Origin of the sequence: Streptomyces sp. NPDC050625, from assembly GCF_040654755.1 — a bacterium.
Lineage (GTDB): Bacteria > Actinomycetota > Actinomycetes > Streptomycetales > Streptomycetaceae > Streptomyces.
The window spans coordinates 115,343-227,092 of record NZ_JBFAIQ010000012.1 but is presented as its reverse complement, the minus strand read 5'-3'; the positions used below and the strand labels follow the sequence as shown (position 1 = coordinate 227,092).

The 111,750-nt window shown below is 71.6% G+C and carries 108 protein-coding genes, 3 tRNA genes and 1 pseudogene (1 of these 112 running past the window's edge); 67 read left to right on the top strand and 45 right to left on the bottom strand.

Going from position 1 to position 111,750, the window contains the following annotated elements; genetic code table 11:
* Positions 1 to 37 precede the first annotated feature (37 nt).
* Positions 38 to 526, top strand: coding sequence for a macro domain-containing protein (locus AB0I54_RS26315; protein WP_363298609.1), 489 nt, complete (start codon positions 38 to 40; stop codon positions 524 to 526).
* Entirely contained in the window at positions 523 to 1,440 is a 918-nt protein-coding gene (locus AB0I54_RS26310) for an adenosine kinase (protein WP_363298608.1), read from the top strand. Before AB0I54_RS26315 ends, AB0I54_RS26310 begins: the two co-directional genes overlap by 4 nt.
* A gap of 282 nt (positions 1,441 to 1,722) precedes the next feature.
* Here AB0I54_RS26310 and AB0I54_RS26305 read toward each other — a convergent pair whose 3' ends face one another.
* The gene (locus tag AB0I54_RS26305; RefSeq protein WP_363298607.1) at positions 1,723 to 3,216 is read right to left on the bottom strand and encodes a M1 family metallopeptidase; all 1,494 of its coding nucleotides are present in this window, start codon (positions 3,214 to 3,216) and stop codon (positions 1,723 to 1,725) included.
* Between the two features lie 181 nt (positions 3,217 to 3,397).
* Between AB0I54_RS26305 and AB0I54_RS26300 the strand changes: the two genes are divergently transcribed.
* Positions 3,398 to 5,347 carry a Xaa-Pro dipeptidyl-peptidase gene (locus AB0I54_RS26300; protein ID WP_363298606.1) on the top strand — a complete coding sequence of 650 codons (1,950 nt, stop codon included), beginning with the start codon at positions 3,398 to 3,400 and terminating at the stop codon, positions 5,345 to 5,347.
* 10 nt (positions 5,348 to 5,357) lie between these two features.
* On the opposite strand, the gene AB0I54_RS26295 is transcribed toward AB0I54_RS26300, so the two are convergent.
* Positions 5,358 to 6,278 (bottom strand): FAD-dependent oxidoreductase, encoded by a 921-nt coding sequence (locus AB0I54_RS26295; protein ID WP_363298624.1) that lies wholly within the window; start codon positions 6,276 to 6,278, stop codon positions 5,358 to 5,360.
* A 90-nt stretch (positions 6,279 to 6,368) separates the two neighbouring features.
* On the opposite strand from AB0I54_RS26295, the gene AB0I54_RS26290 reads away from it, so the two are divergent.
* On the top strand, positions 6,369 to 7,397 hold the full coding sequence (locus AB0I54_RS26290; protein WP_363298605.1) for an oxidoreductase: 1,029 nt from the start codon (positions 6,369 to 6,371) through the stop codon (positions 7,395 to 7,397).
* A gap of 36 nt (positions 7,398 to 7,433) precedes the next feature.
* Entirely contained in the window at positions 7,434 to 9,074 is a 1,641-nt protein-coding gene (locus AB0I54_RS26285; RefSeq protein WP_363298604.1) for an ABC-F family ATP-binding cassette domain-containing protein, read from the top strand.
* A gap of 112 nt (positions 9,075 to 9,186) precedes the next feature.
* On the opposite strand, the gene AB0I54_RS26280 is transcribed toward AB0I54_RS26285, so the two are convergent.
* Complete coding sequence (locus AB0I54_RS26280; protein ID WP_363298603.1) at positions 9,187 to 11,580, bottom strand: Tex family protein; 2,394 nt, start codon at positions 11,578 to 11,580, stop codon at positions 9,187 to 9,189.
* Between the two features lie 159 nt (positions 11,581 to 11,739).
* Here AB0I54_RS26280 and AB0I54_RS26275 point away from each other — a divergent pair, with 159 nt between their 5' ends.
* Entirely contained in the window at positions 11,740 to 12,699 is a 960-nt protein-coding gene (locus AB0I54_RS26275) for a DJ-1/PfpI family protein (RefSeq protein WP_363298602.1), read from the top strand.
* A gap of 65 nt (positions 12,700 to 12,764) precedes the next feature.
* Complete coding sequence (locus AB0I54_RS26270; RefSeq protein WP_363298601.1) at positions 12,765 to 13,400, top strand: DJ-1/PfpI family protein; 636 nt, start codon at positions 12,765 to 12,767, stop codon at positions 13,398 to 13,400.
* Here AB0I54_RS26270 and AB0I54_RS26265 read toward each other — a convergent pair.
* Positions 13,387 to 14,142, bottom strand: coding sequence for an enoyl-CoA hydratase-related protein (locus tag AB0I54_RS26265; RefSeq protein ID WP_363298600.1), 756 nt, complete (start codon positions 14,140 to 14,142; stop codon positions 13,387 to 13,389). The two genes, AB0I54_RS26270 and AB0I54_RS26265, sit on opposite strands and share 14 nt — an antisense overlap.
* Before the next feature lie 246 nt (positions 14,143 to 14,388).
* Between AB0I54_RS26265 and AB0I54_RS26260 the strand changes: the two genes are divergently transcribed.
* Complete coding sequence (locus AB0I54_RS26260; protein ID WP_363298623.1) at positions 14,389 to 14,883, top strand: ATP-binding protein; 495 nt, start codon at positions 14,389 to 14,391, stop codon at positions 14,881 to 14,883.
* A 6-nt stretch (positions 14,884 to 14,889) separates the two neighbouring features.
* On the opposite strand, the gene idi is transcribed toward AB0I54_RS26260, so the two are convergent.
* From idi to galE, 3 genes are all read right to left on the bottom strand, one after another.
* Positions 14,890 to 15,483: an isopentenyl-diphosphate Delta-isomerase gene (gene idi / locus AB0I54_RS26255; protein ID WP_363298599.1), complete on the bottom strand. Its 594-nt coding sequence runs from the start codon at positions 15,481 to 15,483 to the stop codon at positions 14,890 to 14,892.
* Positions 15,484 to 15,712: 229 nt separating this feature from the next.
* A complete protein-coding gene (locus AB0I54_RS26250) occupies positions 15,713 to 16,654 on the bottom strand; it encodes a cation diffusion facilitator family transporter (protein WP_363298598.1) in 942 nt (313 codons plus the stop codon).
* Between the two features lie 134 nt (positions 16,655 to 16,788).
* The gene (gene galE / locus AB0I54_RS26245) at positions 16,789 to 17,760 is read right to left on the bottom strand and encodes a UDP-glucose 4-epimerase GalE (protein ID WP_363298597.1); all 972 of its coding nucleotides are present in this window, start codon (positions 17,758 to 17,760) and stop codon (positions 16,789 to 16,791) included.
* A 293-nt stretch (positions 17,761 to 18,053) separates the two neighbouring features.
* Between galE and AB0I54_RS26240 the strand changes: the two genes are divergently transcribed.
* The 20 genes from AB0I54_RS26240 to AB0I54_RS26145 all read left to right on the top strand — a co-directional run bounded on the left by AB0I54_RS26240 (position 18,054) and on the right by AB0I54_RS26145 (position 39,211).
* Positions 18,054 to 19,871 carry a DUF5941 domain-containing protein gene (locus AB0I54_RS26240; protein WP_363298596.1) on the top strand — a complete coding sequence of 606 codons (1,818 nt, stop codon included), beginning with the start codon at positions 18,054 to 18,056 and terminating at the stop codon, positions 19,869 to 19,871.
* Positions 19,868 to 20,620 carry a phosphocholine cytidylyltransferase family protein gene (locus tag AB0I54_RS26235; protein ID WP_363298595.1) on the top strand — a complete coding sequence of 251 codons (753 nt, stop codon included), beginning with the start codon at positions 19,868 to 19,870 and terminating at the stop codon, positions 20,618 to 20,620. Before AB0I54_RS26240 ends, AB0I54_RS26235 begins: the two co-directional genes overlap by 4 nt.
* Entirely contained in the window at positions 20,608 to 21,669 is a 1,062-nt protein-coding gene (locus AB0I54_RS26230) for an iron-containing alcohol dehydrogenase family protein (protein ID WP_363298594.1), read from the top strand. Before AB0I54_RS26235 ends, AB0I54_RS26230 begins: the two co-directional genes overlap by 13 nt.
* On the top strand, positions 21,647 to 22,426 hold the full coding sequence (locus AB0I54_RS26225; RefSeq protein WP_316750273.1) for a CDP-alcohol phosphatidyltransferase family protein: 780 nt from the start codon (positions 21,647 to 21,649) through the stop codon (positions 22,424 to 22,426). The genes AB0I54_RS26230 and AB0I54_RS26225 overlap by 23 nt, the downstream gene beginning before the upstream one ends.
* Before the next feature lie 5 nt (positions 22,427 to 22,431).
* Entirely contained in the window at positions 22,432 to 23,316 is an 885-nt protein-coding gene (locus AB0I54_RS26220; protein ID WP_363298593.1) for a glycosyltransferase, read from the top strand.
* 83 nt (positions 23,317 to 23,399) lie between these two features.
* Positions 23,400 to 24,329, top strand: coding sequence for an ABC transporter permease (locus AB0I54_RS26215; RefSeq protein ID WP_363298592.1), 930 nt, complete (start codon positions 23,400 to 23,402; stop codon positions 24,327 to 24,329).
* Positions 24,322 to 25,101 carry an ABC transporter ATP-binding protein gene (locus AB0I54_RS26210; protein ID WP_363298591.1) on the top strand — a complete coding sequence of 260 codons (780 nt, stop codon included), beginning with the start codon at positions 24,322 to 24,324 and terminating at the stop codon, positions 25,099 to 25,101. The genes AB0I54_RS26215 and AB0I54_RS26210 overlap by 8 nt, the downstream gene beginning before the upstream one ends.
* Before the next feature lie 361 nt (positions 25,102 to 25,462).
* Positions 25,463 to 26,365 carry a squalene synthase HpnC gene (hpnC, locus tag AB0I54_RS26205; RefSeq protein ID WP_363298590.1) on the top strand — a complete coding sequence of 301 codons (903 nt, stop codon included), beginning with the start codon at positions 25,463 to 25,465 and terminating at the stop codon, positions 26,363 to 26,365.
* Complete coding sequence (gene hpnD / locus AB0I54_RS26200; RefSeq protein WP_363298589.1) at positions 26,362 to 27,315, top strand: presqualene diphosphate synthase HpnD; 954 nt, start codon at positions 26,362 to 26,364, stop codon at positions 27,313 to 27,315. Before hpnC ends, hpnD begins: the two co-directional genes overlap by 4 nt.
* A complete protein-coding gene (locus AB0I54_RS26195; protein ID WP_363298588.1) occupies positions 27,315 to 27,455 on the top strand; it encodes a DUF6380 family protein in 141 nt (46 codons plus the stop codon). The genes hpnD and AB0I54_RS26195 overlap by 1 nt, the downstream gene beginning before the upstream one ends.
* On the top strand, positions 27,452 to 28,879 hold the full coding sequence (gene hpnE / locus AB0I54_RS26190; protein WP_363298587.1) for a hydroxysqualene dehydroxylase HpnE: 1,428 nt from the start codon (positions 27,452 to 27,454) through the stop codon (positions 28,877 to 28,879). The genes AB0I54_RS26195 and hpnE overlap by 4 nt, the downstream gene beginning before the upstream one ends.
* Positions 28,880 to 28,947: 68 nt before the next feature.
* Positions 28,948 to 30,012: a polyprenyl synthetase family protein gene (locus AB0I54_RS26185; RefSeq protein ID WP_363298622.1), complete on the top strand. Its 1,065-nt coding sequence runs from the start codon at positions 28,948 to 28,950 to the stop codon at positions 30,010 to 30,012.
* A 118-nt stretch (positions 30,013 to 30,130) separates the two neighbouring features.
* Positions 30,131 to 32,167 (top strand): squalene--hopene cyclase, encoded by a 2,037-nt coding sequence (gene shc / locus AB0I54_RS26180; RefSeq protein WP_363298586.1) that lies wholly within the window; start codon positions 30,131 to 30,133, stop codon positions 32,165 to 32,167.
* A complete protein-coding gene (locus tag AB0I54_RS26175; protein WP_363298585.1) occupies positions 32,167 to 32,808 on the top strand; it encodes a 1-hydroxy-2-methyl-2-butenyl 4-diphosphate reductase in 642 nt (213 codons plus the stop codon). Before shc ends, AB0I54_RS26175 begins: the two co-directional genes overlap by 1 nt.
* 5 nt (positions 32,809 to 32,813) lie before the next feature.
* A complete protein-coding gene (hpnH, locus tag AB0I54_RS26170; RefSeq protein WP_363298584.1) occupies positions 32,814 to 33,839 on the top strand; it encodes an adenosyl-hopene transferase HpnH in 1,026 nt (341 codons plus the stop codon).
* A gap of 4 nt (positions 33,840 to 33,843) precedes the next feature.
* Entirely contained in the window at positions 33,844 to 35,001 is a 1,158-nt protein-coding gene (ispG, locus tag AB0I54_RS26165; protein WP_363298583.1) for a flavodoxin-dependent (E)-4-hydroxy-3-methylbut-2-enyl-diphosphate synthase, read from the top strand.
* A gap of 28 nt (positions 35,002 to 35,029) precedes the next feature.
* The gene (gene dxs / locus AB0I54_RS26160) at positions 35,030 to 36,958 is read left to right on the top strand and encodes a 1-deoxy-D-xylulose-5-phosphate synthase (RefSeq protein WP_363298582.1); all 1,929 of its coding nucleotides are present in this window, start codon (positions 35,030 to 35,032) and stop codon (positions 36,956 to 36,958) included.
* Positions 36,955 to 38,340 carry an aspartate aminotransferase family protein gene (locus AB0I54_RS26155; RefSeq protein WP_363298581.1) on the top strand — a complete coding sequence of 462 codons (1,386 nt, stop codon included), beginning with the start codon at positions 36,955 to 36,957 and terminating at the stop codon, positions 38,338 to 38,340. The genes dxs and AB0I54_RS26155 overlap by 4 nt, the downstream gene beginning before the upstream one ends.
* 104 nt (positions 38,341 to 38,444) lie before the next feature.
* A complete protein-coding gene (locus tag AB0I54_RS26150) occupies positions 38,445 to 39,092 on the top strand; it encodes an XRE family transcriptional regulator (RefSeq protein WP_363298580.1) in 648 nt (215 codons plus the stop codon).
* Positions 39,089 to 39,211 carry a DUF6126 family protein gene (locus tag AB0I54_RS26145; RefSeq protein ID WP_363298579.1) on the top strand — a complete coding sequence of 41 codons (123 nt, stop codon included), beginning with the start codon at positions 39,089 to 39,091 and terminating at the stop codon, positions 39,209 to 39,211. Before AB0I54_RS26150 ends, AB0I54_RS26145 begins: the two co-directional genes overlap by 4 nt.
* 28 nt (positions 39,212 to 39,239) lie before the next feature.
* Here AB0I54_RS26145 and AB0I54_RS26140 read toward each other — a convergent pair whose 3' ends face one another.
* A complete protein-coding gene (locus AB0I54_RS26140) occupies positions 39,240 to 40,037 on the bottom strand; it encodes a tyrosine-protein phosphatase (RefSeq protein WP_363298578.1) in 798 nt (265 codons plus the stop codon).
* Positions 40,038 to 40,209: 172 nt separating this feature from the next.
* Here AB0I54_RS26140 and AB0I54_RS26135 point away from each other — a divergent pair, with 172 nt between their 5' ends.
* From AB0I54_RS26135 to AB0I54_RS26125, 3 genes are all read left to right on the top strand, one after another.
* The gene (locus tag AB0I54_RS26135) at positions 40,210 to 42,282 is read left to right on the top strand and encodes an alpha-galactosidase (RefSeq protein ID WP_363298577.1); all 2,073 of its coding nucleotides are present in this window, start codon (positions 40,210 to 40,212) and stop codon (positions 42,280 to 42,282) included.
* 342 nt (positions 42,283 to 42,624) lie between these two features.
* Positions 42,625 to 43,557, top strand: a complete 933-nt coding sequence (locus AB0I54_RS26130) for a LysM peptidoglycan-binding domain-containing M23 family metallopeptidase (RefSeq protein ID WP_363298576.1) — start codon at positions 42,625 to 42,627, stop codon at positions 43,555 to 43,557.
* A gap of 288 nt (positions 43,558 to 43,845) precedes the next feature.
* On the top strand, positions 43,846 to 44,631 hold the full coding sequence (locus tag AB0I54_RS26125; RefSeq protein WP_363298621.1) for an SGNH/GDSL hydrolase family protein: 786 nt from the start codon (positions 43,846 to 43,848) through the stop codon (positions 44,629 to 44,631).
* Positions 44,632 to 44,689: 58 nt separating this feature from the next.
* On the opposite strand, the gene AB0I54_RS26120 is transcribed toward AB0I54_RS26125, so the two are convergent.
* The 7 genes from AB0I54_RS26120 to AB0I54_RS26090 form a co-directional block, all read right to left on the bottom strand.
* Entirely contained in the window at positions 44,690 to 45,310 is a 621-nt protein-coding gene (locus AB0I54_RS26120; protein WP_363298575.1) for a TetR family transcriptional regulator C-terminal domain-containing protein, read from the bottom strand.
* A gap of 19 nt (positions 45,311 to 45,329) precedes the next feature.
* Positions 45,330 to 45,749: a hypothetical protein gene (locus AB0I54_RS26115; RefSeq protein ID WP_363298574.1), complete on the bottom strand. Its 420-nt coding sequence runs from the start codon at positions 45,747 to 45,749 to the stop codon at positions 45,330 to 45,332.
* A gap of 73 nt (positions 45,750 to 45,822) precedes the next feature.
* Positions 45,823 to 46,215 (bottom strand): acetate--CoA ligase family protein, encoded by a 393-nt coding sequence (locus AB0I54_RS26110; RefSeq protein ID WP_363298573.1) that lies wholly within the window; start codon positions 46,213 to 46,215, stop codon positions 45,823 to 45,825.
* Positions 46,216 to 46,237: 22 nt separating this feature from the next.
* Positions 46,238 to 47,416: a Glu/Leu/Phe/Val dehydrogenase dimerization domain-containing protein gene (locus AB0I54_RS26105; RefSeq protein WP_363298572.1), complete on the bottom strand. Its 1,179-nt coding sequence runs from the start codon at positions 47,414 to 47,416 to the stop codon at positions 46,238 to 46,240.
* Entirely contained in the window at positions 47,413 to 49,050 is a 1,638-nt protein-coding gene (locus AB0I54_RS26100) for a 5-guanidino-2-oxopentanoate decarboxylase (protein WP_363298571.1), read from the bottom strand. Before AB0I54_RS26100 ends, AB0I54_RS26105 begins: the two co-directional genes overlap by 4 nt.
* A complete protein-coding gene (locus AB0I54_RS26095) occupies positions 49,050 to 50,207 on the bottom strand; it encodes an acyl-CoA dehydrogenase family protein (RefSeq protein ID WP_363298570.1) in 1,158 nt (385 codons plus the stop codon). The genes AB0I54_RS26100 and AB0I54_RS26095 overlap by 1 nt, the downstream gene beginning before the upstream one ends.
* 161 nt (positions 50,208 to 50,368) lie before the next feature.
* Positions 50,369 to 50,947 (bottom strand): carboxymuconolactone decarboxylase family protein, encoded by a 579-nt coding sequence (locus AB0I54_RS26090; protein ID WP_363298569.1) that lies wholly within the window; start codon positions 50,945 to 50,947, stop codon positions 50,369 to 50,371.
* Positions 50,948 to 51,153: 206 nt separating this feature from the next.
* Between AB0I54_RS26090 and AB0I54_RS26085 the strand changes: the two genes are divergently transcribed.
* The 13 genes from AB0I54_RS26085 (at position 51,154) to AB0I54_RS26025 (ending at position 63,382) form a co-directional block, all read left to right on the top strand.
* Positions 51,154 to 52,416 (top strand): MBL fold metallo-hydrolase, encoded by a 1,263-nt coding sequence (locus AB0I54_RS26085; protein WP_363298568.1) that lies wholly within the window; start codon positions 51,154 to 51,156, stop codon positions 52,414 to 52,416.
* 414 nt (positions 52,417 to 52,830) lie between these two features.
* Positions 52,831 to 55,029, top strand: a complete 2,199-nt coding sequence (locus tag AB0I54_RS26080) for an ATP-binding protein (protein WP_363298567.1) — start codon at positions 52,831 to 52,833, stop codon at positions 55,027 to 55,029.
* An 80-nt stretch (positions 55,030 to 55,109) separates the two neighbouring features.
* On the top strand, positions 55,110 to 55,544 hold the full coding sequence (locus AB0I54_RS26075; protein ID WP_363298566.1) for a roadblock/LC7 domain-containing protein: 435 nt from the start codon (positions 55,110 to 55,112) through the stop codon (positions 55,542 to 55,544).
* Between the two features lie 2 nt (positions 55,545 to 55,546).
* The gene (locus AB0I54_RS26070; protein WP_363298620.1) at positions 55,547 to 55,918 is read left to right on the top strand and encodes a DUF742 domain-containing protein; all 372 of its coding nucleotides are present in this window, start codon (positions 55,547 to 55,549) and stop codon (positions 55,916 to 55,918) included.
* Positions 55,896 to 56,495: an ATP/GTP-binding protein gene (locus AB0I54_RS26065; RefSeq protein WP_363298565.1), complete on the top strand. Its 600-nt coding sequence runs from the start codon at positions 55,896 to 55,898 to the stop codon at positions 56,493 to 56,495. The genes AB0I54_RS26070 and AB0I54_RS26065 overlap by 23 nt, the downstream gene beginning before the upstream one ends.
* Positions 56,496 to 56,557: 62 nt before the next feature.
* Positions 56,558 to 57,130 (top strand): GAF domain-containing protein, encoded by a 573-nt coding sequence (locus tag AB0I54_RS26060; protein ID WP_363298564.1) that lies wholly within the window; start codon positions 56,558 to 56,560, stop codon positions 57,128 to 57,130.
* 148 nt (positions 57,131 to 57,278) lie between these two features.
* Positions 57,279 to 58,307, top strand: a complete 1,029-nt coding sequence (gene tdh / locus AB0I54_RS26055; RefSeq protein ID WP_363298563.1) for an L-threonine 3-dehydrogenase — start codon at positions 57,279 to 57,281, stop codon at positions 58,305 to 58,307.
* A 27-nt stretch (positions 58,308 to 58,334) separates the two neighbouring features.
* Entirely contained in the window at positions 58,335 to 59,534 is a 1,200-nt protein-coding gene (locus AB0I54_RS26050; protein ID WP_363298562.1) for a glycine C-acetyltransferase, read from the top strand.
* 31 nt (positions 59,535 to 59,565) lie between these two features.
* The gene (locus tag AB0I54_RS26045) at positions 59,566 to 60,468 is read left to right on the top strand and encodes a LysR family transcriptional regulator (RefSeq protein WP_363298561.1); all 903 of its coding nucleotides are present in this window, start codon (positions 59,566 to 59,568) and stop codon (positions 60,466 to 60,468) included.
* 46 nt (positions 60,469 to 60,514) lie between these two features.
* Positions 60,515 to 61,099, top strand: coding sequence for an XRE family transcriptional regulator (locus AB0I54_RS26040; protein WP_363298560.1), 585 nt, complete (start codon positions 60,515 to 60,517; stop codon positions 61,097 to 61,099).
* Positions 61,096 to 61,626: a GNAT family N-acetyltransferase gene (locus tag AB0I54_RS26035; RefSeq protein ID WP_363298559.1), complete on the top strand. Its 531-nt coding sequence runs from the start codon at positions 61,096 to 61,098 to the stop codon at positions 61,624 to 61,626. Before AB0I54_RS26040 ends, AB0I54_RS26035 begins: the two co-directional genes overlap by 4 nt.
* 30 nt (positions 61,627 to 61,656) lie before the next feature.
* A complete protein-coding gene (locus AB0I54_RS26030) occupies positions 61,657 to 62,016 on the top strand; it encodes an MmcQ/YjbR family DNA-binding protein (RefSeq protein WP_363298558.1) in 360 nt (119 codons plus the stop codon).
* A 73-nt stretch (positions 62,017 to 62,089) separates the two neighbouring features.
* The gene (locus AB0I54_RS26025) at positions 62,090 to 63,382 is read left to right on the top strand and encodes an MFS transporter (protein WP_363298557.1); all 1,293 of its coding nucleotides are present in this window, start codon (positions 62,090 to 62,092) and stop codon (positions 63,380 to 63,382) included.
* An 18-nt stretch (positions 63,383 to 63,400) separates the two neighbouring features.
* On the opposite strand, the gene AB0I54_RS26020 is transcribed toward AB0I54_RS26025, so the two are convergent.
* Together AB0I54_RS26020 and AB0I54_RS26015 are read right to left on the bottom strand one after the other, a co-directional pair.
* Positions 63,401 to 64,312: a transketolase C-terminal domain-containing protein gene (locus AB0I54_RS26020; protein WP_363298556.1), complete on the bottom strand. Its 912-nt coding sequence runs from the start codon at positions 64,310 to 64,312 to the stop codon at positions 63,401 to 63,403.
* Between the two features lie 34 nt (positions 64,313 to 64,346).
* Positions 64,347 to 65,054: a transketolase gene (locus tag AB0I54_RS26015; protein WP_363298555.1), complete on the bottom strand. Its 708-nt coding sequence runs from the start codon at positions 65,052 to 65,054 to the stop codon at positions 64,347 to 64,349.
* Between the two features lie 123 nt (positions 65,055 to 65,177).
* Between AB0I54_RS26015 and AB0I54_RS26010 the strand changes: the two genes are divergently transcribed.
* Positions 65,178 to 65,251 (top strand) — tRNA-Pro (locus tag AB0I54_RS26010).
* Between the two features lie 47 nt (positions 65,252 to 65,298).
* On the opposite strand, the gene AB0I54_RS26005 is transcribed toward AB0I54_RS26010, so the two are convergent.
* Positions 65,299 to 65,958 carry a TetR family transcriptional regulator gene (locus AB0I54_RS26005; protein ID WP_363298554.1) on the bottom strand — a complete coding sequence of 220 codons (660 nt, stop codon included), beginning with the start codon at positions 65,956 to 65,958 and terminating at the stop codon, positions 65,299 to 65,301.
* A gap of 57 nt (positions 65,959 to 66,015) precedes the next feature.
* Here AB0I54_RS26005 and AB0I54_RS26000 point away from each other — a divergent pair, with 57 nt between their 5' ends.
* On the top strand, positions 66,016 to 66,702 hold the full coding sequence (locus AB0I54_RS26000; protein ID WP_363298553.1) for a class II aldolase/adducin family protein: 687 nt from the start codon (positions 66,016 to 66,018) through the stop codon (positions 66,700 to 66,702).
* Complete coding sequence (locus tag AB0I54_RS25995) at positions 66,699 to 67,628, top strand: carbohydrate kinase family protein (protein ID WP_363298552.1); 930 nt, start codon at positions 66,699 to 66,701, stop codon at positions 67,626 to 67,628. Before AB0I54_RS26000 ends, AB0I54_RS25995 begins: the two co-directional genes overlap by 4 nt.
* A 6-nt stretch (positions 67,629 to 67,634) precedes the next feature.
* Here AB0I54_RS25995 and AB0I54_RS25990 read toward each other — a convergent pair whose 3' ends face one another.
* Genes AB0I54_RS25990 through AB0I54_RS25975 form a run of 4 tightly spaced genes read right to left on the bottom strand, consistent with a single transcriptional unit; the run spans position 67,635 to position 71,618 of the window.
* Complete coding sequence (locus tag AB0I54_RS25990; protein ID WP_363298551.1) at positions 67,635 to 68,171, bottom strand: NUDIX hydrolase family protein; 537 nt, start codon at positions 68,169 to 68,171, stop codon at positions 67,635 to 67,637.
* A gap of 33 nt (positions 68,172 to 68,204) precedes the next feature.
* Positions 68,205 to 69,362 carry an amidohydrolase family protein gene (locus AB0I54_RS25985; protein ID WP_363298550.1) on the bottom strand — a complete coding sequence of 386 codons (1,158 nt, stop codon included), beginning with the start codon at positions 69,360 to 69,362 and terminating at the stop codon, positions 68,205 to 68,207.
* Positions 69,363 to 69,364: 2 nt separating this feature from the next.
* On the bottom strand, positions 69,365 to 70,768 hold the full coding sequence (locus AB0I54_RS25980) for a glutamine synthetase family protein (protein ID WP_363298549.1): 1,404 nt from the start codon (positions 70,766 to 70,768) through the stop codon (positions 69,365 to 69,367).
* A gap of 37 nt (positions 70,769 to 70,805) precedes the next feature.
* On the bottom strand, positions 70,806 to 71,618 hold the full coding sequence (locus AB0I54_RS25975; RefSeq protein WP_363298619.1) for an SAM-dependent methyltransferase: 813 nt from the start codon (positions 71,616 to 71,618) through the stop codon (positions 70,806 to 70,808).
* A gap of 153 nt (positions 71,619 to 71,771) precedes the next feature.
* Here AB0I54_RS25975 and AB0I54_RS25970 point away from each other — a divergent pair, with 153 nt between their 5' ends.
* A complete protein-coding gene (locus AB0I54_RS25970; protein ID WP_363298548.1) occupies positions 71,772 to 72,635 on the top strand; it encodes a Cof-type HAD-IIB family hydrolase in 864 nt (287 codons plus the stop codon).
* Positions 72,636 to 72,761: 126 nt separating this feature from the next.
* A complete protein-coding gene (locus AB0I54_RS25965; RefSeq protein WP_363298547.1) occupies positions 72,762 to 73,694 on the top strand; it encodes an NADP-dependent oxidoreductase in 933 nt (310 codons plus the stop codon).
* Positions 73,695 to 73,804: 110 nt separating this feature from the next.
* On the opposite strand, the gene AB0I54_RS25960 is transcribed toward AB0I54_RS25965, so the two are convergent.
* From AB0I54_RS25960 to AB0I54_RS25950, 3 genes are all read right to left on the bottom strand, one after another.
* Complete coding sequence (locus AB0I54_RS25960; RefSeq protein ID WP_363298546.1) at positions 73,805 to 74,137, bottom strand: DUF3140 domain-containing protein; 333 nt, start codon at positions 74,135 to 74,137, stop codon at positions 73,805 to 73,807.
* Positions 74,138 to 74,166: 29 nt separating this feature from the next.
* Entirely contained in the window at positions 74,167 to 74,649 is a 483-nt protein-coding gene (locus tag AB0I54_RS25955; RefSeq protein ID WP_363298545.1) for a DNA starvation/stationary phase protection protein, read from the bottom strand.
* 102 nt (positions 74,650 to 74,751) lie between these two features.
* Entirely contained in the window at positions 74,752 to 75,561 is an 810-nt protein-coding gene (locus AB0I54_RS25950) for a lysophospholipase (RefSeq protein WP_363298544.1), read from the bottom strand.
* 132 nt (positions 75,562 to 75,693) lie between these two features.
* On the opposite strand from AB0I54_RS25950, the gene AB0I54_RS25945 reads away from it, so the two are divergent.
* Together AB0I54_RS25945 and AB0I54_RS25940 are read left to right on the top strand one after the other, a co-directional pair.
* Entirely contained in the window at positions 75,694 to 76,881 is a 1,188-nt protein-coding gene (locus AB0I54_RS25945) for a thiolase family protein (protein WP_363298543.1), read from the top strand.
* Positions 76,882 to 76,973: 92 nt separating this feature from the next.
* A complete protein-coding gene (locus tag AB0I54_RS25940) occupies positions 76,974 to 77,747 on the top strand; it encodes a sulfite exporter TauE/SafE family protein (protein ID WP_363298542.1) in 774 nt (257 codons plus the stop codon).
* On the opposite strand, the gene AB0I54_RS25935 is transcribed toward AB0I54_RS25940, so the two are convergent.
* A complete protein-coding gene (locus tag AB0I54_RS25935) occupies positions 77,736 to 78,521 on the bottom strand; it encodes a TIGR01458 family HAD-type hydrolase (protein WP_363298541.1) in 786 nt (261 codons plus the stop codon). The two genes, AB0I54_RS25940 and AB0I54_RS25935, sit on opposite strands and share 12 nt — an antisense overlap.
* 117 nt (positions 78,522 to 78,638) lie before the next feature.
* Here AB0I54_RS25935 and AB0I54_RS25930 point away from each other — a divergent pair, with 117 nt between their 5' ends.
* Positions 78,639 to 79,385: a cobalt-precorrin-6A reductase gene (locus AB0I54_RS25930; RefSeq protein WP_363298540.1), complete on the top strand. Its 747-nt coding sequence runs from the start codon at positions 78,639 to 78,641 to the stop codon at positions 79,383 to 79,385.
* A gap of 14 nt (positions 79,386 to 79,399) precedes the next feature.
* On the opposite strand, the gene cobF is transcribed toward AB0I54_RS25930, so the two are convergent.
* Together cobF and AB0I54_RS25920 are read right to left on the bottom strand one after the other, a co-directional pair.
* On the bottom strand, positions 79,400 to 80,173 hold the full coding sequence (gene cobF / locus AB0I54_RS25925) for a precorrin-6A synthase (deacetylating) (RefSeq protein ID WP_363298538.1): 774 nt from the start codon (positions 80,171 to 80,173) through the stop codon (positions 79,400 to 79,402).
* Between the two features lie 56 nt (positions 80,174 to 80,229).
* On the bottom strand, positions 80,230 to 80,766 hold the full coding sequence (locus tag AB0I54_RS25920; RefSeq protein ID WP_363298537.1) for a DUF309 domain-containing protein: 537 nt from the start codon (positions 80,764 to 80,766) through the stop codon (positions 80,230 to 80,232).
* Positions 80,767 to 80,871: 105 nt separating this feature from the next.
* Between AB0I54_RS25920 and AB0I54_RS25915 the strand changes: the two genes are divergently transcribed.
* The 4 genes from AB0I54_RS25915 (at position 80,872) to AB0I54_RS25900 (ending at position 83,479) form a co-directional block, all read left to right on the top strand.
* A tRNA-Pro gene (locus AB0I54_RS25915) sits at positions 80,872 to 80,945 on the top strand.
* A gap of 149 nt (positions 80,946 to 81,094) precedes the next feature.
* Positions 81,095 to 82,009 carry an RNA polymerase sigma factor SigJ gene (sigJ, locus tag AB0I54_RS25910; protein ID WP_363298536.1) on the top strand — a complete coding sequence of 305 codons (915 nt, stop codon included), beginning with the start codon at positions 81,095 to 81,097 and terminating at the stop codon, positions 82,007 to 82,009.
* A gap of 61 nt (positions 82,010 to 82,070) precedes the next feature.
* Positions 82,071 to 82,748 carry an SDR family oxidoreductase gene (locus tag AB0I54_RS25905; RefSeq protein ID WP_363298535.1) on the top strand — a complete coding sequence of 226 codons (678 nt, stop codon included), beginning with the start codon at positions 82,071 to 82,073 and terminating at the stop codon, positions 82,746 to 82,748.
* Between the two features lie 62 nt (positions 82,749 to 82,810).
* Positions 82,811 to 83,479, top strand: a complete 669-nt coding sequence (locus AB0I54_RS25900) for an NUDIX domain-containing protein (protein WP_363298534.1) — start codon at positions 82,811 to 82,813, stop codon at positions 83,477 to 83,479.
* Between the two features lie 222 nt (positions 83,480 to 83,701).
* On the opposite strand, the gene AB0I54_RS25895 is transcribed toward AB0I54_RS25900, so the two are convergent.
* The 10 genes and pseudogenes from AB0I54_RS25895 to AB0I54_RS25850 form a co-directional block, all read right to left on the bottom strand.
* Entirely contained in the window at positions 83,702 to 85,720 is a 2,019-nt protein-coding gene (locus AB0I54_RS25895; RefSeq protein ID WP_363298533.1) for a beta-galactosidase, read from the bottom strand.
* Positions 85,717 to 87,036, bottom strand: coding sequence for a glycoside hydrolase family 36 protein (locus tag AB0I54_RS25890; protein WP_363298532.1), 1,320 nt, complete (start codon positions 87,034 to 87,036; stop codon positions 85,717 to 85,719). Before AB0I54_RS25890 ends, AB0I54_RS25895 begins: the two co-directional genes overlap by 4 nt.
* 26 nt (positions 87,037 to 87,062) lie before the next feature.
* The gene (locus AB0I54_RS25885; protein ID WP_263214807.1) at positions 87,063 to 87,959 is read right to left on the bottom strand and encodes a carbohydrate ABC transporter permease; all 897 of its coding nucleotides are present in this window, start codon (positions 87,957 to 87,959) and stop codon (positions 87,063 to 87,065) included.
* Complete coding sequence (locus tag AB0I54_RS25880; protein WP_363298531.1) at positions 87,956 to 88,936, bottom strand: sugar ABC transporter permease; 981 nt, start codon at positions 88,934 to 88,936, stop codon at positions 87,956 to 87,958. The genes AB0I54_RS25885 and AB0I54_RS25880 overlap by 4 nt, the downstream gene beginning before the upstream one ends.
* Before the next feature lie 8 nt (positions 88,937 to 88,944).
* Positions 88,945 to 90,258 (bottom strand): ABC transporter substrate-binding protein, encoded by a 1,314-nt coding sequence (locus tag AB0I54_RS25875; RefSeq protein WP_363298530.1) that lies wholly within the window; start codon positions 90,256 to 90,258, stop codon positions 88,945 to 88,947.
* Positions 90,259 to 90,548: 290 nt separating this feature from the next.
* Positions 90,549 to 91,334, bottom strand: coding sequence for a GntR family transcriptional regulator (locus tag AB0I54_RS25870; protein WP_363298529.1), 786 nt, complete (start codon positions 91,332 to 91,334; stop codon positions 90,549 to 90,551).
* Positions 91,335 to 91,405: 71 nt separating this feature from the next.
* On the bottom strand, positions 91,406 to 93,277 hold the full coding sequence (iolD, locus tag AB0I54_RS25865) for a 3D-(3,5/4)-trihydroxycyclohexane-1,2-dione acylhydrolase (decyclizing) (protein WP_363298528.1): 1,872 nt from the start codon (positions 93,275 to 93,277) through the stop codon (positions 91,406 to 91,408).
* Positions 93,277 to 94,197, bottom strand: coding sequence for a 5-deoxy-glucuronate isomerase (gene iolB / locus AB0I54_RS25860; RefSeq protein WP_363298527.1), 921 nt, complete (start codon positions 94,195 to 94,197; stop codon positions 93,277 to 93,279). The genes iolD and iolB overlap by 1 nt, the downstream gene beginning before the upstream one ends.
* 13 nt (positions 94,198 to 94,210) lie before the next feature.
* Positions 94,211 to 95,089, bottom strand: coding sequence for a deoxyribose-phosphate aldolase (locus tag AB0I54_RS25855; protein ID WP_363298526.1), 879 nt, complete (start codon positions 95,087 to 95,089; stop codon positions 94,211 to 94,213).
* A 56-nt stretch (positions 95,090 to 95,145) separates the two neighbouring features.
* Positions 95,146 to 95,247, bottom strand: a pseudogene (locus tag AB0I54_RS25850) (5-dehydro-2-deoxygluconokinase); the annotation flags it as partial.
* 226 nt (positions 95,248 to 95,473) lie between these two features.
* On the opposite strand from AB0I54_RS25850, the gene AB0I54_RS25845 reads away from it, so the two are divergent.
* The 6 genes from AB0I54_RS25845 (at position 95,474) to AB0I54_RS25820 (ending at position 101,025) form a co-directional block, all read left to right on the top strand.
* Complete coding sequence (locus AB0I54_RS25845) at positions 95,474 to 96,493, top strand: sugar ABC transporter substrate-binding protein (RefSeq protein ID WP_363298525.1); 1,020 nt, start codon at positions 95,474 to 95,476, stop codon at positions 96,491 to 96,493.
* Positions 96,493 to 97,569: an ABC transporter permease gene (locus AB0I54_RS25840; RefSeq protein WP_363298524.1), complete on the top strand. Its 1,077-nt coding sequence runs from the start codon at positions 96,493 to 96,495 to the stop codon at positions 97,567 to 97,569. Before AB0I54_RS25845 ends, AB0I54_RS25840 begins: the two co-directional genes overlap by 1 nt.
* Positions 97,570 to 97,573: 4 nt before the next feature.
* Positions 97,574 to 98,482 carry an ATP-binding cassette domain-containing protein gene (locus AB0I54_RS25835; RefSeq protein ID WP_363298523.1) on the top strand — a complete coding sequence of 303 codons (909 nt, stop codon included), beginning with the start codon at positions 97,574 to 97,576 and terminating at the stop codon, positions 98,480 to 98,482.
* Positions 98,483 to 98,484: 2 nt separating this feature from the next.
* Positions 98,485 to 99,387 carry a sugar phosphate isomerase/epimerase gene (locus AB0I54_RS25830; protein WP_363298522.1) on the top strand — a complete coding sequence of 301 codons (903 nt, stop codon included), beginning with the start codon at positions 98,485 to 98,487 and terminating at the stop codon, positions 99,385 to 99,387.
* 145 nt (positions 99,388 to 99,532) lie between these two features.
* Positions 99,533 to 100,786 (top strand): serine hydrolase domain-containing protein, encoded by a 1,254-nt coding sequence (locus AB0I54_RS25825; RefSeq protein WP_363298521.1) that lies wholly within the window; start codon positions 99,533 to 99,535, stop codon positions 100,784 to 100,786.
* Between the two features lie 50 nt (positions 100,787 to 100,836).
* Positions 100,837 to 101,025 carry a hypothetical protein gene (locus AB0I54_RS25820; RefSeq protein WP_363298625.1) on the top strand — a complete coding sequence of 63 codons (189 nt, stop codon included), beginning with the start codon at positions 100,837 to 100,839 and terminating at the stop codon, positions 101,023 to 101,025.
* A 49-nt stretch (positions 101,026 to 101,074) separates the two neighbouring features.
* Here AB0I54_RS25820 and AB0I54_RS25815 read toward each other — a convergent pair whose 3' ends face one another.
* Positions 101,075 to 102,079 (bottom strand): Gfo/Idh/MocA family oxidoreductase, encoded by a 1,005-nt coding sequence (locus tag AB0I54_RS25815; protein ID WP_363298520.1) that lies wholly within the window; start codon positions 102,077 to 102,079, stop codon positions 101,075 to 101,077.
* A gap of 78 nt (positions 102,080 to 102,157) precedes the next feature.
* Entirely contained in the window at positions 102,158 to 102,934 is a 777-nt protein-coding gene (locus tag AB0I54_RS25810; protein WP_363298519.1) for an SDR family oxidoreductase, read from the bottom strand.
* 109 nt (positions 102,935 to 103,043) lie between these two features.
* On the opposite strand from AB0I54_RS25810, the gene AB0I54_RS25805 reads away from it, so the two are divergent.
* Entirely contained in the window at positions 103,044 to 104,075 is a 1,032-nt protein-coding gene (locus AB0I54_RS25805; RefSeq protein ID WP_363298518.1) for a LacI family DNA-binding transcriptional regulator, read from the top strand.
* On the opposite strand, the gene AB0I54_RS25800 is transcribed toward AB0I54_RS25805, so the two are convergent.
* Positions 104,056 to 105,216, bottom strand: coding sequence for a Gfo/Idh/MocA family oxidoreductase (locus tag AB0I54_RS25800; RefSeq protein WP_363298517.1), 1,161 nt, complete (start codon positions 105,214 to 105,216; stop codon positions 104,056 to 104,058). The two genes, AB0I54_RS25805 and AB0I54_RS25800, sit on opposite strands and share 20 nt — an antisense overlap.
* Before the next feature lie 129 nt (positions 105,217 to 105,345).
* On the opposite strand from AB0I54_RS25800, the gene AB0I54_RS25795 reads away from it, so the two are divergent.
* On the top strand, positions 105,346 to 106,356 hold the full coding sequence (locus AB0I54_RS25795) for a LacI family DNA-binding transcriptional regulator (protein WP_363298516.1): 1,011 nt from the start codon (positions 105,346 to 105,348) through the stop codon (positions 106,354 to 106,356).
* Here AB0I54_RS25795 and AB0I54_RS25790 read toward each other — a convergent pair.
* On the bottom strand, positions 106,346 to 106,690 hold the full coding sequence (locus AB0I54_RS25790) for a cupin domain-containing protein (RefSeq protein ID WP_363298515.1): 345 nt from the start codon (positions 106,688 to 106,690) through the stop codon (positions 106,346 to 106,348). The two genes, AB0I54_RS25795 and AB0I54_RS25790, sit on opposite strands and share 11 nt — an antisense overlap.
* Positions 106,691 to 106,821: 131 nt before the next feature.
* Between AB0I54_RS25790 and AB0I54_RS25785 the strand changes: the two genes are divergently transcribed.
* Positions 106,822 to 107,331, top strand: a complete 510-nt coding sequence (locus AB0I54_RS25785) for a hypothetical protein (RefSeq protein ID WP_363298514.1) — start codon at positions 106,822 to 106,824, stop codon at positions 107,329 to 107,331.
* Positions 107,332 to 107,389: 58 nt separating this feature from the next.
* Here the strand turns inward: AB0I54_RS25785 and AB0I54_RS25780 are convergent, their stop codons facing one another.
* A complete protein-coding gene (locus AB0I54_RS25780) occupies positions 107,390 to 107,968 on the bottom strand; it encodes a helix-turn-helix domain-containing protein (RefSeq protein ID WP_363298513.1) in 579 nt (192 codons plus the stop codon).
* Positions 107,969 to 108,156: 188 nt separating this feature from the next.
* On the opposite strand from AB0I54_RS25780, the gene AB0I54_RS25775 reads away from it, so the two are divergent.
* Both AB0I54_RS25775 and AB0I54_RS25770 read left to right on the top strand, forming a co-directional pair.
* Positions 108,157 to 109,584, top strand: coding sequence for an MFS transporter (locus AB0I54_RS25775; protein WP_363298512.1), 1,428 nt, complete (start codon positions 108,157 to 108,159; stop codon positions 109,582 to 109,584).
* 43 nt (positions 109,585 to 109,627) lie between these two features.
* A tRNA-Pro gene (locus AB0I54_RS25770) sits at positions 109,628 to 109,701 on the top strand.
* A gap of 60 nt (positions 109,702 to 109,761) precedes the next feature.
* Here the strand turns inward: AB0I54_RS25770 and AB0I54_RS25765 are convergent.
* Together AB0I54_RS25765 and AB0I54_RS25760 are read right to left on the bottom strand one after the other, a co-directional pair.
* A complete protein-coding gene (locus AB0I54_RS25765; protein WP_363298511.1) occupies positions 109,762 to 111,150 on the bottom strand; it encodes a cytochrome P450 in 1,389 nt (462 codons plus the stop codon).
* A protein-coding gene (locus AB0I54_RS25760) for a terpene synthase family protein (RefSeq protein ID WP_363298510.1) crosses the window boundary here: on the bottom strand, positions 111,147 to 111,750 show its 3' portion. 551 nt of this gene lie beyond the right edge of the window; 604 of the gene's 1,155 nt are visible here — the last part of the coding sequence; its start codon lies off the right edge, out of view; its stop codon occupies positions 111,147 to 111,149. The genes AB0I54_RS25765 and AB0I54_RS25760 overlap by 4 nt, the downstream gene beginning before the upstream one ends.

Below are 111,750 nucleotides of genomic sequence, written 5' to 3'. Positions count from 1 at the left end.
CACGGCCACTGTCAGTGGCATCGCCTACGGTGGCGTCATGTCGGAGATCACATATGTCCGGGGTGACGCCACCGTGCCGTCGGGCAAGGGCGTCAAGGTGATCGCCCACGTCTGCAACGACATCGGGGGATGGGGAAAGGGCTTCGTCCTGGCGCTGTCGCGCCGCTGGCCGGAGCCCGAGGCGGAGTACCGCGCATGGCACCGCCATCGCGCGTCGAACGACTTCGGGCTGGGTGCGGTACAGCTGGTGCGGGCCGAGCGGTATGTCTGGGTGGCCAACATGATCGGCCAGCGGGGCACCCGAACCGGCAGCAAGGGCGTGCCCGTGCGCTACGAGGCCATCGACACGGCGCTCGCCCGGCTCGCCGACGAAGTGATCGAACTCGGCGCGTCCGTGCACATGCCCCGCATAGGCTGCGGTCTGGCAGGCGGGAAGTGGTCCCGGATCGAGCCGCTGATCACGGAGCGGCTGGTGCGGCGCGGGATCGCGGTGACGGTGTACGACCACGGGGAGGGCGGGGGATGAGCGACAGGATCGACGTCCTGGTGCTGGGCGGCGCGGGCGTGGACACGATCGTGTACGTCCCCGAACTGCCGCTCCCGTACGCCGACAGCTACATGATCGACTCCGGGATCCGCACCCGCGCCGGACAGACCGGCGACTTCGTCGCGGTGGGCCTGAGCGCGCTGGGCCTGCGCACCCATCACCTCGACCTGCTCGGTGACGACCCCGAGGGCGAACTCGTCCGCGCGCTGCACCGGGACCACGGGATCCCGCTCACCGCGATCCCACAGCCCGCCGGCACCAAGCGCGCGGTGAACCTGGTCGGCCCGGACGGCCGCCGGCTCTCCCTCTACGACACCAGCCGGGCCCACGCCGACGACCGCTTCCCGGAGCGGACGGTCCGGGACCTCGCCGCGGCGAGCCGGCACGTCCACCTGGCCATCACCCACCCGTGCGCCCACACCCTGCCCGCACTGCGCGAGACCGGCGTCTCCGTCTCGACCGACCTGCACGACTGGGACGGCGAGAACCCCTACCACGAGCCCTTCGCCCACACGGCGGACATCGTCTTCCTCTCGGCGACGGCCCTCACCGACCCCGAGCGGACGATGCGCCGCATCGCCGAGAAGGGCAGGGCCGAGCTGGTCGTCGCCACCGCCGGTGCCGAGGGCGCGTACCTGCTGTCCGACGGCGAGCTGAGCCACCTACCGACGGTGACACCACCCGCGCCGGTGGTGGACACCAACGGCGCGGGCGACGCCTTCGCCGCCGCCTTCCTCTTCGCCCACCTCGACGGGGAGCCACCCCGGCGCAGCGCCCTGTACGGGACGGTGGCCGGGGCATACGCCTGCACGGTGCCGTCGACGGAGACGGTCGCGATAGGCCGGGACGAACTGCTGGACCGGGTGGCGGAGCTGGACTCGGCCGGCGTGTGAACCACGGGGCCGCGCCCGTGCGCACGGCCGGCGTGGCCCCACTGGTCCGGCCGGCCTCGGCCCGCCGCGGCAGGCGACGTCCGGGGCCGGGCCGGAGGTGAGCCGTCCGGTCCCGGCCCCGTTCTCCGGTGTCCCGGCCGACGTGAGCCTCGCCTCGCCGGGTCGTGCCCGTCCGGACGATTCGGTGGACCCAGCCGGTTCGGGCGGCCGTGGCAGCCGAATGTCCTCGGCCGGGGCCGGGTGAGTCACCTGTCCCGGCCCCGGCCCTGTGCCTCCGGTGTCTCAGCCTCCGTGGGCTTCGTTCGTCGCCTCGATCTTCTTCCAGGACTTCGGCTGTACGGGGGCCGCCGCGGGCTTGGTGACGACCGCGGAGCGGGCCGCGGCGGTGGTCGGCTTCGTCGGCTGGAACAGCCAGGTGTCGAACAGGGCGGACAGCGGCTTGCCGGAGACCTTCTCGGCGTACGTCCGGAAGTCGGCCACGGACGCGTTGCCGTAGGCGTGCTCCTTCGGCCAGCCCTTCAGGATGGCGAAGAACGCGTCGTCACCGACCTCGTTGCGCAGCGCCTGGACGGCCAGCGCACCCCGGTCGTAGACGGCGATGTCGAACTGGTCGTCCGGTCCCGGATCACCGGGCGCGACGGACCAGAAGGCGTCGTCGGCGGGGTGCGAGGCGTACACATAGTCGGCGAGCTGCTGCGTGGTGCCCTCGCCCTCGTGCTCCGACCACAGCCACTGCGCGTACCGCGCGAAGCCCTCGTTGATCCAGATGTCCTTCCAGCCCTTCAGCGACACGTCGTCGCCGTACCACTGGTGTGCCAGCTCGTGCACGACCACCGAGGTGTTGGAGCCGTTCGCGAACTGGCGCGGGCTGTAGTACACGCGGGTCTGGGTCTCCAGCGCGAACCCGGTGGTGGTGTTGGGGACATACCCGCCGGCCGAACCGAAGGGGTACGGCCCGAAGTAGCCGCTGAGCCAGTCGACGATCTCCCCGGTCCGCTCCACGCTCGCCCGCGCCGCCCCGTCGTTGTCCCCGAGGTCCTTGCTGTACGCGTTGACGACGGGGACCCCGCCCTCGGAGGTGCCCGTCGTGATGTCGAACTTCCCGACCGCCAGCGTGGCCAGATAGGTCGCCTGCGGCTTGTTCTCGCGCCAGTTGTAGCGGGTCCACCCAAGCCTGGAACTGCTCGACTGGAGCGTGCCGTTGGAGATGGCCTGGGTGCCGTCCGGTACGGCCACCGACACGTCGTAGGTCGCCTTGTCCAGCGGGTGGTCGTTGCTCGGGAACCACCACCAGGCCGCCTCGGGCTCGTCGGCCGCGATCGCGCCGTCGGGCGTGCGGTGCCAGGTGTTGAAGCCGTACGCGCTCTTCGTCGACGGCACCCCGCTGTAGCGGACCACCACGGTGATCGGCGTGCCCTTCGCCAGCGGGTTCTTCGGCGTGATCACCAGCTCGTGCTGGCCGGAGGTGGCGAAGCCGGCCTTGGCGCCGTTGACCCGCACCTCGCTCACGTCCAGCAGGAAGTCCAGATCGAAGCTGGACAGCTCCTGCGTGGTCCTCGCCTGGATCGTCGCCGTACCCGCCAGCTCGTCCGTGGCCGGCTGGTACGTCAGCCGGAGGTCGTAGTGGGAGACGTCGTAACCGCCGTTTCCGTAGTTCGGGTAATAGGGATCGCCGATGCCCGGTGCGCCGGGAGCGGAACTTGCGGCCGATGCCGGGATCGCCAGCAGGAGGGAGGCCGCCGCGAGCGCGCCCGGCGCGAAGATTCTGCGGTGCACGAGAACTCCAAGTCGTAGGGGCACGATGTCTGTTCGGAGCCTATTCAGACCCTGTGGCCCCTGACCTGTCCACAGCCCCTCGTGTCACACGATCGCCATCCGGCCGACATGAGCCACCCGGTCCCGACGTTCACTCAGCTGCCCTCTTCTGCACGGGAGTTGACCGGGGTACCGTCCGCGCATGCCGAAACGCACGCGCTTCACGATCTGGAGACCGCTCGCGACCCTGGCCGTCGCGGCCCTGATGGCCGCCTTCCTCACCCCCGTGGCCGCCCAGGCCGCCCCGCGCGAGAGCCGGCCCGTCTACTCGTACGCCCATGCCGTCCGTGAGGCCGTGTGGGTGGACACCGGCCTCGACGGGGACGGCGACGGCAGGACGGACCGCGTCGCCGCCGACATCGTCCGGCCGGCCGAACCCGCCCGGCAGGGCCGCAAGGTGCCGGTCATCATGGACGCCAGCCCGTACTACTCCTGCTGCGGGCGCGGCAACGAGAGCCAGAAGAAGACGTACGACGCGAGCGGCCACGTCGTCCGGATGCCGCTCTTCTACGACAACTACTTCGTGCCCCGCGGCTACGCCTTCGTCGGCGTCGACCTGGCCGGTACCAACCGCTCCGACGGCTGTGTCGACGTCGGCGGCCGCTCCGACATCGGGTCCGCGAAGGCCGTGATCGACTGGCTGAACGGCCGCGCCAAGGGCTACACCAGCCGCACCGGCACCACCACGGTCAAGGCCACCTGGACCAACGGGAAGACCGGCATGATCGGCAAGAGCTGGGACGGCACCATCGCCAACGGCGTCGCCGCCACCGGCGTCAAGGGCCTGAAGACCATCGTCCCGATCAGCGCCATCTCCTCCTGGTACGACTACTACTTCGCCAAGGGCGCACCGCTGTACGACTCCGGCCCCGACTGGCTGTCCGACGCCGTCGAGAGCGCCGACGCCCGCGCCCACTGCGCCGCCGTACAGAAGAAGCTCGTCGACGGCGCCCCGCGCACCGGTGACTGGACCGGTCTGTGGACCGAACGCGACTACGTCAGGAACGCGTCCAAGGTGAAGGCCAGCGTGTTCCTGGTGCACGGCATGCAGGACCTCAACGTCCGCACCAAGCACTTCGGCCAGTGGTGGGACGCCCTCGCCAGGCACGGCGTCGAACGGAAGATCTGGCTCTCCCAGACCGGCCATGTCGACCCCTTCGACTACCGGCGCGGGGCCTGGGTCGACACCCTGCACCGCTGGTTCGACCACGAGCTCCTCGGCTACGCCAACGGCATCGACCGTGAGCCTATGGCCGACATCGAACGCCACCCGGACCAGTGGGTCACCTCCACGGTGTGGCCGCCGCGCGACACGCAGGGCACCACGCTGCGCCCGGCCACCGGCAGCCGGGCGGGCGTCGGCACGCTCGGCCTGCGCCGGGGACAGGGCACCGAGACGTTCACCGACAACCCGGCCCTGAGCGAGACCGACTGGGCCGGGCGGATCGGCACGGCCACCCCCGAGAAGGCCGGTTTCCTCACCGAGCCGCTCACCCGGGACCTGCGCCTGTCCGGCTCGTCCAAGGTCACCGTGACCGCCACGCCGACCACCTCGACCGCCCATCTCTCCGCGGTCCTCGTCGACCTCGGCCCCGGCACCATCCGGGACTACGCGGACGACGGCGAGGGCATCACCACCCTCACCGACCGCACCTGCTGGGGCGCTAGCACGGCCGGGGACAGCGCCTGCTTCAAGTCGACCAAGGCGAGGACGAAGGCCGTCGACTACACGGTGTTCAGCCGCGGCTGGGCCGACCTCGGCAACTACGCCGACACCGGCAAGGGCGTCCCGCTCACCCCGGGCAAGGCGTACACCATCACGCTCGACCTGGCGGCCACCGACCATGTCGTCCCCAAGGGCCACCGCCTGGCGCTGATCGTCGCGGGCACGGACAAGAACCTCATCGACCCGCCGTCGACCACCCCGACGCTCACCGTCGACCTGGCCCGCACGTCGGCCAGGCTGCCGCTGGTGGGCGGTCCCGCGGCGTTCACCCGGGCGACCTCGGGCACCACGTCCACCACTCCCGCAGCCACCTCCCTGGAAGGCGTCCGCTCACCCCGTACCATCCAGCGCCTGCCCGGCAGCTGAGCCGACCGGCTCAGGCGGCCGCGCCCACCAGCGCGGCCGCCTCCTGGGCGCAGCCCCAGGCCACGGTGACGCCGGCGCCGCCGTGGCCGTAGTGGTGGACCAATGCCCGTCCGTCCGGCAGCGGCAGGCGCTCCAGCCGTACCGCGGCGCGTGCCGGGCGCAGCCCCACGCGATGGGCCAGCACCCTCGCCCCGGCGATCTCCGGCCGCACCGCGGCACACCGGGCGACGATCCCCGCGGCCACGGCCGGGTCCGGCTCCAGGGACCACGCGTCGTCCTCCGCCGTACCGCCCAGGATCAGCCCGCCCGGCTGGGGAAAGAAGTACGTGGAGGTGTCCGAGGAGTGATCGACGGAGGTGAACCAGGTCGTGACGCCCGGGTTCGCCACCACGACCAGCTGACCGCGCACCGGCCGCACCGCCGGGTCCGGTACCAGCTCACGGGCCCCCAGACCGGTGCAGTTGACCACGACCGGCGCGGGCACCCGGGCCAGATCGGTCACCACCCGCTCCTCGACCGTGCCGCCCGCCTTCAGCAACCGCGCCCGCAGCCACGCCAGATGGGCCGGCATGTCGATCAACGGCAGCCGTGCCGCCAGACCTTCGCCGTCGTCCGCGGTACGCAGCGCCGGCACCCGCGCCGCCCAGGGGCCCAGCTCGTCCAGACGCAGCCCGCGGTGTACGCCCTCGACCATGCGTACGCCGGTCTCCTCCGGGCGCGTGGCCAGCTCCTCGTACTCGGCAAGGGATTCGAGGGCCCAGCGGCCGACGAGCGGTTCCGGTTCGATGCGGTACGGCCACCACAGCGCACCTGCGACCGCCGAGGTCGTGCGCTCGGCCGGGTCCCGGTTCCACACCCGCACCCGGACGCCGTTCTCGGCCAGCACCACGGCCGTGGTCAGCCCGACGACCCCGCCGCCGACCACGATCACGCCATCACTTCGCTCATGCTCCACGCGAGGACGTTAGCGAAATATGTCATGCCGCGCTCACATGCGTCCCACTCTGGGAATACTCACAGCATGTCTGCCGCATACGTGTCCTTCGGCCTGGCACCGGCGATGCGCGCCGGCGGTGTGCTCGCCGACGGCGGCTACCAGGTCCACCGGGACTTCGTGGACTTCATCGTCGACGGACGTCCGCTGCTGTTCCAGCTGTCCGACCTGGACGCCGTCTCCCCACTCGCCTCCGACGTCCCGCCCGCGATCTTCACCGCGCAGGTCCGCAGCCTGCTCCTGGAGAGCGAGGCGCCCCTGCCCGACGGCCGCTACGTCGTCTACGGCTGCCCCGAGTGCGAGGACCTGGCCTGCGGTGCGGTCACCGCCGTCATCGAGCGGGACGGCGACGACTACATCTGGCGGGACTTCGCCTGGCAGAGCGAGGACCATGCCGACCTGGAGCTCAACGGCTATCACGGCATAGGGCCCTTCCGGTTCCACGGCGACGAGTACCGCGCGGCCCTCGGCGCCCTCCTCGACGACGCCGACGCGCAGGCACAGCCCCGCCGCCGCGTGCTGCTGATCGGCGCCCGCGTCGCGCTCCTCGCCAAGCTCGCCGCCGCCCTGCGCACCATCGGCATCGGCGCCGACATCACCCAGGACGCCACGGGCGTTCCCGAGGAGGAACTGCGCGCGTACGGCGCCGTCGCCTTCGGCCGGGCGATCGGCGAGGCGCAACGGGCCGCCGTACGCCGGGCGTTCGAACGCGCCCGCGTCGACGTCGCCTATGTCGACGGGCTCGCCCCGATCGTCCCCCTGCTCGTCGCGCAGATCGAGCACGCCCTGGACCGCCGCCCCGTGGCACAGCGCCGGCTGACCCGCCTGGTGGCGGCGGACGGCGAGGCGGGCATCGAGGTCACCTCGCCCTGCCGGGTCCGTCTCACGGCGTACCGCCTCGACCGGCTCTACCGCACCCACACCCGGGAGGTGTTCGACGGAATCCTGGAGGCCGGCCTGCACCGCATCGCCCTGGACGCCAAGGCGGTCAAGGGGGAGTCCTTCGTCGTGGCCCGGACCTCGGGGAGCGTGCTGGTGGAGGCGATGGCCCGCTGAACGGCGCGGCGCGCGGCCATTAGGATCGGCGGTCTGATGACTGCCACCCTCGTCGCCAAGAACCTCGCCGCCGGCCACGGCGACCGCTCGCTCTTCTCCGGGCTCGACCTCGTCGTCGCGCCCGGGGACGTGATCGGGCTGGTCGGCGCCAACGGCGCGGGCAAGTCCACGCTCCTGAGGCTGCTCGCCGGGCTGCTCGCGCCCGAGCACGGCGAACTGCGCCTTTCCCCGCCCACCGCGACCGTCGGCCATCTGCCCCAGGAGCCGGAACGACGGCCCGGCGAGACCGTACGGGAGTTCCTCGCCCGCCGCACCGGCGTCGCCGAGGCCCAGCGAGTGATGGACGAGGCGACACAGGCCCTGGTCGACGGCCTGCCCGGTGCCGACGACGCCTACGCCACCAGCCTGGAGCGATGGCTGGATCTCGGCGGCGCCGACCTGGAGGAGCGCGCGGAGGAGGTCGCCGACTCGCTGGGCCTGGCCGTGGACCTGGACCAGCCGATGACGTCCCTGTCCGGCGGCCAGGCGGCCCGCGCCGGCCTCGCCTCGCTCCTGCTCTCCCGCTACGACGTCTTCCTGCTGGACGAGCCCACCAACGACCTCGACCTCGACGGCCTGGAGCGACTCGAACGCTTTGTGACCGGCCTGCGCGCGGGGACCGTCGTCGTCAGCCACGACCGCGAGTTCCTCACCCGCACCGTCACCAAGGTCCTCGAACTCGACCTCGCCCAGGGGCAGATCAACCTCTACGGTGGCGGCTACGAGGCCTACCTGGAGGAGCGTGAGGTGGCCCGCCGGCACGCCCGCGACGACTACGAGGAATACGCCGACAAGAAGGCCGCCCTCCAGGACCGCGCGCAGATGCAGCGCTCCTGGATGGACAAGGGCGTGAAGAACGCCCGGCGCAAGGCGGGCAACGACAACGACAAGCTCGGCCGCAAGTTCCGCAGCGAGGCCAGCGAGAAGCAGGCCGCGAAGGCCCGCCAGACCCAGCGGATGATCGAACGCCTCGATGTGGTCGAGGAGCCGCGCAAGGAGTGGGAGCTGCGCATGGAGATCGCGACCGCGCCGCGCTCCGGCGCGGTGGTCGCGACCCTGCGGGACGCGGAGGTACGGCGCGGGGACTTCACCTTCGGCCCGGCCTCGCTGCAGCTCGACTGGGCGGACCGGGTCGCGGTGACCGGCGCCAACGGCGCGGGCAAGTCGACGCTGCTGGGCGCGCTGCTCGGCCGCGTCCCGCTGGACGCCGGGCACGCCTCCCTCGGCTCCGGCGTCCTGGTCGGCGAGGTCGACCAGGCCCGCAAGGTGTTCCACGGCCCGGAGGCACTGCTGGACGCCTTCTGCGCGGCCGTCCCGGACACCGAGCCGGTCGAGGTCCGCACCCTGCTCGCCAAGTTCGGTCTGAAGTCGGACCATGTGCTGCGCCCGGCGGCCACCCTCTCCCCGGGTGAGCGCACCCGCGCCGCCCTGGCGCTGCTCCAGGGCCGGGGCGTCAATCTGCTCGTCCTCGACGAGCCGACCAACCACCTCGACCTGCCCGCCATCGAACAGCTGGAGTCCGCCCTCGACTCCTACCAGGGCACGCTGCTCCTGGTCACCCACGACCGCCGGATGCTGGACGCGGTCCGGGTGACCCGCCGACTGGAGGTGGCGGAGGGAAAGGTGACCGAGTACTGACGGGACGTATCGCTCGTATGAGGGGCGCGGGGCTGTGCCAACGTGCGGCTCCGCCGCGTGGGCGCGACCAGCCACAGCGGACCGGCAGTTCCCCACGCCCCTCGCGGAGCGACTAGCGCCGCCCGTTCTTCGGGTCCAGCAACCCGGCCCGGCGCAGGGCATCGGCCATCGCGCTGTTGGCGGGCGGCGGCGCGGCCTGGCGAGAGCTGCCGCCCCCACCACCGCCACCGCGCCCCTGCCGCTGCCGCTGCTGCGGCGGACGCCCACCGCGCTGCCGGCGTTCGCCGCCCTCACCCTGCTGCCCGCCCTGCGGCGCCGCCTCGTCGTCGAGGCGCAGCGTCAGCGAGATCCGCTTGCGCGGGATGTCCACGTCGAGGACCTTCACCTTGACGATGTCACCGGGCTTCACCACGTCACGCGGGTCCTTGACGAACGTCTTCGACATCGCGGAGACATGCACGAGGCCGTCCTGGTGGACACCGACGTCCACGAACGCCCCGAACGCGGCCACGTTCGTGACGACGCCCTCCAACACCATCCCGGAGGACAGGTCGGAGATCTTCTCCACACCTTCCTTGAAGGTCGCCGTCTTGAACGCCGGACGCGGGTCACGGCCCGGCTTCTCCAGCTCCTTCAGGATGTCGGTGACGGTCGGCAGACCGAAGGTGTCGTCCACGAACGCCGACGGCTTCAGCGAGCGCAGCACCGCCGTGTTGCCGATGAGCGCGGCCACCTCCTGGCCGGAGGTCTTCACCATGCGCCGTACGACCGGGTACGCCTCCGGGTGCACGCTGGACGCGTCCAGCGGGTCGTCGCCGCCACGGATCCGCAGGAAGCCCGCGCACTGCTCGTACGCCTTCGGACCCAGCCGCGCCACGCTCTTCAGCTGCGACCGCGAGGTGAACGGGCCGTTGGCGTCCCGGTGGGACACGATGTTCTCCGCGAGCCCTGAGGTGATGCCGGAGACCCGGGCGAGCAGCGGCGCGGAGGCGGTGTTCACGTCCACGCCCACGCCGTTCACACAGTCCTCCACCACCGCGTCCAGCGAGCGCGACAGCTTCACCTCGGACAGGTCGTGCTGGTACTGGCCGACACCGATCGACTTCGGGTCGATCTTCACCAGCTCGGCCAGCGGGTCCTGCAGCCGGCGCGCGATGGAGACCGCGCCGCGCAGCGACACGTCCATGTCCGGCAGCTCCTGCGAGGCGAACGCCGACGCCGAGTACACAGAGGCGCCGGCCTCGGACACCATCACCTTGGTGAGCTTCAACTCGGGGTGCCTGGAGATCAGTTCACCGGCGAGCTTGTCGGTCTCCCGGGAGGCGGTGCCGTTGCCGATCGCGACCAGCTCGACCGCGTGCTCCTTCGCCAGCCGGGCCAGCTTCGCCAGGGCCTCGTCCCACTTGTTGGCCGGGACGTGCGGGTGGATGACGTCGGTGGCGACGACCTTGCCGGTCGCGTCGACCACGGCCACCTTCACGCCCGTACGGAAGCCCGGGTCCAGGCCCAGCGTCGCGCGCGTGCCGGCCGGGGCGGCGAGCAGCAGGTCACGGAGGTTCGCGGCGAAGACGTCGACCGCCTCGTCCTCGGCGGCCGTGCGCAGCCGCAGCCGCAGGTCGATGCCCAGGTGGACGAGGATGCGGGTGCGCCAGGCCCAGCGCACCGTGTCCGTCAGCCACTTGTCGGCCGGGCGGCCGCGGTCGGCGATCGCGAACTTCCCGGCGACGATCCCCTCGTACGAGGACGGACCGTCCGTCGGCTCCTCCGGCTCCAGGACGAGATCCAGGACCTCCTCCTTCTCGCCGCGCAGCATCGCGAGGATCCGGTGCGAGGGCAGCTCGGTGAACGGCTCGGCGAAGTCGAAGTAGTCGGCGAACTTGGCGCCCGCCTCCTCCTTGCCGTCGCGCACCTTCGCGGCCAGGCGCCCGCGCACCCACATGCGCTCGCGCAACTCGCCGATCAGGTCGGCGTCCTCGGAGAACCGCTCGGTGAGGATCGCCCGCGCGCCGTCCAGGGCGGCCTGCGGATCGGCGACGCCCTTGTCGGCGTCCACGAAGGCGGCGGCCGCGGCGAGCGGCTCGACCGTCGGGTCCCCGAGCAGGCCCTCGGCCAGCGGCTCCAGGCCCGCCTCGCGCGCGATCTGGGCCTTCGTCCGGCGCTTCGGCTTGTACGGCAGGTAGATGTCCTCCAGGCGCGCCTTGGTCTCGGCACCCCGGATCCGCGCCTCGAGCTCCTCGGTGAGCTTGCCCTGCTCGCGCACCGACTCCAGGATCGCGGTCCGCCGCTCCTCCAGCTCCCGCAGATAGCGCAGCCGCTCCTCAAGGGTGCGCAGCTGCGCGTCGTCGAGCATCTCGGTCGCTTCCTTGCGGTAGCGGGCGATGAAGGGCACCGTCGAACCGCCGTCGAGCAGCTCCACGGCAGCCTTGACCTGCCGCTCCCGTACGCCGAGCTCTTCGGCGATCCTGCCTTCGATGGACCCTGCTGCGAGGGACCCGGGTGTCGTCACGATGCCGTACCGCCTTCTCCACTGAGGTTGCGCGGCAATTGTGGCAGGTGGCACCGACAACCGGGGATCAGGGCGCTCCCACGTGGCGGGTTGTTCATGGCAGAAAAGGTGGGGTACCCGTCGTTGCGGCTGTCCGCCGGCCCGCCAAGAATCGAAACCATGGCGCAACGAACCGTTCTCGTCGTCCTCTTCGACGGCGTCCAGAGCCTCGACGTCACCGGTCCCCTGGAGGTCTTCGCGGGCGCCGAGAGCCACCTCCCGGGCAGCTACCGCATCCGTACGGCCTCCCTGGACGGGGCTCCCGTACGCACCTCCAGCGCGCTCATCCTCGTATCGGACCAGTCGCTGGCGGACGCGTCCGAGCCGCACACGCTGCTCGTCCCCGGCGGGCAGGGCACCCGCCACCCCGATCCGCGGCTGACCGACTGGCTGCGCGGGCACGGGCCGCGTGCCGAGCGGCTGGTCTCCGTGTGCACCGGGGCGATCCTGCTCGCCGCGGCCGGTCTGCTGGACGGCCGCCGCGCCACGACCCACTGGGCGTACTGCGGCAAACTCGCCCGGGACCACCCCGCCGTCGAGGTCGACCCCGACCCCATCTACGTACGCGACGGACACGTCGCCACGTCGGCCGGTGTCACCTCCGGGATAGACCTCGGCCTGGCGCTGGTCGAGGAGGACCTGGGCCGGGACGTCGCGCTCTCCATCGCCCGCCACCTCGTGGTCTTCCTGCGCAGGCCCGGGAACCAGGCCCAGTTCAGCGCCCAGCTCGCCGCGCAGACCGCACGGCGCGAACCGCTGCGCGAGGTCCAGCAGTGGATCAGCGAGCACCCGGACGGCGATCTGAGCGTCGAGTCGCTCGCCGCCCGAGCCCGGCTCTCGCCCCGCCACTTCGCCCGCGCCTTCCAGGCGGAGACCGGCGTCACCCCCGGCCGCTACGTCGACCGGGTCCGTCTGGAGCACGCCCGCCGGCTGCTGGAGGACACCGCCGACGGCGTCGAGGAGATCTCCCGCGCCAGCGGCTACGGCACGCCCGAGGCCATGCGGCGCGCCTTCGCCAAGGCACTCGGGACCGCACCGGCCGAGTACCGCCGCCGGTTCCGCCCCGCGCCCGCCCACTGAACCCGTCGCCCGAACGCGCCCAGTGAATTCGCCTGCAGAACCCGTCCACCGAAAGGGGACTCGCGATGCACATCGCCTGCGTCGTCTACGACCGCTTCACCGCCCTCGACGTCGTGGGGCCCTACGAGGTCCTCGCCCGCCTCCCGGACGTCCGTCTCGACTTCGTCGCCGAGCGGCCCGGCCCCGTGCGCACCGAGACGGGATTCCTCGCCGTCACCGCGGACAAGGCCCTGGACGAGGTGCCGCACCCCGACCTCGTCGTGGTCGCCGGCGGCCCCGGCACCTTCGCCCAGCTGGAGAACGAGGCCCTGCTGGAGTGGCTGCGCGGCGCCGACGCCACGAGCACCTGGACCACCTCCGTGTGCTCCGGCTCACTGCTGCTGGCCGCCGCCGGACTGCTGGAGGGCCGCCGGGCCACCAGCCACTGGGTCGCGCTCGACCTGCTGAAGGAGTACGGCGCAGTGCCGACCGGGGAGCGGGTCGTCACCGACGGCAAGTACGTCACCGCGGCCGGTGTCTCCTCCGGCATCGACATGGGCCTCACACTGGTCGGCCGGATCGCGGGCGACGAGCACGCCCAGGCCGTGCAGCTGCTGACCGAGTACGACCCGCAGCCGCCCTACGACGCCGGGTCCCCGGACAGGGCGCCCGCGCATCTCGTCGAGGAGTTCCGTACGAACAGCCGGTTCACTCTGGTGTAGGCACGGTCCAGGTGAAGTGCGGCCGGCGGCGCTCCAGGAAGGCGGCGACCCCCTCCGCGGTGTCGCCGCTGCCGCGCGCCTGCTCCGTCCAGTGCGCGTCCCGGTCGGTACGTCCGTTCGCGAACTCCTTCGCCGCGGCCTGCGTCAGCTGCGAGCGCGAGACCAGGACCCGGGCGAACTCGGCGACCCGCTTGCCGAGTTCGCCCTCCGCCAGCAGCTCGTCGATCAGACCCGTACGCAGGGCCCGCTCCGCCTCGATCAACTCGCCGGAGAAGAGGAGGTACTTGGCGGCGGCCGGGCCCACCAGCGAGACCAGCCGGCGGGTGGAGGACGACGGATAGACGATGCCGAGCTTCGCCGGGGTCACCCCGAACAGCGACCCCTCCTCGGCGAACCGCAGATCGCAGGCCGCCGCGAGCTGCGAACCGCCGCCCACGCAGTGACCGCGGATCGCCGCCAGGGTCGGCTTGGGGAACGCCGCCAGGGCCTCCTCCGCCGCCACGGCGAGCCGCTGCGCCTCCTCCGGCGAGCCCCGCAGCGTCGAGATGTCGGCCCCGGCGCAGAAGGTCGCGCCCTCACCGGTGAGCACCAGCGCCCGCACGGCGGGATCGGCGGCCAGCGCGTCGAGCAGCGGGGGCAGGGACCGCCACATCGCGGCCGTCATGGCGTTGCGCTTGGCCGGGTGGTGGACGACGACGGTGGCGACCGAGTCGGCGACCGAGTGCAGCAGCTGGGGCTCCATGCGGGGATGCTATCCGCCGCTGTCCCGGCATGATCTCCAGGGGAACCCGTCAAACCCGTACAACCCGAATAGTTCGCGAAGGCGGCGCGACCGGGACAGGAGCAGTCCCACAACTGACCTTGTCATACGCCAACGGTCAGAACCGCTCGATACCAGCTGACTTCCTGTCAGACCTGTGGGGTGGAGCAGGTCGTTATCAACACTCGACGTGTGGTGACAATCGAGCGCGAGGGTGGCGACCGGACGATGGAAAACCACGGGCGCGGGTACGACCCGCGCCCATACGGAGACGACCAGAGGGCGCCGGACCCGCTGCCGTACGAAGGGGTGTGGCGGTTCACCGCCGCCGCAGTCGACGCCTCGGTCCCGCAGGCGCGACACGCCGTGCGGGACCTGCTGCTGCGCCAGGGCGTCCCGGTCTCGGACGACCTGGTCCACGGGCTGTTGCTGATCGTCTCCGAACTGGTCACCAACGCGGTGAAGCACGCGGCGCTGCTGTCGCCGATGCTCGCCGTGGAGGTGGCTGTCGGTGCCGAGTGGGTGCGCGTGTCGGTGGAGGACAACCATCCCTACCGCCCGACCGCCCTGGAGGCCGATCACGGTCAGACCGGCGGCCGGGGACTGCTCCTGGTCCGCGAGGTGGCCCAGGAGGCGGGCGGGGTGGTCGACGTGGAGCACACGGCGAGCGGCGGCAAGGTGATCTGGGCCGCCCTGCCGCTCAAACCGGTCCGGCTGGTGTGAGTCTCCTCACCAGCCCGCGGACGGGCCCGTCAGCTCCTTGACCGCCGGACGGGCCGCGTCCAGAACCGTCATGAACCAGGAGGAGAAGGTGTCCTTCGCGTGCCGCTCCGCCAGCTCGGCGGGGGTCACGAAGGCGGTCTGCGCCACCTCCTGGGGGTCCGGCCCGAGCGGGGCCTGCACCATGCCGACGAACAGGTGGTTGTACTCCTGCTCGACCAGGCCCGAGGCCGGGTCGGGGTGGTTGTAGCGGACCGTGCCCGCCTCGGCCAGCAGCGACGGCGAGACGCCGAGCTCCTCGTACGTCCGCCGGGCCGCCGCCGCGAAGGGCGCCTCACCCGGGTAGGGGTGGCCGCAGCAGGTGTTGGACCACACACCGGGGGAGTGGTACTTGCCCAGGGCCCGCTGCTGGAGCAGCAGCCGTCCGCGCTCGTCGAAGAGGAACACCGAGAACGCGCGGTGCAGCTGTCCCGGCGGCTGATGCGCCGCGAGCTTCTCCGCGGTGCCGATCGTCACACCCTTCTCGTCGACCAGTTCCAGCAAGATCTCGTCCGCGGTGCCGTTCGACGAGCTGTGCGTCGCGGTGGCAGGTGTGATCGGCATACCCATCCTTCGCCTCGGTCTTGGCACCCCAAGTCTGCCGTACGAATCCGGCACTACCGGCACTTCCCGGCACGGGCCACGCCGGAGGGGGGACCCGGTAGATGATCGTGCCCGGCAGGCGTGGCCGGGAATCGTCCACCCGGCCTCGAACACAAGGACGCGGCGTCGCTCCGGACCGCTGGGTTCCGGCCGTGACGGCCGTCAGTGAGGTGCCGTCAGTGAGGTGCCGTCACAGGCACAGCCGTGCCTCGTGCTCCGCGTGCCCGCCCGGTTCCAGCTGGAAGGTGCAGTGCTCCACGTCGAAGTGGTGGCCCAGGCAGCCCTGCAGCTCGTGCAGCATCTTCTCGTGGCCTATGGCGCTCAGCACGTCCGAGCGCACGACCACGTGCGCGGACAGCACCGGCAGACCGGAGGTGATGGTCCAGGCGTGCAGATCGTGTACGTCCTCCACACCGTCCAGCGCCAGGATGTGGGCCCGCACCTCCGCCATGTCGACGTCCTTGGGAGCGGCCTCCAGCAGCACGTCGAGGGTCTCGCGCAGCAGCTTCACCGTGCGCGGGACGATCATCAGACCGATGACCAGCGAGGCGATCGGGTCGGCCGCCTGCCAGCCCGTGGCCAGGATCACCGCCGCCGAGACGATCACCGCGAGCGAGCCCAGCGCGTCCGCGGCCACCTCCAGGAACGCGCCGCGCACGTTCAGGCTGTCCTGCTGGCCCTTCATCAGCAGCGTGAGCGAGATCATGTTCGCGACCAGGCCGATCGCACCGAACACGAGCATCAGCTGACCGTGGGTCTCGGCGGGTGTGAAGAACCGCTGGATCGCCTCGTACAGGACGTAACCGCCGACGCCGAGCAGCAGCAGGCAGTTGGCGAGGGCGGCGAGGATCTCGGCGCGCGCGAGGCCGAAGGTGCGGTTGGTGCTCGGCGGGCGGTTGGCGAAGTGGATGGCGAGCAGGGCCATGCCCAGGCCCAGCGCGTCCGTGGCCATGTGCGCCGCGTCCGCGATGAGCGCGAGCGAATCGGCGAGCACACCACCGGCGATCTCGATCACCATGACGGCGAGCGTGATCGACAGAGCGACGCGCAGCCTGCCGCGGTAGGCCGCGGCCGCCGTGCCGGTGGGCGGCGCGTGCGTGTGCCCGTGCCCGTGGTCGTGACCGGCCCCCATGGAATCCACCCTCCTGTGTGTCGCCCGGGATCACAGTGAACTACGGGTGGGGGGTATCGGGCAACGCGGCACTGAACACCGTTGTCATGTGCCCTGACCTGCGGAAACGAACCGCAGGTCAGGGCATTGCCGGTTCACTTGCCGTGGTGCAGCTGCCAGCCCTGCCAGGCCGAGTCCACCATCTCGCGCACCCCGCGCCTCGCCCGCCAGCCCAGTTCCTCGGCGGCACGCGCGGCCGAGGCGACCGCGCGCGGCGCGTCCCCGGGGCGGCGGCCCTCGACGACGGGCGTTCGCCCCTCGCCGGTGACCTCGCCGATGACCGTGATCAGTTCGCGGACCGAAACGCCCTCGCCACGGCCGATGTTCACCGTCAGATCACCGGTCGCGCCGCCCCCGGTGAGCCGGCGGGCCGCCGCGAGATGGGCCTCGGCGAGGTCGGCGACATGGATGTAGTCGCGGATGCAGGTGCCGTCCGGCGTCGGATAGTCGTCACCGAAGATCCGCGGGGCCTCGCTGCGGGTGAGCCGGTCGAAGACCATCGGCACGATGTTGAACACGCCCGTGTCGGACAGCAGCGGCGCGCCCGCGCCCGCCACGTTGAAGTAGCGCAGACAGACGGTCGACATGCCGTGCGCCTGCCCCGCCGCCCGCACCAGCCATTCGCCGGCCAGTTTGGTCTCGCCGTACGGGTTCACCGGGGCACACGGGGTGTCCTCCGTGATGAGGTCCACATCCGGGTTCCCGTACACGGCCGCCGACGAGGAGAAGAGGAACCGCTCGATCCCGGCCCCGGCGGCCGCCTCCAGCAGCGTGGCGAGGCCGCCGACGTTCTCCCGGTAGTAGCGGGTGGGCTGCGCCACCGACTCGGCGACCTGCTTGCGCGCCGCGAGATGCACCACACCCGTCACCCCGTGCTCGACGAAGACCCGCTTGAGCAGGTCCGCGTCCATCGTGGAGCCTGTGACGAGCGGGATCTCGTCCGGGAGCCGCTCGGGCACCCCGGCCGACAGATCGTCCAGGGCCACGACACGCTCCCCGGCCTCGGTCATGGCCCGCGCCACATGCGCCCCGATGTATCCGGCCCCGCCGGTGATCAGCCAAGTCATGGTCATCCACCCTATGCCGAGGCCGCACGGGCGATGCGCGATGTCCCGGATGCCCGGAACGGGCCCGGGCGCGCCGGGCACGGTTTGTGGGGCGGGCCCCCGATCCCCGATGATGATCGCGGCAAAGGCCGGTGGAGCCCGCGTCGACCGGCCCGTGAACGGGCGGTGAACACGGGCTTCCGGTCATCGGATAGCCTCTGCCGACATGCCGCGCCCGGGTGTCACGGACAAGCGGCCCGTCCAACACGCAGACGACCGGCGCGAACGCGTCGGCACCCAGGGAGTGAGTTCGGTTGTCGACCGCCATCGTCACCGGTCAGCCGGTCCCCGGATCGTCGCTAGAAGGCGATCTGCGGTCCCTCGGCTTCGACGTGCGGGTGGCCGTCGACGCCTCGGACACCGAGGCGCTCCTCGCCGCCGTCCCGGCCGACCGGCGGGTGGCCGTCGTCGACGCCCGCTTCGTGGGCCATCCGCACGCACTGCGCCTCGGCCTCACCGACCCCCGCTTCCCGCTCGCCGCGATCCCGGGCGCCGTCACCGCCCAGCCGGCCGGCCGCCAGGCCCTGACCCGTGCGGTCGCGCGGGAGACCTCGGCGGGCGGCACGGGCGCGCTCGCCGTGGACAGCGTCACCGACGGCATCGTCACCGCCCTCGACACCGACGGCGCGGACGTGCACCGCCCCGAGCTCGGCAGCCTGGTCGCCGCCGTCCCCACCGACCCGCAGGCCCGCAACGAGGCACGCCAGGCCGTGGACGCCGTCGACGACGAGGCCGTACGCCTGAAGTCGGCCGTGAAGTCCCGCGACGGCTTCTTCACCACGTTCTTCATCAGCCCGTACTCGCGCTACATCGCCCGCTGGTGCGCCCGCCGGGGTCTCACCCCCAACCAGGTCACCACCGCCTCGCTGCTCACCGCCCTGATCGCGGCGGGCTGCGCGGCCACCGGCACCCGTGTGGGATTCGTCGCCGCGGGCATCCTGCTGATCTGCTCGTTCGTCCTGGACTGCACCGACGGTCAGCTCGCCCGCTACTCGCTCCAGTACTCGACGCTCGGCGCCTGGCTGGACGCCACCTTCGACCGCGCCAAGGAATACGCCTACTACGCGGGCCTCGCGCTCGGCGCGGCCCGCGCCGGGGACGACGTCTGGGCCCTCGCCCTGGGCGCCATGATCCTGCAGACCTGCCGGCACGTCGTGGACTTCTCCTTCAACGAGGCCAACCACGACGCCACCGCCAACACCAGCCCCACCGCCGCCCTCTCCGACAAGCTCGACAGCGTCGGCTGGACGGTCTGGGTGCGCCGGATGATAGTCCTGCCCATCGGCGAACGATGGGCGATGATAGCCATCCTCACGGCGGCCACGACCCCGCGGATCACCCTCTACGCGCTGCTGATCGGCTGCGCCCTCGCGGCGACGTACACCACGGCGGGGCGGGTACTGCGGTCGCTGACCCGCAAGGCGCGGCGGACGGACCGGGCGGCGCGGGCACTGGCGGACCTGGCCGACTCGGGCGCCCTCGCCGACGGCCTCGTACGTCTCTTCAAGAAGGGGCTGCCCGGCAAGAAGGGGCTGCCCGGCCTCGCCGTCCCCGCCGTCGCCCTCCTGGGCGCGGCCGCCGTCGTGGCCGCCTCCGCACTGACCGACTTCGGCGGACCGCTGCCCGTGATCGCGGCCGCCGTCTACGCCCTGACCTCCGCCCTCGCCGTCGCCCGCCCGCTCAAGGGCGCCCTCGACTGGCTGGTCCCGCCGTTCTTCCGGGCCGCCGAGTACGGCACCGTGCTCGCCCTCGCGGCCGAAGCGGAGGTGAACGGAGCCCTTCCCGCGGCTTTCGGCCTGGTGGCCGCCGTCGCCTACCATCACTACGACACGGTGTACCGCATCCGCGGCAACGCCGGAGCGCCGCCGGCCTGGCTGGTGCGCGCCATCGGGGGGCAGGAGGGCCGGACGCTGCTCGTCACCGTGCTGGCAGCGCTGCTCACCGCCGCGCAGTTCAAGGTCGCGCTCACGGCCCTGGCCGTGGCCGTCGCCCTCGTGGTGCTCGTCGAGAGCATCCGTTTCTGGGTGTCCGCAGGGGCACCCGCCGTACACGACGAAGGAGAAACCGCATGATCGGCCTCGTGCTGGCGGCGGGCGCCGGACGGCGTCTTCGCCCCTACACCGACAGCCTTCCGAAGGCATTGGTGCCGGTGGGCCCCGCGGGCATAGAGGACAGCATCACCGTGCTCGACCTCACGCTCGGCAACTTCGCCGAGGTCGGTCTGACCGAGGTCGCGATCATCGTCGGCTACCGCAAGGAGGCCGTGTACGAGCGCAAGGCGGCTCTTGAGGCGAAGTACGGACTCAAGCTGACCCTCATCGACAACGACAAGGCCGAGGAGTGGAACAACGCCTACTCCCTGTGGTGCGGGCGTGACGCCCTCAAGGACGGTGTGATCCTCGCCAACGGCGACACCGTGCACCCGGTCTCCGTCGAGAAGACCCTGCTCGCCGCCCGCGGCGAGGGCAAGAAGATCATCCTCGCCCTGGACACGGTGAAGAGCCTGGCCGACGAGGAGATGAAGGTCGTCGTCGACCCCGACAAGGGCATGACGAGGATCACCAAGCTGATGGACCCCGCCGAGGCTTCCGGCGAGTACATCGGCGTCACCCTGATCGAGGGCGACGCGGCCCCCGAACTGGCCGACGCGCTCAAGGCCGTGTGGGAGACCGACCCGCAGCAGTTCTACGAGCACGGCTACCAGGAGCTCGTGAACCGCGGCTTCCGGATCGACACGGCGCCCATCGGCGAGGTCCAGTGGGTCGAGATCGACAACCACGACGACCTCGCCAGGGGACGGGAGATCGCGTGCCAGTACTGACGAGGCTCATCCCCTCGCCGCTCGTCGTGGACATCCGCCCAGGCGCCCTCGACGACCTGGCCGGTGTGCTCGCCGACGAGCGCATCTCGCACTCCGGCCGGCTCGCCGTCGCCGTCAGCGGCGGCTCCGGCGCCCGGCTGCGCGAGCGCATCGCGTCCACGCTGCCCGGCGCCAGCTGGTACGAGGTGGGCGGCGGCACCCTCGACGACGCCGTGCGGCTGGCCGGCGACATCAAGGCCGGCCACTACGACGCGGTCGTCGGCCTCGGCGGCGGCAAGATCATCGACTGCGCCAAGTTCGCCGCGGCCCGGGTCGGCCTGCCCCTGGTCGCCGTGCCGACGAACCTCGCGCACGACGGTCTGTGCTCGCCGGTCGCCACCCTCGACAACGACGCGGGGCGCGGCTCCTACGGCGTGCCGAACCCGATCGCGGTCGTCATCGACCTGGATGTGATCCGCGAGGCACCGGCACGCTTCGTACGGGCCGGTATCGGCGACGCGATCTCCAACATCAACTCGATCGCGGACTGGGAGCTGTCCAACCGGGTCAACGGCGAGAAGATCGACGGCCTCGCCGCCGCCATGGCCCGCCAGGCCGGCGAGGCGGTGCTGCGGCACCCCGGCGGCATCGGGGACAACGACTTCCTCCAGGTGCTCGCCGAGGCGCTGGTCCTCACCGGCATCGCGATGTCGATCTCGGGCGACTCCCGGCCCGCCTCGGGCTCCTGCCACGAGATCAACCACGCCTTCGACCTGCTCTACCCCCGGCGCGCCGCCAGCCACGGCGAGCAGTGCGGGCTCGGCGCGGCCTTCGCGATGTATCTGCGCGGGGCCCACGAGGAGTCGGTGCACACGGCCCAGGTGCTGCGCCGGCACGGGCTTCCGGTGCTGCCGGAGGAGATCGGCTTCACCGTGGACGAGTTCGTCCGGGCCGTGGAGTTCGCTCCGGAGACCCGGCCCGGCCGCTACACGATCCTCGAACACCTCGACCTCAAGACCCACCAGATCAAGGACTTCTACGCCGACTATGTCAAGGCCATCGGTAGCTGAACTCCGCACGGTCGTCCATCCCCCGGGGGTGAAGGACCGGCGCAGCGGTGAGCACTGGATGGGGCGCCTCTACATGCGCGAGGTGTCCCTGCGGGTCGACCGCTACCTGGTGAACACCCGGGTCACGCCCAACCAGCTCACGTACCTGATGACCGTCTGCGGTGTGCTCGCGGCCCCGGCCCTGCTGGTGCCGGGGATCGCGGGCGCCGTGCTCGGCGTGGTCATGGTCCAGCTGTATCTGCTGCTGGACTGCGTCGACGGCGAGATCGCGCGCTGGAAGAAGCAGTACTCGCTCGGCGGGGTCTATCTGGACCGGGTCGGCGCCTATCTGACCGACGCGGCGGTCCTGGTCGGCCTCGGCCTGCGCGCCGCCGACCTGTGGGGCTCCGGGCGGATCGACTGGCTGTGGGCCTTCCTCGGCACCCTGGCCGCCCTTGGCGCGATCCTGGTCAAGGCGGAGACCGACCTGGTCGGTGTCGCCCGGCACCAGGGCGGCCTGCCGCCGGTCAAGGAGGCCGCGTCCGAGCCCCGCTCCTCCGGCATGGCGCTGGCCCGCCGTGCCGCCGCGGCGCTCAAGTTCCACCGGCTGATCCTCGGGATCGAGGCGTCCTTGCTGATCCTGGTCCTGGCGATCGCGGACCAGATCAGGGGCGACCTGTTCTTCACCCGGCTCGGCACCGCCGTACTCGCCGGGATCGCACTGGTGCAGACCGTGCTGCACCTGGTGTCCGTCCTGGCGTCGAGCAGGCTGCGGTGAGTGCGATGACGTCTTCACTGAAGGTCGGCGCGGTCGTCATCACCATGGGCAACCGCCCCGACGAACTGCGCGCCCTGCTCGACTCCGTCGCCAAGCAGGACGGCGACGCGGTCGAGGTGGTCGTCGTCGGCAACGGCTCGCCGGTGCCGGACGTCCCCGAGGGCGTCCGGACGCTGGAGCTGCCCGAGAACCTGGGCATCCCGGGCGGCCGCAACGTCGGCACGGAGGCCTTCGGGCCGGGCGGCCGGGACGTCGACATATTGCTCTTCCTCGACGACGACGGTCTCCTCGCCCAGCACGACACCGCCGAGCTGTGCCGGCAGGCCTTCGCCGCCGACCCCGAACTCGGCATCATCAGCTTCCGCATCGCCGACCCGGACACCGGCGTCACCCAGCGCCGTCACGTCCCGCGGCTGCGGGCCTCCGACCCGATGCGCTCCTCCCGGGTCACCACCTTCCTCGGCGGCGCCAACGCCGTCCGCACCCGGGTCTTCGCCGAAGTCGGCGGGCTGCCGGACGAGTTCTTCTACGCCCACGAGGAGACCGACCTCGCCTGGCGGGCCCTGGACGCGGGCTGGATGATCGACTACCGGTCCGACATGGTGCTGTACCACCCCACGACCGCGCCGTCCCGGCACGCGGTCTACCACCGCATGGTCGCCCGCAACCGCGTCTGGCTGGCCCGCCGCAACCTGCCCGCCCCGCTGGTCCCGGTCTATCTCGGGGTGTGGCTGCTGCTCACGCTGCTGCGCCGGCCCTCGCGCCCGGCGCTCAGGGCCTGGTTCGGCGGGTTCAAGGAGGGCTGGGCCACACCGTGCGGTCCCCGCCGGCCCATGAAGTGGCGTACGGTGTGGCGGCTGACCCGACTGGGCCGGCCTCCGGTCATCTGACAAGCTCGACCTGGGGCGCCACGCATCGCGCGGCGAAGCGCGGACGGCCTCGAAGACGAACTCGAAGACGAAAGTTTCCACCCGTGAGTGAGACAACGCATGACGCCGGGGTCACGGTGAACGCGGCTCCGTCGCCCGACGAGGGACTGCCGGCCGCCCAGCTCGCCGCCAAGTACGGGCTCGCCGTGAGCGGTGCCCGCCCCTCGCTCGTCGAGTACGTCCGACAGCTGTGGAGCCGACGGCACTTCATCATCGCCTTCTCGCAGGCGAAGCTGACCGCCCAGTACAGCCAGGCCAAGCTCGGGCAGCTCTGGCAGGTGGCCACCCCGCTGCTGAACGCCGCGGTGTACTACTTCATCTTCGGGCTCATCCTCAAGGCGGACCGGGGCATGTCGCACGACGTGTACATCCCGTTCCTGGTGACCGGTGTGTTCGTCTTCACCTTCACGCAGAGCTCGGTGATGGCCGGCGTGCGGGCGATCTCCGGCAACCTCGGCCTGGTCCGCGCCCTGCACTTCCCGCGTGCCTCGCTGCCCGTCTCCTTCGCGCTGCAGCAGCTCCAGCAGCTGCTGTTCTCGATGCTGGTGCTGTTCGTCGTCGCGGTCGGCTTCGGCAGCTACCCGGATCTGTCCTGGCTGCTGATCGTCCCGATCCTGGCCCTGCAGTTCCTCTTCAACACCGGTCTTGCGCTGATCATGGCCCGGGCGGGTTCGAAGACCCCGGACCTCGCCCAGCTGATGCCGTTCGTGATGCGTACCTGGATGTACGCGTCGGGCGTGATGTTCTCCATCCCGATCATGCTGGCCGACAAGCCGCAGTGGGTGGCCACGGTCCTGCAGTGGAACCCGGCCGCCATCTTCATGGACCTGATGCGCTTCGCGCTCATCGACGGCTACGGCTCCGAGAACCTTCCCGAGCACGTCTGGGTGGCCGCGGGCGGCTGGGCCGCGCTGCTCGCCGTCGGCGGCTTCGTGTACTTCTGGAAGGCGGAGGAGAGGTACGGCCGTGGCTGAGCAGGACCAGCGGGAACTCATCCCCACCGTCATCGCGGACGAACTGCACATCGTCTACCGGGTCAACGGCGCCAAGACCGGCAAGGGCAGCGCCACCGCCGCGCTCAGCCGCATCCTCAAGCGCGGCGAGGACCGGGGCGTGCGCAAGGTGCACGCCGTGCGGGGCGTGTCCTTCGTCGCCTACCGCGGCGAGGCCATCGGTCTGATCGGCTCCAACGGCTCCGGCAAGTCCACGCTGCTGCGGGCCATCGCCGGTCTGCTCCCCGCCGAGAAGGGCAAGGTCTACACCGACGGCCAGCCGTCCCTGCTCGGTGTCAACGCGGCCCTGATGAACGACCTCACCGGGGAGCGGAACGTCATATTGGGCGGGCTCGCCATGGGCATGTCCCGTGAGGAGATCAAGGAGCGTTACCAGGACATCGTCGACTTCTCCGGGATCAACGAGAAGGGCGACTTCATCACCCTGCCGATGCGCACCTACTCCTCCGGCATGGCGGCCCGTCTCCGCTTCTCCATCGCCGCCGCCAAGGACCATGACGTCCTGATGATCGACGAGGCCCTGGCCACCGGCGACCGCAAGTTCCAAAAGCGCTCCGAGGAACGCATCCGGGAACTGCGCAAGGAAGCCGGCACGGTGTTTCTGGTCAGTCACAACAACAAGTCCATCCGCGACACCTGCAACCGCGTCCTGTGGCTGGAACGCGGCGAGTTGCGCATGGACGGACCGACCGAAGAGGTGCTCAAGGAGTACGAGAAGTTCACGGGCAAGTAGCCCGGCCGCGCCCAGGGCCCTGCCGGAACCTTTCCGGCGGGGCCCTGCGTCTGCAAAGGAAACGTCAACTCCGGCTTCTCTTAGGAATCTTGACGCCAATCGGTGTGTTGTTGTGATGTGCAGGACACCCCGACGGTCCCAGCTGCGTTGTACAACGTAAGCTGTACCGGTCCCCGAAAGCGGCAAGTGGGGCGATAATACGCGACACCCACCGTCAGGGGCGCTCCACCGACGGCGAGGCGGCGTGTCCGAAATAGTGTGTATTGGGTCGGCAGTGTAGAACGGGAGATGTGACGGCAATGGCTACGGAAACTCCCCAGCTCAACGCAGCATGTGCCGTCCACGCCCCGGGCAGCGTGCGGTGACGGCGACCGGCACGCCGCGCACCCTGGATCCCGAGCGCGGCACCCTCGACAAGGCCGCGGACGAGAACTTCCCGGTGGCCCCGTTCTTCCTGCCCCGGGCCTGGCGCGACGACCTCATGGCGGTGTACGGCTTCGCGCGTCTCGTCGACGACATCGGCGACGGCGACCTGGCACCCGGCGGCGCCGACGCCCGTCTGCTCGGCGTGTCGCCCGCACAGGCCGAGGACCGCCTGCTGCTCCTCGACGCCTTCGAGGCCGATCTGCACCGCGTGTTCGACTCCACCCCGCACCACCCCCTGCTGCGCCGCCTCCAGTCCACGGTCCGCCGGCGCTCCCTCAGCCCCGGGCCCTTCCTCGGCCTGATCGCGGCCAACCGCCAGGACCAGCTCGTCAAGCGGTACGAGACCTACGACGACCTCCTCGCCTACTGCGAGCTGTCCGCCAACCCCGTCGGCCGCCTCGTCCTCGCCGTCACCGGAACCTCGACCCCCGAGCGGATCCGCCTCTCCGACTCGATCTGCACGGCCCTCCAGATCGTCGAACACCTTCAGGACGTCGCCGAGGACCTCGGCCGCGACCGGATCTATCTGCCCGCCGAGGACATGAAACGCTTTCAGGTCCAGGAGGCGGATCTCGCCACGACAACCGCGGGCGCATCGGTGCGCGCACTGGTTGCGTACGAATCAGAACGCGCCCGCGGTCTCCTGAATGAAGGCGCCCCCCTGGTGGGTAGCGTCCACGGCAGGTTGAGGCTGCTGCTCGCGGGGTTCGTGGCGGGGGGAAGGGCGGCGATCCGCGCGATCGCCGCCGCTGAATACGACGTACTTCCCGGCCCGCCCAAGCCCGGCAAGGTCCAGCTGCTGCGCGAGGTGGGCGTGTCTCTGCGAGGAGAGGGGTGATCCGGACCGTGGAGTCTTCGTCACACGTGTCCTCACCGGTACTCGCCGCCTACAGCTACTGCGAGGCCGTCACCGGGCAGCAGGCCCGTAATTTCGCGTACGGCATCAGACTGCTGCCGACGCCCAAGCGCCGCGCGATGTCGGCGCTGTACGCCTTCTCCCGGCGCGTCGACGACATCGGCGACGGCGCGCTGGCGGACGAGGTCAAGGTCGCGCGCCTGGAGGACACCCGGGCCCTGCTCGCCCGGATCCGCGAGGGCGCGGTCGGCGAGGACGACACCGACCCGGTCGCCGTCGCCCTCACGCACGCCGCCCGGGCCTTCCCGGTCCCGCTGGGCGGCCTGGACGAACTCATCGACGGCGTCCTCATGGACGTACGCGGCGAGCACTATGAGACCTGGGACGACCTGAAGGTCTACTGCCGTTGTGTGGCCGGCGCCATCGGGCGGCTCTCCCTCGGCGTGTTCGGCACGGAAGAGGGGGCGCGCGGTGTCGAGCGGGCGCCCGAGTACGCCGACACCCTCGGTCTCGCGCTGCAGCTCACCAACATTCTCAGAGACGTCCGCGAGGACGCCGAGGGCGGCCGTACCTATCTGCCCGCCGACGACCTCGCGAAGTTCGGCTGCTCGGCCGGGTTCAACGGGCCGACACCACCGGAGGGCTCCGACTTCGCCGGCCTCGTGCACTTCGAAGTGCGACGTGCCCGTGCCCTTTTCGCCGAGGGCTACCGGCTGCTCCCCATGCTCGACCGGCGCAGCGGTGCCTGCGTCGCCGCCATGGCCGGCATCTACCGCCGTCTGCTCGACCGCATCGAGCGCGACCCGGAGGCCGTGCTGCGCGGCCGGGTCTCGCTGCCCGGACGCGAGAAGGCCTATGTCGCCGTGCGCGGCCTGTCCGGACTCGACACCCGTCGGCACGCGTCCCGGCGGACCGTCAGGAGGCGCGCCTGATGGACAATACGGTCCAAGGTGACTCCACCGGAGAAAAGCGGCACGCAACCCTCCGGTGCGGTGCGGCGTCCCTGACTGCGACGGCCTGCCGTGCACTGTTCAACCACCACGGCGGGTACGCACGGGAGGACGCGCGATGAACGACGGCAGGCAGGCCGACGAGCCGCTCGCCGGCACGCCGGGGGGCACCGGGCGCAGCGCCGTCGTGGTCGGCGGCGGACTGGCCGGGATCACGGCCGCGCTCGCGCTCGCCGACGCGGGCGTCCGCGTCACCCTGCTCGAAGGCAGGCCGCGCCTGGGCGGGCTCGCCTTCTCCTTCCGGCGCGGCGAGCTGACCGTCGACAACGGCCAGCATGTGTACCTGCGCTGCTGCACCGCCTACCGCTGGTTCCTCGACCGCATCGAGGGCACGGCGCTGGCACCACTGCAGGATCGTCTCGACGTGCCCGTTCTCGACGTCGCCAGGCCCGAGGGCCGACGGCTCGGGAGGCTGCGGCGCGACGCCCTGCCCGTGCCCCTGCATCTGGGCCGGAGCCTGGCCACCTACCCGCATCTCTCGCTCGCCGAGCGGGCCAACGTGGGGCGTGCCGCGCTCGCGCTCAAGGGGCTCGACCTCGCCGATCCGACCCTGGACACGCAGGACTTCGGCAGCTGGCTGGCCGGGCACGGCCAGTCGGCGCGTGCCGTCGAGGCCCTGTGGGACCTGGTCGGGGTCGCCACCCTCAACGCGGTCGCGGGCGACGCCTCGCTAGGGCTCGCCGCGATGGTGTTCAAGACCGGTCTGCTGTCCGACCCGGGCGCGGCCGACATCGGCTGGGCGCACGTCCCGCTGGGCGAACTGCATGACCGTCTCGCCCGCAAGGCGCTCGACTCCGCGGGCGTCCGTACCGAGGTCCGTACACGCGTCACCTCCGTCTCCATCAACGAAAACGGGAGTTGGAGCGTTCAGGTTCCCGGCGAGACGCTGGAGACGGACGCCGTCGTCCTCGCCGTACCGCAGCGCGAGACCCACGAGCTGCTGCCGCCCGGCGCCCTCGACGCCCCCGAGAACCTGCTGGCGATCGGCACCGCGCCGATCCTCAACCTCCATGTCGTCTACGACCGCAAGGTGCTCGCCAAGCCGTTCTTCGCGGCCCTCGGCACCCCGGTGCAGTGGGTCTTCGACCGCACCGAGGCCTCCGGGCTGCGCACCGGCCAGTACCTCGCCCTGTCCCAGTCCGCCGTCCAGGACGAGATCGACGAGCCGGTCGCCGTGCTGCGCGAGCGCTATCTGCCCGAGCTGGAACGCCTGCTGCCCGCCACCCGCGGCGCGCGGGTGCAGGACTTCTTCGTGACCCGGGAGCGCGCCGCGACGTTCGCTCCCACCCCCGGCGTCGGGCGGCTGCGGCCCGGCGCCCGCACCAAGGCCCCCGGCCTGTACCTGGCCGGAGCGTGGACCGCCACAGGGTGGCCCGCGACCATGGAGAGTGCGGTCCGCAGTGGAGTGAGTGCGGCCGACGCCGCGCTGAGCGCCCTGGGCCGGCCCCGCCCCAGCCACCTCTTCGACTTCGAGGAGGCGGCGTGATGCTCGATCAGCACCAGGCAGGCCCCCGCACCCCCGGTACCGCAACAAGAGGAGAGACTGTGCCCACTGTGCCCCCGGCCTCGAAGGCCGCTCGCGAGACCGCGGTGGACGTGACCGCGCTCCTGGAGCGCGGTCGGACCCTGGCCACACCGGTACTGCGGGCGGCCGTCGACCGGCTGGCCCCTCCCATGGACACCGTCGCCGCCTACCACTTCGGCTGGATCGACGCCGAGGGCAACCCCGCCGACGGCGACGGCGGCAAGGCCGTACGCCCCGCCCTCGCCGTGCTCTCCGCCGAGGTCACCGGTGCCGCCCCCGAGGTCGGCATCCCCGGCGCGGTCGCCGTCGAACTGGTCCACAACTTCTCGCTCCTGCACGACGACCTGATGGACGGCGACGAACAGCGCCGCCACCGCGACACCGTCTGGAAGGTGCACGGCCCCGCCCAGGCCATCCTGGTCGGCGACGCCCTGTTCGCGCTGGCCAACGAGATCCTCCTGGAGCTCGGCACCGTCGAGGCCGGCCGCGCCACCCGCCGGCTGACCACCGCCACCCGCGCCCTGATCGACGGTCAGGCGCAGGACATCTCCTACGAGCACCGCGACCGGGTCAGCGTCGAGGAGTGCCTGGAGATGGAGGGCAACAAGACCGGCGCGCTGCTGGCCTGCGCCAGCTCCATCGGCGCGGTGCTCGGCGGCGCCGACGACCGCACCGCCGACACCCTGGAGAAGTACGGCTACCACCTCGGCCTCGCCTTCCAGGCCGTCGACGACCTGCTCGGCATCTGGGGCGACCCGGAGGCCACCGGCAAGCAGACCTGGAGCGACCTGCGCCAGCGCAAGAAGTCCCTGCCGGTCGTCGCCGCGCTCGCGGCCGGCGGACCCGCCTCCGAGCGGCTCGGCGAGATGCTGGCCGCCGACGCCAAGAGCAGCGACTTCGCGAACTTCTCCGAGGAGGAGTTCGCGGCCCGCGCCGCCCTCATCGAGGAGGCGGGCGGCCGCGAGTGGACCGCCGAAGAGGCACGCCGCCAGTACACCATCGCCATCGAAGCCCTCGACGCCGTCGACATGCCGACCCCGGTACGGGACCGGTTCGCGGCGCTCGCCGACTTCGTCGTCGTACGAAAGAGATGATCATTATCGGTCGAATAGCCCTCGCGTAGTCGCCGGCCGGTGGCGCGAGATCCGACGCGTACCGGCCGACGGCGGACCCACAGCAGCACGACTCGCACGACTGCACGAAGGGGAAGCCATGACAGCGACGACCGACGGAAGCACCGGGGCCGCCTTGCCGCCCCGGGCCGCCGCGGCCAGCGAAACCGACATCACCACACCCGTGACGGCCGGGGTACAAGAAGCCGCCGAGCACGCCGTCGGGCTCGCCACCGACTTCCTGCTCTCCCGGCAGGACGCGGAGGGCTGGTGGAAGGGCGACCTCGAGACCAACGTCACGATGGATGCCGAGGACCTGCTGCTCCGTCAGTTCCTGGGCATCCGCGACGAGGCGACGACCCACGCCGCCGCGCTCTTCATCCGCGGCGAGCAGCGCGCGGACGGCACCTGGGCCACGTTCCACGGCGGCCCCGGTGAACTCTCCACCACCATCGAAGCCTATGTCGCGCTCCGCCTGGCGGGCGACGCGCCCGAGGCGCCCCACATGGCCCGCGCCTCCGCCTGGATCCGTGAGCGGGGCGGCATCGCCTCCGCCCGGGTCTTCACCCGGATCTGGCTGGCCCTGTTCGGCTGGTGGAAGTGGGAGGACCTGCCCGAACTCCCGCCGGAGCTGATCTACTTCCCCAAGTGGATGCCGCTCAACATCTACGACTTCGGCTGCTGGGCCCGGCAGACCATCGTGCCGCTCACCATCGTCTCCGCGAAGCGCCCGGTGCGGCCCGCGCCCTTCCCGCTCGACGAACTGCACACCGACCCGGACCGTCCGAACCCGCAAAGGCCCCTCGCCCCGGCCGCGAGCTGGGACGGTGTCTTCCAGCGGCTGGACAGGGCGCTGCACCGGGCGCGCCGGGTCGTACCGCGGGGGCTGCGCCGGGCCGCGATGAACTCCGCCGCCCGCTGGATCGTCGAGCGGCAGGAGAACGACGGCTGCTGGGGCGGCATCCAGCCGCCCGCCGTGTACTCGGTGATCGCGCTGTACCTGCTCGGCTACGACCTCGAACACCCGGTGATGCGCGCCGGACTGGAGTCGCTGGACCGGTACGCCGTGTGGCGCGAGGACGGCGCCCGGATGATCGAGGCCTGCCAGTCCCCGGTGTGGGACACCTGCCTGGCGACCATCGCGCTCGCCGACGCCGGGCTTCCCGCCGATCACCCGCAGCTCGTCAAGGCCGCCGACTGGATGCTCGGCGAACAGGTCGTCCGGCCCGGTGACTGGTCAGTACGGCGGCCCGGACTCCCGCCCGGCGGCTGGGCGTTCGAGTTCCACAACGACAACTACCCCGACATCGACGACACCGCCGAGGTGATCCTCGCCCTGCGGCGGGTCCGGCACCACGACCCGGAGCGGGTGGAGAAGGCGATCACGCGCGGAGTGCGCTGGGAAGTCGGCATGCAGTCCCGCAACGGGGCATGGGGTGCCTTCGACGCCGACAACACCAGCCCGTTCCCCAACCGGCTGCCGTTCTGCGACTTCGGCGAGGTCGTCGACCCGCCCTCGGCCGACGTCACCGCGCATGTCGTCGAGATGCTCGCGGTCGAGGGCCTCTCCCACGACCCGCGCACCCGGCGCGGCATCGAGTGGCTGCTGGCCGAACAGGAGCCGAACGGCTCGTGGTTCGGCCGCTGGGGCGTCAACTACGTCTACGGCACCGGCTCCGTGGTGCCCGCGCTGACCACCGCAGGACTCCCCGCCTCGCACCCGGCGATCCGCCGGGCCGTGACCTGGCTGGAGAGCGTCCAGAACGACGACGGCGGCTGGGGCGAGGACCTGCGCTCCTACAAGCACGTCAAGGAGTGGAGCGGCCGCGGCGCCTCCACCGCCTCGCAGACCGCGTGGGCGCTGATGGCGCTGCTCGCGGCGGGGGAGAAGGACTCCAAGGCCGTCGAGCGCGGCATCCAGTGGCTGGCCGAGACCCAGCGGGAGGACGGCTCCTGGGACGAGCCGTACTTCACCGGCACCGGGTTCCCCTGGGACTTCTCCATCAACTACCACCTCTACCGGCAGGTCTTCCCGCTCACCGCCCTCGGCCGCTATGTGCACGGCGAGCCCTTCGCCGACGGCCTGCACACCGCGAAGCTCGCCGAGCAGCGCCTCGCCGAGGCCAAGGGGAGCTGATGAACGCACAGCCCGCCCCGGCCCCGCTGCTGATCGCCTGCGCGCTCGGCATCGAGCGGCTCGCTCTGCGCACCCGCGACCACGGCGGAGCCGGCGGGCCCGTCACCGTCCTGCGCACCGGCATGGGACCCGCGGCGGCGGAACGCTCCGTCAGCCGCCTGCTGGCCGACCCGGCGTTCGCCGGCGCGGCGGTCCTGGCCACCGGCTTCTGCGCGGGACTCGCCCCCGGCATGCACCCCGGCGACCTGGTCGTCGCCGAGGAGACCCGGGACCCGCGCGGAAACGTCCCGTGCGTGGGGACCGACCTGCTCGTCGAGGAACTCGCGCGCACCGCGCCCGGGCGCACCGTCCACACCGGGCCCCTCACCGGCTCCGACCATGTCGTCCGCGGTCAGGAACGCTCCGACCTGCGCGCGACCGGCGCGATCGCCGTCGACATGGAGTCGGCGTCGACGCTGCTGAGCGCCGTCCGCGCAGGCGAGCGCCCGGTTGCCGCCGTACGGGTGGTCGTGGACGCACCAGAACATGAACTCGTCCGGATCGGCACGGTGCGCGGTGGAATATCAGCTTTCCGCGTCCTTCGTTCAGTGATTCCCGCTTTCTTCGAATGGCACCGTTCTTTGCTGCTCCCCCGGAGGTGAGCCAGATGGCCATGCCGCTGCGTCAGTCCATCAAGGTCGCTACATACCTGTTCGAACAGAAACTGCGGAAGCGGGACAAGTTCGCGCTGCTGGTGGAACTGGAACCGCTGTTCGCCTGCAACCTCAAGTGCGAGGGCTGCGGCAAGATCCAGCATCCGGCGGGCATCCTCAAGCAGCGCATGCCCGTCGCCCAGGCCGTGGGGGCGGTGCTGGAGTCCGGTGCCCCGATGGTGTCCATCGCCGGCGGCGAGCCGCTGATGCACCCCCAGATCGACGAGATCGTACGGCAGTTGGTGGCCCGGAAGAAGTTCGTCTTCCTCTGCACCAACGCACTGCTGATGCGCAAGCACATGGACCGGTTCAAGCCCTCGCCCTACTTCGCCTGGGCGGTGCACATCGACGGGCTGCGGGAGCGGCACGACGCCTCGGTGGCCAAGGAGGGCACCTTCGACGAGGCGGTGGAGGCCATCAAGGAGGCCAAGCGGCGCGGCTTCCGGGTGACCACCAACTCGACCTTCTTCAACACCGACACCCCCCAGACCGTCGTCGAGGTGCTGAACTTCCTCAACGACGACCTGCAGGTCGACGAGATGATGCTCTCGCCCGCCTATGCCTACGAGAAGGCCCCCGACCAGGAGCACTTCCTCGGCGTCCAGCAGACCCGTGAGCTGTTCAAGAAGGCCTTCGCGGGCGGCAACCGCCGGCGCTGGCGGCTCAACCAGAGCCCGCTCTTCCTGGACTTCCTGGAGGGCAAGGTCGACTTTCCGTGCACCGCGTGGGCGATCCCGAGCTACTCGCTCTTCGGCTGGCAGAAGCCCTGCTATCTGATGAGCGACGGCTATGTGGCCACGTACAAGCAGCTGTTGGAGGAGACCGACTGGGACGCGTACGGCCGCGGCAAGGACCCGCGGTGCGCCAACTGCATGGCGCACTGCGGCTACGAGCCGACCGCCGTCCTGGCCACCATGGGCTCCCTGAAGGAGTCGCTGCGGGCCGCCCGCGAGACCATGACCAGCGGAAAGCAGAAGTGATCCGATGACCGCCATTCCCTTGGGCGTCCCCGAGGTACCGGCCCGGCCGATCGCCGAGCGGCGCGCGTCGCGGCAGATCCACGTCGGGCCGGTGGCGGTCGGGGGCGGGGCCCCGGTGTCGGTGCAGTCGATGACGACGACCCGTACGTCGGACATCGGCGCCACCCTTCAGCAGATCGCGGAACTGACCGCGTCCGGCTGCCAGATCGTGCGCGTCGCCTGCCCGACCCAGGACGACGCGGACGCCCTCGCGACCATCGCCCGCAAGTCGCAGATCCCGGTGATCGCGGACATCCACTTCCAGCCGAAGTACGTGTTCGCGGCCATCGAGGCGGGCTGCGCCGCCGTGCGGGTGAACCCCGGCAACATCAAGAAGTTCGACGACCAGGTGAAGGAGATCGCGCGGGCCGCCAAGGACCACGGCACGCCGGTCCGCATCGGGGTCAACGCCGGCTCGCTGGACCGGCGGCTGCTCCAGAAGTACGGCAGGGCCACCCCCGAGGCGCTGGTGGAGAGCGCCCTGTGGGAGGCGTCCCTTTTCGAGGAGCACGGCTTCAGGGACATCAAGATCTCCGTCAAGCACAACGACCCGGTGGTGATGATCGAGGCGTACCGGCAGCTGGCGGCGCAGTGCGACTACCCGCTGCACCTGGGCGTCACGGAGGCGGGCCCGGCCTTCCAGGGCACCATCAAGTCGGCGGTCGCCTTCGGCGCGCTGCTCTCGCGGGGCATCGGCGACACGATCCGGGTGTCCCTGTCTGCACCGCCCGCCGAGGAGGTCAAGGTCGGCATCCAGATCCTGGAGTCGCTGAACCTCCGGCCGCGGCGGCTGGAGATCGTGTCGTGCCCGTCCTGCGGCCGCGCCCAGGTCGACGTCTACAAGCTGGCGGACGAGGTCACGGCGGGCCTTGAGGGGATGGAAGTGCCGCTGCGCGTGGCGGTCATGGGGTGCGTGGTCAACGGCCCCGGCGAGGCGCGCGAGGCGGACCTGGGGGTGGCCTCCGGCAACGGCAAGGGCCAGATCTTCGTCAAGGGCGAGGTCATCAAGACCGTGCCCGAGTCCAAGATCGTGGAGACCCTCATCGAGGAGGCGATGAAGATCGCCGAACAGATGGAGCAGGACGGCGTCGGGTCCGGAGAGCCCGCCGTCACCGTGAGCTGAACAGCACGGACCGAGAGGGGGCCCGAGCGTGACGATGCTGGAGAACATCCGGGGACCACGCGACCTGAAGGCGCTGTCCGAGGCGGAACTCGGTGAACTGTCCGAAGAAATACGCGAGTTCCTGGTGCAGGCGGTCGCCAGGACCGGCGGCCACCTCGGGCCCAACCTGGGCGTGGTGGAACTGACCGTCGCGCTCCACCGCGTCTTCGAGTCACCGGTGGACCGCATCCTCTGGGACACCGGCCACCAGAGTTATGTCCACAAGCTTCTGACAGGGCGTCAGGACTTCTCCAAGCTGCGCGGCAAGGGTGGTCTGTCCGGCTATCCCTCGCGTGAGGAGTCCGAGCACGACGTCATCGAGAACAGCCATGCCTCCACCGCGCTCGGCTGGGCCGACGGGCTGGCCAAGGCCCGCCAGGTGCAGGGGGAGAAGGGCCATGTCGTCGCGGTCATCGGCGACGGCGCGCTCACCGGCGGCATGGCCTGGGAGGCGCTGAACAACATCGCGGCCGCCAAGGACCGGCCGCTGATCATCGTCGTCAACGACAACGAGCGGTCCTACGCGCCGACCATCGGCGGCCTCGCCAACCATCTGGCCACCCTGCGCACGACCGACGGCTACGAGAAGGTACTGGCCTGGGGCAAGGACGTACTGCTGCGGACGCCGGTGGTCGGGAACACCCTCTACGAGTCCCTGCACGGCGCTAAGAAGGGGTTCAAGGACGCCTTCGCCCCGCAGGGCATGTTCGAGGACCTGGGCCTGAAGTACGTCGGCCCGATCGACGGGCACGACGTCATGGCCGTGGAGTCGGCGCTGCGGCGCGCGAAACGCTTCCACGGTCCCGTCCTCGTCCACTGCCTCACCGAGAAGGGCCGCGGCTACGAACCCGCCCTGGCCCACGAGGAGGACCACTTCCACACCGTCGGAGTGATGGACCCGCTCACCTGCGAGCCGCTCACACCGTCGGGCGGACCCTCCTGGACCTCGGTGTTCGGCGACGAGATCGTACGCATCGGGGAGGAGCGCGACGACGTCGTGGCCATCACGGCGGCCATGCTGCACCCGGTGGGCCTCGGCAAGTTCGCCGAGCGCTTCCCCGACCGGGTGTGGGACGTCGGCATCGCCGAGCAGCACGCCACCGTGTCGGCGGCGGGCCTCGCGACCGGCGGCCTGCACCCCGTCGTCGCCGTCTACGCCACCTTCCTCAACCGCGCCTTCGACCAGCTCCTGATGGATGTGGCGCTGCACCGCTGCGGGGTGACCTTCGTCCTCGACCGGGCCGGCGTCACCGGCGTCGACGGGGCCTCCCACAACGGCATGTGGGACATGTCGATCCTCCAGGTCGTCCCCGGTCTGAGGATCGCCGCCCCGCGCGACGCCGCCCAGCTGCGCGCCCAGCTGCGCGAGGCGGTGGCCGTCGACGACGCGCCCACCCTGGTGCGCTTCCCCAAGGAGTCGGTGGGCCCCGAGATCCCGGCGGTCGACCGCGTCGGCGGCCTGGACGTCCTGCACCGCGGCGAGCGTCCCGAGGTACTGCTGGTGGCCGTCGGCGTCATGGCGCCGGTCTGCCTCCAGGCCGCAGAGCTGCTGCGGGCGCGCGGCATCGGCTGCACCGTCGTCGACCCCCGGTGGGTCAAGCCCGTCGACCCGGCCCTGCCGGGCCTCGCCGCCGAGCACCGGCTGGTGGCCGTCGTCGAGGACAACAGCCGCGCGGGCGGGGTCGGCGCCGCCGTGGCACTGGCGCTCGGCGACGCCGATGTCGACGTTCCGGTACGGCGGTTCGGCATCCCGGAGCAGTTCCTCGCGCACGCCAAGCGCGGCGAGGTGCTGGCCGACATCGGCCTCACGCCCGTCGAGGTCGCCGGACGGATCGGCGCGAGCCTGGCCGTCCAGGACGTGGGGGACACGGCCGTCGTCAAGGACCTGGGGGGCACAGTCAAGGAGAGAGCTGAATGACCAGGGAGTTCGACCTCGGTGCGCTCCTGGCCGAGCGCGGAGCCGAACGCTACGAGCTGCACGCCAGGCATCTGAACCACCAGCTGCCGCGCATGCTGCACACCATCGGCTTCGACAAGGTCTACGAGCGCGCCGAGGGCGCCCACTTCTGGGACGCGGACGGCAACGACTACCTGGACATGCTCGCCGGGTTCGGGGTGATGGGCCTCGGCCGCCATCACCCCGTCGTCCGCAAGGCGCTGCACGACGTCCTCGACGCCCAGCTCGCCGACCTCACCCGCTTCGACTGCCAGCCACTGCCCGGCCTGCTGGCCGAACGGCTCCTCACCCACAGTCCGCACCTGGACCGGGTGTTCTTCGGCAACAGCGGTACGGAGGCCGTGGAGACCGCGCTGAAGTTCGCCCGGTACGCCACCGGCAGACCGCGCATCCTCTACTGCGACCACGCCTTCCACGGCCTGACCACCGGCTCGCTGTCGGTCAACGGGGAGAACGGCTTCCGGGACGGATTCGCCCCGCTGCTGCCCGACACGGCCGTCCCCCTCGGTGATCTCGACGCCCTGGCACGGGAACTGAAGAAGGGCGACGTCGCCGCCCTGATCGTCGAACCGATCCAGGGCAAGGGGGTGCACGAGGCCCCGCCCGGCTATCTGCGCGCCGCCCAGGAGCTGCTGCACCGGCACAAGGCGCTGCTCGTCGCCGACGAGGTGCAGACCGGCCTCGGCCGGACCGGGGACTTCTACGCCTATCAGCACGAGGACGGCGTCGAACCGGACCTGGTGTGCGTGGCCAAGGCGCTGTCCGGCGGCTATGTGCCGGTCGGCGCCACCCTCGGCAAGGACTGGATCTTCAAGAAGGTCTATTCGTCCATGGACCGGGTGCTGGTCCACTCGGCGAGCTTCGGCTCCAACGCGCAGGCCATGGCCGCCGGGCTGGCCGTCCTGTCGGTCATGGAGAACGAGGCGACCGTCGCCCATGCGCGGACGATCGGAGACCACCTGAAGTCCCGCCTGGCCGCACTGGTCGACAAGTACGAACTGCTCGCCGACGTCCGCGGCCGGGGTCTGATGATCGGCATCGAGTTCGGCAGGCCGAGCTCACTGAGGCTGAAGAGCCGCTGGACCATGCTGCAGGCCGCGCGCAAGGGCCTGTTCGCGCAGATGGTCGTCGTACCGCTGCTGCAACGCCACCGCATCCTCACCCAGGTCTCCGGCGACCACCTGGAGGTGATCAAGCTGATTCCGCCGCTGGTCATCGGCGAGGCGGAGGTGGACCGCTTCGTGGACGCGTTCACCGATGTGATGGACGACGCACACAGCGGCGGCGGCCTGATGTGGGACTTCGGCAGGACGCTGATCAAGCAGGCGGTCGCCAACCGGTGATCACCGGCCTGGGCTGATCACCAGCCCTGCGCTGGTCATCAGCTGGACTTTGCCTCTTAGGCAAGAAATTTGCCGGAGAGGCAAAGTTCGGGCTGAATGGAGTCATGAGCTCCTCCGAAGCCGGGCGTCCGCCCGGCCACGGTCCCGAGCCGGCGGCCGGACCGGCCGACGACCTGGCCGCCGTGGCCCCCCAGCTCCGCTCGCTGCGCCGCCGCGCCGGTCTCACCCTGGAGGCCGCGGCCCGCGCGGCCGGGCTGTCGCCCGCCCATCTCTCCCGTCTGGAGACCGGGCAGCGCCAGCCTTCCCTGCCGATGCTGCTCGCACTCGCGCGCATCTACGGTACGACGGTCTCGGACCTGCTGGGCGAGACGGCCGGCGACCGGGACGCGATCGTGCGCGCCGCCGACATGGAACCGACCCGGGCCGGCGGCTGGACGTACTGGCAGGCCGGCGCCTCCGGCCGCGGGATGCAGGCCCTGCGCGTCCGTGTGCCCCACGGCTCACAGGGCGACATCGTGCGCGTCCACCCCGGCGAGGAGTGGCTGTACGTCCTCAAGGGGCGGCTGCGACTGCGCCTCGGGGACACCGCGCACCTGCTCGCGCCCGGAGACAGCGCGCACTTCGACTCGCTGACCCCGCACCGCCTCGCCGCCGAGGACCACGACGGGGTCGAGCTCCTGTTCGTCCACACCCTGCTGCAGAGTCCCACGGCCACCCTGTGCCTGGGCCCGATCACCGGAGAGCTGCCATGAGCAACCTGGAGGAGAAGTTCCCCCGCGCCCTGTGGGTCCGTCTGATCGTCTACGGCGTCCTCGGCCACGTCCTGGCCGCCTTCATCTACCTGCTGTTCGAGGTCGGCGCCAAGGGCTGACCGGCTGGGGGACCGGGAGACACCGGCGTCAGTCGAGCAGCCGCTCGCGCAGCCGCTCCCGGTGGCCGGGGCCGAGCCCGAGGCCCTGTTCCAGGTAGACGTCGACCGTGCCCCACGTCTCCTCGACGGTTTCGAACGCCGCCGCCAGATACTCGGCCCGGGCCTCGAACAGCGGGCTGAGCAGCTCCATCACCTCGGGGGTGTAGGCCGACTCGGCGCTGCCGCTGCGCCGCACCTTGTAGCGGCGGTGCTTGGCGTTCGACTCCAGGTAGTCGGCCAGGATCGCCTCGCGGTCCACGCCCACGGCGAGCAGCGTCACGGCTATGGACAGGCCCGCGCGGTCCTTGCCCGCCGCGCAGTGCATCAGGGCCGGGACGCTGTCCTCGACCAGCGCGTGCAGCACCCGGGAGTGCTCGGCGGTGCGCTCCTTGATCATCCTGCGGTAGGAGGTGATCATCCGGTTCGCGGCCTTGCCGTCCGCGAGGATCCCGCGCAGCTGGTCGAGGTTCCCGTCGCGGACCATCTTCCAGAACTCGGCGCCGTCCGCCGGGTCGCTCAGCGGCATGTTCACGTTGCGCACGCCCGGCAGCGCCACATCGGGGCCTTCCAGCTTCTGGTCGGCCGCGTTGCGGAAGTCGAAGATCGTGTGCAGACCCAGGGAGGAGAGGAACTCCGTGTCCTTGTCGGTCGCGTGCGCGAGATGGCCGCTGCGGAACAGCACCCCGTACCGCACCCGCCGTCCGTCCACGGTCGGCAGTCCGCCCACGTCACGGAAGTTGCGCACTCCGGCCAGCTCGGGCTCGGTCGACGGGACGTGCTGCGTCACGGTGGCTCCTCACGCTCGGGCGGCGCCGACGCGGCTCGTCGGCGGGCACGCTGTCGACGATACGACATGAGTTTCCTCGGGCAATGAGTTGTCCACAGGCGTTGCCCACGACACCCCCGGCCCTTGATGATGTTTGGGCTTGCGCGGATCTGTTGGCACTTGTGAGGACTTCATGGTGGACATCGCCGAGAACGGTCGTACCTGGCTCCTGTCCGGGCCGAACAGCAGCTATGCGCTGCACCTCACCGAGGCGGACGAGCTGCTCCACCTCCACTGGGGGCCGAGCATCGCGCTCGCCGACGCCGAGGCGCTCGCCGTGCGCCCGCTGCCCGACTACCGGCCCTTCGAGTCCCCGCTCGACGGCCGCGAGGAGTACCCGGTCGAGGGCGGTCCCCGCTTCGTCCGCCCCGCCCTGTCCGTGCGCACCGAGGAGCGGCGCGGCACCGAGTGGACCTTCGAGGCGTACGAGACGGAGGGCGACGAACTGCGGCTGCGCTTCGGGGACGCAGGGCTGGCCGTCACGCTGCACTACCGGATGCGCGGAGACGTCGTCGAGCGCTGGGTGACCGTCGGCAACCAGGGGCACGCGCCCGTCGAACTGCTCCGCGCCGACCCGGCCACCTGGACCCTGCCCGACCGTGAGGGCTGGCGGCTGTCCCAGCTGCACGGCCGCTGGGCCGCCGAGTCCCTGCTCACCCGGGCCCCGCTCACCCACGGCGAGAAGGTCATCGGCAGCCGCCGCGGCCACACCGGTCACCAGCACCTGCCCTGGGTCGCGCTCGACACCGACGCCACCGAGGAGCGCGGCGAGGTGTACGGCTGCGCGCTGGGCTGGTCGGGGTCCTGGCGGATCGGGGTCGCCCAACTCCCGGACGCGCGCGTGCAGATCACCGGTGGGGCCGGCTACGACGACTCGGGTCTGCTGATGCTGGCCGAGGGGGAGTCGTACACGAGTCCCGTCTTCGCGGGCCTGTGGAGCGACGGCGGCTTCGGCGACGCGAGCCGTGCCTGGCACGCCTACCAGCGGGCGTATGTCATCCCGGACGCCGACCGGGACCGGCCGGTGCTCTTCAACTCCTGGGAGGCCACGAACTTCGACATCTCCGAGGAGCAGCAGGCGACGCTCGCGCGCCGGGCGGCGGCGATCGGAGTCGAGCTGTTCGTGGTCGACGACGGCTGGTTCGGAGCCCGTACCAGCGACCGCGCCGGACTCGGCGACTGGACGCCCAACCCCGACCGCTTCCCGAACGGCCTCAAGCCGCTCGCCGACTACGTGCACGCCCTCGGGATGCAGTTCGGCATCTGGGTCGAGCCCGAGATGGTCAACCCGGACAGCGACCTGTACCGCGCACACCCCGACTGGGTGCAGTACCAGCAGGGACGAAAGCGGACGGAACTGCGCAATCAGCTCGTGCTCAATCTGGCCCGCGAGGACGTCCAGGAATACCTCTGGGAGCAGCTCGACGGTCTGCTCTCCAGTGCCCCCGTCGACTATGTGAAGTGGGACTTCAACCGCTGCTTCACCGACGCGGGCTGGCCCGGCGAGCCCTATCCGCAGCGCCTGTGGGTGGACCATGTGCGCGCCCTCTACGCCCTGCTGGACCGGTTGCGGGCGGCCCATCCGGGCGTCGCCTTCGAGTCCTGCTCGGGCGGCGGCGGCCGTATCGACCTCGGCGTCATGAGCCGCACCGACCAGGTGTGGACCTCCGACAACACCGACCCGCTCGACCGTCTCCGCATCCAGCACGGCTTCAGTCAGATCCACCCGGCCCGGATCATGGCCGCCTGGGTCACCGACAGTCCGAACACCCAGCTCAACGGCAGGGTCAGCTCGCTGCGCCTCCGCTTCGTGAGCTCCATGGCCGGGGTCCTCGGGGTCGGCGGCGACCTCGCGATGTGGACGGAGGAGGAGCTTGCCGAGGCCAAGGAGTGGGTGGAGCTCTACAAGGGCATCCGCCCGGTCGTGCAGCGTGGCGAGCAGTACCGGCTGCGGCCCCCGGAGGGCGGGCTGAGCGCGGTGCAGTACGTGCTCGGGGACGAAACGGTCGTCCTCGCCTGCCTCCAGGCTCAGCACTACGGCGAGCCGGCCCCGGCGCTGCGGCTGCGCGGCCTCGACCCGGCGGCGGCGTACGAATGCCGTGAAACGGGCGAAGTGCACCGTGGTGCCGTGCTGCTGCACCATGGGCTGCGCACCGGACTTCGGGGCGATCTCGACGCGGCGGTCTTCCGTCTTCGGCAGATCTGAACCATCTGCCCTAATTGACCCCTTCGTTCAAACTCGTCCTGGAATGAAGGGGACTGGGTGCAGGTGCGTGAGGAGGGTCATATTCGTGACCGTCCGTCGTGGGGCATGTTCACGTAATTCACGCGCTTTTCCTGGGAATTGACCGGAAGAATGGAGCGGGAATTCACTGAGGGTGACTGGGAATTCCCGTAACGGATCAAGCGAAAGCCGGACACAAGGAACCATCTGCTTGTCCGTTCGCATCTTGCTCGCTTACGTTCGCCACCAATCCGGACGGAATGCCGAATCCTGCCGCCGACCGGAGCGACAGCTCACCTCGCAGGCGCCGGAGAGGAATTCGCCATGCCCCGGAAGGGTAAGCACCGCCGCCCCAAGTCCCGCCGCTTCAGTCGTTCGGTCGCCGTCGCCGGTACCGGCGGCGCGGCGCTGGCCCTGCCGCTGATCGGGGCCACCGGTGCCCATGCCGCCACGCCGCAGTCCGTCCCCGCACAGGCCGTGCGGTCGGTCCCGACCGTCGAGAAGAAGGCCGCGCCGGCGGATTCGGGCGTGCGTACCTACACGGTGAAGACCGGCGACTACCTTTCGAAGATCGCCGAGGAGCAGAGCGTCCGTGGCGGCTGGCACCGGCTCTACCGGGACAACCGCGAGGCCGTCGGCGACAACCCTTCGCTGATCCACCCCGGCCTGAAGCTCGCCCTCGGCGGGAAGGCCGCGACGGCCGCCAAGTTCTCGGCTCCGGCTCCCTCTTCCGCGTCCTCTTCCGCGTCGAAGTCGTCCGCGCCGCAGGCGTTCGCGCCGGACTCCGCGAACGCCTCCGGTGTCTCGGCCGAGAACGCCGGAACCGCTCAGGCCGCCGTCGCCTCGTCCGGCTACACCCTCCCGGTCACGGGTGCCGCCGTCGGCACCAACTACCACGTCCCGGGCAGCATGTGGTCCAGCGGCTACCACACCGGCGTCGACTTCGTCGTCCCGACCGGCACCCCCCTCAAGGCCGTGGCCGCGGGCACGGTCGTCTCCGCGGGCTGGGGCGGCGCGTACGGCAACCAGGTCGTCATCAAGCTCGACGACGGCTACTACGCGCAGTACGCCCACCTCTCCCGGATCTCCGTCTCGGCCGGCCAGTCCGTCGCCGCCGGGCAGCAGATCGGGCTGTCCGGCGCGACCGGCAATGTGACCGGACCGCACCTGCACTTCGAGATCCGCACCACGCCGGACTACGGCTCGGACGTGGACCCGGTCGCCTACCTCCGCTCGCACGGCGTGCCCGTCGCCTGATCGCGTCGGGCACCCGCCCCGACCCCCACGCCACCGAAGGCCGGACCCTTGCCCCCCGGGTCCGGCCTTCGGTGTAGCTGTGCGGGCTGCTGTGCGGCGTTGCTTGCTGCGTTGCTGTGCGATCGATGCGTCAACCCGCCTGATGGGCGTCATATTCCCGCGTTGGCAAACTATTTAAGAGTGTCTTATCTCACCGTTCGTCAACCCCTTCCTACGATCGCGTAGGTCACATCGGAAGGTGAATCATGGGCCGACGTGGCAGACGATTCGAAGAGTGACAGCAGATCAGTGATCGGGTCGTACGTGGCGGTGGGGGACAGCTTCACCGAGGGCGTCGGCGACCCCGGCCCCGACGGGGCATTCGTCGGCTGGGCCGACCGGTTCGCGGTACTTCTCGCGGACCGTCGGCCCGAGGGCGACTTCAAATACACCAATCTCGCGGTACGCGGGAAGCTGCTCGACCAGATCGTGGCCGACCAGCTCCCCAAGGCCGTGGAGCTCGCGCCGGACCTGGTGTCCTTCTGCGCGGGCGGCAACGACATCATCCGTCCCGGCACCGACCCGGACGAGGTGGCCGAGCGCTTCGAGCGGGCGATCGGGCAGCTGACCGACGTGGCCGGCACGGTCATGGTGACGACCGGGTTCGACACCCGCAACGTGCCCGTGCTCAAGCATCTGCGCGGCAAGATCGCCACGTACAACGGGCACGTCCGGGCCATCGCCGACCGATACGGCTGCCCGGTGCTGGACCTGTGGTCCCTGAAGGCCGTTCAGGACCGGCGTGCCTGGGACGACGACCGGCTCCACCTCTCGCCCGAGGGGCACACCCGGGTGGCGCTCCGGGCCGGCCAGGCCCTCGGCGTGGCGGTCCCGGCCGACCCGGAACAGCCCTGGCCCCCGCTCCCGCCCCGCGGCACGCTCGACGTCCGGCGTGACGACGTCCACTGGGCCCGTGAGTATCTGGTCCCGTGGATCGGGCGGCGCTTGCGCGGGGAGTCGTCGGGGGACCATGTGACCGCCAAGGGGACGCTGTCCCCGGACGACATCAAGATGCGGATCGCCTCGGTGGCCTGACGGGTCCCGCTCGGCGTGCACGGCGCGACGGCCGGGAGCGGTCACCGCTCCTGCGCCGTCACCGCTCCTGCGCCGTCAACGCCTCCAGGGCCAGGCCCAGTTCCCGGGCGAGCGCCTCGTCGACCCACTGCTGGGCCCGCGCCCGCGGGACCGCGCCCGCGTAGGACGTCAGCTGAACGGCGAACCCGTCGAGCAGGGCCGTCAGCCGCAGGGCGGTACCGGTCGGGTCGGGGCACCGGAACTCGCCGGCCGCCACGCCCTCCGCGATGACCTCGGTGATGGCCGCCTTCCACTGCCTGTCCAGGTCCCGGGTGACCTCGCGCAGGGCGGGCTCGCGCAGGGCCACCGCCCAGCCCTCGATCCACAGCCGCCAGCCCTTGGCCTGACCGGTGGGCGCGTACCAGCGCACGGCGGTGCGCAGCCGGCGCAGCGCGGTCGTACGGCGGTTCAGCAGCTTGCGCAGTTGCGTCAGATCGTCCTCGGCCGCGTGCGCGAACGCGGCGGCGACCAGCTTCTCCTTCGTCGAGAAGTGATACAGCACCAGCGCGTTGCTCACACCGAGCGCCGAGGCCACATCGGCGATCCTGACCGCCGCCACGCCCCGCGCCTCGATCTGCTCGACGGCGGCCCGCAGCAGTTCCTCCCGCCGCTCCGCCACGCTCAACCGCACTCTCGCCACGCGGTCACCCTAATCCGTTTCACTCCACGAACTGGTAGTCGAGCCTGATGCGGCCCTCCTCGTCGAGGACCAGGAACTCCAGGCCGCCACCCGTCACCCGGTCCTCCTCCCGGTGGAAGGACTCCCAGCGGAACGTGACGACGTCGCGCAGCAGCCTCGGCGCCTGCTGGATCCGGAAGCAGTACGTCCCCGGGGCGACGAACTCCTCGTACGCACGCTCCACGCGCGCGTACACCTCCTCGTGGCCCCGGGCCTCCAGGACGGCGGTGGAGAAGCCGAGGCCCACCGCCGTGTCGTGCATGTCCTGGGGCGGGCGCAGGATGTGCAGCCCGTCCTCCACCCAGAGGTCGTGCACCGTCTTGCGGCGGATCTCCGGGTCCGGCTCGTTCCAGACCCCGATGTAGCGCTCGCTCAGGGACTGCGGGTCGATGGCAGGCATGGTCGGCTCGACGCTCCTCGTGTCGTTCGGCTGTGCGATGTGCCATCGACTCTGCCGCCGCCGTGCCGCCGCCTCAATTCCCGTCAGGGTATGAGGAGCCGGGCTGCCGGAGGACGGCGTGCGCGTCCAGGGCGATCGCGCCGCCCGGGTGCACGAGAAGCGGGTTGACCTCCAGCTCGGCGAACTCCGGGTGCTCGGCCGCGCAGCGCGCCACGGCGCACAGGGCGGCCGCGGCCGCCTGCGGTGCGACGGGCGGGGCGCCGCGCCAGCCGGTCAGCAGGGGTGCGTGCCGCAGCCCCAGCAGCAGGGCACGCGCGCGTGCCGGGGTGAGCGGGGCCAGGGCGAGGGCGGTGTCGGCGTGGAGTTCCGCCGCGGTCCCGCCGATTCCGGCCAGGGCGACCGGACCGAAGGCCGGGTCCTGACGCACCCCGACGATCAGTTCGCGGGCGTGGGCAGGCGTCACCATGGTGGAGGATCTTCGACGTCCGTCACCGGTACCACCCGAACCGGTCCGCGATCACCGGCAGCCGGTCGGCCACGATGGCGTGCGCGGCCGCCCTCGGGGTCGTGCCGTCGGCCTCCGCGCGGGCCAGCATGCGGTCGATGAGGCTGCGCATGGAGCGCCGGGTGCAGGCGAACGCCTCGTCCGCGTCGGGGCCGATGTCGCCGAACAGCGTCCACCACCACCAGGCGTTGGTCCCCGAGTTGACCACCACGTCCGGCAGCACGGTCACCCCGCGCGCGGACAGCAGCTCCTCCGCCGCCGGCAGCACCGGCATGTTGGCCGCCTCCACGATCCAGCGGGCGGTGATCCGCTCCTGGTCGGCGGTGTCGATGGCGTACGACACCGCGGCGGGCACCAGCACCTCGGCGTCGGCGGACAGCCAAGCGTCGCCCGGCAGTTCGCGGTCGCCGGGGCGCAGCACGGCCCGGTCGACGGTGCCGTACGCGTCCCGCGCGGCGAGCAGCGCCTCGACGTCCAGGCCCGCCGGGTTGGCGATCGTGCCCTTGATGTCGGCGACGGCCACGATCGTCAGACCCGCGCGCGCGAGGAAGCGCGCCGTGGCCCCGCCCATGGTGCCCAGACCCTGCACGGCGACCCGCGTGCCCGGGTACGGCACGCCGGCCCGGTCCAGGGCCGCGAGCACCGACTCGGCGACCCCGCAGCCGCCGACCAGCTCGTCGAGGCCGATGCCGTCCACCTCGACCGCGAAGGCGTCCGCGAGCCGCCGGCGCGCCGCGGCCTCGTCGTCGAGCAGCGGGTACACGGCCTGGATCGAGGACACGAGCCCCGCCTCGGCGGCGGCCCGGTCGACCAGGTCCTGGGTGAGGCCGAGGTCCTCGCCGGTGGTCCAGAAGCTCTCGATGTACGGCCGCATGGCCCGCAGATAGCGCACCAGAAGCCCGTACGCCTCCGGGGCCTGGGGATCGCAGTCGATGCCGCCCTTGGCGCCGCCCAGGGGCACATAACGGCCCTCGGGGTTGTAGTGCAGGGCCTCCTTCATGGTCATGCCGCGAGCCAGCCCGGCCACCTCGTCGAGGGTGCAGCCGGGCCGCATCCGCAGACCGCCGCTGGCCACTCCGCGCACCAGCCGGTCGACGACCAGGAAGCCCCGGCGACCGGTGACGTGGTCGGTCCAGACGAGCGACATGAGGGGGGCGGTCATCGGGTCTTCTCCTCGGGAACGGTGATCAGGGTGGGACCGGGACGGTCGAGGGCCTCGGCGAGGGCGCGGGCGAGTCCGGCCGGGCCGCACGCGTGCGTGCCGTGCCCGCCGTAGGCGCGGGCCAGGGCGGGCAGATCGACCGGCGGGAGGTCCACCGCGGTGGGGATGTCGCCCCGCGCCGTCATCTCGTCGCGGATCTCGCCGTAGCCGCCGTTGTCGAACACCACTATGGGCAAAGGAAGTTGGAGCTGTACCGCGGTGGCCAGTTCCTGCACCGTGAACTGCAGCCCGCCGTCGCCGCTGAGCGCGACCACCTGTCGGCGCGGATGGGCGACCTTGGCGCCGATGGCGGCGGGCAGGGCGTAGCCCAGGGTGCCGAAGCCGGTCGGGTGCAGATAGCTGCCGCGGGCGCCGACAGGGAAGTGCGGCAGGGCGCCGTAGTAGCAGCACTGGGCGCTGTCCGAGGTGACGACGGCGTCCTCGTCGAGCACCGCGCGCATCGCCCTCAGACAGCCGAGCCAGCGGGTGTCGCGCTCGGCGGTCTCGGCGTCGCGCGCGGCGCGCAGGGCGGCGACCTCTTCGGCCACGCGCGCGTGGGCCTCCGCTTTGTCCGCCTCGGGAAGTTCCGCCAGCAGCGCGGTCACGGTCGTCCGCGCGTCCCCCACGAGCGCCACGTCCGCCGGCATGTGGGCGTACATCTGGTCCGGGTCGATGTCGACGCGGATCAGCGTGCCGTCGAGCGCGGGCGGCGAGGTCCAGAAATCGGACTCGGCCAGCTCCGTGCCCACGGCCACGACGACGTCCCGCGTGCCGAGCCACTCCCGTACGACGGCACTGTGCAGCGACACCCCCAACGACAGCGGATGGGTCTCGGGCACACCGCCCTTGCCGTTGGCCGTCGTGACGGCGGGAGCGCCCAGCCGTTCGGCGAGCGCCAGACAGTGCGGGCGTGCCTCGCGCGCCCCGCCGCCGAGCACCAGCGCGGGGCGCCGGGCCCCGGCGAGCGACTTCGCGGCCTCCCGGACGGCCCGCCTGTCCGGCGCGGGACGCGCGACCGGCGGAGCGAGGCGGACCGGGCCCAGCCTCTCGGAGGCGGTCAGCAGGTCCAGCGGGACCTCGACATGGGCGGGCCGCGGCCGGCGCGTGCGGAACATCGTGAACGCGCGGGCCACGGCCGCGTCGATCTCGGCGATCGACGAGACACGGTGGCTGAACGCGGCCACGGCCCGCAGCGCCTCGGTCTGACTGCGCATCTCGTGCAGCGCACCGCTCGACAGCCGCGGGTGGCCGAGCGGCATGCCCGGCGAGAGCACCAGCAGCGGCACGCTGTCCGAGTAGGCCTGGCCGACCGCGGCCACCGCGTTCAGCAGGGCGGGCCCCGTCGTGGTGAGGACGACGCCGGGGCGGCCCGTCACGCGCGCGTACCCGTCGGCCGCGTACCCGGCGCCCTGCTCGTGGCGGGGCGTCACATGCCGTATGCCGTACGCCGCGAGATGCCGGTAGACCTCCAGGTTGTGGGTGCCCGGGATGCCGAACACACGGGTCACGGCGTGCCCGCTCAGGGCGCGTACGAGGACCTCCCCGCCGGTGAGGACCTCTTCGCCGGGGAGGACCTCCCGCCGTGCGAGTCCCATCACAGGCTCCGCGAGATGATGAGCCGCATGATGTCCGAGGTGCCCTCCTCGATCTCCTCCAGCTTGGCGTCCCGCATCCACCGCTCGACCGGGAACTCCCTGGAGTAGCCCCAGCCGCCGAGCGTCTGGACGGCCGCCCAGGTGCAGTACGCGGCGGTCTCGGACGCCGTCAGCTTGGCCATCGCCGCCTCGGCGGACGCCTCCAGACCGGAGTCGAGGCGCCGGGCGGCCCGCCAGGTCATCAGCCGGGCCTGCTCCACGCGCGTGCGCATGTCGGCGAGGCGGAAGGCCACCGCCTGGTGCTCGATGATCGGTCTGCCGAACTGGCGCCGCTCGCGGGCGTAGTCGCGGGCGTACTCGTAGGCCGCGCGGGCCACGCCGGTCGCCGCCGCGCCGAGCACCGTCCGGGAGATGTCGATGGTCCGCATCAGACCGTGGAAGCCCGTGCCCTCCGCGCCGAGCCGGTGCTCCTCGGGGACGAACGCGTCCTGGAGGAAGACCTCCCGGCAGACGATCGCGCGCTGGCCCATCTTGCGCATCGGCTCGCCGAAGGAGACCCCTTCGGTGTCCTTGCGCAGCAGGAACGCCGTCACCCCGCGCGAGCGCCGCGCCGGTTCGGTCTTGGCGAAGACGACGTACAGCTCGGCCTCGCCCGCGTTGGAGATCCACGCCTTCTGGCCGTTGAGCCGGTAGCCGCCCGTCGTGCGGTGGGCCGTGGTGACGATCGAGGCGGCGTCGGAGCCCGCGCCGGGCTCGGTGGTGGCCAGGGCGGTCATCGGGGTGTCGGGGCCCGTGAGCGGGGTCAGCCACTCCCGTCTCTGCTTCTCGTCGCCCAGTTCGAGGACCGGACCGGCGAAGAAGCCGTTGGAGCAGAGCAGATTGCCGATGCCCAGGTCGCCAACGCACAGCTCCTCCTGCACGAGGCACTGGGTGAACACGTCGGTGAAGCCGCCCCCGCCGTACTCCTCGGGCAGCATGAAGCCGGTGATGCCCACCGCGGCCGCCCGGCGCCACAGGTCCCAGGGCGTCTCGACGTCGGCCTCGTCGACGGCACGCGCGCGCGGGCGGATCTCCGCACGGGCGAAGGCCCGCGTGAGCTCCACGATGTCGCGCTGCTCCTCGCTCAGCGGGACCAGCTCGGTGGGCAGGTCGGACATGGTGCCTCCAGAGGCGGCGGGCTACCGGGACTACTGAATCGTCAGTCAGTATCGGAAGCCGGGCCGAGCCATGTCAACGCACTGAACGGATCATCAGTGGCGTCGCCCCTCGTGGAGGCAGTGGCCGCTACTGCGCAGTGGCCGCCCCTGCGCGGTCGCCGCTACTTCGCAGTCGTCCGCCGACCGCCTCCGGAGGCCGGCACCGCGCACGAGTCCTTGAACCCCTGGCTCGTCAGCCCCAGGGAGGAGTTGATGCGCGAGCGGAGGTTCTCCACCGCCACCATCGCCGTCAGCTCCACCAGGGCCGGCTCGCCCAGGCGGTCGCGCAGCCGGGCGACCAGGTCGTCCTCGACCGTGGGCGGGGTCGCCGTCATCGCCTCGGCGTACGCCATGACGTCGCGCTCCAGGGGCGTGTACGCGTCACTGTCGCGCCACACGGGAACGTCCTGCACCTTCTCGGGGGCCATGCCGCGCTCCCGGCTGACCCAGTAGCCGAAGTCCATGCACCACGAGCACCCGATCGCGGCGGCCGTCGCCATCTCGGCGAGGGCCTTCAGGTCCGGGTCGAGCCGGTTCCACTTCGCCACCGACTGCTCGAACCGCAGATCGCTCCGGAGCACGCGGGGGTTGTGCCCGAGTGCCCGGACGGGGTCGAGGACCTTGCCGTACACGCGCCGGCTGTACCACTCGGTGAGCCGTACGAAGGGGGTGCGGGGCGGGGTGAGCGGGATACGGGCCATGGGGCCACCTCCTGAAACGCCGGGCCGGGACACCCGGGTCGGGTGCGGATGCCCTCACCGGTATGACGACGGGGACCGCACGGATGTGACACGGCGGCGCCGGAGGCTCTGCGGGGCCGTGACAGCGGGCTGTGACCCCGGCGATCCGGGGTTGTCGGAGGGGCCGACCATAATGGATGACCTCAGCGACTCCACCTGGAGGTACCGTGACCGGTTTGCGTTCCCTGAGCTCCGGGCTCCGCGCGCTGCAGCCTGCTGCCTTCGGCGTGGACCCGGACGGTGAGCGCCTGGCGCGTATCCACAGATCGCCGCACTTCAAGGACGGTGTCTTCCAGAACCCCGGAGGCACGGCACGGACCCGGCCCTCCGGCTCGACGCTGGACTTCGCCAAGGTCTTCTTCGACAAGGACGAGCGGCCCCGGCGCGCCCCGCGGGGCACGGTCCCGGTGCACGCCACCACCCTCGCCGACCTCGCCAAGCCGCCCACCACGGGACTGCGGCTGACGTGGATGGGCCACTCCAGTGTGCTCGCGGAGATCGACGGACAGCGCGTGCTCTTCGACCCCGTCTGGGGCGAGCGCTGCTCCCCGTTCCCGTTCGCCGGGCCCAAGCGGCTGCACCCGGTTCCGGTCCCGCTGGCGGCGCTCGGCCCGGTCGACGTCGTGGTCATCTCGCACGACCACTACGACCACCTGGACATGCCCTCGATCAAGGCGCTGGCCGGCACGGACACCCTGTTCGCCGTTCCGCTGGGCGTCGGCGCCCACCTGGAGCACTGGGGCGTGGCCGAGAGCCGGCTGCGCGAGCTGGACTGGCACGAGGACACCAAGGTGGGCGGCCTGACCCTGACCGCCACTCCGGCCCGCCACTTCTGCGGCCGCGGCCTGCGCAACACCCAGCACACGCTCTGGGCCTCCTGGGCCGTCGCCGGCGAGCGGCACCGGATCTACCACAGTGGTGACACCGGGTACTTCGAGGGATTCAAGGACATAGGCGCCGACCACGGCCCCTTCGACGCCACCATGATCCAGATCGGCGCCTACTCCGACTTCTGGCCGGACATCCACATGACCCCCGAGGAGGGCATGCGCGCCCACCTCGACCTCCAGGGCGGCAGGCCGCACGGTGTGATGCTGCCGATCCACTGGGGCACCTTCAATCTGGCCACCCACGCGTGGTCGGACCCAGGCGAGGGCACCATCGCGGCCGCCGCCGCGTCCGGCGCCCCCGTCGCCCTGCCCCGCCCCGGCGAGCCCTTCGAGCCGACCGCCGGGACCGTGCCGGCCGAGCCGTGGTGGCGCGGCGTGGCCATGGCCCCGGTGGGCGGCTGGCCGACCGCGGCGGACGGCGGCGCCGAGGCCGAGGGCTTGGTGTCCCCGGCGGACCGGGACCGGGCGCGTGCGGCGGCCGACGTCGCCGGTGACCCCGCCGAGGACGAGGGCGACCCGGAGACCGTTTCCGCGGGCTGAGCCCGTGCGGCACCGCGCGGTCGGCCACCGGCCGCGCGGTCGCCGCTTTCTCGCCTTTTCCGCGCAACTTTTCGAATGGGCCACTGATGTGCCCGCTCGCCGATGGCGAAATGCCACAGGCCCTGGCGCGTGTTCATTTCCGACCGCTCTGAATTGCCTTTTGTTCGTTCTGGAACGAGGGCCCCGAGGGGCTTATCGCCCTGTCGTACGACGCCTCATACCAGAGCGGGACGCTGCCCGTGGGACTTTGTCAACTGCCCACCGCACATGATGCACAGGCGACTACTGTGAGTGTCCGTCGGGCGACGAAGGGCCGAAATTCGACGGCTCTGTCGACCGGCACCGCGATGGCGCATGCCCATATTGCGCACCAGCGCGAGAAATCGAGCCCGACGGACCAGTACGAGGACACCGATGTCTCACCTCCGTGCACCGGCCGCACGTGCCGACCGCCGTGAGGGCGGCCGGCACGGGCGACCGGTCGCCCGCCCCGTTCCCGCACTGCCCGAGACGCACATCCGTCCCCAACTCCTCCGTCTCGCCGTGCTGCCGCCCACCGCGGTCGCGCTCAGCGGCAGCGCGGTCGTCCTGTTCACCGTCCGCACCACCGGAGTGCGGCCCGGCATGACCCTCTGGGCCGTGATCGCCGGAGCGGTCTCGGTGACGGTCGTGGGCATCGTGATCGCCGCCGTCGCCGCCGGCCGTGCCGCCCGCTCGGTGCGCGACCGCGTCGGCGCCCTGCGCCGCAGCGCCGTCCGCGGCGAGGCCGATGTGCGCGCCCTCGTCGAGGCGCTGCGCCGCGGGGAGGTCGCACCGCAGCGCAAACCGCGTGGCGGACCGCCCGAGGACGCCGACGACTTCGAACTCCTCGCCGCCGACCTGGCCCGCGCCCACGACAGCGCCGTCAGCGCCGTCGTCCAGGCCGCACAGCTCTCCAGCCAGACGGGCAGCGAACAGAAGCTGGAGGTCTTCGTCAACCTCGCCCGGCGGCTGCAGTCCCTCGTGCACCGGGAGATCTCGATCCTCGACGACCTGGAGAACGAGATCGAGGACCCCGACCTGCTCAAGGGCCTCTTCCACGTCGACCACCTCGCCACCCGGATCCGGCGGCACGCCGAGAACCTCGCCGTGCTCGGCGGCGCCGTCTCACGGCGGCAGTGGAGCAACCCCGTCTCCATGACGGAGGTGCTGCGGTCGGCCATCGCCGAGGTCGAGCAGTACTCGCGGGTCAAGCTGGTGCCGCCGATCGACGGCGAACTGCGCGGTCACGCCGTTGCCGACGTCATCCATCTGCTGGCCGAACTCGTCGAGAACGCCACGGTGTTCTCCGCTCCCCACACCCAGGTCCTGCTCCGCGCCAACCTCGTCACCTCGGGGCTCGCCGTGGAGGTGGAGGACCGCGGCCTCGGCATGCCGGTCGGCGAGCAGGCCAGGATGAACGCCCTGCTCGCCGACCCCGACCAGGTCAACGTCGCCAGCCTGCTGGCCGACGGCCGCATCGGCCTCTTCGTCGTCTCCCAGCTCGCCCGGCGGCACGGCATCCACGTCCGCCTGCAGTCCAACATCTACGGCGGCGTGCAGGCCGTGCTCGTCGTCCCGCAGGAGCTGCTGGGTACGACGCCGGGCGCCCCCGGAGCCGTACCGCAGCCGCGCGAGGCGACGGGCAGAGGACTGCCGCCCGCACCCGCGGCGCGGCAGCATCCCCAGCGGACCGCGGGCAGGCCGGATCCCGCGACGGGGGCAGCCACGCCGTCCCCGGGCGGTGCCTTACCGGTGGTCCCCGGGGCAGCGGCGGACGGAAGTCCGGGCGGGGCCCGGGGGAGTGCCGGGGGCGGGGTCCCGAACGGACCGGCGGGGCCCCAGGGCGGACCCGAGGCAGGTTCCGCGCGTGGTCACCGGGCAGGGCAGGGGACCGGGCAGCCGCCGGGCCGTTCCGCGGAGCCGCCGGCGGGCGCCACGAGGTGGCACGCGCACGGTGAGTCCGCGACGGCGGGCCCGGCGGGCGTCGGCCCCCCGGCGCCGCTGCCGGTGCGCGGTGCCCGCGAGGCGCGGTCCAATCCCGCCGCGGCCGTGCCCGGGATCCGGGCCGACGACCGGCGGACGGTCGAGGGGAACGAGGGCGTGCCCCCCACTCCGCGCGTCACCGGCGTCGTACGCGGCACCATGGGCAAACCCCAACTGCCCCGCCGCCGCGCCCAGGAGCACATCGTGCCCCAACTGCGCGGTGGCCCGGCACCACGCCAGGACAGCGAGACCCCGGCGGGACACGACCCCAACCTGATGGCCGCCTTCCAGCGTGGAGTCGGCCTCGCCGAGGCGCAGCAGCACACGGATACGGCGCATGCCGAGCCGATGCATGGAGGACCGGCACATGTCGAATCCGTCCATGGCGGACCGGCACATGTGGAGTCGATCCACGCCTCCCCGACAGAGCCGGGGCACGCCCACATGGGCCGGGGAGACATGGATCAGCAGCCGACCCGCGCCGAGGAACCCCACCCCGAGTGGACCCGCACGAGCCTGACGGACCGGGGCACGACCGACCCGCACCACCCGGCCCCCGTGCACACCGAACTCACCACCCGGCCCGACGGGAGCGCACCGGCCGGATGACCACCCCCGCTTCCACCCCAGGACCCACCCCCACGCCCGGCGCTCCCACCGACCTTCGTACCCCAAGGAGTCGATCGACCATGGCGAGCGATGCGCCGACCGCCCAGGTATCCGACCTCGACTGGCTGATGAGCGGCCTCGTGCAGCGCGTACCGCACACCACCAGCGCGGTGCTCCTGTCCTGCGACGGACTGGTGAAGTCCGTCCACGGCCTCGACCCCGACAGCGCCGACCACATGGCCGCCCTCGCCTCCGGCCTGTACTCCCTCGGCCGCAGCGCGGGCGTCCGGTTCGGCGACGGCGGGGACGTACGGCAGGTGGTCGTCGAGCTCGACTCGACCCTGCTGTTCGTCACCACCGCCGGCTCCGGCACCTGCCTCGCGGTGCTCGCCGGCCGGGAGGCCGACGCGGCGGTGCTCGGCTACGAGATGGCGATGCTCGTCAAGAGCGTCCGCCCCTACCTGGTGACCGCGCCCCGGCAGCCTGCCGTCGAACCCCCGGCGATGAGGCCTTGAGCGTGCCGACGGCCGGCGACGGGCCCTGGCTCGACGACGCGGCCGGACGGCTGGTGCGCCCCTTCACGGTCAGCAACGGCCGCACCCGGCCCACCATCGACATGGACCTCATGTCACAGGTGATGGCCACCGGAGCGACCCCCCTCGGCTACCTCGGCCCCGAGCACGCCCAGGCACTCGACCTGTGCCGCGCGCCCGTCCCCGTCGCCGAGGTCGCGGCCCATCTCAAGCTGCCGGCGGTGGTCACCAAGGTGCTGCTCTCCGACCTCGTCGACTGCGGGGCGCTCACCGCCAAGCCCCCCGCTTTCCACCACAACCCCACTGACCGGTCCCTTCTGGAGGCAGTGCTCGATGGACTACGACGACAGCTATGACCCGTTCCCCACCGCACTCAAGATCCTTGTGGCGGGCGGGTTCGGGGTCGGCAAGACCACCTTCGTGGGCGCGGTGAGCGAGATCGCGCCGCTCAGCACGGAGGAGCTCCTCACCACGGTCAGCGCCGCGACCGACAGTCTCGACGGCATCGAGAACAAGATCGAGACGACCGTGGCGATGGACTTCGGCCGCATCACGCTCGACCCGCAGCATGTGCTGTATCTGTTCGGCACGCCCGGACAGGAGCGGTTCTGGTTCATGTGGGACGAACTGTCCGAAGGCGCGCTCGGCGCGGTCATCCTCGCCGACACCCGCCGCCTGGAGGACTGCTTCGCGGCCGTCGACTTCTTCGAGGAGCGCGGTCTCGGCTTCATTGTCGCCGTCAACGAGTTCGACGGGTCCTACCGCTACGACCCGGAGGAGGTGCGCGCCGCCATCGACCTCGACCCCGAGATCCCCGTCGTCCGCTGCGACGCACGCATCTCCAGTTCCGGCGTCCAGACCCTGCTCACCCTGGTGCGCCATCTCATCGCCCACGCCCCTGTCCACGCGCCCAGCCACGGCGCCCACAGGTGATCCCCGCACAACCCGCCACGGAGCCCGTACATGACCCACGTCCACACCGCCGGAGCCAGGCCATGAGCTACGAGCCGCCGCGCCCGGTCAGGGGTCTGTTGCTCACCCCCGAGGACCGGGAGGCCCCCGCCCGCACCCACAGACTGCGCCGACTCGGCCTCGGGGAGCGCCCGGAGCCCGCCCTCGACGCCTTCGCGGGCCGCCTCGCCGAGCACACCGGCGCGCCGTACGCCATGGTCAACTTCATCGACGAGGAGCGGCAGTTCTTCGCCGGCCTGCGCACCCCGGGCGCAGGACCGGTCGTGCTGCCCGACGGCACCAGGCCCGAGGTGGGCCGCTCCATGCCCCGCGACCATGGCTTCTGCCCCCATGTGGTGGTCCGGCGCAAGGCGCTGGTGCTGGAGGACGTGTGCGACTACCCGCGGTTCGCGGGCAACCCGGTCGTCGACACGTACGGCATCCGCTCCTATCTGGGAGCCCCGCTCATCGACAGCACGGGCATGGTGCTGGGCACCGTGTGTGTCGCCGACGTCGAGCCCCGGCACTGGGGCAAGGCCGGTCTGGAGACCATCAAGGCGACGGCCGTGGAACTCGCCGCGGGTCTTGAGCGGCTGGAGGGGTCCGCCGGGGCGTGAAGGAAAGCTGTGGCGGCGGTTAAGAAAAGCTCGATGGACCGCGCCCCGCGAATGCGGCAGATTGCAGCTCAGATTCCACCCCTCTTCCCCGGTTCAGGGCTCCTTCGGCATGCCCGGGACCAGGACCTCACCCACAGGAGCCGTAGCGTTGAAGGCGCTGGTCAAGGAGAAGGCGGAGCCCGGGCTGTGGCTCACGGACGTCCCCGAGCCCACGGTCGGACCCGGTGACGTACTGATCAAGGTCCAGCGGACCGGCATCTGCGGCACCGACCTGCACATCCGGTCCTGGGACGGCTGGGCCCGGCAGACGATCCGCACCCCGCTCGTGGTCGGACACGAGTTCGTCGGCGAGGTCGTCGGGACCGGCCGGGACGTCGACGACATCAAGGTGGGCGACCGGGTCAGCGGCGAGGGCCATCTGGTGTGCGGCAAGTGCCGCAACTGCCTGGCCGGCCGCCGCCATCTGTGCCGGGCCACGATCGGGCTCGGCGTCGGCCGGGACGGGGCGTTCGCCGAGTACGTCGCCCTGCCCGCCACCAACGTCTGGGTGCACCGCGTCCCCGTCGACCTCGATGTCGCCGCGATCTTCGATCCGTTCGGCAACGCCGTGCACACCGCGCTGTCCTTCCCGCTGGTCGGCGAGGACGTCCTGATCACCGGCGCCGGCCCGATCGGGCTGATGGCCGCGGCGGTGGCCCGGCACGCCGGCGCCCGCCACGTCGTGGTCACCGACGTCAGCGAGGAGCGCCTGCAACTGGCGCGGAAGATCGGGGTGAGCCTCGCGCTCAACGTGGCCGAGTCGAGCATCGCCGACGGGCAGCGCGAACTCGGCCTGCGCGAGGGCTTCGACATCGGCCTGGAGATGTCCGGCCGCGCCGAGGCGCTGCGCGACATGATCGCCAACATGACGCACGGCGGCCGGATCGCCATGCTCGGCCTGCCGACGCAGGAGTTCCCCGTCGACTGGGCCCGGATCGTCACCTCGATGATCACCATCAAGGGCATCTACGGCCGCGAGATGTTCGAGACCTGGTACGCGATGTCGGTGCTGCTGGAAGCCGGCCTCGACCTGTCCCCCGTGATCACCGGCCGCTACGACTACCGCGACTTCGAGGCGGCGTTCACCGACGCGGCGAGCGGCCGCGGCGGCAAGATCATCCTCGACTGGACTGCGTAAGTCACCCGCTTTTCTAGGAGCTTTCCGATGTTCGACTCCGTGCGCGACGACCTGCGCGCCACCCTCGACGAGATCCGTGCCGCCGGTCTGCACAAGCCCGAGCGCGTGATCGACACCCCGCAGTCCGCGACCGTCAACGTCAGCGCGGGCGGCCGCCCCGGCGAGGTCCTCAACTTCTGCGCCAACAACTACCTCGGTCTCGCCGACCACCCCGAGGTGATCGCCGCGGCCCACACGGCCCTGGACCGCTGGGGCTACGGCATGGCGTCCGTGCGCTTCATCTGCGGTACGCAGGAGGTGCACAAGGAGCTGGAGGCGCGGCTGGCGGCCTTCCTCGGGCAGGAGGACACGATCCTCTACTCCTCCTGCTTCGACGCCAACGGCGGCGTCTTCGAGACGCTGCTCGGCGCCGAGGACGCGGTGATCTCCGACGCCCTGAACCACGCCTCGATCATCGACGGCATCCGCCTGTCCAAGGCCCGCCGCTTCCGCTACGCCAACCGCGACATGGCGGACCTGGAGCGGCAGTTGAAGGAGGCCACCGAGGGCGGTGCGCGCCGCAGGCTGATCGTCACGGACGGCGTCTTCTCCATGGACGGCTATCTGGCCCCGCTCCGGGAGATCTGCGATCTGGCCGACCGCTACGACGCGATGGTCATGGTCGACGACTCGCACGCCGTCGGCTTCGTCGGCCCCGGCGGCCGCGGCACCCCCGAGCTGCACGGCGTCATGGACCGCGTCGACATCATCACCGGCACCCTCGGCAAGGCGCTCGGCGGCGCCTCCGGCGGCTATGTCGCCGCCCGCGCCGAGATCGTGGCCCTGCTGCGCCAGCGCTCGCGGCCGTACCTGTTCTCGAACACGCTGGCCCCGGTGATCGCCGCCGCCTCCCTGAAGGTCATCGACCTGCTGGAGTCGGCCGACGACCTGCGTGTCCGGCTCACCGAGAACACGGCGCTGTTCCGCCGCCGGATGACCGAGGAGGGCTTCGACGTCCTCCCCGGCGACCACGCCATCGCGCCCGTCATGATCGGAGACGCGGCGAAGGCGGGCCGGCTGGCGGAGCTGCTGCTGGAGCGCGGTGTGTATGTGATCGGCTTCTCCTACCCGGTCGTCCCGCAGGGCCAGGCCCGCATCCGCGTCCAGCTGTCCGCCGCCCACTCCACCGAGGACGTCAACCGCGCGGTCGACGCCTTCGTCGCGGCCCGCGCGGAGCTGGCGGGCTGAGCGGGGCGCACGCCTTGCGATAATTGGCCGCATGATCGAAGCGCGGCGGCTCCACATCCTGCGTGCGGTGGCGGACCACCGCACCGTGACAGCGGCTGCCGCCGCGCTCTACCTCACCCCCTCGGCCGTCTCCCAGCAGCTGGCGGCCCTGGAGCAGGAGACCGGCCACCGGCTGGTCGAGCGCAGCGCCAAGGGCGTACGGCTGACCCCGGCCGGCGAGATCCTGCTCGGGCACACCAACGCCGTCCTCGCCCAGCTGGAGCGGGCCGAGGCCGAGCTCGCGGCGTACGGCTCGGGCGAGGCAGGCACCGTCACGGTCGCCGCCTTCGCGACCGGTATCGCCCAGGTCGTCGCCCCCGCGGTGGCCCGGCTCGCGCAGGCGGCGCCCGGCATACGCATCCGCGTCCAGGACGCCGAGGGCGACGCCAGCCTGCCCATGGTCCTGGACCGGCAGGTCGATGTCGCGGTCGCCGTCGAGTACCGCGGGGCCCCGCCCGCCGACGACCCGCGGCTGACCCATGTCCCGCTCTACGCCGAGCCGTTCGACGCGGTCGTCCCGGTCACCCACCGCCTCGCCGACGCCACCGAGGTCCCCCTCGCCGAGCTGGCCAAGGACACGTGGATCGGCCCCTACCCCGGCAACCCCTGCCACGACGTCGTCGTCCTGGCCTGTGAGAGCGCCGGATTCCAGCCCCGCCTCGAACACTCCTCGGACGACTTCCGCGCGGTCGTCGCCCTCGCCTCCGCCGACGCGGGCGTCGCCCTCGTCCCCCGCTCCGCCCTGCGCGGCATGGACCTCACGGGCGTGGTGGTCCGTCCCGTCGACGGCGTGGCCCCGACCCGCCGGGTCTTCGCGGCGGTACGGCGAGGAGCCGAGGGCCACCCCTTGATCCGGCAGGTGCTGGACGCACTGGGCGAGGCGGCACAGGCGTGAGCCTTCCGTAACCCGCCCGTCTCACATCAGGGATATCGTCCCGGATATGAGACGCGAACGGGAAGGCCTGGCCCCGGACGCCATCGACGCGCGGCTCGGGGCCCGCCTGGCCGAGCTGCGGGCCGAACGCGGCTGGTCGCTGGGCGAGTTGGCGGAGCGCAGCGGAGTGAGCAGATCGACCCTGTCCCGGGCCGAGCGCGCGGAGGTCAGCCCCACGGCGGCGCTGCTCAACCGGCTGTGCCAGGTGTACGGGCGGACCATGTCCCAGCTGCTCAGCGAGGTGGAGCCGGCCCACGCGCCGGTGGTGCGGGCGGCCGAGCAGCCGGTGTGGGAGGACCGGGCCTCCGGGTTCGTACGGCGCTCGGTCTCGCCCCCGCACGCCGGGCTGCGCGGCGAACTCGTCGAGGGGCGGCTGAGTGCCGGGGCCGACATCGCCTACGACCGGCCGCCCGTGCCGGGCCTGGAACAGCACATCTGGGTCCTGGCGGGAACGCTCGACGTCACCGTTCAGGACGTCCGGCACCGACTGGACGCCGGGGACTGCCTGCGACTTCGGGTGTGGGGACCGACGCGGTTCTGCTGCCCGGGGCCCGAGGACGTGCGGTACGTGCTGGCGGTGGTGCTGCCATGACGGTGACCCGCCTGGACGCGGACCGGACCCGGGACTTGGCGGCGGAACTGGCCGAACTGCTCACCGCCGTCGTGGCCGACGGGGCGTCCATCGGTTTCCTGGCACCGCTCGGCCGCGCGGAAGCCATCGCCTGGTGGCGGGAACGGGCCGCCGCCGTGGCCGCCGGGCAGCTCGCCGTGTGGATGGCGCGGGGCGACGACGGACGGGTGACCGGGACGGTGGGTCTGGCCTTCCCCGGCAAACCCAACAGCCGGCACCGTGCCGAGATCGTCAAGCTGATGGTCCACCGGGACGGCCGTGGAAGGGGCCTCGGCCGCCGGCTGCTGGCCACCGCGGAGCAAGCGGCCGCCACGGCCGGAATCACCCTCCTCCACCTGGACACCGAGACCGACAGCCCCGCCGAGCACCTCTACCGCACGGTCGGCTGGACCAGGGCCGGCGTCATCCCCGACTACGCGGCGAGCCCCGCCGGAGTGCTGCGGCCCACCTCGCTCTACTACAAGCGCATATCCGCTCCGACCAGGTGATTGTCAGTGCCACGGGCTACGGTGCCTGTCATGCAGGATGCCGAAGACGTACGCCGTATCGCCCTGTCCCTGCCGGACACCACGGAGAAGATCGCCTGGAGCATGCCCACGTTCCGGGTGGCCGGGAAGATGTTCGCCACGCTGCCCGAGGAGGAGACCTCCATCGCCGTGCGGTGTCCCAAGGAGGAGCGCGACGAACTGGTCCTGGCGGAACCGGAGAAGTTCTGGATCGCCGACCACGAGGCCCAGTTCGCCTGGGTCCGCGTCCGGCTCGCCGCACTGGAGGACGAGGACGAACTGCGCGACATCCTCGCCGACTCCTGGCGCCAGGCGGCCCCGCCCCGACTCCTCGACTCCCACCCGGAACTGGGGCTGCCGGACGGGGCGTAAAAACGGTCGAACACGGCCGGGCGCCGTGGCATGATCCGGCGGCGGTGACGCAGCCGAGGGGGAGGGGGCGGGGATGACCGGGACGTCGGCACGGCGTGACATCGTTGCCGGAGCCGGGTTCGGCGGCGGGCGAGGCGACCGGGGCCGTACGGTCTGGTCGCGGGACTTCGTTCTGTTCTTCGTGGCGCGAGCCGTCGCCCGGCTCGGGGACACCATGCTGCCCGTGGCGCTCGCCGCCGGCCTGCTGGAGCACGGGTACGGCGCGGGCGCCGTCGGCCTGGCCATGGCCTCGACGGCCGCCGCCTTCGCCGGACTGGTCGTCTTCGGCGGGGTGATCGCCGACCGGTTCAGCACCCGCAGACTGATGATCGGCGCCGATCTGGTCCGGATCGGCACGCAGTCCCTCGCCGCCGCGCTGTTCTTCGCCGGCCACGTGGTCCTGTGGCAGGTCTGCGCGATCGGCGTCGTCAACGGAGTGGCGGGAGCGGTGTTCCAGCCCGGCGTGGCGAGCACGGTGCCGCGGCTCGCCACCGACATCCAGGGCGCCAACGGTGCCATACGGATCGCCGAGTCCGCGGCCCAGCTGGCGGGACCCGCCCTCGCCGGCCTGCTCGTCGGCTTCGCCTCGCCCGGCGGCGTGTTCGCGGCCCACGCCGCCACGTACGCGGTGAGCGCCCTGTGTCTCCTGCTGCTCCGGCTGCCGCCGCTCCCCGACACCGGCCGGGCCCCGGCGGCGGGCGCCCGGGCCTTCAAGGCCGATCTGGTCGAGGGCTGGCGGGAGTTCAGGACGCGGACGTGGCTGTGGGGAGTCATCGCCGTCTGGTGCGTCTACATGATCGCCGTATGGGGGCCGACCGTCCCGCTGGTGGCCACGGAGGTGGTGCGGAACCACGGCCCGCGCGCCTACGGCCTGGTCAACTCGGCGCTCGGCGCCGGTACCGTCCTGGGCGGCCTGCTCGCCCTGCGGCTGCGGCCCCGCCGGATGCTCCGGGCCGGCTCGATCGCCCTGTTCGCCTTCGTCGGCTTTCCGGTGACCGTGGGCGCCGGTCTGGGCGTACCGGCCATGGCGGCCGGGGCGGCCGTCGCCGGGGCCGGGATGTCCTTCTGGGGTGTGATGTGGGCGACCAGCGTGCAGACCCAGGTCCCGCCCGACGTCCTCAACCGCATCCACGCCTACGACGTGGCGGGCTCCCTCGCGATGATGCCGGTCGGCCAGGCCCTCGCCGGGCCCGCGGCCGGAGTCCTGGGCGCCGGTCATGTCCTGCTGGTCGCCGGGGCGATGAGCCTGGTGGTCGCCGTCGCCCTGCTCGCGGTCCCCGCGATACGGGACCTGGTCCGGGCCGACGCGGCCACGACCGGGCACTGATCGCCCCCGTACCGGCGATCATCCCCGTACCGGCGCCGCGAGGAACCCCGCGAGCCGGTCCCGCAGACCTGCCGCGTCGAGTCCGTGCGCGGCGATGTGCTCCTCGATGCCTCCGTACCGTCGCAGTTCGCGGCGCCCCACGCCCAGGGCGAGCACCCGGTGGGGCACGTCCGACAGGGCCTCGGCCACGGCGGCCGTCGACGTCCCGGCCAGATACGGCTCGACGAGTACGACGTCCGTGCCCGCCGACTCGGTGGCCCGGCGCAGTGCGGGCGCGTCGAAGGGCCGTACCGTCGTCGCGTACAGGACGGTCACATCGAGGTGCTCGGTGGCGGCCAGGACGGCGTCCAGCACCGGACCCACCGCGACGACCACACCGGAGCGTCCCTCGCGGACGGTGAGGAAACGCCGGCCGTCCACCGGGAGGCCCTGCCGGTTGGTCTGCACGGACAGGCGGACGTACACCTTGTCGTCCCCCGCCGCGACCGCGTGCCGCAGCAGCGTCTCGGCCTCGTCGGGGTGCCCGGGCACATGGACGGTCCAGCCGTCCAGGGTGTCGAGCAGTGCCACGTCGCCGGGTGCCATGTGCGTGTACCCGCCGGCGGGCCAGTCGAAGGAGGCGGCCGCGCTCACCAGGACCGCCCCGACGTCCTGGTGCCCCAGGTCCAGCTTCACCTGCTCGAAGGGCCGCTCGACCAGAAAACTGGCGAAGGTGTGCACGACCGGCCGCATCCCGGTGAGCGCCAGCCCGGCCGCGGCCCCGACCAGGAGCTGCTCGCGGATACCGACGTTGATCACCCGGTCCGGATGCCGGCGCCACGCCTCGGCGAAGCCGTCCTTGCCGATCTCGGCGAGGACGACCGCTACCCGGGGATCCTCGTCGAGGATCCGGGAGACGACGGGGGCGAAGCGGTCACGCATGGTGTCCATGGAGGTCAGGCCCTTCTGGAAGTGTGGGATCGGTTCAGGCGTGCTTGGGCTCGACACGGGCCACGACCACGTGCGGGCGGCCCGGATGCCGCGTGGTGAAGGCGGCGTACAGCGCCTCGTGGTCACGGCCGTCGACGGTCACCGCGGACCAGCCCGCGGCCTCGAAACGCGCGGCGATCCCGCCGGGCCGGGCGTGGCTCGCGGAGGAGTTGTCGACGACGACGGTGTGCAGTCGCTCCAGACCGGCGGGCCCGGCGAAGGCGATCGCCTCGTGGTTGCTGCCCTCGTCCAGCTCGGCGTCCCCGATCAGCACCCACACCCGCGGATCGGCGGGCCCCTGGGCGCGCAGTCCCAGCGCCGTGCCCACCGCGATCGGCAGCCCGTGGCCGAGCGATCCGCTGCCGATCTCCGCCCCCGGCACCAGCACGCGGTCGGGATGGTGGCCGAGCGGGGAGTCGTACGAGCCGAAGCCCGCCAGCCACTCGACCGGCACGAAGCCCTTGGCGGCCAGCACGGCGTAGTACGCCATCGGTCCGTGCCCCTTGCTCAGCAGGAACCGGTCCCGCGCCGGATCGTCCATCGACCGCGGCCCGACCCGCAGCACCCGGTCGTACAGCACCCACAGCACGTCGAGCGTGGAGGTGGCGGCCGGGCCGTGCTTCTCGTCGCCGGTCATCCTGCTCATCAGGCCCGGCAGGTCCGTGTAGGCGTACGTGCGCCCTTGTTCCTCGGTGATCGTCATGCTGACGATCGTGCAACCTCGACCAAACTTGAGGTCAAGACAAATGGGTGCGCGACCACCGACCCGAGTGCGGTATTGTTTCCCTGCGCGTTTGGACCGGGGAAACCCCAGGTCAGACGGCACCGGGACGTGGCGCAGCTTGGTAGCGCACTTGACTGGGGGTCAAGGGGTCGCAGGTTCAAATCCTGTCGTCCCGACGGTGCGAAGGGTCTTCGCGGGCAGCAGCCCGCGGAGGCCCTTTCTGTTAGGGCCGGTAGCGCCCGGTGACCTCGACGAGGTAGCCCCGCAGCATGGTCTTCGCCTCGCAGAGGAGGGCGGCGTCGCCCTCGGGGGCGCGGCGGAACGCCTCCTGGGCGAGTGCGTCGGCGGCCAGGAACGCGGCGTGGCAGGCCCGGCCCAGGGCCTCGTCGTCCTCGGCCAGGCCGAGCGCCAGCAGCACGCGGCGGACCCCGTCGGCCATCCGGCGCTTGTGCTCGCGGTCCGCCGCCCGGGTCCGCTCGGTCAGACCGCTGCCGAACCACAGCGCCCGGAAGCCGTGTTCGGTGCGGTAGACCGCGGCGCAGGCGTCGATCAGCATGCCGACCGGGTCGTCCCGGTGCTCGTCGGCCGCGGCCCGGGCGAAGTCCTCCATGACCGCTTCGAGCCGGGCGAAGTATCCGCCCGCCAGGGCGTCGATGATCGCGTCGCGGTCGGGCAGGTACTGGTACAGCGAGCCGACCGACACCTGCGCCTGTGCCGCGACGCGCGTGGTGGTCAGCGCCTCGACGCCCTCGGACACCAGCACCCGCTCCGCGGCCTGGAGAACCCGGGCCAGGCGGGCCTTGCTGCGCGCCTGCCGGGGAGTGCGGCGCAGCGGGGTGACACCGTCACCGGCCCGGTCGGTGTCCGTGGTCGGTTCGCCCACGCATGGCCTCCGAAGCTGAACGTGACTTTGTTTCAGGTTTACGTTAGCGTCGCGGACATGACGGACTCAAGCTCCGCGCTGGGCCGGGAGAGAGCCGCCGTCGCGGACGCCTGCCGCCGTCTGGGTGCGGCGGGACTGCTGATCGGTACGGCCGGAAACGTCAGTGTGCGGGTGGGGGAGCGGGTCGCGGTCACCGCGACCGGAGCGGTGCTGGCCCAGTTGACCGCCGGTCAGGTGAGCGTGGTCGACCTGGACGGGAAGGTCGTGGCCGGGACCCTGCGGCCGACCTCCGAACTGGAGCTGCACCTCGGCGTCTACCGGCGCTACGGCGCCGGCGCGGTCGTCCACACCCACGCCCCGATGGCCACCGCCCTGTCCTGCGTCCTGGACGAACTTCCCTGCATCCACTACCAGTTGCTCGCCCTCGGCGGCAGCGTCCGGGTGGCCCCGTACGCCATGTTCGGCACCCCGGAACTCGCCGAGTCGGTGCTCGGGGCGCTGGAGGGCCGCAGCGCCGCGCTGATGGCCAGTCACGGCGCGCTCACCCACGGCCCGACGCTCGACAAGGCGGTCGAGAACGCCCTGCTGCTGGAGTGGGCCTGCGGTGTCTACCAGCACGCGGCCGCCCTCGGCACTCCCCGTGTCCTGGACGAAGAGCAGCAGCTCGCGGTGATCGAGGCCGCGATCGCACGCAACTACGGCACCACCCAGTCCGTACCACCCGCGCAGGAGGGAAACCGATGAAGGTCGTCACGCTGGGCGTACATGTGCTGGACGTGCTGGTGCGGCCGGTGGAGGCCATACCCGAGGGCCAGGGCGCGACCCTGGTGGAGGACATCCGGATGACCGCCGCCGGCACCGCCGGCGGGACCGCGCTCACCCTGGCCAAGCTGGGTGCCTCGGTGCGCAGCGCGGGCGCGATCGGCACCGACCCCACCGGGGACATGCTGGTCCAGCTGCTGGGCCGGGCGGGCATCGACACCGGGTTCCTCGTCCGCCGCGCGGACACCCCCACCTCGGCGAGCGTCCTGCCCATCCGCCCGAACGGCGACCGGCCCTCGCTGCATCTGCTCGGCGCCAACATCACCTACGGACTCGACGACGTCCCCTGGGACGCGATCGCCGAAGCCACCCATCTGCACCTCGGCGGCCCCGAACTGATCGGCGTCGACGTCGCCGCGCGCATCCTGGCGCACGCCAAGGAGCACGGCGTCGTCACCTCCGTGGACCTGCTCGCCCCCGGCGTCCTCGGCAGCTTCGAGCAGATCGCGGCGGCCCTGCCGTACGTGGACCACCTGCTGCCCAACGACGAACAGGTCCTGGGCTTCTCCGGTGAGCAGGACCTGGTCGCGGGCGCGAAGAAACTCCTCGGCGCCGGTGCCGGCCTCGTCGCGGTCACGCGGGGCGGCGACGGCGCGCTCCTGGTCACCGAGGAGGGCACCGAAGCGGTCCCCGCCTTCGCGATCGACGTCGTCGACACCACCGGATGCGGTGACGCCTTCTCGGCCGGCTTCCTGCGCGGCGTGGGCCTGGGCCGTACACCCCGCGAGTCCGCCGTGCTGGGCTGTGCCGCGGCGGCGCTGGTGGCCCAGGGACTCGGCAGCGACCACGGCGACTTCGACCTCGCGGCCGCCGACGCGTTCGCCGCGGCGCACGGGCCGCGCGCCTGAGCCGGCTCAGGCCACGTGGCCCACATGCGCGAGGGCCTGCTTCAGCAGCACGCCGTGGCCGCCCGGCATCTCGCTCTGGACCGCCGCCGAGACGGCCTCCTGCGGGGTGAACCACACCAGATCCAGGGCGTCCTGCCGGGGCCGGCAGTCGCCGGTCACGGGCACGACGTAGGCGAGGGACACCGCGTGCTGGCGCGGGTCGTGGTACGGGGTGACACCCAGGGTCGGGAAGTACTCGGCGACCGTGAAGGGCTGCAGGGAGGGCGGGACCCGGGGCAGTGCCACCGGGCCGAGGTCCTTCTCCAGATGACGCAACAGGGCGTCGCGGACCCGTTCGTGGTGCAGGACACGGCCGGAGACCAGGGTCCGGCTGACCGTTCCGTCCGGCCCGATGCGGAGCAGCAGTCCGATGCTGGTGACTTCGCCGCTGTCGTCGACGCGCACGGGCACGGCCTCGACGTACAGGATCGGCATACGGGCGCGGGCCATTTCCAGCTCGTCCGTGGACAGCCAGCCGGGCGTGGTTTCGGTCAAGTCAGACATTGCTTGATCATACTTTCCGGGTGGGGCGCGCGCTCAGTCGCGGCCGTGGGCGGATGCGGGCAGTCCGTACAGGCGGCGGGCGTTGTCACGCCCCGTCCAGGCGGCGATCAGCAGGGCGTCGGGCAGGCTCAGCTCGTCGGCGTCCACCCGGTCCTGGAGCAGCGCCGCCAGCCCCTGCCGGAAGGACAGCGCGCCGAGGTGGTGGAATTCGGCCACACCGTAGGCGTCGGAGCTGTACAGGAGTTTGCGGAACGGGGTGATCTCCAGGGCCTCCTCCAGGATCGCCCGGGACCGGGCCGGTCCCGTGAAGTGGAGGGCGAGCCCGACGTCGAGGTACACGTGCTCGAACACGGCCGCCAGATAGGAGGCCTGCCGCTGGTAGGGCCAGCAGTGCAGGAACAGCACCGGGATCGTGCCGCTCGTCAGACGCAGCCAGTCCGTCAGCAGAGCCGGGTCGGAGCGGTGCAGCCGGATGTCGTTGTCGCCGAGTCCGGTGTGGAGCTGGAGCGGCAGTCCGAGGTCCACGGCGGTCCACAGCAGATGCCGTACCAGGACCGGGTCGGCCAGGCGGCCGGTGCCGGATTCGAGTGCGTGCCGGGCCGCCCGTGTCACCTCCGCGTCCGTCGGTCTCGCGGGGTCCAGGCCGAAGCCGGTGCGGTAGGCGGCCACCGACTTCACCGCCACCACGCCCGGGCGCCGTACGGCGTCCTCCGCGGCCGCCCGGAACACGCGCGCGTACTCGCCCGCCTCGACACCCCGCGCCAGCACCGCCTCGGCCACCCCCTCCAGCCGTACGACCTCGTACGCCGCGGCGCCCGCGGCCCGCGCCAGCTCCGCCGGACCGGTGACCGGATGCGGGGCATGGCCCGTGTCCACGCAGAACGCCTCGGCCCCCGCCGAGGTGAGGAACCGCCGGTTGACCTCGCGCCAGCCCAGGGCGGACCGCCGGGCGAGATAGTCGGCGGCGGGCGCGTGCCGGGGCAGGTCCAGCAGGGGTGCGCAGTGCCGCCGTACGGCCACACCGACGGGGCTGTCGAAGGGCGAGATCCCGCTGCCGGGCCACACCTCGCCCTCGGTGATCAGCGACTCGAACTCCGGCGGGTCGAGGTCGGCCATGACGGCACCGTGGCAGTGGTGGTCCACCAGCGGCAGACCGGCGAGGGCCTCCCGGACCGGTCCGGACGCGGCCATCGTCAGTACTTCCAGCGGTAGGCGGCCGCCACCCGCGCGTCGTCGAGACCCTCGACGGCGGCGGCCTCCCCGAGGCGTACGGCGGTCACCGCGTCGGCGAGGACCGGGCCAAGGGCGGCACGCAGCACCTCGTCCCCGCGGAACCGTTCCACCGCCTCCTTCAGCGAGACCGGCAGCCGGTGCACGCCCCGGGCCGCCGCCTCCTCGGCTCCGAACCGTGCCGGGTCCCCGGTGATCTCCTCGGGCAGGGGCGCGGCCGCCGCCACCCCGTCGAGCCCGGCGGCGATGACACAGCCCAGGGCGAGATAGGGGTTGGCGGCCAGGTCGACCGGTTTGACCTCCAGGTTCGCCGACTCCTCCTGGCGGCCGGCCGTACCGGTGACCACCCGCAGCGCGGCCTCGCGCGTCTCCCGGCCCCAGGCGGTGAACACCCCGGCCCACTGGGAGGGCCTGAGCCGCAGATAGCTGGCCGGACTCGGCGCGGTCACGGCCGTCAGCGCGGGCAGCCGCGCGAGCACCCCGGCCACGAACGACTCGGCCTCGGCCGTCATGCCGTACCGGCCCTGGCCCCCGGCGTGCAGGTTCACCCCGTCGCGCAGACAGGAGAGATGGATGTGGCCGCCGTTGCCGACCCCCTCGGCGGACACGGCCGGGGCGAAGGACACGCGCAGGCCGTGCCGCTGCGACACCGCGCGGACGGTCTGCCGTACCAGCACGCTCCGGTCGGCCGCCGCCACCGGGTCCAGCGCCCCGGCCGACAGCTCGAACTGGCCGGGCGCGTACTCGGGATGGATCTGCTCGACGTCCACGCCCTGCGCGGCGCAGGCCGCGAGCAGGTCGGCGGCGTAGTCGCTCAGCTCGACCTGCCGGGTGGCGCCGTACGCCGGGCCGGACACCGCTGGGACGAACTCCCCGTCGGGCGCCGATCCGAGACCGACCGACCACTCGATCTCGATGCCCGCGCGAAAGGTGAACCCCAGCCGCTCCTCGGCGTCCGCGACGAGGCGGCGCAGGAAGGTGCGGCTGCATCCGGGGTGGCGTTCACCCTCCTGGGTGATGCGGTCGACGGGGGCCCAGGCCCAGCCGGGCTGCCCGGCCAGCTCGACCAGCCCGTCGAGGTCCGGGTAGAGGCGCAGATCGCCGTCCGGGGATCCGAGGACGTCGGTCGTGACGATGGAGTCGTCGGCCAGGAACGTGTCGAAGACGGGGGACATCCCGACGCCCCAGGCCGCCGCCGCGGCGAGCCGCGCCGTCGGGACGGTCTTCACCCGGCCGATGCCCGCGGTGTCCACGTAGGCCAGCACGACTCCGCGCACGCCCCGCTCGGCCAGCTCCGCGGCGAGCGCGCCGGCCCGCGCGACGTCGCCCGGACGTCCGCCGGGCGCGGGGTCGACAAGGGTGGTCATGGTCCTCCTCGACGGGCTCGGCCTCGCCCGTTCGTGGTCAGGGTTTCACGGCCACCGCGCCGAACTGCGGTACCGCGGCGGCGGAGTCGGTCCCGGCGTGCCACTGGGAGCACGGCACCAGTCCCGGCTCCAGCAGGTCGAGGCCGTCGAGGAAGCCGGCGATCTCGGCGCGGGTACGGGCGGTGATCGGCGGGGTGGCGTTCTCGTTCCAGAACTTCATCGCGGCGATGTTGCCCTCGCCGCCGAGGTCGGCGTCGAAGGTGGGGTGCGTGAGGACGACGTAGCTCCCCGAGGGGACCGCCGCCATGACCCGGTGCACGATGTCCCGCGCCTCGTCGGTGTCGAGCACGAAGTTGAGGATGCCCAGCATCATCACCGCGACGGGCCGGGTCAGGTCGAGGGTCTCGGCGGCGTTGCGGACGATGCTGTCCGGGTCGTGCACATCCGCGTCGATGTAGTCGGTGACGCCCTCGGGGGTGCTGGTCAGCAGCGTGCGGGCGTGCATGAGCACGATCGGGTCGTTGTCGACGTACACGATCCGGGACTCGGGCGCGATCCGCTGTGCTATCTCGTGCGTATTGTCGACGGTCGGCAGACCGGTGCCGATGTCGAGGAACTGCCGTACTCCGCGCTCATCGGCCAGGAACCGCACCGCGCGGCCCAGGAAGTCGCGGTCCGCGCGTGCCACCGCCCGGATCACCGGGAACATCCCGGCGACGTGTTCGCCGACCCGCTGGTCGACCTCGTAGTGGTCCTTGCCGCCGATCCAGTAGTTCCAGACCCGCGCGTTGTGCGCCACGGTGGTGTTCAGCCTCGCCGCTCCACCCTTTGCCGGGTGATTCTCGGTCACGTCGCTGCCCTTCGTCGTGCGCGGCTGTCCGCCGCCATTGTGCCGTCCGTTGATCGTCATGTCCCGGGAATCGGCGCAGCGGGCGGGTCCGGGACCACCCGACACATGAGGAACACTGGTTCGAGTACAGCCGTCCCCGACCGGAAGCAGGACATGCCCGCCTCCCTCGCGTCCCTCCTTGCCGCTCCCGACCTGCCCACCGACCCCGCCGGCATCCGGCTGATCGTCACCGACATGGACGGCACGCTCCTCGACGACGCCAAGCGGATCCCGGAGGGGCTGTGGCCCATGCTGGCCGAACTGCGCCGGCGCGGTGTGCTGTTCAGCCCGGCGAGCGGCCGTCAGTACGCCACGCTGGCACGGCAGTTCGCCGATGTGGCGGACGGCATGGTGTTCATCGCGGAGAACGGCACCTATGTGGTGCGCGACGGGGTGGAGCTGAGTTCGGACCCGCTGGCGCCCGCCGTCGCCACCGGCCTCGCCCGGGCCGTACGGCGGCTGGTGGCGGACGGGGTGGACGTGGGCGCCGTCGTCTGCGGCAAGCGGTCCGCGTATGTGGAGCGCACCGACGAGCCCTTCATGGCCGAGGTGCGCAAGTACTACGTCGAGCACCGCGTCGTCGAGGACGTCACCGCGGTCGACGACGATGTGATCAAGGTGGCCCTGTTCGACTTCGGCCGGGCCGAGCGGACCACGGCGCCCGCCCTGTCGGCCTTCGCGGACACCCACCAGGTCGTCGTCTCCGGCGAGCACTGGGTCGACGTCATGAACCGCACCGCCAACAAGGGCGCCGCCCTGCGCGGCCTTCAGCGCGAGCTGGGCATCACTCCGGCGCAGACCATGGTGTTCGGCGACTACCTCAACGACCTGGAGATGCTCGACGCCGCCGAGTGGTCCTTCGCCATGGCCAACGCCCACCCGGAGGTGGTCGGCCGGGCCCGCCATCGGGCCCCGTCCAACAACGACAACGGGGTGCTGCGCACGATCGCCCGGGTGCTGGGGATGTCCGGCCACTGAACCGGTTCCCCGGTTTCCCCGGCACACCGGCGGCTCGGCACCGGCGACCCGACCGCGGGCGGGTCACCGCGGATGCGGCCGGCCTGCCGTGTGGGCAGTCTGGAGACCGCGGATCGGGAGGTCGGGATGGACACGATGCACGCGGTACGGGGTCATCGGCGCGGTGGCCCGCAGGAGCTGACGTACGAGGAGGCACCGCGCCCGGTGCCCGGCGCGGGCGAGGTGCTGGTGGCGGTGCGGTCCGCCTCGATCACCCGGGGCGAGCTGGACTGGGACGCCACCTGGACGGACGCCCTCGACGGCAGCGGAAGCCCACGGGTGCCCATCGTGCCGTCGAAGGAGGTGTCCGGGGTCGTCGTCGCGGCGGGCCCCGGGGTGACGGACTGGGGTCCGGGCGACGAGGTGTACGGGCTGATCCCGTTCACCCGGGACGGGGCGGCCGCCGAGTTCACCACGGTTCCGGCGGCCGTGCTCGCCGCCAAGCCGCCGCGGCTCGATCACGACCGGGCGGCCGCCCTGCCGCTCGCCGGGCTCACGGCGTGGCAGGCGCTGGTCACCCATGGCGGGGTGCGTCCCGGTGCGCACGTCCTGGTGCACGGCGGCGCGGGCGGTGTCGGGTCGATCGCGGTGCAGGTCGCGGCCGCCCTGGGAGCCCGGGTCGTCGCCACGGCCGGCGCCGGGACGGCGGACTTCGTCCGGGAACTGGGCGCCGATGAGGTCGTCGACCATCGGGCCGGGCGCTTCGAGGCGCTCGTCGAGGACGTGGACCTGGTCCTCGACACGGTCGGCGGTGACACCCAGGACCGTTCCTGGCTGGTGCTGCGCCCCGGCGGCGTACTGGTGAGCATCGTCTCCCCGCCGGACCCGACCAGGGCGGGCGGCGTGTTCTTCGTGGTGGAGCCGGACCGGACGGGGCTGGAGGAGCTGTCCCGGCTCGTCAAGGACCGGAAGCTGACCCCACGCGTGGACCGGGTGGTCCCGCTGGAGGAGACCCCGCAGGCCTACGCCGCGCTGGAGCAGGGCCACCGGCGCGGGAAGATCGTCATCCGGGTGTCGTGAACCGGTCACGGGCCGGGCTGGAGAGCGACGCCCCCGTACAGCACCCAGTGAAGTCGACGACGCGGTGGGGGCGCGGGAGTTGGGACCAGGAGCCCTGGCTACGGCTACGGCTACGGCTTGAGCGGATCGTGGCCGAGTGCCATCAGCCGGTGCCGGCGGCGCGTGTCCTCGGCCGCGGGCTCGTCGTCCACGTCCACCAGGTCGTCGACCGTGTCCACCACCCGGTACATCACCCGGATGTCCTCCTCGGTCAGGTCGGTGCGGCGCTTCTGCAGGATCGCCAGGACGTGCTGCCCGGTGGGCGTGCCCGCCTCCTCCGGCAGGAGTTCCGCGTCCTCGTCGGCGTCGCGGACCCGGAGCCAGGCCGCCAGTTCCTGCGAGGTCATGTTGACCGCGCGGTGGAAGTCCTCCCACAGCGCGTCGAGTTCGAGGGCGTCGGTCATCGAGTCCCCTTCTTCTCCCACTCACCTGCTCAGTTGTCGAGGGGCCAGTTCTCCGCCTCGAACATCCAGCGCTGCTTCTCCAGGTCGGCGGTGATGCCGATCAGCAGGTCCTGGGTGACCGGGTCGGGCTTCTCCGTCGCGTCGATCCGCTCGCGCAGTCGACCCACGGCCGCCTCCAGCGTCTCCACGAGCAGCTTGACGACCTCCGTGTCCCGCAGCCAGCCGTCCTTGGTGCCGGGCAGGGCGAAGGTCGCGGCGATGGTCTCCGGCCGCCCGTCCGGCGGGACGCCGAGCGCGGCGGCGCGCTCCGCGACCGTGTCGGAGTGCGTCCGTGCGGTCGCCACCACCTCGTCGAGCTGGAGATGGATCGAACGGAACCGCGGGCCCACGATGTTCCAGTGCGCCTGCTTGCCGATCAGTGACAGCCCGAGCAGATCCACGAGGGTGTCCTGCAGCGCGGTTCCGGTGATCCGGAGCGCCTCGTCGGGCAGGGTGCTCTTCACCACGGTCATGGCGCGGTTCTCCTCTCGTCGTCACCGCTCCATGCGGGCGCGGGTGCCCACGCCGGACCGGTGCAAACGCGACGACCGGACCCGGCGGCGGTCCGTCCGGAATCAGCCCGTCAGCACGCCGTCCAGGAACGCGGTCACGTCGGCGAAGACCTCCGCGCGGTTCGTCTCGTTGAAGACCTCGTGCCGTGCCCCGGCGTAGATCCGCTCGGTCCGCCGGCCTCCGCTCAGCCGCTCCACGCCGATCCGGCTGCCGGGCAGCGGCACCAGCCTGTCGTCTTCGCCGTGCAGCCACAGCAGCGGGAGCGGACCGGCGTCGCCGCCCTTGGCGACGGTCTCCAGGGTCCGTACGAACGCCTCCAGCGTCGGGCGCTTCATCGGACCGTGCCAGACCAGGGGATCGGCGGCGTACGCGGCACCCACCGCCGGGTCGCGGGAGAGCGCGCCCGGGCTGATGGGGGTGTCCGGGATCTCGTCGAGCGCGAGCAGCCGGCCCGGCAGCTCCCAGACGCCGATGACCGGGCCGGACAGCACGAGCGCGGCGAGCTCGTCGCCGTACCGCTGGGCGTACCGGGCCGCGATCAGGCCGCCCATGGAGTGGCCGATCACGACGACCGGCAGACCCGGGTGCGCGGTGCGGGCCAGGCCGGCCACGGCGTGCACATCGGTGACCACGTCCTCGAAGTCCTCGATCACCACGCGTTCGCCCGCCGACCTGCCGTGGCCGATGTGATCGGGGCCGTATACCACCGCCCCGTGCCCGGTCAGGAAGTCGGCGAGTGCGTCGTAGCGGCCCGCGTGCTCGCCGTACCCGTGCACCACCAGGGCGATGTACCGGGGCCGCGGGTGCGGCCACTCGCGTGCGCTGATCGTGCCGCGGGTCCCGGTGAGGACGTGCTCCCGCGTGTCGGCCATGTCTCCTCCGGCTGCCTCGGTGAAGGTGCCCGAGGATCTTCCCAGGGGGCCGGTCCGAGGTCTATAGTCCAAAACTAGCAGTGCTAATTAATTCGGCCTCATTCGACAATGCCGTCGGTCAGGAGTCCTGTCGTGCGTCCCGTCCACTTCGCGGCCGCCCGCCGCACCCCCATCGGCAAGCTGCGCGGCGCCCTGTCCACGGTCCGGCCCGACGACCTGGCGGCGACGGTGATCCGCCACCTGGTCTCCGAGGTGCCCGCGCTCGACCCGGCCCGCATCGACGACGTCTACTGGGGTGCAGCCAACCAGGCGGGCGAGGACAACCGCAATATCGCCCGGATGGCCGCGCTGCTCGCCGGACTGCCCGAATCCGTACCCGGCGCCACCGTCAACCGGCTCTGCGCCTCCGGCCTGGAGGCGGTCACCACCGCCGCCCGCACCGTCGCCGCGGGCGAGGCCGACATCGTGATCGCCGGCGGCTCCGAGTCCATGAGCCGCGCCCCCTTCGTCCTGCCCCGCCCCGACGAGGCCCTGCCGCACCGCATCGAGACCGTCGACACCCGCCTCGGCTGGCGCCTGGTCAACCCCGCGATGAAGGAGCTCCACGGCCTGCTGTCGATGGGCGAGACCGCCGAGGAGGTCGCCGAGCGCTACGGCATCACACGCGAGCGGCAGGACGAGTTCGCCCTGCGCAGCCACCGACTCGCCGCCGCCGCACGCAAGAACGGCCACTTCGACGACGAACTCCTGCCCGTCGAGCGCCCGGACGGCATCGTCGTCGACAGCGACGAGTGCGTCCGCGAGGACACCTCGTACGAGAAGCTCGCCCGGCTGAAGCCGGTCTTCCGCGCCAGCGGGACGGTCACCGCGGGCAACGCCTCGCCGATGAACGACGGCGCGGCCGGACTGCTGCTGGTCAGCGAGGAGGCCCTGAACGAACTGGGGCTGGAGTCGTTGGGCCGGTACGTCGCCGGTGCCTCGGCCGGAGTCCACCCCGATGTGATGGGCATCGGCCCGGTGCCCGCCACCCGCAAGGCGCTCGCCCGCGCGGGCTGGGAGACCGGCGACCTCCAGGAGGCCGAGTTCAACGAGGCGTTCGCCGCCCAGGCCCTCGCCTGCGTCGACCAGCTCGGCATCGACCCGGAGCTGGTGAACCCGACCGGCGGCGCGATCGCCCTCGGCCACCCGCTGGGCTGCTCCGGCGCCCGCATCCTCACCACCCTGCTCCACCGCATGCGGCGCACCGGAGCCGAGCGCGGGCTGGCGACCATGTGCGTGGGCGTGGGGCAGGGGAGCGCGGTGCTGGTGGAGAGGCACTGAGCGGCGGCACTTCGCAGCGCCCGTCGGTACGACGACCACCAGCCGAGACGCGCTTACACGGGCACATGCATGCGCATAGCCTCGGTGTCCGCATGAACACGATGACGCTCTGGCACATAACCGGCTGGGAGTTCGCCGCCCTCGCCTTCGCGGCGCTGCTCGTCGGCTTCTCCAAGACCGCCGTCAGCGGGGCCAACACGGTCAGCCTCGCCGTCTTCGCGGCCGTCCTGCCCGCCCGCGCCTCCACCGGCGTCCTGCTCCCCGTGTTGATCGCGGGCGACCTGCTCGCCGTCGCCACCTACCGCCGGCACGCCCACTGGCCCACGCTGTGGCGGCTGTTCCCGGCGGTGGCGGCCGGCGTGGTGTTCGGCACGCTGTTCCTCGTGTGGGCCGACGACGGGATCGTACGGACCTCCATCGGCGCGATCCTGCTGCTGATGGCCGCGGTCACGGTGTGGCGGCGGCGCCGGGCCGACGCGGACGAGGAGCCGGACTCGGTCGTCACCCGGGCCGGCCGGGTCAAGGCCCGTTCCTACGGCGTCCTCGGCGGCTTCACCACGATGGTCGCCAACGCGGGCGGCCCGGTGATGTCGATGTACCTGCTGTCCGCGGGCTTCCGGAAGCTGGGCTTCCTCGGCACCTCGGCCTTCTTCTTCCTGATCGTAAACGTGTCCAAGGTGCCCTTCAGCGCCGGCCTCGGCCTCATCGACGGCCGCTCGCTGCTCCTTGACGCCGCGCTCGCGGTGTTCGTCGTACCCGGGGCGTTGTTCGGCACATGGGCTGTGAACAGGATCAACCAGCGGCTGTTCGAGCAACTGGTGATCGCGGCGACCGTCGTGGGCGGCGCCCAGCTGCTACTGCGTTAGGTTCAGCAGCGCGGGCAGGTCCGCGAACGAGTCCAGGACGTGGTCCGGGGTGCCGCTCGCCCTCTCGTGGGTCTCCGGCAGGTACTTGCCGGTCTTCACCAGGACACCGGTGATCCCGGCGCGCTGTGCCGCCAGCACGTCGAACTCGATGTCGTCGCCGACCATCAGGGCCTGGTCCGCACCCACCCCCAGCCGGGCCAGCGCCGCCCCGAAGAACGCCGGCGAGGGCTTGCCCGTGATCTCCGCCTCGACCCGTGCCGCCTTCTCCAGCCCGACCAGGAACGCTCCCGTGTCCAACTGCAGCCCCTCCGCCGTCCGCCAGTACAGATTGCGGTGCATGGCCACCAGCCGCGCACCCCGCTGCAACTGCCCGAAGGCCCGGTTGAGCGCCGCGTAGCCGAACTCGGGCCCCGCGCCGCCGACCACGACCACGTCCGGGACGGTGTCCCCGTCGACCAGGGTGATGCCGGCGAGGTCCTCCGTGATGTCCCCGCTGTTGAGCAGGGCGCACCGGGCGCCGGGAAAGTGCTCGGCCAGATGGGCCGCGGTGACCGAGGGCGCGGTGAGGACGTCCTCGGCCCGCACCTCGAACCCTGCCTCCGACAGCGTCTCGGCGATCGACGCGCGCGTACGGGAGGTGGTGTTGGTGACCAGCGCAACCCCGAGCCCGGCCGCACGGATCTGCCGCAACGCCTCCACCGTCCCCGGCAGCGGCTGCCACGAGACGGTGAGCACCCCGTCGATGTCGATCAGCACGGCACGCACGGATTCCATGCCTGGACGATAGCGACCCGGGCGGCGCACCGGACCGTACGACATCGCCTCCCGAGCGGGCGGGCCCACTCCCACCGATCGTCACCCGACCCGAACCGGCGTCGTACGCTCACTGCCATGTCCCCGCACATCCTGATCCTCGGCGGCACCACCGAGGCCCGCCGGCTGGCCGCCCGCCTCGCGGCCCGCCCGGATGTCCGGGTCACCACCTCGCTGGCCGGCCGGGTGGCCCGGCCCGGGGCAGTGGAGGGGGACGTACGGATCGGTGGCTTCGGCGGAGCGGAGGGGCTGGCGGACTGGCTGCGCGCGCAACGGGCGGACGCGGTCGTGGACGCCACGCACCCCTTCGCCGCGTCGATCACCGCGAACGCGGCACGGGCCGCGCGGGCCACCGGGCTGCCCCTGGTGGTCCTGCGCCGCCCCGGCTGGCGGCCCGCCCCCGGCGACCGCAGGCACCCGGTCCCGTCCCTGGCCGCGGCCGCCGACGCGCTACCCGGCCTCGGCCGGCGGGTGTTCCTCACCACCGGCCGCCTGGGCCTCGCGGCCTTCGCCCGGCTGACGGACCTGCACTTCGTCGTACGGTCCGTGGAGCCGCCCGAGCCACCGATGCCGCCCGACGCCGAAGTGATCCTGGCCCGCGGGCCGTTCACCGTGGCCGACGAGCTGACGCTGCTGCGCGCCCACCGCATCGACGTGCTGGTCACCAAGGACAGCGGGGGAGAGGCGACGGCCGCCAAACTGACGGCCGCGCGTGAACTCGGCCTGCCCGTGGTCGTCGTACAACGCCCCCCGCTCCCGCCCGGCGTGACCGCGGTCCCCGACGTGGCGGCCGTACTGGAAAGACTCGGCCTCGAACCGCCGTGACCGGGGAGTGCCGGTCAGTCTCGCTCGGGGTGCCTGCGCAGCAGATACGTGTCCATGATCCAGCCCTTGCGCTCACGCGCCTCGGCGCGCACCCGCTCGATGCGCGGGCCGGCCTCGGCGAGAGGACCGGAGACGAGGATCTCGTCCGGGGTGCCGATGTACGCGCCCCAGTAGATGTCGATGTCCTGCTCGGCGTACTGCCGGAAGGTCTGGTGCGCGTCGAGCATCACCACCACGTCGTCCACCCCCTCCGGGAACCCCTCGGCCAGCCGCCGCCCCGTGGTGATCTGCACCGGCCGGGCCACCCGGTTCAGTCCCGTGCGGTGCCGCGCGACGAGCGCCGAGACACTGCTGATGCCCGGCACAACGTCGTACTCGAAGGCCACCGCACCCCGGGCGAGCACCTCATCGAGGATGCCGAGCGTGCTGTCGTACAGCGAAGGGTCCCCCCAGACCAGGAAGGCCCCGCTCTCGTCCGCCCCGAGTTCCTCGGTGATCAGCCGCTCGTAGATGTCGGCGCGGGCGCTGCGCCAGTCCCCGACCGCCGGGGAGTACGCCGCACCGCCGGCGCTCCGGTCCCGCTCCGGGTCGCGCGCCTCCACCAGCCGGTACGACCCCTGCGGTATGTGCGCGTCCAGCATGTCCCGGCGCAGCCGCGTCAGATCACTCTTCACCTCGCCCTTTTCGAGGAGGAAGAACACGTCGGTGCTCCGCAGCGCCTTGACCGCCTGCAGGGTCAGCTGGTCGGGGTCGCCCGCACCGATACCGATGACATGAATCTTTCGCACGCCCCCGAGTCTGCCGCATGCCACTGACAGTGCGTGCACCGCCTCCGCACGCCCCGCTACGGCGCCCCGTGCCCCCGCAGCCGGGGCGCCCGCGCCGCGGCGTCGACCGCGGTACCGGCATCCCGCTCCACGTCGTCCGCCAGGCCTCGTGCCCAGCCGACGAGCCCGGCGAGATCCATCCCGTACGGCCGCCGCTGTCCGCGCTCCGCCGCCCACTCCTCGACCGCGCCCGCGCCGCGCCGCAGCAGCCGTACGCCACCGGTGACATTGCCCCGGGCGGCGTGCGTGAGCCCCACGGCCAGCTGGGCCAGCCCCCGCCACAGCGCGCGCTCGTCCTGCGGACCCGACTTCCAGGCGTCCTCGAAGACCTCGTGCGCGTGAAACGGCTTCCCCGCGTCCAGCAGCGCCTGCGCCTGCGAGACCGTCTCCCGGGGAGTCCGTACGACCCCCTCGGGCTGCCGTTCCACCCCGGCGGCGCCGTACGGCAGCGGCCGCCCGAGCCCGTCCCGCGGCCTCGCGTTCCGCGCGCGCCCCTCACTGTCCCGGTCCCGGGTCTCGACCGGCCGTCCCCGCGATGCCCCTGCGCTGCCCATACGACCGATTGTCCACCGCCGCCGCGGTGCCCCCTTCGGCGCGGCCCGCCACGTGCGGTAAAGTTCTGTTCGTGCGATCACACGGGTCACCGTGAGTGAGCGCACCGGGACGTGGCGCAGCTTGGTAGCGCACTTGACTGGGGGTCAAGGGGTCGCAGGTTCAAATCCTGTCGTCCCGACCGGAGCTCCGCTCCGTTCGACATGATCGAGGCTCTGTTCGCCGAGGCGAGCAGAGCCTCGATGCATGTGGGCGACGGTCCCTTCCGGATGTCACACTTCGGGTCCTCCCGCTGCTCTTGGAAGACAAGACACCGCAGGAGGTCCGAAGATGTCCGACACCCCGTCGGCGGGCAGTGCCCGGCAAAGCGCCGTGGACGCGGCGACCAACGTGTTCGTCCAACACCGTGAGCTGCTGTTCTCCATCGTCTACAACATGCTCGGCAGCGTCGCCGACACCGAGGACGTGCTGCAGGAGACCTGGCTGGCCTGGTCGTCCAGGGGCGGGTCGGGGGACGTGGAGCCGGTCAACAGTCCGCGCGCCTATCTCGCCCGGATCGCGGTGCACAAGGCGCTCGCCCGGCAGGCCGCCATCGACCGGCGCCGCGAGACGTATGTCGGTCCATGGCTGCCCGAGCCGCTGGTCACCCCGCTCGTGGATCCGGCCGAGCAGACCGAGTCGGTGTCGATGGCGCTCATGGTCGTCCTGGAGACGCTCACCCCGCTGGAGCGCGCGGTGTTCGTCCTGCACGAGGTGTTCGGCTACGCCCACACCGAGACCGCGGAGATTCTGGGGCGCAGCCCCGCGGCCGTACGCCAGCTCGCGCGTCGCGCACGCGAGCACGTGCAGGCCCGCCGTCCGCGCTACCAGGCCGATCCGCGGCTGCGACAGCAGGTCACCGAGCGGTTCGTGGCCGCGGTCTCCGGCGGCGATCTGGACACGCTGCTGCGGCTCCTGGCGCCGGACGTGACGCTGTGGGCCGACGGCGGGGGCAAGGCCACCGCCGCGGGGCCGCGTCCCGTGCACGGCCGGGAGAAGGTCGCCCAGGTGCTGGCCCGGGGCACCGAGCGGGCCCCGAGCGGCCTGGACGTCCGCTACCGGCGGGTCAACGGCGACCCCTCGGCGCTGCTGTTCAGCGGGGACTCGCCCTTCGCCGTACTGGTCCTCGACCTGGCGCCGGACGGCCAACAGGTGTGCGGCATCTACTTCCTGACCAATCCGGAGAAGCTCACGGGCCTCGCGTGACGCGGGACCGACGTCGGATCGCGAGATCCGGGAACTCGACCGAGCCCAGGAGGAACCACCCATGAAGCTCACCGTCTTCGCGGCCACCGGCGGCGTCGGCCGCCACCTTCTCGACCAGGCCGTCGCCGCCGGCCATGACGTCACCGCCGTCGTACGCAACCCCGCGAACCTGGCCGCGCCGGGCGGACGCGTGCGCGTCGTCACGGCCGATCTGGCGGCGCCGGACCCGAGCCTGCTCGCGTCCGCCGTCGACGGCCGGGACGCCGTCCTGTCGGGACTCGGGCCCCGCAGGCCCAGGGCCGACGCGGGCATCACCTCGCGCGGTACGGAGGCCATTGTGGCCGCGATGCGGGCGACCGGTGTACGGCGCCTCGTGGTCGTCAGCGCGGCGCCGATCGGCACCGTGGCGTCGCCGGCCCGGCCGAACCCGCCGAAGCACGACCCGGGCGACGGGTTCTTCATGCGCCACCTGGGCGCCCCGCTCGCCCGCACCATGTTCGGCGCGCACTACGCCGACCTCGCCGTCATGGAGGACCTGGTGCGCGACAGCGGTCTGGACTGGACCATCTCGCGCCCGCCACGCTTCACCGACAAGCCCCTCACCGGCGTCTACCGCACCGCCTTCGAACAGAACCTGCGCGGTGGCACCAGCATCTCCCGCGCCGACGTCGCCCATCACATGCTGTCGGTGCTCGACCGCCCCGAGACGATCCGGCGCACGATCGGCGTCGCCCACTGACCGAGCACACCGGTGACCATCGTCGCCGAGGCACCGCGGGCCCGGGTGATAGAGAGGTGACCATGACGACCGAAGGCATCGACATCCCGGACCGCCGGGGCCGTACCGGACTCGATCGGACCGGGCTGGAGCTGAGCCGCAATCCGCGGGTCAAGGTCCGGGAGGTGAAGCTCCTGTCCAGCCACTGGTACGTCGAACGCGCCACCACCTTCGACATCCGGCGCGCCGACGGGACCTGGAGCACCCAGCAGCGCGAGACGCACGACCGGGGCAACGGCGCGACCCTGCTGCTGTACGACAAGGAACGCGAAACCGTGCTGCTCACCCGGCAGTTCCGCTTCCCGGTGTATGTCAACGGGCACCCGGACGGCATGCTGGTGGAGACGCCGGGCGGGCTGCTCGACGACGATGACGAGCACCCGGAGATCGCCGTCAGACGCGAGGCGGTGGAGGAGACCGGGCACACCGTCGGCGCGGTGGAGCACGTCTTCGACGTCTATATGAGCCCGGGCTCGGTCACCGAGCGCGTCAGCTTCTACGCGGCCGCCTACGGCCCCTCCACCCGCACCCACGAGGGCGGGGGACTGGACGAGGAGGGCGAGGACATCGAGATCCTCGAACTCCCCTTCCGCAGGGCCCTGGAGATGATCCGCACCGGCGAGATCGCCGACGCCAAGACCATCATGCTCCTCCAATGGGCGGCACTGGACGGCCCGTTCGCCTCGTCGTGATCCGAGCCGCCGAGCGGGCCGGGAACGCCTCGGGGTGCCGAGGGGGCGCCTACTACACCCGGGCGGACAACGCTGGACGGCGACATCGACCACCCGGCACCCCGCCCCGCCTCGCCTCCCGCGGGACGTTGGCCGGGGCGTCGTCGGTGGGGCAGTCGGAGGAGAATCCGCCGCCGTGGACCTGGAGTCGACGCCCGGTCAGCAGGCCCGGCTGGACGGGGCTCACTGAGCGCGCGGCTCCCGGACCACGGCGATGTCGCCGGGCGCGACGGTGACCGTGCCGGGGGTCTCCTTGCCGGACAGGAGTTCTGTCGCGCCCGGCGCGACCGGGACCTGTGCGCCCCGGCCGGCGTGGTCGATGACGAACAGGTAGTCCGCGTCGGTGCCGCGCCGCTGGACCACCTCGACCCCGGGCGGGGCGGTGCGCACCGGTGCCACGCCCGCCTCGGCACGGATGCGGTCGAGGAGCCCGGCGAGGGTGTCCGGGTCGGGGAGCGTCGCCACGTACCAGGCGGTGCCCGTGCCGTGCGCGTGCCGGGTCACGGCCGGGACACCGGCCAGCGGGCCGTCCGCGTACGACGCGACCGTCTCGGCGCCTTCGAGCCGTACCCGTTCCGACCAGAGCGTGCCCGAGGCGCCGTCGGGCACCTCGCCGCTCAGGCCGACCGGCTCACCCGGCAGGAGCGGGAACAGCTCGTCGCTGCGCACGCCCAGGACCTCCCGGAACGCGCCCGGGTAACCGCCCAGCCGCACATGGCAGTTCTCGTCCACCGCCCCGCTGTGGAAGCCGACGGCCAGTGTGCCGCCGCGCTCGGCGTACGACGTGAGGTTCGCCGCGCCCGTGTCGTCGACGAGGTAGACGTTCGGGGCCAGGACCACGCGGTACGCGGAGAGGTCGGCGTCGGGGCGGACGAAGTCCACGGCCACGCCCGAGCGCCACAGCGGCTCGTACCAGGCCCGCGCCAGCTCCAGGTAGCGGAGTTCACCGCTCGGCTGGGAGGGCAGTTCCACGGCCCAGCGGGCGTTCCAGTCCCAGACGATCGCGACCTCGGCCGTACCCGTGGTGCCGCGCACCTCGGCCAGGGCCCGCAGATCCGCGCCGAGCCGGACCACGTCCCGCCAGATACGGCTGTCGGTGCCGGAGTGCGGCAGCATCGCCGAGTGCCACTGCTCGGCGCCCGCCTTCGCCGCCCGCCACTGGAAGTAGGCGATGCCGTCCGCGCCGTGCGCCACATGGGCGAGGGCGTTCCGGCGCAGCTCGCCGGGGCGCTTGGCGCGGTTGACCGGCTGCCAGTTGACCGCACCGGTGGAGTGCTCCATCAGCAGCCAGGGGCCGCCGGCCAGGGAGCGCATCAGATCGCCGCTGAGCGCCACGTCGATCTCCGACTCGGGGTCGGCGGACATGAGGTAGTGGTCGTTGGAGACCACGTCCAGCTCCGGCGCCCAGCGCCAGTAGTCCAGGGCGTCGAAGTTGTGCATCACCATGAAGTTGGTGGTGGCGGGGATCGCCGGGGCCGCCGCCCGCAGCACGTCGCGCTCCGCCGTGTACAGCGACAGCAACTCGTCGGAGCAGAAGCGCCGCCAGTCCAGCTGGTGCGTGGGGTTGGGCACGGCACCGGTGGCCCGGGGCGGGAGGATCTCGTCCCAGGCGTAGTACCACTGGCTCCAGAACGTCGTGCCCCAGGCGTGGTTGAGGGCCGCCAGGTCGTCGCCGTACCGGGCGCGCAGCCAGCGGCGGAAGGCCTCCGCGCTGGTGTCGCAGTAGCAGGCCGCGTTGTGGCAGCCGTACTCGTTGTGCACGTGCCACATCACGACGGCCGGATGGTCCGCGTAGCGCTCGGCGAGCGCGCCCGTGATGCGCAGGGCCGCCGCGCGGTAGGCGGGGCTGCTGGGGCAGAACGTCTGGCGGCTGCCGTACGAGAGGGTCCGGCCGTCCCGGTCGACCGGCAGGGCCTCGGGGTGGGCCCGGAAGAACCAGGCGGGCGGGGCCGCGGTCGGCGTGGCCAGGTCGGCGGCGATGCCGTTCTCGTGCAGCAGGCCGAGGATGCGGTCCATGCGCGAGAAGTCGTACGCGCCCTCGGACGGTTCCGTCAGCGCCCACGAGAAGATCCCGACGCTCACCATGTTCACGCCCGCCTCGCGCATGAGGCGTACGTCCTCGGCCCACACCTCCTCGGGCCACTGCTCGGGGTTGTAGTCGCCGCCGTAGGCGATGCCGGGGACGGACAGGGTGCGCTTCATCGGGTGGCTCCCGCCGAGGTCAGAAGGCGGCGCGTGGTGTTCACGCCCCACTGGTCGAGGGACAGCAGACGGTCGCTGGAGGCCATCAGCCCGCCGGTGGCCTCCACATGGGCGGCCCAGCGCTCACGGGTCTCCACGGCCGGGCGGGCCATCAGGCAGTCGGGGTCGTTGATCCAGAGCCGGCCGTGCTGCCACTGGCGGGCGGCACCGGTGAACTCGGCCGGGTCCTGGCCGGGCTGGCTGTAGTCACCGGCCTGGGGCCGCCGGTGCGGGGCCGTGTCGGGGCTGACCCGCATCGCGTCGAACAGGCCGATGGAGGGCAGCATCGGCGCGCCGCAGCCCAGCAGGTAGGCGTCGGCGCCGATGGCCTCGCGGATCAGGGCGATGCCGTTGCGGTACGCGGTCAGCGCGTCCGCCCCCGAGTGCCGTACGCCTTCCAGGGCGCCCGCGTAGAGGAAGTCGACCTTGAAGTAGTCGTAGCCCTCGGCGCGCAGCGTAGCGAAGACGTCGCTCAGACAGGCCGCGGCCGCCGGGTGGGTGGTGTCCAGGACGTACAGGTCGTGGCCCCAGTTGTGGCCGGCGGACAGCGGGTTGCCGTCGCCGTCGCGGACCAGCCACTCCGGGTGCGTTCCGGCGAGTTCGCTGTCCGGGGCGACCAGGAAGGGGGCCGTCCAGATGCCCGCCCGGCGGCCCCGTGCCCGGATGGCGTCCGCGATGCCCCGCTGGGAGCGGAAGCGGCCGGAGAGGGTGAGCCAGTCACCGAGCGCGCTCTGGTAGCCGTCGTCGATCTGCACGACGTCGATCGGCAGGTCGAGGGTGTCCATCGCGCGCAGGTTCTCGTGGATGTCGTCCTCGGTGACGGTCGTGAAGTACTCGTACCAGGAGCACCAGACCGTCGGCGCCGGGCGCGGGGCGGGCAGCGCGAGGCCGTCCGCCCAGCGCTCCAGCGCCGGCCGGATCCCGGTGTCCGTCCACTCCTTGACCGGTCCGTCGGCCTCGACCTCGGCGTGACCGTCCCGGACGGTCAGCCTGATCGACGGCACCTCAAGGAGCGGGTCGGCGCCGGCCCACAGCCGGACCGGGGCGCCGTCGCCGGGGTCGAGCGCGAGCAGGCCCTCGCCCTGGAAGACCCCGGCGGGGACGGCGCGGCCGGGGCGGTAGCAGACGGTCGCCCAGTTGTCGTTCGTCGGGCGGTACGGGGTCGCGTCGAGGGCGTAGGCACCGCTGGGGCTCCAGGACTGCCAGCCCTCCTCGTGGACCCGGGCGCTGCGCGGGTCCACGGGGACCGAGGCGACGGGGGTGAACGGGTTGTGCACGGGGTTCTCTTTCAAGTGGAGCCGGGTCAGCCCTTGTTGGAGCCCAGGGTGAGACCGCTGACGAACTGCCGCTGGAGCGCGAAGTAGACGATCAGGGTGGGGATCGCGGTGAGCAGGGCGCCGGCGGCGACCAGGTTGGGGTCCGTGAAGTACTGGCCGGAGAGGTTGTTCAGGGCCGAGGTGATCGGCATGTTCTCGCCGGTCGAGATCAGCACCAGGGCCCAGAAGAAGTCGTTGTAGATCCAGATCGACAACAGGGTGGCCAGGGCCGCCATCGCCGGCTTGCACAGCGGCAGTGTGATCTGCCAGTACAGCCGCCACACCGAGGCACCGTCCACGAGCGCGGCCTCGGTCAGTTCGTGCGGCAGCGAGCGCATGTAGTTGCTGAGCACGAACGCGCAGAAGCCGGACTGGAACGCCACATGGATCAGCACCAGGCCGAGCGCCGAGTCGTACAGCTTGCCGCTCTGCGTGATGCCGGGCAGGTCGGTGAGCAGATACATCCGGTACAGCGGGGTGATGATGACCTGCTGCGGAAGCAGGTTGCCCGCCGTGAAGACCAGCAGCAGCGCGAGGTTGAGGCGGAAGTCGAAGCGGCTGACGTAGAAGGCGACCATCGACGACAGGAACAGCGTCAGCAGCACGGCCGGCACCGCGATCAGCAGTGTGTTGCCGAAGTAGTGCGTCATGTCCGACTGTTCGAACGCGTTCTTGAAGTTGTCGAAGTTCAGCGTGTCGGGCCAGGACACATAGCCCTTCTCGCTGGTCTCGCTGTACGGGCGCAGGGCCGAGAAGATCGCCCACAGCAGCGGGGCGAGCCAGGCGAGGGCCGTGCCGGCGAGGAAGACGTGCAGCAGGATGCGGGCGGGTCGGACGGGCGCGCGCTTCTTGAGCGCGCCGGCCGCGAGGGTGGGGGCGCTCACGATCGCCGCTCCTTCCGGAAGGTGGCCACCAGGTAGGGGATGATCACGGCGAGCGAGATGACCAGCAGGACGACCGCGATCGCCGACCCGTAACCGATGCGGCTGGACTCGCCGATGATGTTGTTGGTCACCAGGATCGACAGCAACTCGGTGCCCTGGGCGCCCTTGTTGAACACGAACACCAGGTCGAAGGCGCGCAGGGCCTCGATGATGGTGACGACCAGGACGACCGTGTTGGTGGGGCGCAGCGTCGGGAAGATGACGCTCTTGAACGTCTGCCACTCATTGGCGCCGTCCAGCGCGGAGGCCTCCCTGAGCGACGGGTCGACGCTCTTCAGACCGGCCAGGTACAGGATCATCATGTAGCCGGTGTGCCGCCAGGAGGCGGCGATGAGGACGGCCCACAGATTGAGCTTGGGGTCGCCGATCCAGTCGATGTAGTGGCCCGGCTTGTTGGCGCCGATGATGCTGTTGATCAGGCCCGTGTCCGGGTTGTAGACCAGCTGCCAGACGAAGCCGATGCACGCCATGGAGATGACGACCGGCAGGAAGAACGCCGTCTGGTAGACGCGGCTGAAGCGGATCTTCTTGTCCAGCTGGACGGCGAGGAAGAGGCCGAGCGGCGTCGGGACGAGGATCAGGACGACGAACCAGATGACGTTGTGCTGGACGGCCGGCCAGAACTGCGGGTTGTCGTTGAAGAGTTGTTTGAAGTTGTCGAGGCCCACCCACTTGATCGAGTCGAACCCGATGCCGTCCCAGGTGGTGAAGGCGAGCGCGATGGAGGCGAGGGCGGTGACCCAGACCAGGGCCACGTGCAGGACCGTGGGCACGCCCGCCATCAGGGCGAGCGTGAACCGGTCACGGCGGGTCAGCAGGCGCCGATGGCCCTGGCCCGCCCGCTTGGATGCGGAGGCAGTGCCCGGAGGCGGCGCGGCGGCCGCCTCCGGGGTCTTCGTCGTCATGTCGGTTGTCATGCCGTTGCTCACGAGGACGCGAAGATCTGCTTCTTCTGGCGCTCGATCGACGACAGCAAGCCGTCCACGCCCTTGGGGTTCTGGAGGAACTTCTGCAGTCCGGGCTGCATCACCGTCGAGGTGAAGTCCGGCCGGGAGTCGCGGTCCATGAACTGGGTGAGGCTCTTGGCGCCGCTGATCATGTCGAACGCCTTCTTCTGCAGCGCCGAGTAGGCGGAGGTGTCGGCCTTGCTGGAGGCGGCCACCACGCTCGGGTCGGTCTTGAGGTAGGTCTGCTCGGCCTCCGGGCTGCCCAGGTACTCCATCAGCTTGACGACGCCGTCGTGGTTCTTGGGGGCCTTGCTGACCATGAAGCCGTCGGTGGGCGCCTCCACGGTGTCCTGGCCGTACGCGGAGTTGATCTCCGGGAAGGGGAAGAAGTCGAGGTCGTCCAGGTCGGCCTTGTTGGTGAACTGCTGGGCCACGAAGGAGCCGAGGAGGTACATGCCGGCCTTCTTGGACACCAGCGTCTGGGCGGCGTCCTGCCAGGTGCGGCCCATGAAGCCGTCCTGGTGGTAGGGGAGGAGCTCGGCCCAGTGGTCGAAGACGGCCTTGACCTTGGAGTCGGTCCAGGAGGCCTTGCCCGCCATCAGCTGGACGTGGAAGTCGTAGCCGTTGAGGCGGAAGTTGATCTGGTCGAAGGTGCCCATGGCGGGCCAGGCGTCCTTGTCGCCGAAGGCGATCGGGACCAGGCCGTCCTTCTTCATCTGCTTGCACAGGGCGACCAGTTCGTCCCAGGTGGCGGGGACCTTGTAGCCGTGCTGCTGGAAGACGCTCTTGCGGTAGAAGATCGCCCACGGGTACGTGGTCAGCGGGACGAAGTAGTACTTGCCGTCCTCGCCCTTGCTGAGCTTCTTCATGGCGTCGGGGAAGTTGTCCCCGATCTTCGCCCACACGTCGTCGATCGGGGTGGCGAGCTTCTTGGCCGCGAAGAACTGCATCCGGTAGCCGGCGAACCAGTTGAACACGTCGTCCGGCGTGCCCTGGAGGTAGGAGTTGATCTGCTCCTGGAAGGTGTTGTGGTCCTTGGTGTTCACGTCGACCGTGATGCCGGCCTGCTTCTTGAAGGCGGCGTAGACGGACTCGAAGGCCTTCTTCGGCACGGCGTCGGACGCGTTGGAGCCGAGGGTGACGGTCTTCGGGTCCGAAGAGGCGCCGCTGCCGCCACAGGCGGACAGCAGGGGTATACCGGCGCCGGCGAGGACGGCGGCGCCACCCACTCCTCGGAGCAGGGAGCGACGGCTGGGACCCGGAACGGCAAGACCCGAGGGCGAGAGGCGCATGGCGGCTCCTGAAGGCAGGGGTTCGATCAAGGGGGTGAGCCGGCCTCCGAAAGGTCCTCGAAACCGATCAGAAACCAACTCGACCGAACATCGTGGGCGTAATAACAGCCGCATGTCCGGGCATGCGTCAATACCTCACGTCCCTCTCATGCGTCTCTTGCCCGAAACGTAATCGACACGATCACTCGCAAGTTCTTTCAGAAACCAACAGCCACAGAGCCCCCGCGGCGCGGACGGCCGTGGGGGCTGAGGTGAGGGGAGGCTTCCGGTTACGGTCTGACCAGTACCGGTTACGGTCTGACCAGTAGTTGGAAGTCGAAGGCGTATCTCGACGCACGGTAGATGTGGGTCCCGTACTCGACGGGCCGGCCCGTGTCGTCGTACGCCGTGCGCTGCATCGTCAGTAGTGCGGCGCCCTCCTTCTCGTCGAGGCGGGCGGCCTCCTCGGCGGTGGCGGAGCGGGCGCCGACGGTCTGCCGGGCGCTGTGCAGCGTGATCCCCGCCGCGCGCATCATCCGGTACAGACCGGTCGACTCCAGGCGTTCCGTGTCGAGTTCGAGCAGGTTCGCGGGCAGGTAGTTGCACAGAAACGCCACGGGCTGGCCGTGGGTGCAGCGCAGCCGCTCCAGCAGCGTGACCTCGCTGCCCTCCGCGACACCGAGGGCGGCGGCCACATCGGCGGTCGCCGGCACCCCCTCGTTGCGCAGCACCCGCGTGGTCGGACCCTGTCCGGCCGACTCCAGGTCGTCGTAGAGGCTGCTGAGCTCCAGCGGCCGCTTGACCTGGCTGTGCACCACCTGAGTACCGACGCCGCGCCGCCGGACCAACAGGCCCTTGTCGACCAGGGACTGGATCGCCTGGCGGACCGTGGGCCGGGACAGACCCAGACGTACGGAGAGGTCGATCTCGTTGCCCAGGAGGTTCCCCGGGGCCAGGACCCCGTGCTCGATGGCCGCCTCCAACTGCTGGGCCAGCTGGTAGTAGAGCGGCACCGGACTGGCCCGGTCCAGGGCGAAGTCCAGGGAGTCGAGCGCGGAGCCGGGCACGGGACGAGGCTGATCAGCGGTTCTCGCCACCGGGGCACCTCCTTCCGAAGAGCGGGGACGGGATCGGGAGCGGCCGGGCAGGCCGGGGCCGCAGGGGGAGTTCACAGATGCCGGCGGCGCTCGGCGACCTGGCGGTCGTAGCTCTTGCGGGCCCGTACGGCGGCCTCGCGCGAGGCGGTCTCGGCGACCGGCACGTCCCACCAGGCCTCGGCGGGCGGAGCGGTGGGGGACGGGTCGGTCTCGACATGGACACAGGTCGGCCGGCCGGAGGCACGGGCGGTGCCGAGCGCCTCGCGCAGCTCCCGCACGGTCTTGGCACGCAGGACGTCCATGCCGAGGCTGGCCGCGTTGGCGGCGAGGTCCACGGGCAGCGGGGCGCCGGAGAACGTGCCGTCCGCGACGCGGTAGCGGTAAGCCGTGCCGAAGCGCTCGCCGCCCACCGACTCGGACAGACCGCCGATCGAGGCGTACCCGTGGTTCTGGATCAGGACCAGCTTGACCGGCAGCCCCTCCTGGACCGCGGTGACGATCTCGGTCGGCATCATCAGATAGGTGCCGTCGCCGACCAGGGACCACACGAGGGTGTCCGGGGCGGCCTGCTGGACGCCGAGGCCCGCCGGGATCTCGTAGCCCATGCAGGAGTAGCCGTACTCCAGGTGGTACTGGCGCGGCGAGCGGGCCCGCCAGAGCTTGTGCAGATCGCCGGGGAGGGAGCCCGCCGCGTTGATCACCACGTCGTCGTCGCCGACCACCGCGTCGAGGGCGCCGAGCACCTGCGTCTGGGTCGGTACGGCGTCCTCGTCGTCGGCGCGGTAGGCGGCCTCGACCACCTGGTCCCAACGCTCCTTGCCCACCCGGTACTCGGCCTCGTAGGCGGGGTCCACGCGGTGTCCGGCCAGTGCCTCGCCGAGCGCCTCCAGGGCGGCCCGCGCGTCGGCCACCACGGTCCGCGCGGCCAGCTTGTGGGCGTCGAAGGAGGTGATGTTGACGCCCAGGAAGCGGACGCCGGGGTGCTGGAAGAGGGTGCCGGAGGCGGTGGTGAAGTCCGTGTACCGGGTGCCGACCCCGATGACCAGGTCGGCGGTGCGGGCCAGGTCGTCGGCCACCGCCGTACCGGTGTGGCCGATCCCGCCCAGGTCGGCGGGGTGGTCGTGACGCAGGGAGCCCTTGCCCGCCTGGGTGGAGGCGACCGGGATGCCCGTGGCGTCCACGAAGGACTTCAGCGCCTCCTCGGCCTCGCTGTGGTGGACTCCGCCGCCCGCGACGATCAGCGGGCGCCCGGCGGCCCGGATCGCGCGGACCGCCTCGGCCAGCTCGACCGGGTCGGGAGCGGGGCGCCGTACCCGCCAGATCCGCTCGGTGAAGAACTCCTCGGGCCAGTCGTACGCCTCCGCCTGCACGTCCTGCGGCAGGGCGAGGGTGACGGCGCCGGTCTCGGCCGGGTCGGCGAGCACGCGCATGGCGTTCAGCGCGGAGGGGATCAGCGCTTCCGGGCGGGTGACGCGGTCGAAGTACCGCGACACCGGGCGCAGGGTGTCGTTCACGGAGACGTCCGCCTCGACCGGGTGCTCCAGCTGCTGGAGCAGCGGATCGGGGGCGTGGCTCGCGAAGTAGTCGCCGGGCAGGAGCAGGACCGGCAGCCGGTTGATGGTCGCCAGGGCGGCGCCGGTCACCAGGTTGGTGGCGCCGGGGCCGATGGACGTCGTCACGGCCTGCGCGGAGAGGCGGTTGAGCTGGCGGGCGTAGCCGACCGCCGCGTGCACCATGGACTGCTCGTTGCGGCCCTGGTGGTACGGCATGGCAGCGGAGTGCTCGATGAGCGCCTGGCCGATGCCGGCGACATTGCCGTGGCCGAAGATGCCCCAGGTGCCGGCGATCAGCCGGTGCCGTACCCCGTCGCGCTCGGTGTACTGGGCGGACAGGAACCGCACCAGCGCCTGGGCGACGGTCAGGCGGACAGTGGTCGTGCTCATCAGGGCCTCTCGGGTGCGGTGTACAGCGGCAGACGGGGGTCGACGGGCCGGTCCGGCCAGGTGTCACGGATCCAGGCGTGGTCGGGGTGGTCGCGGATCAGCCAGGCCCGCTCGGGCTCCGGCCCCGCCATGACGTTCAGGTAGTACATGTGGTGGCCGGGCACGGCCATGGACGGTCCGTGCCAGCCGTCCGGGACGAGGACGACATCCTTGTCACGCACCTCGGCCAGGACGTCGGTGCCGCGGCCCCGGCCGGACGGCGAGACCCGCTGGTAGCCCAGGCCCGGAGTGCCGTCGTGGGCCTCGAACTCGAAGTAGTAGATCTCTTCGAGCACGGACTCCTCGCCGGGGCGGTGCTCGTCGTGCTTGTGCGGCGGGAAGGAGGACCAGTTGCCGCCCGGGGTGATCACCTCGACCGCGATGAGCCTGTCGCACTCGAAACCATGTCCGTCAGCGCCTCCGGCGCGGGCTGCCGCACCGAAGTTGTTGACCTGACGCGAGCAGTTCCCGGTGCCGCGCAGCTCCACCGGCACGCCGGAGGCTGGTCCGTGGCGGGCGGGCAGCCGTCGGGTGCAGCGGGCTCCGGTGAGCGCGAAGCGCCCGCCGCCGGCCGAGGTGACGGTCGTACGGGCGTCGCGCGGCACGTACGCGAAGTCGGTGACGGCGGCGAACACGCTGTCCCGGCCGTCGAGGCGGAAGGTGTCCCGGCCGAACTCGTCGACGGCGGTGACGGTGCAGCCGCCGCTGAGCGGAAGGACGATCCACTCGCTCTCGTCGGTGTCGAAGGTGTGCGAGCCGCCCGGCGGCAGCTCCAGCACGCGCAGGTCGGCGAAGCCCCACCCCGCGGTCTCGGGTGAGACGTCCACGGCGTACGGGCCGCCCAGGGCCTTGCCGGCCGGCAGGTGGAACGGGCTGTTCATCGTCGCCTCCGGGTCACAACAGGCCCACGGCCGTGTCCACCGCCTGCTCCACACTGCCCTCGGCGGGGTAGAGCAGGGAGCGGCCGACGACCATGCCGTGGACGGTGGGGAGCCGCAGCGCCTTGCGCCAGCGTTCGTACGCGCCCTCCTGGTCGTCGCCGACCTCGCCGCCGAGGAGCACGGCGGGCAGGGTCGAGGTCTCCATGACCTCGGCCATGTCGTCGGGGTTCTCGGTCACGGGGAGCTTCAGCCAGGTGTAGGCGGAGGTGCCGCCCAGTCCGGAGGCTATGGCGATGGAGCGGGTCACGGCCTCGGCGGACAGCTCGTTGCGGACCACGCCACCGGTCCTGCGGCAGATGAACGGCTCGATGAACAACGGCAGTCGGCGCGCGGCCATGGAGTCCACCGCGCGGGCGGCGGACTCCAGCGTGGCCAGTGAGCCGGGGTCGGAGTAGTCGATACGGAGCAGCAGTTTGCCCGCGTCGAAGCGGAGCCGCTCGATGTCCTCGGCGCGGTGCCCGGTGAACCGGTCGTCCATCTCGAAGGAGGCACCGGCCAGACCGCCCCGGTTCATCGAGCCCATGACCACCTTGCCGTCCAGCGCCCCGAGCAGCAGCAGGTCCTCCAGGATGTCGGCGGTGGCCAGCACCCCGTCGACGCCGGGCCGCGACAGCGCCACGCACAGCCGCTCCAGCAGGTCGCTCCGGTTGGCCATCGCCAGTCCCCGGCCGCCGACGCCCAGGGCGCCGCGCGCCGGGTGGTCGGCGGCCACGATCATCAGGCGGCCGCCGTCGCCGAGCAGGGGGCGGCGCACCCGGCGGGCGGCCGCCTCGGCGATCGCCTCCGGGTGCCGGGCCCTGACGGTGGCGAGCTCGGGGATGGTGAGGGTCAAGACGGACTCCGTTCGGGGGTGGCTCGCGCGATTTCGCGGATGGCCGCCAGGTCCGGCTCCGCCCGGGCCAGGGGTACACCTGTTTGCAACGGGTAGAGATCAACTCCGATACGACCCATCGTGATCAGGTCGAAGGGCTGGGATGCTGACTTGGCCATGGGCTCAGGTGTAGGTCCCGTCGGGTCGTGCTGTCAATGGTTTGTACTTACATTCGGACCTGAGCGTGAAATGATGTCTTAACAAAGTATTGACAGCGGGCGCGAGGGGGACTTTGATCCCGTCCCAACACACAGACAGCACATGACCCGGACCGCCGCCCGGCGCCGGGCCCGGATCCCCGTAGATCCGCCCCCTTTTCTCGTCGCACAGTGAGGTGCCGGAAAGATGGACCGCTCTTCGTACTCCCGCTCCCGCAGACTGGCCCCCGTGGTGGCCGTGGCCGCCGCGGCGGCGCTCACCCTCGCCGGCTGCTCCAGCAGCTCCGGCGGCAAGAAGTCCGAAGAGGGCGGTTCGAACGCCTCCGCGGGCAAGGCCACCACTCCCCGGATGACGGTCGCGCTGGTGACCCACCAGGCACCGGGTGACACCTTCTGGGACATCGTCCGCAAGGGCGCGGAGGCAGCCGCCGCCAAGGACAACATCAAGCTCGTCTACTCCGCCGACCCGAACGCGGGCAACCAGGCCAACCTGGTGCAGAACGCGATCGACCAGAAGGTCGACGGCATCGCCATCACCCTCGCCAAGCCGGACGCCATGAAGGACGTCGTGAACAAGGCGAAGTCCGCGAACATACCGGTGGTCGGCCTCAACTCCGGTGTGAGCGACTGGAAGAAGCTGGGCCTGATGCAGTTCTTCGGCCAGGACGAGGGCGTGGCCGGCGAGGCGCTCGGCAAGCGGCTGAACGAGGCAGGCGCCAAGAAGGCCGTCTGTGTGATCCAGGAGCAGGGCAACGTCGGCCTGACCCAGCGCTGCGACGGCGTGAAGAAGACGTTCTCCGGCACGCTTGAGACGCTGTACGTGAACGGCACCGACATGCCGTCGGTGAAGTCGACCATCACCGCCAAGCTCAAGCAGGACAGCGGCATCGACTACGTGGTCGCCCTCGGCGCGCCCTACGCCCTGACCGCCGTCCAGTCCGTGGGCGACGCGGGCAGCAAGGCGAAGGTCGCCACCTTCGACCTCAACAAGGACCTGACCGGCGCGATCTCCAAGGGGACGATCCAGTTCGCCGTCGACCAGCAGCCCTACCTGCAGGGCTACCTGGCGGTCGACTCCCTGTGGCTCTACAAGAACAACGGCAACTACATGGGCGGCGGGGAGCAGCCGGTGCTGACCGGCCCGGCCTTCGTCGACAAGACCAATGTCGACAAGGTCGCCCAGTTCGCCGCGAAGGGCACCCGGTGATGAGCATGACCCAACAGGCTGGGCCGGCGGTGGGCACACCGCCGGCCTCCGGCCCCAAGGCGACCGACGGCCGTACCGCCCAACGCCCCCTGGCGCTGCGGCTGTTGGCCCGGCCCGAAGTGGGCGTCTTCCTCGGCGCGGTAGCCGTGCTCGTGTTCTTCCTGATCGCGGCGCCCGCGGTCCGCCAGGGCAGCTCGATGGCCACCGTGCTCTACCAGTCGTCGACCATCGGCATCATGGCCCTGCCGGTGGCCCTGCTGATGATCGGCGGGGAGTTCGACCTGTCCGCCGGTGTCGCCGTGATCACCTCGGCGCTCACCGCGAGCATGCTCAGCTACCAGCTGACCATGAACGTGTGGGTGGGCGTGATCGTCGCCCTCATCGCCTCCCTCGGGGTCGGCGCGTTCAACGGCTGGATGGTGATGCGCACCGGGCTGCCCAGCTTCCTGGTCACCCTGGGCACGTTCCTGATCCTGCAGGGCGTGAACCTGGCCGTCACCAAGCTGATCACCGGCAACGTCGCCACCGACGACATCAGCAACATGGACGGCTTCGACCAGGCCAAGAAGATCTTCGCGTCGTCGTTCGACATCGGCGGCGTCGAGGTGAAGATCACCGTCGTGTGGTGGCTGGTCTTCGCCGCGCTCGCCACCTGGGTGCTGCTGCGCACCAAGTACGGCAACTGGATCTACGCGGTCGGCGGCAACAAGGACAGCGCCCGCGCGGTCGGTGTCCCGGTCGCCTTCACCAAGATCACGCTGTTCATGACCGTCGGCTTCGGCGCCTGGTTCATGGGCATGCACAACCTGTTCTCCTTCAACACCGTGCAGTCCGGCGAGGGCGTCGGCCAGGAACTGATCTACATCGCCGCGGCGGTGATCGGCGGCTGTCTGCTCACCGGCGGCTACGGCTCCGCCATCGGCCCGGTCTTCGGCGCCTTCATGTTCGGCATGGTGAACCAGGGCATCGTCTACGCCGGCTGGAACCCCGACTGGTTCAAGGCCTTCCTGGGCGTGATGCTGCTCGGCGCCGTCCTCATCAATCTGTGGGTCAGTCGCACGGCGACCCGGAGGTGACTTCATGACGACCAACGGAACCCACGGAGCCGTCCTCCAGGACACCGCGCCCGACGACACGGACCGCCCCATCGTCGAACTGCGCAACGCGGGCAAGTCGTACGGCAACATCCGCGCCCTGCACGGCGTCGACCTGACGGTCCTCCCCGGCAAGGTGACCTGCGTCCTCGGCGACAACGGCGCCGGCAAGTCCACCCTGATCAAGATCGTCTCCGGGCTGCACCAGCACACCGAGGGCGACTTCCTGGTCGACGGCGTACCGGTGCGCTTCACCAGCCCGCGCGAGGCCCTCGACAAGGGCATCGCCACCGTCTACCAGGACCTGGCCACCGTGCCCCTGATGCCGGTGTGGCGGAACTTCTTCCTCGGCTCCGAGATGACCAAGGGCCCCTGGCCGATCCGCCGTCTCGACATCGACCGCATGAAGAAGACCGCGGACCAGGAACTGCGCAACATGGGCATCGTCCTCGACGACCTCGAACAGCCCATCGGCACGCTCTCCGGCGGCCAGCGCCAGTGCGTGGCGATCGCCCGCGCCGTCTACTTCGGCGCCCGCGTCCTGATCCTGGACGAGCCGACCGCCGCACTCGGCGTCAAGCAGTCCGGTGTCGTGCTGAAATACATCGCCGCCGCCCGGGACCGCGGCCTCGGCGTCATCTTCATCACCCACAACCCGCACCACGCCTACATGGTCGGCGACCACTTCAGCGTGCTGCGCCTGGGCACCCTCGAACTCAGCGCCGACCGCAGCCAGGTCAGCCTGGAGGAGCTGACCAACCACATGGCCGGCGGCGCCGAACTCGCCGCGCTCAAGCACGAACTCGCGCAGGTGCGCGGTGTGGACGTCGATGAGCTCCCCGAGGAGAAGGACCTCACCGCACCCGTCGCGACCCACCCCGAAGGGACCTCCTGACCATGGCGAACGACCTCGACCGCATCCGGGTTGGCTCGGCCCCCGACTCCTGGGGCGTCTGGTTCCCCGAAGACCCCCAGCAGGTGCCCTGGGAACGCTTCCTGGACGAGGTGGCCGAGGCCGGCTACTCCTGGATCGAACTGGGCCCGTACGGCTATCTGCCCACGGACCCCGCCCGCCTCACCGACGAGGTGAACAAGCGGAACCTGAAGGTGTCGGCGGGCACGGTCTTCACCGGCCTGCACCGCGGACCCGCCGTCTGGGAGTCCACCTGGGCGCACGTCTCCCAGGTCGCCGAGCTCACCCGGGCGATGGGAGCAGGGCACCTGGTGGTGATCCCCTCCTTCTGGCGCGACGACAAGACCGCCGAGGTCCTGGAGCCGCCGGAGCTCACCGCCGAACAGTGGACCCACCTCGCCCGGGGCATGGAACGGCTCGGCCGCGAGGTCAAGGACACGTACGGCCTCGACATCGTGGTGCACCCGCACGCCGACACGCACATCGACACCGAGGAGCACGTCGAGCGGTTCCTCGACGCGACCGATTCCGATCTGGTCAACCTCTGCCTGGACACCGGTCACTACGCCTACTGCGGCGGCGACAGCGTCAAGCTCATCGAGACGTACGGCGAACGCATCGGCTATCTGCACCTCAAGCAGGTCGACCCGGAGATCCTTGCGGACGTCGTGGCGAACGGGGTGCCGTTCGGCCCGGCGGTGCAGCGCGGGGTGATGTGCGAGCCGCCCTCCGGCGTACCGGAGCTGGGGCCCGTGCTGGAAGCGGCCCAGAAGCTCGGCGTCGATCTGTTCGCCATCGTCGAGCAGGACATGTACCCGTGCGAGCCGGACAAGCCGCTGCCCATCGCGGTGCGCACGCGGCAGTTCCTGAGGTCGTGCGGGGCGTGAACGGGCGGCCGTGACGGAGCGTAGCCGTCCGTCACGTCGCCGAGCGGGAGTGCCCGCGTGCCGTCGCCGTCTTCGACAGGCGCCGGCACGCGGGCACTCCTATGCTGATGTCCAGGGCATGCGTCCTCACCCGGGAGTTGAGCCCATGTCGCACTCCTCGACCCGACCGCGCAAAGGGGCCGTGGTCGTCGCCGCGGTGGGGATGCTGCTGGTGCCGGCCGCGGGCACGAACGCCGTGGCCCTGCCCCCTTCGGCTCCCTTCGCCGCCACGGTCGCCGATCCGCCCTCGCCGTCGCCCTCCGGCGGCGACGTCCGCGCACTCACGCCCGCCGTGCGGCGGCAGCTCGACGCGACCGTACAGCGGGTCATGCGGGAGGCGAACGTCCCCGGTGTGACCGTCGGGATCTGGACACCCGACAAGGGCCGCTACGTGAAGTCCTTCGGCGTCGCCGACAAGACCAACGACCGCGCGATGACCCCCGACCTCTACATGCGGATCGGCAGCGAGACCAAGACGTTCACGGTGACGGCGCTGCTGAAGCTGGTCGACCAGGGCAAGGTGGGCCTGGACGACACGATCGACCAGTACGTCAGCGGCGTACCGAACGGGGACAGGATCACGCTGCGCCAGCTGGCCGGGATGCGCAGCGGGCTCTTCAACTACTCCGAGGACGACGGCTTCTTCAAGGCGCTGACGTCCGATCCGCAGCGGCCCTTCACCCCGCAGGAACTGCTCGACTACGCCTTCAGGCACCCGGTGCTGTTCCCACCGGGGGAGAAGTTCGACTACTCCAACACCAACCTGATCCTGCTCGGTCTGGTCGTCGAGAAGGCCAGTGGCACACCGCTCGGTGACTACATCCAGCACAACATCCTGGACCCGGCGGGCCTCAGGCACACGCTCTTCCCGACCGGCAACGAGTTCCCGCGGCCGCACGCGCAGGGCTACACCGACCAGACGGCGACCGGCCAGGTGACGGACTCGGCCGACTGGAACCCCTCCTGGGGCTGGGCGGCCGGGGCGATGATCTCCAACCTGGAGGATCTGCGGGTCTGGGCGCGCACGGTGGCCACGGGCCGGCTGCCCGGCGGCGGGATCCTGATCAGCCCCGCGGTCCAGGCGCAGCGGCTCACCACGCCGCCGACCACCATTCCGGGCGCCGGGTACGGCCTCGGCATCTTCGACGTCCAGGGCTGGATCGGGCACAACGGCTCCCTGCCCGGCTACGAGTCCCTGACCGTCTATCTGCCGTCGGCCCGGGCGACCCTGGTCGTCCTCCTCAACACCGACATCAACTACAAGGGCCAGGAGCCCAGCACCGTCTTCGGCGAGGCGATCACGTCGATCATCTCCCCGAACCATGTCTTCAACCTGCCGGCGGAACCCGCGGCGCGCTGAGAACGTTCAGGAGGGTGACGGGGACGGGAACGCGGCACGGGGAGGACGAGTTGACGCACACGGAGCACGAGGAGAAGACACCGGCCGCTGCCGAGGCCATGCTGCGCCGGGCCAGGTTCGGCGCGCTGCCGGAGCGGGTCCGCCCGGAGGACACCGTGGAGGAGAGACCGGCTGCACCGCGGGATCCGGCGCGGGACGCGTACGACCCTGACGAGTGGATGGTCCGCTACTGCCTGTGAGGTTCGGCCGATCGGCCCCGGGCCCCTTCGGGGGACCCGGGGCCCGCTGTCAGGCGCCGCGTACCTCCTCGATCGTCACCGGGCGGTGCTCGTGCAGTGACAGCGTGCAGGCCTCCGCGATCCAGCCGGCCTCCAGGGCGTCCGCGACCGTGCAGGGAGAGGGCCGGGTGCCGGCGACGACCTCGGTGAACGCGGTGAGTTCGGCGCGGTAGGCGTCGGTGAAGCGGTCCATGAAGAAGTCGTGCGGGGTGCCGGACGGGAAGGTCACACCGGGCTCGACCGAGCGCAGCGGGAGCTTGTCCTCCAGGCCGACGGCGATGGAGTCCTGGAAGCCGTGCAGCTCCATGCGGACGTCGTAACCCCGGGCGTTGTGGCGGCTGTTGGAGACCACGGCGATGGTGCCGTCGTCGAGCGTGAGGATCGCCCCGGTGGTGTCCGCGTCGCCCGCGTCCTTGATGTAGTCGGCGCCCCGGTTGCCGCCCACGGCGTACACCTCGGTCACCTCGCGGCCGGTCACCCAGCGGATGATGTCGAAGTCGTGGACGGAGCAGTCCCGGAAGATCCCACCGGACGCGGCGATGTACGCGGCCGGGGGCGGCGCCGGGTCCAGCGTCGTCGAGCGGACCGTGTGGAGCTTGCCCAGCTCGCCGCTGCGCACGGCGGCCCGCGCGGCGACGAAGCCGGCGTCGAAGCGGCGGTTGTAGCCGATCTGGATCGGGACGCCGCTGCCCTCGACGGCCTTGAGCACCTCGACGCCCTCCGCCATCGTGCGGGCGACGGGCTTCTCGCAGAAGACGGGGACACCGGCCTCGACGCCGGCCAGGAGCAGGGCGGGGTGGACGTCGGTGGCCGCCGCCACGACGAGACCGTCCACTCCGGCGGCCAGGACCGCCTCGGGCGAGTCCGCGACCTCGGCCCCGAACCGCTCCGCGGCGGCCTTGGCCGCCTGTGCGAACGGGTCGGCGACGACGAGGGACTCGATGGCGTCCAGTGCGGACAGGGTCTCGGCGTGGAAGGCGCCGATGCGGCCGAGGCCGAGGATTCCGATACGCATGAGGGTGCAGCTCCTAGGACGGTGCGGTGCGGTTGGTGCGAAGAGCGAAGAGCGAAGAGCGAGGAGGGTGCGAAAGGGTCAGTCGAGGCCGCCGAGAACGTTCTGGTCCCAGTCGATCACCGAACCCGTGACCACGCCCGACCGGTCCGACAGCAGGAGGACCACGAAGTCGGCGATCTCGTCCGGCTGGCCCAGCTTGCCCATCGGCAGCCTGGCCGCGGCCTGCTCGTGCCAGTCGTCCCCGGCGTCGTGGAAGGCCCGCTGTGTCGCGTCCTCGCCCTCGGTCGCCGTCCAGCCGATGTTCAGGCCGTTGATCCGGATCCGGTCCCAGCGGTGGGCGTGCGCCGCGTTGCGGGTCAGACCGATCAGACCGGCCTTGGCGGCGACGTACGGGGCCAGGAAGGGCTGCCCGCCGTGCGCCGACGACGTGATGATGTTGACGATCGTGCCGGGCGCCTTGCGCTCCACCATGTCGGCCACCGCCGCCTGCATCGCGAAGAACGGGGCCTTGAGGTTGATCGCGATGTGCGCGTCGAACAGTTCGGGCGTGGTGTCCAGCAGGGTGCCCCGCGAGGTCAGCCCCGCCGAGTTGACCAGGCAGTCGACCCGGCCGTACGCGTCGACCACCTCGGCCACGGAGGCCTTGGCCCGGTCGGCGTCCGACAGGTCGGCCTGCACGTACATCGCCCTGCCGCCGGCCGCCGTCAGTTCGGCCACCAGTGCCTCGCCCGGCTCGGGGCGGCGGCCGGTGACGGCCACCGTGGCGCCCTCGCGGACCGCGGCCCGGGCGATGGCGGCGCCGACCCCCTGACTGCCGCCGTTGACGAGGACGACCTTGTCGTCGAGAAGTCCCATGATGTGCTTGCCCTTTCAGCTCTTGCGCCGCGGCCCTGTCATTGTTGTCAGTACAAACCCCTCCAACAACCAGCAGCGAACCATCAAAAACCCCTCAAGGAGCGCCGCCGTGGGCCATCCCTTCCCGATCCGTGAGATCGCACGTCAGGCAGGTCTCAGCGAGGCCACCGTGGACCGTGTGCTGAACGGCAGGGGAGGGGTGCGGGCGAGCACCGCCGAGGAGGTCCGCCGGGCCATCGCCGACCTGGACCGGCAGCGCACCCAGGTGCGGCTGGTCGGCCGTACGTTCATGGTCGACATCGTGATGCAGGCGCCGGAGCGGTTCACCACGGCCGTACGCGCCGCCCTGGAGGCGGAGCTGCCGTCGCTGCACCCGGCCGTGCTGCGCTCCCGCTTCCACTTCCGGGAGACCGGGCCGGTGGCGGAGCTGGTCGCGACCCTGGACCGGGTCATACGGCGGGGCTCCCAGGGCGTGATCCTCAAGGCACCGGACGTCCCCGAGGTCACGGCCGCCGTCGGCCGGCTCGCCACCGCGGGCATCCCCGTCGTGACCCTGGTGACCGACCTTCCCGCGAGTGCCCGGCTGGCGTACGTCGGCATCGACAACCGGGCCGCGGGCGCGACCGCGGCGTACCTCATGGGGCAGTGGCTCGGCGACCGTCCCGGCAATGTCCTCACCAGCCTCAGCAGCGGCTTCTTCCGCAACGAGGAGGAGCGCGAGATGGGCTTCCGCGGCGTCATGCGGGCCCGGCACCCCGAGCGCGCGCTCGTCGAGATCGCCGAGGGGCAGGGCCTGGACGCGACCCAGTACGACCTCGTCCGGGCCGCCCTGGAACGCGACCCCGGCATACGGGCGGTCTACTCGATCGGCGGCGGCAACATCGCGACGCTGCGGGCCTTCGAGGACCTGGGCCGCGAGTGCGCCGTGTTCGTCGCCCACGACCTCGACCACGACAACACCCGGCTGCTGCGCGAGCACCGCCTGTCCGCCGTGCTCCACCACGACCTGCGCCACGACCTGCGCGAAGCCTGCCACCTGGTGATGCGTGCCCAGGGCGCGCTACCGCCCACGGGACCGGTCGCGCCGTCGTCGATCCAGGTGGTCACGCCCTACAACATGCCTACGGTGCCGGCACGTTGACCCAACCGCCCGTCTCGGCGGACCGCGTCATCGCGTCCAGTACGGCGGCGCTGCGCACGGCGTCCGCGAGGGTGGTGCCGTACGGTCTGCCCTCGGCGATCGAGCGCAAGAAGCGGTACGCCTCGATGACCTTCAGGTCGTCGTAGCCCATGGCGTTGGCCGCGCCCGGCTGGAAGGCGGCGAACTCGCCGTCGCCGGGACCGACGTACACCGTGCTGACGGGCTGGTCCTGGTACGTCGTGCCGCGGCTGAGGGCCAGCTCGTTCATCCGGCGGAAGTCCCAGAAGACCGCGCCCTTGGTGCCGTGCACCTCGAAGCCGTAGTTGTTCTGCTCGCCGACCGAGACCCGGCAGGCCTCCAGGACACCGCGGGCGCCGGAGGCGAACCGCAGCAGGCAGTTGACGTAGTCCTCGTTCTCCACGGGCCCGAGCTCACCGCCGGAGGCGAGGGCGTGCCCGGCGGTGGCGCCCGTCGGACGGGCCCGCTGCGGCACGAACACCGCGGTGTCGGCGGTCAGCGAGGCGATGTCGCCGAGCAGGAAGCGGGCCAGGTCGGCGCCGTGCGAGGCCAGGTCCCCGAGCACCCCGCTGCCACCGCGCTCACGCTCGTACCGCCAGGTCAGGGCGCCGTCGGGATGGGCCGCGTAGTCGCTGAACAGCCGGATCCGCACATGTGTCACCGCGCCGATGTCCCCCGAGGCGATCAGCTCGCGGGCGGCCTCCACGGCGGGCGCGTTGCGGTAGTTGAAGCCGACGGCGCCGTGCACACCGGCCCCGGCCACCGCGTCGGCCACCGCGCGGGCGTCCTCGCCGGTCAGGCCCACCGGCTTCTCGATCCAGATGTGCTTGCCCGCCGCGGCCATCGCGACGCCGATCTCCCGGTGCAGAAAGTTCGGGGCGGTGATGCTGACCGCCTGGACGCGCGGGTCCGCGGCCACCTCGCGCCAGTCGCGGGTCGTCGCGGCGAACCCGAACTGCCCGGCGGCCTCCTCGGCCCGGCCCGGCACCTCCTCGGCGACCGTCACCAGGCGCGGCCGCAGGGCGAGCCCCGGGTAGTGGTGCGCGACGCGGGCGTACGCCTGGGTGTGCACGCGGCCCATCCAGCCGAATCCGACGACGGCGACACCGAGCGCATCCACCATGACAGCCCCTTGCCCTCTTTGGATCGGTTGTTGGACCGGTCCATTCCTTGTCCAGGCCACACTGGGAGGCGAATTCCGAAGTGTCAAGCCCTTTGACAACCGTGCCCACCACATGGAACGGTCCATGTCATGAGACCGCCGACGATCCGCGACGTGGCCGAGCAGGCCGGCGTGTCCAAGTCGCTGGTCTCCCTGGTGCTGCGCGGCTCGGACCAGGTGCGCCCCGAGAAGCGGGAGGCGGTGCTGCGCGCGGTACGTGAACTCGGCTACCGGCCGAACGCGGCCGCGCGCAGCCTGAGCGAACAGCGCACCCGCACCGTCGGCGTCCTCCTCAACGACCTGCGCAACCCGTGGTTCGTCGACCTCCTCGACGGCCTGAACTCACTGCTGCGGGACAACGGCCTGCACATGCTGCTCGCCGACGCCCGGCTGAACCGCCGCACTGGCGACGACCTCACCGGCCCCTTCCTGGACCTGGGCGTGGACGGCCTGGTGGCGGTCGGCACCCTGCCCGAACCGGCCGTTCTCGGCGCGGTCGCCGAGCGGATGCCGGTCGTCGTCGCGGGCGCCCGCGAACCGGAGCTGCCGGGCGTGGACGTCGTCGCGGGCGACGACGAGACCGGTGCGCGCCTCGTCACCGAGCACCTCATCGGGCTCGGTCACCGCCGGATCGCGCACATCGCCGGGTACGGCGCAGTCGGTGAGCTGCGCCGGCGCAGCTTCGAGGCGACGATGCGGGCGCACGGCCTGGCGGACCAGGCGCGGATCGAGGCGAGCGACATGACGGAGGAGGGCGGCTACCGCACCACCGTCCGGCTGCTCAGCCGCCCGGACCGGCCCACCGCGATCCTCGCCGTCAACGACATCGCCTCCGTCGGCGCGCTGTCGGCGGCCGAGGAGCTGGGGCTGCGGGTGCCGCGGGACGTCTCGGTGACCGGCTACGACAACACGAGCATCGCCCGGCTGCGCCACGTCTGGCTGACCACCGTCGACACGGCCCCGCACGAGGTCGGCCGGCGCGCCGCCCGCTGCCTCCTCGACCGCTTCGAGCGGCCCGGGGCGGCGGGCCGGGTCCACCTCGCCGCACCGACCCTGGAGATCAGGGGCACCACCGCGGCGCCCCCCGGCCTCACAGATTGATCGCGTACGCCTTGCGCAGCGTCTCGTGCACCGTCCACGTCGTACGGTCGCCCGCGCGCAGTACGGCCATGTCGCCGGGCCCGACCTCCAGCGTCGGCCCGCCCTCGACCTCGACCGTCGCCGAGCCGCTGACGACGACGAACAGCTCGTCCGCCTCGGTGTCGGTGACCACCCCCGGGGTGATCTGCCAGATCCCGCGGATCTGCCGGCCGTCCTCCGACTCCCAGACCACCTTTCCCGTCACCTCGGGCGACCCGGAGACGATCTGCTCCGGGTCGAGGGGCTCGGGTTCGAGCTCGGCGTCGGGGATGTGGAGAGCGAAGCTGTGGGTCATGAGGCGACCCTAGCGAGTGCGCCGGCGCCCGCGCCGTCGACAGAATGTGGGGCATCGGGCCTGGTGGGAGGACACTTCGTCGGGGCGAAGCAAAGTGGCGGCGCCGCCGGGCGCGGGTGATCGTAAGGAGCATGGACGACTCAACGGAGGCCCCCGGGCCCCGCCCGCACGGCACCCGCGAAGCCGTCCTCTTCGGCGGGGTCTACGGCGCCGTACTGGCCAGCGCGATGGTCGCCGCGCTCACCGAGTACGGCCACTCCTCCCAGGCCGACCGTCGCTACGACGCCCTCTGGCTGCTGGTGACCGCGTTCGCCTCCGCCCTCGCGCACGGCTACGCCCACTACGTCGCCGAGCGGGGCCCGCACCGGGGCTGGGAGATCCTGCGCATCCTGGCCGACGAGTGGCCGCTGGTCGCGGCCGTGATCCCCACGGTCTTCATCCTCGCGGGGGCCGGGTGGGGCTGGTGGTCCGCGAGCGGGGTCGAGTACCCGGCGTTCGTACTGAACATCCTCATCCTGTTCGTCCTGGGGCTGGTCACCGCACGCTGGGCGGCCCGCAGCCAGCCCATGGCCGTGCTGATCGGCGCGGGGGACGCGCTGCTCGGGGTGGTCGTGGTGGTGGCGAACGCGCTCATCCACTAGCCGGGAGTCCGGCGTGCCCGAGCCTCGTACCCGAGCCGTCGGGAAGGATCGGCGGACCTCAGCGTGTGACGCGCACGCCGTCCAGTGCGATCGTCAGCACGCGGTCGCGCTGGGCGTCGTCGTCGAAGGAGGTCGCCGTGATCCCGGCGACCAGTCGCAGCAGGTCGCCGAAGTCCATGTCGGCGCGTGCCTCGCCCGCCTTCTGCGCCCGCTCCAGCAGCGGTCCGCCGGCGGAGTACATCGAGTCGCGGCAGGCCTGGAAGATCTCCGACTCGTCGTTGAGGGCCTCGCGCACCGCGCGCTTGGTGACCATGTAGCCCGTGAACCGGTCCAGCCAGGTGGTCAGCGCCTGCCACGGCGGCAGCTCGGCCGCCTCTACGGCGGCCCGGCACAGGGCGTTCACCTCGTCCGCGTAGACGCTCTCGAAGAGGTCGCGGCGGGTGGGGAAGTTCCGGTACAGCGTGCCGATGCCGACGCCCGCGCGCCGGGCGATGTCCTCCAGCGAGGCCTCCGCGCCGTGCTCCGCGAACGCCTCGCGCGCGGCCGCGAGCAGGGCGTCGAAGTTGCGGGCGGCGTCCTTACGGTGCGGCCGCCGGGACGCGACGATCTCGCTGACGGGGAACGGCTGGGCCGACACTGCTGCCTCCCGGGGCGGGAATCGAATTGAAGCGGAGGGATACCTCCGCTATGGTGGAGGGGTACCTCCACTTTAGCAGTCCGGGGGTGCACCGGCCGTGGGCAGACGTGTATCCGCGGCGACCCCGGACACCCCTTGTTCCTCACTTTCCTCTCATTCCTCCCGCTCCGATTCGGAGAGGCTCTGTCGTGCCCCGAAACTCCACCCGCCTCACCTTCGCGGTCCTCGCGACCGGTGCGGGCGTGTTCGCCATGCTGCAGTCGCTGATCGCGCCGGCCCTGCCGACCGTCCAGCACGCCATGCACAGCTCCCAGTCCACCGCGACCTGGGTGATGACGGCGTATCTGCTGTCCGCCTCGGTCTTCACGCCGATCCTCGGCCGCGTCGGCGACCTGGTCGGCCGCAAGCGCACTCTCGTCGCCGTCCTCGTGGCCGTACTCGCCGGCTGTCTGGTCGCCGCGCTCGCGCCGAACATAGGCGTCCTGATCGTGGCCCGGGTCGTCCAGGGCGTCGGCGGCGCCCTGTTCCCGCTGTCGTTCGGCATCATCCGGGACGAGTTCGCTCCTGCCCGGGTCAGCGGCAGCATCAGCAACCTGTCCGCGGTGATCGCGGCCGGCGGCGGCGTCGGCATGGTGGCCGCCGGTCCCATCGTGTCCGCGCTCGACTACCGCTGGCTGTTCTGGATCCCGGTCGCCGTCGTCGCCGCCACCGTGCCGATCGCCCTGCGCTATGTGCCCGAGTCGCCCAACCGCGCCGAAGGAAGCGTCAGTTGGCTCGGTGCCGGACTGCTGTCGGCCTGGCTGGTGGCCCTGCTCCTGCCGCTCAGTCAGGCGGGGCAGTGGGGCTGGGGCTCGGTGAAGGTGCTCGGGCTCTTCGCGGCCGCTGCCGTGCTGTTCGCCGGTTGGCTGCTGGTCGAGGCCCGCTCCCGCACCCCGCTGATCGACCTGCGCGTGATGCGGCTGCCCGCCGTGTGGACCACCAACACAGCGGCCCTGCTGTTCGGCGCGGGCATGTACGCGATCTGGTCCTTCCTCCCCGGATTCGTCCAGACGCCCCGCTCGGCCGGGTACGGCTTCGGCGCCACCGTCACCGAGTCCGGACTGCTCATGCTGCCGATGCTCGTCGCGATGTTCCTCTCCGGTGTCCTCGGCGGCCGCCTCGCCCCCGTCATGGGTCCCAAGGCCCAGCTCACCACCGGTGCCGCGCTCGGCGCCCTCGCCCTCGGCTTCCTCGCCCTGTGGCACGACGAGCGGTGGCACATCGCCTTCGTCGCGGGCGTGTTCGGCCTCGGCATCGGACTCGCCTTCGCCTCGATGGCCAACCTCGTCGTGGCCAGCGTCCCGGCCGAGCAGACCGGCGCCGCGACCGGAATGAACGCCAACATCCGCACCATCGGCGGCTCCGTCGGCGCCGCGCTGACCAGCGTCCTGGTCACCGGCCGGCTCCAGCCCTCCGGCCTGCCGTACGGCTCCGGCTACACCCATGGCTTCACGCTGCTGGCGCTGCTGTGCCTCGGTGCCGCGGGCGCCGCGCTCCTCGTCCCGGTGCGGCGCGCCGGCCGGGTCACCGGCCCTGTCGCGGAGCGAGCGGCAGCAGCACCCGTACGCGTGCGGTAGGGTTGACCTGCGCGATCACACGCAACACCGTGTGACATCGCACCGGGACGTGGCGCAGCTTGGTAGCGCACTTGACTGGGGGTCAAGGGGTCGCAGGTTCAAATCCTGTCGTCCCGACTTGCGAAGGCGCAGTTCAGGGCCCGGGCCGGAGCAATCCGGTCCGGGCCCTTCCTCGTGCTACTCCACGGCGGCGGAGTTTCCTCGACGACGTCGCTCCGGGACCATGGGCAGCGGGCCGGTGCTCAGGCTCGCCTTCGGCTCCGGCCGGATGCCGGGGCCGGGCCGGGGCCTCAGCCGCCAGTCCGCGGCGACGGCGGCCAGGACCAGCATGACTTCGATCGTGCCGAACCGGTCACCGATGCATTTGCGGCTGCCGCCGCCGAAGGGGGTCCAAGCACCCCGCGGTACGGTCTTGGCCCGCTCGGGCAGCCAGCGGTCGGGGTCGAACCGTTCGGGGGCGGAATACAGTTCCGGGTTGTGGCCAAGGGCGTAGAAGCTGAGCAGCACGACGGTGCCCGGGGCCAGTCGGACTCCGGCGAGCTCTGTCTCGCGTGTGGTCGACCGGGTCAGCAACCACGTGGACGGATACAGGCGCAGTGCCTCGGTGACGACACGCCGGGTGTAGTCCAGGTGGGGCAGGTCGTCGAAGTCAGGTCGGCGGCCGGACAAGAGGCCGTCCATTTCGCGGTGCAACTGTTCCTCGGCCTCGGGATTCTCACCGAGGAGGTGGAAGATCCAGGCAAGAGCGTTCCCTGTGGTCTCGGTCGCGCCCAGGAGCAAGGTCACGACCTGATCATGGATTTCATGCCTGCCCAGTCGCTCGCCGGTCTCCTCGTCCTCGGCTACGAGCAGGCTGGACAGCAGGTCCCCGTGATCGATTCCGGCCGGATGGCTGCTGATGGTCTCGTCGATGAGGTTGCGCATACGCTCCAGTGCCCCGTCGAAACGGCGGTTGCTCCGGGTGGGCAGCTTCTCCATCAGGCCGAGTGGCGCGACCATACGTGTGAAGAACCCTCGCGTGATGACGGGCAGACAGTCTTGTATCTCGGTGACGGCCGAGTCCCGTATACGGGTGGAGAACAATGTGCGGACGATGATGCGCGCCGTGAGCGCCTGCATCGCGGTGTTGACGTCGAAGACTCGCCCTTCCTGCCACGAGTCGAGCATGGAGCTGATCTCCTGATCCATCACGGTGGCGTAACCGGCCATCCTTTCGGGGTGGAACGCCGGTTGCATCAGCCGGCGCTGACGCCGGTGTTCCGCCCAGCAGGAAGTGGCCAGGCCGTTCCCCGTGAGGAGGCGGACCTTGTCGAAGACAGGGCCGCCTTTGTCGAAGGTCCGCGCATCCCGTAGTACCTGCTGGACCAGGTCGGGATGGCAGGCCAGGTACGTCCGGCGTGGACCGAGCCGCACCTCCACGAGGTCACCGTGAGCGTGCAGCGCGGCCAGGAAGTCCAACGGCCGACGCCGCAGCGGTATGGCATGGCCGAGCAGTGGGAGCCCGCCGGGAGCCATGCCCACGGTCGCGGGGCGTGAGCCCGGTCGTGCCTCATGGGTCGTCGTCAACTCTTCGGTTCCTTCCGGTGTGGATGCGGGAAGCGCCGGTCCGCTGTCGCCCCGTCGCCCTGGCCGGCCCGGGGCAGGAATCTGGCGATGGGCGCGGTGAGGCTGACCCATCCGGAGGTGGAGCCGTCCCATACCGATCCGTCTCCGAAGTAGCGAGGGGTGAGGTATTCGTACTCCTGGCTGCCGGCGAGCAGATGATCAAGCCCGTCGAGATAGGCGCGGACGTCCGCGCGGGCGCCGAACGGGCCGTGCCGCACGGTGTCCCGGGCCGCGATGTACGCCCGCTCATGGAGATCGACCAACTCACAGACCCTGTCGACGGACTGCTGGAGCGTCAGCCCGTCGTGGCAGCACAGCACCCGTACCGCGTTCATGGGGTCTCCCTGCTCCTTGCGCAGGGACAGCAGGTCGTTGACGAGGATCAACTGACGCATCGCGTGGGCGTGCATGTCCACGAACCGAGGTGACGCGGCCGGCTCGGTCAGGTCGATCGCGAGGGCGTACTCGGTGAGCAGCAGGATGAAGTCGCAGCCGAAGCTGTCGAGTCGCATGGCCAGGTAGGTGTCGTAGTCCGGAACCGAGCCGGACAGCTGATAGGGA

Bases quoted from the DNA above. Each gene is read 5' to 3' on its own strand.
- AB0I54_RS25950 (WP_363298544.1), bottom strand. From the start codon at position 75,561: ATGGCCGACACGCGGGAGCACGTCCTCACCGGGACCCGCGGCACGATC.
- AB0I54_RS26270 (WP_363298601.1), top strand. From the start codon at position 12,765: ATGCACATCGCCTGCGTCGTCTACGACCGCTTCACCGCCCTCGACGTC.
- AB0I54_RS25905 (WP_363298535.1), top strand. From the start codon at position 82,071: ATGAAGCTCACCGTCTTCGCGGCCACCGGCGGCGTCGGCCGCCACCTT.
- shc (WP_363298586.1), top strand. From the start codon at position 30,131: ATGACAGCGACGACCGACGGAAGCACCGGGGCCGCCTTGCCGCCCCGG.
- AB0I54_RS25810 (WP_363298519.1), bottom strand. From the start codon at position 102,934: ATGGGACTTCTCGACGACAAGGTCGTCCTCGTCAACGGCGGCAGTCAG.
- AB0I54_RS26155 (WP_363298581.1), top strand. From the start codon at position 36,955: ATGACCAGGGAGTTCGACCTCGGTGCGCTCCTGGCCGAGCGCGGAGCC.
- AB0I54_RS25795 (WP_363298516.1), top strand. From the start codon at position 105,346: ATGAGACCGCCGACGATCCGCGACGTGGCCGAGCAGGCCGGCGTGTCC.
- AB0I54_RS26150 (WP_363298580.1), top strand. From the start codon at position 38,445: ATGAGCTCCTCCGAAGCCGGGCGTCCGCCCGGCCACGGTCCCGAGCCG.
- AB0I54_RS26275 (WP_363298602.1), top strand. From the start codon at position 11,740: ATGGCGCAACGAACCGTTCTCGTCGTCCTCTTCGACGGCGTCCAGAGC.
- AB0I54_RS26065 (WP_363298565.1), top strand. From the start codon at position 55,896: ATGGACTACGACGACAGCTATGACCCGTTCCCCACCGCACTCAAGATC.
- AB0I54_RS25895 (WP_363298533.1), bottom strand. From the start codon at position 85,720: ATGAAGCGCACCCTGTCCGTCCCCGGCATCGCCTACGGCGGCGACTAC.
- sigJ (WP_363298536.1), top strand. From the start codon at position 81,095: ATGTCCGACACCCCGTCGGCGGGCAGTGCCCGGCAAAGCGCCGTGGAC.
- AB0I54_RS26225 (WP_316750273.1), top strand. From the start codon at position 21,647: ATGTCAAGGCCATCGGTAGCTGAACTCCGCACGGTCGTCCATCCCCCG.
- AB0I54_RS25940 (WP_363298542.1), top strand. From the start codon at position 76,974: ATGAACACGATGACGCTCTGGCACATAACCGGCTGGGAGTTCGCCGCC.
- AB0I54_RS26045 (WP_363298561.1), top strand. From the start codon at position 59,566: ATGATCGAAGCGCGGCGGCTCCACATCCTGCGTGCGGTGGCGGACCAC.
- AB0I54_RS25800 (WP_363298517.1), bottom strand. From the start codon at position 105,216: ATGGTGGATGCGCTCGGTGTCGCCGTCGTCGGATTCGGCTGGATGGGC.
- AB0I54_RS26025 (WP_363298557.1), top strand. From the start codon at position 62,090: ATGACCGGGACGTCGGCACGGCGTGACATCGTTGCCGGAGCCGGGTTC.
- AB0I54_RS26135 (WP_363298577.1), top strand. From the start codon at position 40,210: ATGGTGGACATCGCCGAGAACGGTCGTACCTGGCTCCTGTCCGGGCCG.
- AB0I54_RS26040 (WP_363298560.1), top strand. From the start codon at position 60,515: ATGAGACGCGAACGGGAAGGCCTGGCCCCGGACGCCATCGACGCGCGG.
- AB0I54_RS25835 (WP_363298523.1), top strand. From the start codon at position 97,574: ATGACGACCAACGGAACCCACGGAGCCGTCCTCCAGGACACCGCGCCC.
- AB0I54_RS26060 (WP_363298564.1), top strand. From the start codon at position 56,558: ATGAGCTACGAGCCGCCGCGCCCGGTCAGGGGTCTGTTGCTCACCCCC.
- AB0I54_RS26285 (WP_363298604.1), top strand. From the start codon at position 7,434: ATGACTGCCACCCTCGTCGCCAAGAACCTCGCCGCCGGCCACGGCGAC.
- AB0I54_RS25840 (WP_363298524.1), top strand. From the start codon at position 96,493: ATGAGCATGACCCAACAGGCTGGGCCGGCGGTGGGCACACCGCCGGCC.
- hpnE (WP_363298587.1), top strand. From the start codon at position 27,452: ATGAACGACGGCAGGCAGGCCGACGAGCCGCTCGCCGGCACGCCGGGG.
- AB0I54_RS26105 (WP_363298572.1), bottom strand. From the start codon at position 47,416: ATGACCGCCCCCCTCATGTCGCTCGTCTGGACCGACCACGTCACCGGT.
- AB0I54_RS25790 (WP_363298515.1), bottom strand. From the start codon at position 106,690: ATGACCCACAGCTTCGCTCTCCACATCCCCGACGCCGAGCTCGAACCC.
- iolB (WP_363298527.1), bottom strand. From the start codon at position 94,197: ATGAACAGCCCGTTCCACCTGCCGGCCGGCAAGGCCCTGGGCGGCCCG.
- AB0I54_RS25980 (WP_363298549.1), bottom strand. From the start codon at position 70,768: ATGACCACCCTTGTCGACCCCGCGCCCGGCGGACGTCCGGGCGACGTC.
- AB0I54_RS25845 (WP_363298525.1), top strand. From the start codon at position 95,474: ATGGACCGCTCTTCGTACTCCCGCTCCCGCAGACTGGCCCCCGTGGTG.
- AB0I54_RS26015 (WP_363298555.1), bottom strand. From the start codon at position 65,054: ATGACGATCACCGAGGAACAAGGGCGCACGTACGCCTACACGGACCTG.
- AB0I54_RS26110 (WP_363298573.1), bottom strand. From the start codon at position 46,215: ATGGTGACGCCTGCCCACGCCCGCGAACTGATCGTCGGGGTGCGTCAG.
- AB0I54_RS26290 (WP_363298605.1), top strand. From the start codon at position 6,369: ATGTCTGCCGCATACGTGTCCTTCGGCCTGGCACCGGCGATGCGCGCC.
- AB0I54_RS25815 (WP_363298520.1), bottom strand. From the start codon at position 102,079: ATGCGTATCGGAATCCTCGGCCTCGGCCGCATCGGCGCCTTCCACGCC.
- AB0I54_RS26095 (WP_363298570.1), bottom strand. From the start codon at position 50,207: ATGTCCGACCTGCCCACCGAGCTGGTCCCGCTGAGCGAGGAGCAGCGC.
- iolD (WP_363298528.1), bottom strand. From the start codon at position 93,277: ATGAGCACGACCACTGTCCGCCTGACCGTCGCCCAGGCGCTGGTGCGG.
- AB0I54_RS25995 (WP_363298552.1), top strand. From the start codon at position 66,699: ATGAAGGTCGTCACGCTGGGCGTACATGTGCTGGACGTGCTGGTGCGG.
- ispG (WP_363298583.1), top strand. From the start codon at position 33,844: ATGACCGCCATTCCCTTGGGCGTCCCCGAGGTACCGGCCCGGCCGATC.
- AB0I54_RS26315 (WP_363298609.1), top strand. From the start codon at position 38: ATGTCGGAGATCACATATGTCCGGGGTGACGCCACCGTGCCGTCGGGC.
- AB0I54_RS26220 (WP_363298593.1), top strand. From the start codon at position 22,432: ATGACGTCTTCACTGAAGGTCGGCGCGGTCGTCATCACCATGGGCAAC.
- AB0I54_RS25935 (WP_363298541.1), bottom strand. From the start codon at position 78,521: ATGGAATCCGTGCGTGCCGTGCTGATCGACATCGACGGGGTGCTCACC.
- AB0I54_RS26260 (WP_363298623.1), top strand. From the start codon at position 14,389: ATGGAAAACCACGGGCGCGGGTACGACCCGCGCCCATACGGAGACGAC.
- AB0I54_RS25880 (WP_363298531.1), bottom strand. From the start codon at position 88,936: ATGACAACCGACATGACGACGAAGACCCCGGAGGCGGCCGCCGCGCCG.
- AB0I54_RS26035 (WP_363298559.1), top strand. From the start codon at position 61,096: ATGACGGTGACCCGCCTGGACGCGGACCGGACCCGGGACTTGGCGGCG.
- AB0I54_RS26195 (WP_363298588.1), top strand. From the start codon at position 27,315: ATGGACAATACGGTCCAAGGTGACTCCACCGGAGAAAAGCGGCACGCA.
- AB0I54_RS25825 (WP_363298521.1), top strand. From the start codon at position 99,533: ATGTCGCACTCCTCGACCCGACCGCGCAAAGGGGCCGTGGTCGTCGCC.
- galE (WP_363298597.1), bottom strand. From the start codon at position 17,760: ATGACTTGGCTGATCACCGGCGGGGCCGGATACATCGGGGCGCATGTG.
- AB0I54_RS26310 (WP_363298608.1), top strand. From the start codon at position 523: ATGAGCGACAGGATCGACGTCCTGGTGCTGGGCGGCGCGGGCGTGGAC.
- AB0I54_RS25830 (WP_363298522.1), top strand. From the start codon at position 98,485: ATGGCGAACGACCTCGACCGCATCCGGGTTGGCTCGGCCCCCGACTCC.
- AB0I54_RS26075 (WP_363298566.1), top strand. From the start codon at position 55,110: ATGGCGAGCGATGCGCCGACCGCCCAGGTATCCGACCTCGACTGGCTG.
- AB0I54_RS25960 (WP_363298546.1), bottom strand. From the start codon at position 74,137: ATGACCGACGCCCTCGAACTCGACGCGCTGTGGGAGGACTTCCACCGC.
- AB0I54_RS26100 (WP_363298571.1), bottom strand. From the start codon at position 49,050: ATGGGACTCGCACGGCGGGAGGTCCTCCCCGGCGAAGAGGTCCTCACC.
- AB0I54_RS25900 (WP_363298534.1), top strand. From the start codon at position 82,811: ATGACGACCGAAGGCATCGACATCCCGGACCGCCGGGGCCGTACCGGA.
- AB0I54_RS25965 (WP_363298547.1), top strand. From the start codon at position 72,762: ATGGACACGATGCACGCGGTACGGGGTCATCGGCGCGGTGGCCCGCAG.
- idi (WP_363298599.1), bottom strand. From the start codon at position 15,483: ATGCCGATCACACCTGCCACCGCGACGCACAGCTCGTCGAACGGCACC.
- AB0I54_RS25990 (WP_363298551.1), bottom strand. From the start codon at position 68,171: ATGTCTGACTTGACCGAAACCACGCCCGGCTGGCTGTCCACGGACGAG.
- AB0I54_RS26000 (WP_363298553.1), top strand. From the start codon at position 66,016: ATGACGGACTCAAGCTCCGCGCTGGGCCGGGAGAGAGCCGCCGTCGCG.
- AB0I54_RS25955 (WP_363298545.1), bottom strand. From the start codon at position 74,649: ATGACCGTGGTGAAGAGCACCCTGCCCGACGAGGCGCTCCGGATCACC.
- AB0I54_RS25875 (WP_363298530.1), bottom strand. From the start codon at position 90,258: ATGCGCCTCTCGCCCTCGGGTCTTGCCGTTCCGGGTCCCAGCCGTCGC.
- AB0I54_RS26175 (WP_363298585.1), top strand. From the start codon at position 32,167: ATGAACGCACAGCCCGCCCCGGCCCCGCTGCTGATCGCCTGCGCGCTC.
- AB0I54_RS26235 (WP_363298595.1), top strand. From the start codon at position 19,868: ATGATCGGCCTCGTGCTGGCGGCGGGCGCCGGACGGCGTCTTCGCCCC.
- AB0I54_RS25785 (WP_363298514.1), top strand. From the start codon at position 106,822: ATGGACGACTCAACGGAGGCCCCCGGGCCCCGCCCGCACGGCACCCGC.
- AB0I54_RS26020 (WP_363298556.1), bottom strand. From the start codon at position 64,312: ATGGACACCATGCGTGACCGCTTCGCCCCCGTCGTCTCCCGGATCCTC.
- AB0I54_RS26050 (WP_363298562.1), top strand. From the start codon at position 58,335: ATGTTCGACTCCGTGCGCGACGACCTGCGCGCCACCCTCGACGAGATC.
- AB0I54_RS26030 (WP_363298558.1), top strand. From the start codon at position 61,657: ATGCAGGATGCCGAAGACGTACGCCGTATCGCCCTGTCCCTGCCGGAC.
- AB0I54_RS26250 (WP_363298598.1), bottom strand. From the start codon at position 16,654: ATGGGGGCCGGTCACGACCACGGGCACGGGCACACGCACGCGCCGCCC.
- AB0I54_RS26300 (WP_363298606.1), top strand. From the start codon at position 3,398: ATGCCGAAACGCACGCGCTTCACGATCTGGAGACCGCTCGCGACCCTG.
- AB0I54_RS26080 (WP_363298567.1), top strand. From the start codon at position 52,831: ATGTCTCACCTCCGTGCACCGGCCGCACGTGCCGACCGCCGTGAGGGC.
- AB0I54_RS26130 (WP_363298576.1), top strand. From the start codon at position 42,625: ATGCCCCGGAAGGGTAAGCACCGCCGCCCCAAGTCCCGCCGCTTCAGT.
- AB0I54_RS25930 (WP_363298540.1), top strand. From the start codon at position 78,639: ATGTCCCCGCACATCCTGATCCTCGGCGGCACCACCGAGGCCCGCCGG.
- AB0I54_RS26115 (WP_363298574.1), bottom strand. From the start codon at position 45,749: ATGCCTGCCATCGACCCGCAGTCCCTGAGCGAGCGCTACATCGGGGTC.
- AB0I54_RS26145 (WP_363298579.1), top strand. From the start codon at position 39,089: ATGAGCAACCTGGAGGAGAAGTTCCCCCGCGCCCTGTGGGTCCGTCTG.
- AB0I54_RS25985 (WP_363298550.1), bottom strand. From the start codon at position 69,362: ATGGCCGCGTCCGGACCGGTCCGGGAGGCCCTCGCCGGTCTGCCGCTG.
- AB0I54_RS25970 (WP_363298548.1), top strand. From the start codon at position 71,772: ATGCCCGCCTCCCTCGCGTCCCTCCTTGCCGCTCCCGACCTGCCCACC.
- hpnH (WP_363298584.1), top strand. From the start codon at position 32,814: ATGGCCATGCCGCTGCGTCAGTCCATCAAGGTCGCTACATACCTGTTC.
- AB0I54_RS26265 (WP_363298600.1), bottom strand. From the start codon at position 14,142: ATGGAGCCCCAGCTGCTGCACTCGGTCGCCGACTCGGTCGCCACCGTC.
- AB0I54_RS26090 (WP_363298569.1), bottom strand. From the start codon at position 50,947: ATGGCCCGTATCCCGCTCACCCCGCCCCGCACCCCCTTCGTACGGCTC.
- AB0I54_RS25920 (WP_363298537.1), bottom strand. From the start codon at position 80,766: ATGGGCAGCGCAGGGGCATCGCGGGGACGGCCGGTCGAGACCCGGGAC.